This is a genomic window from Stenotrophomonas maltophilia (assembly GCF_006974125.1).
GTDB lineage: Bacteria > Pseudomonadota > Gammaproteobacteria > Xanthomonadales > Xanthomonadaceae > Stenotrophomonas > Stenotrophomonas maltophilia_O.
In genome coordinates, this window is the sequence record NZ_CP037858.1 from 2,456,142 (window position 1) to 2,569,065 (window position 112,924).

101 protein-coding genes and 1 rRNA gene (2 of these 102 only partly in view) are annotated in these 112,924 nt (G+C 65.8%); 52 read left to right on the top strand and 50 right to left on the bottom strand.

What is annotated here, in order from left to right:
• The 4 genes from EZ304_RS11130 to glyQ all read right to left on the bottom strand — a co-directional run.
• On the bottom strand, positions 1–2,637 hold the 5' portion of the coding sequence (locus EZ304_RS11130) for a translocation/assembly module TamB domain-containing protein (RefSeq protein WP_142807080.1). The gene continues 1,224 nt to the left of window position 1, outside the view; 2,637 of the gene's 3,861 nt are visible here — the first part of the coding sequence; its start codon is at positions 2,635–2,637; its stop codon lies beyond the left edge, outside the window.
• Positions 2,634–4,430, bottom strand: coding sequence for an autotransporter assembly complex protein TamA (locus tag EZ304_RS11135; protein ID WP_099554341.1), 1,797 nt, complete (start codon positions 4,428–4,430; stop codon positions 2,634–2,636). Before EZ304_RS11135 ends, EZ304_RS11130 begins: the two co-directional genes overlap by 4 nt.
• A 206-nt stretch (positions 4,431–4,636) precedes the next feature.
• The gene (glyS, locus tag EZ304_RS11140; RefSeq protein ID WP_142807081.1) at positions 4,637–6,712 is read right to left on the bottom strand and encodes a glycine--tRNA ligase subunit beta; all 2,076 of its coding nucleotides are present in this window, start codon (positions 6,710–6,712) and stop codon (positions 4,637–4,639) included.
• Between the two features lie 87 nt (positions 6,713–6,799).
• The gene (glyQ, locus tag EZ304_RS11145) at positions 6,800–7,711 is read right to left on the bottom strand and encodes a glycine--tRNA ligase subunit alpha (RefSeq protein ID WP_006403404.1); all 912 of its coding nucleotides are present in this window, start codon (positions 7,709–7,711) and stop codon (positions 6,800–6,802) included.
• An 83-nt stretch (positions 7,712–7,794) separates the two neighbouring features.
• Here glyQ and EZ304_RS11150 point away from each other — a divergent pair, with 83 nt between their 5' ends.
• The 3 genes from EZ304_RS11150 to EZ304_RS11160 are packed head-to-tail and all read left to right on the top strand — an operon-like array spanning position 7,795 to position 11,310.
• Positions 7,795–9,630 carry a GspE/PulE family protein gene (locus EZ304_RS11150; protein WP_142807082.1) on the top strand — a complete coding sequence of 612 codons (1,836 nt, stop codon included), beginning with the start codon at positions 7,795–7,797 and terminating at the stop codon, positions 9,628–9,630.
• Positions 9,602–10,348 (top strand): glutamine amidotransferase, encoded by a 747-nt coding sequence (locus EZ304_RS11155; protein WP_033835362.1) that lies wholly within the window; start codon positions 9,602–9,604, stop codon positions 10,346–10,348. The genes EZ304_RS11150 and EZ304_RS11155 overlap by 29 nt, the downstream gene beginning before the upstream one ends.
• A 50-nt stretch (positions 10,349–10,398) precedes the next feature.
• Positions 10,399–11,310 carry a BPSS1780 family membrane protein gene (locus tag EZ304_RS11160; protein WP_110714191.1) on the top strand — a complete coding sequence of 304 codons (912 nt, stop codon included), beginning with the start codon at positions 10,399–10,401 and terminating at the stop codon, positions 11,308–11,310.
• Between the two features lie 110 nt (positions 11,311–11,420).
• On the opposite strand, the gene tatC is transcribed toward EZ304_RS11160, so the two are convergent.
• The 4 genes from tatC to EZ304_RS11180 all read right to left on the bottom strand — a co-directional run bounded on the left by tatC (position 11,421) and on the right by EZ304_RS11180 (position 13,837).
• On the bottom strand, positions 11,421–12,170 hold the full coding sequence (tatC, locus tag EZ304_RS11165) for a twin-arginine translocase subunit TatC (RefSeq protein ID WP_032128455.1): 750 nt from the start codon (positions 12,168–12,170) through the stop codon (positions 11,421–11,423).
• Entirely contained in the window at positions 12,167–12,625 is a 459-nt protein-coding gene (tatB, locus tag EZ304_RS11170; RefSeq protein ID WP_142807083.1) for a Sec-independent protein translocase protein TatB, read from the bottom strand. Before tatB ends, tatC begins: the two co-directional genes overlap by 4 nt.
• Positions 12,626–12,640: 15 nt before the next feature.
• Positions 12,641–12,868 carry a Sec-independent protein translocase subunit TatA gene (gene tatA, locus EZ304_RS11175; RefSeq protein WP_005420453.1) on the bottom strand — a complete coding sequence of 76 codons (228 nt, stop codon included), beginning with the start codon at positions 12,866–12,868 and terminating at the stop codon, positions 12,641–12,643.
• A gap of 75 nt (positions 12,869–12,943) precedes the next feature.
• Positions 12,944–13,837, bottom strand: coding sequence for a lipid-binding SYLF domain-containing protein (locus tag EZ304_RS11180; protein WP_142807084.1), 894 nt, complete (start codon positions 13,835–13,837; stop codon positions 12,944–12,946).
• A 165-nt stretch (positions 13,838–14,002) separates the two neighbouring features.
• Here EZ304_RS11180 and hemH point away from each other — a divergent pair, with 165 nt between their 5' ends.
• From hemH to EZ304_RS11195, 3 genes are all read left to right on the top strand, one after another.
• Positions 14,003–14,965, top strand: coding sequence for a ferrochelatase (gene hemH / locus EZ304_RS11185; RefSeq protein ID WP_099554330.1), 963 nt, complete (start codon positions 14,003–14,005; stop codon positions 14,963–14,965).
• Entirely contained in the window at positions 14,962–15,816 is an 855-nt protein-coding gene (locus EZ304_RS11190; RefSeq protein WP_142807085.1) for an alpha/beta fold hydrolase, read from the top strand. Before hemH ends, EZ304_RS11190 begins: the two co-directional genes overlap by 4 nt.
• Before the next feature lie 297 nt (positions 15,817–16,113).
• Positions 16,114–18,213: a methyl-accepting chemotaxis protein gene (locus EZ304_RS11195; protein ID WP_142807086.1), complete on the top strand. Its 2,100-nt coding sequence runs from the start codon at positions 16,114–16,116 to the stop codon at positions 18,211–18,213.
• A 383-nt stretch (positions 18,214–18,596) separates the two neighbouring features.
• Here the strand turns inward: EZ304_RS11195 and rrf are convergent.
• From rrf to EZ304_RS11210, 3 genes are all read right to left on the bottom strand, one after another.
• Positions 18,597–18,711, bottom strand: a 5S ribosomal RNA gene (rrf, locus tag EZ304_RS11200).
• Between the two features lie 336 nt (positions 18,712–19,047).
• Entirely contained in the window at positions 19,048–20,757 is a 1,710-nt protein-coding gene (locus tag EZ304_RS11205; RefSeq protein ID WP_142807087.1) for a M28 family metallopeptidase, read from the bottom strand.
• An 86-nt stretch (positions 20,758–20,843) separates the two neighbouring features.
• On the bottom strand, positions 20,844–21,506 hold the full coding sequence (locus EZ304_RS11210) for a hypothetical protein (RefSeq protein WP_142807088.1): 663 nt from the start codon (positions 21,504–21,506) through the stop codon (positions 20,844–20,846).
• A gap of 95 nt (positions 21,507–21,601) precedes the next feature.
• Between EZ304_RS11210 and EZ304_RS11215 the strand changes: the two genes are divergently transcribed.
• Both EZ304_RS11215 and EZ304_RS11220 read left to right on the top strand, forming a co-directional pair.
• On the top strand, positions 21,602–22,903 hold the full coding sequence (locus EZ304_RS11215) for a peptidoglycan DD-metalloendopeptidase family protein (protein WP_142807089.1): 1,302 nt from the start codon (positions 21,602–21,604) through the stop codon (positions 22,901–22,903).
• A 108-nt stretch (positions 22,904–23,011) separates the two neighbouring features.
• Positions 23,012–24,460, top strand: coding sequence for a S41 family peptidase (locus tag EZ304_RS11220; RefSeq protein WP_142807090.1), 1,449 nt, complete (start codon positions 23,012–23,014; stop codon positions 24,458–24,460).
• A gap of 84 nt (positions 24,461–24,544) precedes the next feature.
• Here the strand turns inward: EZ304_RS11220 and EZ304_RS11225 are convergent, their stop codons facing one another.
• Complete coding sequence (locus EZ304_RS11225; protein ID WP_099551644.1) at positions 24,545–25,237, bottom strand: rhomboid family intramembrane serine protease; 693 nt, start codon at positions 25,235–25,237, stop codon at positions 24,545–24,547.
• Between the two features lie 225 nt (positions 25,238–25,462).
• On the opposite strand from EZ304_RS11225, the gene EZ304_RS11230 reads away from it, so the two are divergent.
• Together EZ304_RS11230 and pnuC are read left to right on the top strand one after the other, a co-directional pair.
• A complete protein-coding gene (locus EZ304_RS11230; RefSeq protein ID WP_049417761.1) occupies positions 25,463–26,815 on the top strand; it encodes an outer membrane protein transport protein in 1,353 nt (450 codons plus the stop codon).
• 142 nt (positions 26,816–26,957) lie between these two features.
• Complete coding sequence (gene pnuC, locus EZ304_RS11235; protein WP_142807091.1) at positions 26,958–27,557, top strand: nicotinamide riboside transporter PnuC; 600 nt, start codon at positions 26,958–26,960, stop codon at positions 27,555–27,557.
• A 119-nt stretch (positions 27,558–27,676) separates the two neighbouring features.
• Here pnuC and putA read toward each other — a convergent pair whose 3' ends face one another.
• Positions 27,677–30,895, bottom strand: a complete 3,219-nt coding sequence (gene putA / locus EZ304_RS11240) for a bifunctional proline dehydrogenase/L-glutamate gamma-semialdehyde dehydrogenase PutA (protein WP_142807092.1) — start codon at positions 30,893–30,895, stop codon at positions 27,677–27,679.
• Positions 30,896–31,169: 274 nt separating this feature from the next.
• Here putA and EZ304_RS11245 point away from each other — a divergent pair, with 274 nt between their 5' ends.
• From EZ304_RS11245 to EZ304_RS11270, 6 genes are read left to right on the top strand one after another with little or no spacing between them, the layout of a single operon-like run.
• Entirely contained in the window at positions 31,170–31,646 is a 477-nt protein-coding gene (locus EZ304_RS11245) for a DUF2244 domain-containing protein (RefSeq protein ID WP_004153894.1), read from the top strand.
• Between the two features lie 11 nt (positions 31,647–31,657).
• The gene (gene coxB / locus EZ304_RS11250) at positions 31,658–32,614 is read left to right on the top strand and encodes a cytochrome c oxidase subunit II (RefSeq protein WP_099551641.1); all 957 of its coding nucleotides are present in this window, start codon (positions 31,658–31,660) and stop codon (positions 32,612–32,614) included.
• 59 nt (positions 32,615–32,673) lie between these two features.
• Complete coding sequence (gene ctaD / locus EZ304_RS11255) at positions 32,674–34,281, top strand: cytochrome c oxidase subunit I (RefSeq protein WP_005407790.1); 1,608 nt, start codon at positions 32,674–32,676, stop codon at positions 34,279–34,281.
• An 8-nt stretch (positions 34,282–34,289) separates the two neighbouring features.
• The gene (locus EZ304_RS11260) at positions 34,290–34,526 is read left to right on the top strand and encodes a hypothetical protein (RefSeq protein ID WP_099551640.1); all 237 of its coding nucleotides are present in this window, start codon (positions 34,290–34,292) and stop codon (positions 34,524–34,526) included.
• Positions 34,523–35,113: a cytochrome c oxidase assembly protein gene (locus tag EZ304_RS11265; RefSeq protein ID WP_099551639.1), complete on the top strand. Its 591-nt coding sequence runs from the start codon at positions 34,523–34,525 to the stop codon at positions 35,111–35,113. The genes EZ304_RS11260 and EZ304_RS11265 overlap by 4 nt, the downstream gene beginning before the upstream one ends.
• A gap of 13 nt (positions 35,114–35,126) precedes the next feature.
• Positions 35,127–36,002, top strand: a complete 876-nt coding sequence (locus EZ304_RS11270) for a cytochrome c oxidase subunit 3 (RefSeq protein WP_099551638.1) — start codon at positions 35,127–35,129, stop codon at positions 36,000–36,002.
• Between the two features lie 20 nt (positions 36,003–36,022).
• Here the strand turns inward: EZ304_RS11270 and EZ304_RS11275 are convergent, their stop codons facing one another.
• Positions 36,023–36,241, bottom strand: coding sequence for a twin transmembrane helix small protein (locus tag EZ304_RS11275; protein ID WP_099551637.1), 219 nt, complete (start codon positions 36,239–36,241; stop codon positions 36,023–36,025).
• 57 nt (positions 36,242–36,298) lie between these two features.
• Here EZ304_RS11275 and EZ304_RS11280 point away from each other — a divergent pair, with 57 nt between their 5' ends.
• From EZ304_RS11280 to EZ304_RS11300, 5 genes are all read left to right on the top strand, one after another.
• On the top strand, positions 36,299–37,036 hold the full coding sequence (locus EZ304_RS11280) for an SURF1 family protein (RefSeq protein ID WP_142807093.1): 738 nt from the start codon (positions 36,299–36,301) through the stop codon (positions 37,034–37,036).
• 13 nt (positions 37,037–37,049) lie between these two features.
• Positions 37,050–37,619: a hypothetical protein gene (locus EZ304_RS11285; RefSeq protein ID WP_099551649.1), complete on the top strand. Its 570-nt coding sequence runs from the start codon at positions 37,050–37,052 to the stop codon at positions 37,617–37,619.
• Between the two features lie 10 nt (positions 37,620–37,629).
• Positions 37,630–38,793: a COX15/CtaA family protein gene (locus tag EZ304_RS11290; protein ID WP_142807094.1), complete on the top strand. Its 1,164-nt coding sequence runs from the start codon at positions 37,630–37,632 to the stop codon at positions 38,791–38,793.
• A gap of 4 nt (positions 38,794–38,797) precedes the next feature.
• Positions 38,798–39,691, top strand: coding sequence for a heme o synthase (gene cyoE / locus EZ304_RS11295; protein WP_010484229.1), 894 nt, complete (start codon positions 38,798–38,800; stop codon positions 39,689–39,691).
• A 137-nt stretch (positions 39,692–39,828) separates the two neighbouring features.
• Positions 39,829–40,638: an erythromycin esterase family protein gene (locus tag EZ304_RS11300; RefSeq protein ID WP_142807095.1), complete on the top strand. Its 810-nt coding sequence runs from the start codon at positions 39,829–39,831 to the stop codon at positions 40,636–40,638.
• A gap of 58 nt (positions 40,639–40,696) precedes the next feature.
• On the opposite strand, the gene EZ304_RS11305 is transcribed toward EZ304_RS11300, so the two are convergent.
• The 6 genes from EZ304_RS11305 to rpsU form a co-directional block, all read right to left on the bottom strand.
• The gene (locus tag EZ304_RS11305) at positions 40,697–41,668 is read right to left on the bottom strand and encodes a bile acid:sodium symporter family protein (RefSeq protein ID WP_049457760.1); all 972 of its coding nucleotides are present in this window, start codon (positions 41,666–41,668) and stop codon (positions 40,697–40,699) included.
• Positions 41,669–41,696: 28 nt separating this feature from the next.
• Positions 41,697–42,197, bottom strand: a complete 501-nt coding sequence (locus tag EZ304_RS11310; RefSeq protein ID WP_142807096.1) for a fused DSP-PTPase phosphatase/NAD kinase-like protein — start codon at positions 42,195–42,197, stop codon at positions 41,697–41,699.
• Between the two features lie 29 nt (positions 42,198–42,226).
• Positions 42,227–43,966 (bottom strand): DNA primase, encoded by a 1,740-nt coding sequence (gene dnaG / locus EZ304_RS11315; RefSeq protein WP_142807097.1) that lies wholly within the window; start codon positions 43,964–43,966, stop codon positions 42,227–42,229.
• A 60-nt stretch (positions 43,967–44,026) separates the two neighbouring features.
• Positions 44,027–44,971 (bottom strand): YihY/virulence factor BrkB family protein, encoded by a 945-nt coding sequence (locus EZ304_RS11320; RefSeq protein ID WP_099551630.1) that lies wholly within the window; start codon positions 44,969–44,971, stop codon positions 44,027–44,029.
• Positions 44,972–45,074: 103 nt separating this feature from the next.
• Positions 45,075–45,518, bottom strand: coding sequence for a GatB/YqeY domain-containing protein (locus EZ304_RS11325; RefSeq protein WP_049426948.1), 444 nt, complete (start codon positions 45,516–45,518; stop codon positions 45,075–45,077).
• Positions 45,519–45,651: 133 nt separating this feature from the next.
• The gene (gene rpsU / locus EZ304_RS11330) at positions 45,652–45,867 is read right to left on the bottom strand and encodes a 30S ribosomal protein S21 (protein ID WP_002808376.1); all 216 of its coding nucleotides are present in this window, start codon (positions 45,865–45,867) and stop codon (positions 45,652–45,654) included.
• Positions 45,868–46,033: 166 nt separating this feature from the next.
• On the opposite strand from rpsU, the gene tsaD reads away from it, so the two are divergent.
• Positions 46,034–47,059 (top strand): tRNA (adenosine(37)-N6)-threonylcarbamoyltransferase complex transferase subunit TsaD, encoded by a 1,026-nt coding sequence (tsaD, locus tag EZ304_RS11335; protein WP_099551629.1) that lies wholly within the window; start codon positions 46,034–46,036, stop codon positions 47,057–47,059.
• Between the two features lie 33 nt (positions 47,060–47,092).
• Here the strand turns inward: tsaD and EZ304_RS11340 are convergent, their stop codons facing one another.
• A complete protein-coding gene (locus EZ304_RS11340) occupies positions 47,093–47,758 on the bottom strand; it encodes a hypothetical protein (RefSeq protein WP_142807098.1) in 666 nt (221 codons plus the stop codon).
• A 359-nt stretch (positions 47,759–48,117) separates the two neighbouring features.
• On the opposite strand from EZ304_RS11340, the gene folB reads away from it, so the two are divergent.
• The 4 genes from folB to EZ304_RS11360 all read left to right on the top strand — a co-directional run bounded on the left by folB (position 48,118) and on the right by EZ304_RS11360 (position 52,814).
• Positions 48,118–48,471, top strand: coding sequence for a dihydroneopterin aldolase (gene folB, locus EZ304_RS11345; protein ID WP_099551627.1), 354 nt, complete (start codon positions 48,118–48,120; stop codon positions 48,469–48,471).
• 91 nt (positions 48,472–48,562) lie between these two features.
• Positions 48,563–49,834: a mechanosensitive ion channel family protein gene (locus EZ304_RS11350; protein ID WP_142807099.1), complete on the top strand. Its 1,272-nt coding sequence runs from the start codon at positions 48,563–48,565 to the stop codon at positions 49,832–49,834.
• A gap of 128 nt (positions 49,835–49,962) precedes the next feature.
• Positions 49,963–52,137 carry a glycoside hydrolase family 3 N-terminal domain-containing protein gene (locus EZ304_RS11355; protein ID WP_142807100.1) on the top strand — a complete coding sequence of 725 codons (2,175 nt, stop codon included), beginning with the start codon at positions 49,963–49,965 and terminating at the stop codon, positions 52,135–52,137.
• Positions 52,138–52,268: 131 nt separating this feature from the next.
• Entirely contained in the window at positions 52,269–52,814 is a 546-nt protein-coding gene (locus EZ304_RS11360) for a hypothetical protein (RefSeq protein ID WP_142807101.1), read from the top strand.
• A gap of 66 nt (positions 52,815–52,880) precedes the next feature.
• Here EZ304_RS11360 and EZ304_RS11365 read toward each other — a convergent pair whose 3' ends face one another.
• Positions 52,881–54,050, bottom strand: a complete 1,170-nt coding sequence (locus EZ304_RS11365) for a PQQ-dependent sugar dehydrogenase (RefSeq protein ID WP_142807102.1) — start codon at positions 54,048–54,050, stop codon at positions 52,881–52,883.
• A gap of 168 nt (positions 54,051–54,218) precedes the next feature.
• On the opposite strand from EZ304_RS11365, the gene yiaA reads away from it, so the two are divergent.
• Positions 54,219–54,674: an inner membrane protein YiaA gene (gene yiaA / locus EZ304_RS11370; RefSeq protein ID WP_099551622.1), complete on the top strand. Its 456-nt coding sequence runs from the start codon at positions 54,219–54,221 to the stop codon at positions 54,672–54,674.
• A 44-nt stretch (positions 54,675–54,718) separates the two neighbouring features.
• Here the strand turns inward: yiaA and EZ304_RS11375 are convergent, their stop codons facing one another.
• From EZ304_RS11375 to EZ304_RS11400, 6 genes are all read right to left on the bottom strand, one after another.
• Positions 54,719–55,042, bottom strand: coding sequence for a hypothetical protein (locus EZ304_RS11375; protein ID WP_099551621.1), 324 nt, complete (start codon positions 55,040–55,042; stop codon positions 54,719–54,721).
• Between the two features lie 110 nt (positions 55,043–55,152).
• Positions 55,153–56,454: an APC family permease gene (locus tag EZ304_RS11380; RefSeq protein ID WP_010484214.1), complete on the bottom strand. Its 1,302-nt coding sequence runs from the start codon at positions 56,452–56,454 to the stop codon at positions 55,153–55,155.
• Entirely contained in the window at positions 56,451–57,212 is a 762-nt protein-coding gene (locus tag EZ304_RS11385; protein WP_142807103.1) for a L,D-transpeptidase family protein, read from the bottom strand. Before EZ304_RS11385 ends, EZ304_RS11380 begins: the two co-directional genes overlap by 4 nt.
• 15 nt (positions 57,213–57,227) lie before the next feature.
• Positions 57,228–58,076 carry a MurR/RpiR family transcriptional regulator gene (locus EZ304_RS11390; protein ID WP_142807104.1) on the bottom strand — a complete coding sequence of 283 codons (849 nt, stop codon included), beginning with the start codon at positions 58,074–58,076 and terminating at the stop codon, positions 57,228–57,230.
• Positions 58,077–58,455: 379 nt separating this feature from the next.
• Positions 58,456–59,550 carry a dipeptide epimerase gene (locus EZ304_RS11395; RefSeq protein ID WP_142807105.1) on the bottom strand — a complete coding sequence of 365 codons (1,095 nt, stop codon included), beginning with the start codon at positions 59,548–59,550 and terminating at the stop codon, positions 58,456–58,458.
• The gene (locus EZ304_RS11400) at positions 59,547–60,986 is read right to left on the bottom strand and encodes an SH3 domain-containing protein (RefSeq protein ID WP_142807106.1); all 1,440 of its coding nucleotides are present in this window, start codon (positions 60,984–60,986) and stop codon (positions 59,547–59,549) included. The genes EZ304_RS11395 and EZ304_RS11400 overlap by 4 nt, the downstream gene beginning before the upstream one ends.
• A 132-nt stretch (positions 60,987–61,118) precedes the next feature.
• Here EZ304_RS11400 and EZ304_RS11405 point away from each other — a divergent pair, with 132 nt between their 5' ends.
• From EZ304_RS11405 to hglS, 9 genes are all read left to right on the top strand, one after another.
• Positions 61,119–62,591 carry a transglutaminase-like domain-containing protein gene (locus EZ304_RS11405; RefSeq protein ID WP_142807107.1) on the top strand — a complete coding sequence of 491 codons (1,473 nt, stop codon included), beginning with the start codon at positions 61,119–61,121 and terminating at the stop codon, positions 62,589–62,591.
• 51 nt (positions 62,592–62,642) lie between these two features.
• Complete coding sequence (locus tag EZ304_RS11410) at positions 62,643–65,666, top strand: TonB-dependent receptor (RefSeq protein ID WP_142807108.1); 3,024 nt, start codon at positions 62,643–62,645, stop codon at positions 65,664–65,666.
• Between the two features lie 55 nt (positions 65,667–65,721).
• Positions 65,722–67,275 (top strand): serine hydrolase domain-containing protein, encoded by a 1,554-nt coding sequence (locus EZ304_RS11415; protein WP_142807109.1) that lies wholly within the window; start codon positions 65,722–65,724, stop codon positions 67,273–67,275.
• Positions 67,208–67,921: a M15 family metallopeptidase gene (locus EZ304_RS11420; protein WP_142807110.1), complete on the top strand. Its 714-nt coding sequence runs from the start codon at positions 67,208–67,210 to the stop codon at positions 67,919–67,921. Before EZ304_RS11415 ends, EZ304_RS11420 begins: the two co-directional genes overlap by 68 nt.
• Before the next feature lie 564 nt (positions 67,922–68,485).
• Complete coding sequence (locus EZ304_RS11425; protein ID WP_099551332.1) at positions 68,486–68,857, top strand: hypothetical protein; 372 nt, start codon at positions 68,486–68,488, stop codon at positions 68,855–68,857.
• Positions 68,858–69,089: 232 nt separating this feature from the next.
• Positions 69,090–69,506, top strand: a complete 417-nt coding sequence (locus EZ304_RS11430) for an EF-hand domain-containing protein (RefSeq protein WP_099551331.1) — start codon at positions 69,090–69,092, stop codon at positions 69,504–69,506.
• A gap of 84 nt (positions 69,507–69,590) precedes the next feature.
• Positions 69,591–70,343 (top strand): HAD family hydrolase, encoded by a 753-nt coding sequence (locus EZ304_RS11435; RefSeq protein WP_049397778.1) that lies wholly within the window; start codon positions 69,591–69,593, stop codon positions 70,341–70,343.
• 31 nt (positions 70,344–70,374) lie between these two features.
• Positions 70,375–70,863 carry a hypothetical protein gene (locus EZ304_RS11440; RefSeq protein WP_099551330.1) on the top strand — a complete coding sequence of 163 codons (489 nt, stop codon included), beginning with the start codon at positions 70,375–70,377 and terminating at the stop codon, positions 70,861–70,863.
• 165 nt (positions 70,864–71,028) lie between these two features.
• Positions 71,029–72,393: a 2-oxoadipate dioxygenase/decarboxylase HglS gene (hglS, locus tag EZ304_RS11445; protein WP_142807111.1), complete on the top strand. Its 1,365-nt coding sequence runs from the start codon at positions 71,029–71,031 to the stop codon at positions 72,391–72,393.
• Between the two features lie 119 nt (positions 72,394–72,512).
• On the opposite strand, the gene EZ304_RS11450 is transcribed toward hglS, so the two are convergent.
• Positions 72,513–74,027: an acetyl-CoA hydrolase/transferase family protein gene (locus tag EZ304_RS11450; protein WP_142807112.1), complete on the bottom strand. Its 1,515-nt coding sequence runs from the start codon at positions 74,025–74,027 to the stop codon at positions 72,513–72,515.
• Between the two features lie 418 nt (positions 74,028–74,445).
• Between EZ304_RS11450 and glnE the strand changes: the two genes are divergently transcribed.
• The gene (glnE, locus tag EZ304_RS11455) at positions 74,446–77,241 is read left to right on the top strand and encodes a bifunctional [glutamate--ammonia ligase]-adenylyl-L-tyrosine phosphorylase/[glutamate--ammonia-ligase] adenylyltransferase (RefSeq protein WP_142807113.1); all 2,796 of its coding nucleotides are present in this window, start codon (positions 74,446–74,448) and stop codon (positions 77,239–77,241) included.
• A gap of 249 nt (positions 77,242–77,490) precedes the next feature.
• On the opposite strand, the gene EZ304_RS11460 is transcribed toward glnE, so the two are convergent.
• The 6 genes from EZ304_RS11460 to EZ304_RS11485 form a co-directional block, all read right to left on the bottom strand.
• Entirely contained in the window at positions 77,491–78,051 is a 561-nt protein-coding gene (locus EZ304_RS11460) for a queuosine precursor transporter (RefSeq protein WP_099551326.1), read from the bottom strand.
• A 75-nt stretch (positions 78,052–78,126) separates the two neighbouring features.
• Positions 78,127–78,642, bottom strand: a complete 516-nt coding sequence (locus EZ304_RS11465) for a hypothetical protein (RefSeq protein ID WP_142807114.1) — start codon at positions 78,640–78,642, stop codon at positions 78,127–78,129.
• Positions 78,643–78,674: 32 nt separating this feature from the next.
• The gene (locus EZ304_RS11470; protein ID WP_099551339.1) at positions 78,675–79,169 is read right to left on the bottom strand and encodes a hypothetical protein; all 495 of its coding nucleotides are present in this window, start codon (positions 79,167–79,169) and stop codon (positions 78,675–78,677) included.
• 19 nt (positions 79,170–79,188) lie between these two features.
• Entirely contained in the window at positions 79,189–80,040 is an 852-nt protein-coding gene (locus EZ304_RS11475) for a DUF2145 domain-containing protein (RefSeq protein ID WP_099551324.1), read from the bottom strand.
• A 48-nt stretch (positions 80,041–80,088) separates the two neighbouring features.
• The gene (locus EZ304_RS11480; RefSeq protein ID WP_142807115.1) at positions 80,089–80,319 is read right to left on the bottom strand and encodes a hypothetical protein; all 231 of its coding nucleotides are present in this window, start codon (positions 80,317–80,319) and stop codon (positions 80,089–80,091) included.
• A 150-nt stretch (positions 80,320–80,469) separates the two neighbouring features.
• Positions 80,470–81,429 (bottom strand): mitochondrial fission ELM1 family protein, encoded by a 960-nt coding sequence (locus EZ304_RS11485; RefSeq protein WP_099551322.1) that lies wholly within the window; start codon positions 81,427–81,429, stop codon positions 80,470–80,472.
• A gap of 126 nt (positions 81,430–81,555) precedes the next feature.
• Between EZ304_RS11485 and EZ304_RS11490 the strand changes: the two genes are divergently transcribed.
• On the top strand, positions 81,556–82,146 hold the full coding sequence (locus EZ304_RS11490) for a malonic semialdehyde reductase (RefSeq protein WP_004139510.1): 591 nt from the start codon (positions 81,556–81,558) through the stop codon (positions 82,144–82,146).
• 86 nt (positions 82,147–82,232) lie between these two features.
• Positions 82,233–82,940 carry a YceI family protein gene (locus EZ304_RS11495; protein ID WP_005407837.1) on the top strand — a complete coding sequence of 236 codons (708 nt, stop codon included), beginning with the start codon at positions 82,233–82,235 and terminating at the stop codon, positions 82,938–82,940.
• A 701-nt stretch (positions 82,941–83,641) separates the two neighbouring features.
• Here EZ304_RS11495 and EZ304_RS11500 read toward each other — a convergent pair.
• Positions 83,642–84,043, bottom strand: coding sequence for a hypothetical protein (locus EZ304_RS11500; RefSeq protein WP_139726649.1), 402 nt, complete (start codon positions 84,041–84,043; stop codon positions 83,642–83,644).
• Positions 84,044–84,220: 177 nt separating this feature from the next.
• On the opposite strand from EZ304_RS11500, the gene EZ304_RS11505 reads away from it, so the two are divergent.
• A complete protein-coding gene (locus tag EZ304_RS11505; protein WP_142807116.1) occupies positions 84,221–85,042 on the top strand; it encodes a hypothetical protein in 822 nt (273 codons plus the stop codon).
• Between the two features lie 73 nt (positions 85,043–85,115).
• Here EZ304_RS11505 and EZ304_RS11510 read toward each other — a convergent pair whose 3' ends face one another.
• Positions 85,116–85,913 (bottom strand): siderophore-interacting protein, encoded by a 798-nt coding sequence (locus EZ304_RS11510; RefSeq protein ID WP_099551318.1) that lies wholly within the window; start codon positions 85,911–85,913, stop codon positions 85,116–85,118.
• Positions 85,914–85,972: 59 nt separating this feature from the next.
• Positions 85,973–86,533 (bottom strand): PadR family transcriptional regulator, encoded by a 561-nt coding sequence (locus EZ304_RS11515; protein ID WP_043033973.1) that lies wholly within the window; start codon positions 86,531–86,533, stop codon positions 85,973–85,975.
• 547 nt (positions 86,534–87,080) lie between these two features.
• On the opposite strand from EZ304_RS11515, the gene aceE reads away from it, so the two are divergent.
• The 4 genes from aceE (at position 87,081) to EZ304_RS11535 (ending at position 92,991) form a co-directional block, all read left to right on the top strand.
• Positions 87,081–89,768: a pyruvate dehydrogenase (acetyl-transferring), homodimeric type gene (gene aceE / locus EZ304_RS11520; RefSeq protein WP_099551316.1), complete on the top strand. Its 2,688-nt coding sequence runs from the start codon at positions 87,081–87,083 to the stop codon at positions 89,766–89,768.
• 399 nt (positions 89,769–90,167) lie between these two features.
• Complete coding sequence (locus EZ304_RS11525) at positions 90,168–91,754, top strand: anti-phage dCTP deaminase (protein WP_185959173.1); 1,587 nt, start codon at positions 90,168–90,170, stop codon at positions 91,752–91,754.
• A 128-nt stretch (positions 91,755–91,882) separates the two neighbouring features.
• The gene (locus EZ304_RS21290) at positions 91,883–92,257 is read left to right on the top strand and encodes a type II toxin-antitoxin system antitoxin SocA domain-containing protein (protein WP_185959174.1); all 375 of its coding nucleotides are present in this window, start codon (positions 91,883–91,885) and stop codon (positions 92,255–92,257) included.
• A gap of 11 nt (positions 92,258–92,268) precedes the next feature.
• Entirely contained in the window at positions 92,269–92,991 is a 723-nt protein-coding gene (locus EZ304_RS11535; RefSeq protein WP_142807119.1) for a hypothetical protein, read from the top strand.
• Here the strand turns inward: EZ304_RS11535 and EZ304_RS11540 are convergent.
• The 7 genes from EZ304_RS11540 to EZ304_RS11570 all read right to left on the bottom strand — a co-directional run bounded on the left by EZ304_RS11540 (position 92,988) and on the right by EZ304_RS11570 (position 102,443).
• Entirely contained in the window at positions 92,988–93,917 is a 930-nt protein-coding gene (locus tag EZ304_RS11540) for an HNH endonuclease (RefSeq protein ID WP_142807120.1), read from the bottom strand. The genes EZ304_RS11535 and EZ304_RS11540 overlap by 4 nt on opposite strands.
• 623 nt (positions 93,918–94,540) lie before the next feature.
• Positions 94,541–94,909: a hypothetical protein gene (locus tag EZ304_RS11545; RefSeq protein WP_142807121.1), complete on the bottom strand. Its 369-nt coding sequence runs from the start codon at positions 94,907–94,909 to the stop codon at positions 94,541–94,543.
• Between the two features lie 487 nt (positions 94,910–95,396).
• A complete protein-coding gene (locus EZ304_RS11550) occupies positions 95,397–95,618 on the bottom strand; it encodes a hypothetical protein (protein WP_142807122.1) in 222 nt (73 codons plus the stop codon).
• Between the two features lie 86 nt (positions 95,619–95,704).
• Complete coding sequence (locus tag EZ304_RS11555) at positions 95,705–97,030, bottom strand: XVIPCD domain-containing protein (RefSeq protein ID WP_142807123.1); 1,326 nt, start codon at positions 97,028–97,030, stop codon at positions 95,705–95,707.
• A 21-nt stretch (positions 97,031–97,051) separates the two neighbouring features.
• Positions 97,052–97,921 carry a hypothetical protein gene (locus EZ304_RS11560; RefSeq protein ID WP_142807124.1) on the bottom strand — a complete coding sequence of 290 codons (870 nt, stop codon included), beginning with the start codon at positions 97,919–97,921 and terminating at the stop codon, positions 97,052–97,054.
• A gap of 198 nt (positions 97,922–98,119) precedes the next feature.
• Positions 98,120–101,932, bottom strand: a complete 3,813-nt coding sequence (locus EZ304_RS11565; protein ID WP_142807125.1) for an XVIPCD domain-containing protein — start codon at positions 101,930–101,932, stop codon at positions 98,120–98,122.
• A 1-nt stretch (position 101,933) separates the two neighbouring features.
• Positions 101,934–102,443, bottom strand: a complete 510-nt coding sequence (locus tag EZ304_RS11570; RefSeq protein ID WP_142807126.1) for a hypothetical protein — start codon at positions 102,441–102,443, stop codon at positions 101,934–101,936.
• A 503-nt stretch (positions 102,444–102,946) separates the two neighbouring features.
• On the opposite strand from EZ304_RS11570, the gene EZ304_RS11575 reads away from it, so the two are divergent.
• The 4 genes from EZ304_RS11575 to EZ304_RS11590 all read left to right on the top strand — a co-directional run bounded on the left by EZ304_RS11575 (position 102,947) and on the right by EZ304_RS11590 (position 107,010).
• Positions 102,947–103,873 carry an XVIPCD domain-containing protein gene (locus tag EZ304_RS11575; protein ID WP_142807127.1) on the top strand — a complete coding sequence of 309 codons (927 nt, stop codon included), beginning with the start codon at positions 102,947–102,949 and terminating at the stop codon, positions 103,871–103,873.
• Between the two features lie 166 nt (positions 103,874–104,039).
• Entirely contained in the window at positions 104,040–105,185 is a 1,146-nt protein-coding gene (locus EZ304_RS11580; protein WP_142807128.1) for a YncE family protein, read from the top strand.
• A 144-nt stretch (positions 105,186–105,329) separates the two neighbouring features.
• Positions 105,330–105,905, top strand: coding sequence for a hypothetical protein (locus EZ304_RS11585; RefSeq protein WP_142807129.1), 576 nt, complete (start codon positions 105,330–105,332; stop codon positions 105,903–105,905).
• 40 nt (positions 105,906–105,945) lie between these two features.
• Complete coding sequence (locus tag EZ304_RS11590; RefSeq protein ID WP_185959175.1) at positions 105,946–107,010, top strand: XVIPCD domain-containing protein; 1,065 nt, start codon at positions 105,946–105,948, stop codon at positions 107,008–107,010.
• 62 nt (positions 107,011–107,072) lie between these two features.
• Here the strand turns inward: EZ304_RS11590 and EZ304_RS11595 are convergent, their stop codons facing one another.
• Positions 107,073–107,489, bottom strand: a complete 417-nt coding sequence (locus tag EZ304_RS11595) for an XVIPCD domain-containing protein (RefSeq protein WP_049428654.1) — start codon at positions 107,487–107,489, stop codon at positions 107,073–107,075.
• Positions 107,490–107,565: 76 nt separating this feature from the next.
• Entirely contained in the window at positions 107,566–108,045 is a 480-nt protein-coding gene (locus EZ304_RS11600; protein ID WP_142807130.1) for a DUF4440 domain-containing protein, read from the bottom strand.
• Positions 108,046–108,267: 222 nt separating this feature from the next.
• Between EZ304_RS11600 and EZ304_RS11605 the strand changes: the two genes are divergently transcribed.
• On the top strand, positions 108,268–109,080 hold the full coding sequence (locus EZ304_RS11605) for an alpha/beta fold hydrolase (protein WP_142807131.1): 813 nt from the start codon (positions 108,268–108,270) through the stop codon (positions 109,078–109,080).
• A 9-nt stretch (positions 109,081–109,089) separates the two neighbouring features.
• Positions 109,090–109,263: a hypothetical protein gene (locus EZ304_RS20990; RefSeq protein WP_180853052.1), complete on the top strand. Its 174-nt coding sequence runs from the start codon at positions 109,090–109,092 to the stop codon at positions 109,261–109,263.
• A 133-nt stretch (positions 109,264–109,396) separates the two neighbouring features.
• Here EZ304_RS20990 and EZ304_RS11610 read toward each other — a convergent pair whose 3' ends face one another.
• A complete protein-coding gene (locus EZ304_RS11610; RefSeq protein WP_142807132.1) occupies positions 109,397–110,077 on the bottom strand; it encodes a hypothetical protein in 681 nt (226 codons plus the stop codon).
• Positions 110,078–110,210: 133 nt separating this feature from the next.
• Between EZ304_RS11610 and EZ304_RS11615 the strand changes: the two genes are divergently transcribed.
• Positions 110,211–110,870, top strand: a complete 660-nt coding sequence (locus EZ304_RS11615; protein ID WP_185959176.1) for a hypothetical protein — start codon at positions 110,211–110,213, stop codon at positions 110,868–110,870.
• A gap of 70 nt (positions 110,871–110,940) precedes the next feature.
• Positions 110,941–111,909, top strand: coding sequence for a polysaccharide deacetylase family protein (locus tag EZ304_RS11620; RefSeq protein ID WP_142807134.1), 969 nt, complete (start codon positions 110,941–110,943; stop codon positions 111,907–111,909).
• Positions 111,910–111,912: 3 nt separating this feature from the next.
• On the opposite strand, the gene EZ304_RS11625 is transcribed toward EZ304_RS11620, so the two are convergent.
• Positions 111,913–112,755, bottom strand: coding sequence for a class I SAM-dependent methyltransferase (locus EZ304_RS11625; RefSeq protein WP_142807135.1), 843 nt, complete (start codon positions 112,753–112,755; stop codon positions 111,913–111,915).
• 127 nt (positions 112,756–112,882) lie between these two features.
• Positions 112,883–112,924: the 3' portion of a hypothetical protein gene (locus EZ304_RS11630; RefSeq protein WP_099552531.1), read on the bottom strand. 282 nt of this gene lie beyond the right edge of the window; 42 of the gene's 324 nt are visible here — the last part of the coding sequence; the start codon falls outside the window, past its right edge — the gene reads right to left on this strand; the stop codon is at positions 112,883–112,885.

Genomic DNA, 112,924 nt, shown 5'->3' on the forward strand with positions numbered 1-112,924 from the left:
CATGTTGAGATAGAGCTCGCCGTTCAATGGCGCGCTGGCTTCCCAGCCGGTCTGCATCCTGGCATCGACGAAGCCGTTGCCCTGGAAGCCCATGCCCAGATAGCCCTTGATGCTGGCCGGGGTCATGTCGAGCTTGAGCGAGAACTGGTCATAGCGCACCAGCTCGCCGCGGGTGGTGTCCCCCACGGTGTTGCGGTTCTCACCCAGGCGTACGCCGCCTTCCTTCGAGCGTACTTCCACATGGCCTTCCCAGGCATTGCCGCGCGGGCGGATCTGCGCGTCCAGGCTGACATCACCACGCAGGTAGATGCGGCGGCCGGACTGCGGCGGCAACCACGGCTGCACCAGCGCAAGCGGCAGTGCATCACTGCGCACCACTAGGCCCTCGCGCGGCCAGTTGGCCTGTGCGCAAAGTGTGCCGCTGCTGGCGGCAGCCAGGCAGGCTTCGCCCAGCGTGTAGTTGCTGCCGTTGATCGCGAACGCCGCCGGTGCACGCAACGACCAGGCATCGCCCTTCACCGGTGCGATGCGCAGCGCGGCCAGCTCGCCGCGCCACTGCGCGCCCTGCTGGCGGACGCTGCCCTGCAGCTCGATCGCGCCCATCTCGTTGCGGGTCTGCGCGGCCAGGCGCAGGTTGGAGACACTGCCCTGCGCATCCACGTTCAAGCGTTCCAGCAGCATGCCGGCATTGACCTGCTGGCCCTGGATCGCCAGCGTGCCGCTGTCGCCGCGCCACGGCAGGTGGCCCTTGATGCTCACGCTCTCGGCGCCGTAGCCGTCCCAGTTGAGGTTGTTGCCGACCAGGTCGGCGGTGATGTCCGGCGCATCGCGCGGGCCCTTCACCTGTACCTGCCCACGCAGGCCGCCATCGGCGCCCGGCAGCAGATCGCTCAGCTGCAGTGGCTCGAAGCGCGCATCGATGTCGAGGCGATCACCGACCTTGCCCGAAGCGGTCACCCGGCTGCTGCCCAGCGACAGCTTCAGGTCACCCTGGCCCTGCGCGCCCTGCAGCGCGAACTTGCCCTGCGCATCGAGATTGCGCTGGCGCAGCACGCCCTTCAGCGAGGGCAGATCGACGGTGGCTTCCAGCGTGCCGGCGGTGCCCGGCGGCGCGTTTGCCGGCGGCGGCAGCTGGCGGCCCTTGGAGGCCAGGTTGCCGGACAGGCGGCCATTCCAGCCCGGCACGAAATAGCCGGGGTCGAAGTCCTTCAGCGTGGCCTTGGCATCCCAGTCCAGCTGCGGTGCCCACGCCACCTGGCCTTCCACCTGCAGCTGGCCACCCGGCGTCTGCGCCTGCAGCTGGTGGATCGACGCGGCCTGATCGTTGCCGCGCACGTCGAAGTGCAGCTGCGCCTTCTGCGCATCGCGCTCGACCTCGGCACGGCCGATCGCGGCCCAGGCCTTCAGGGTACCGGCCAGGCCGAAGCGCGCTTCCTTCAAGGTGACCGGCACCGGTGCACTGCCGGCGGTGTTCGGGTCCGCCGCTGGCACGTAGGTCAGATCATGTGCGACCACCGAGAAGTTGAGCTTCTGCTGGTCTTCCTGGCTGAAATCGGCGGTACCTTCCAGTCGCGCCTCACCGCCAAGGCCCTTCACCAGCAGCGGTGAGACGTTCAGCACCTGGTCCTTCAGCGACACCACCGACGGTGCCAGTTCCAGTTCCTGATCGCCCTGCTTCACCTTGCCACGCAGGTTGGCGTTGCCGCCCTTGCCGGCGGCGGTGAAGTCCAGTGCCAGCGGCGCGATCGCCGAGCTGGCCAGTGCCGGCGACAGCAGCGCCAGATCCAGCTCGTCACTGCGGATGCTGGCGCTCCAGCTCGGATCCGTGCGGCCATCGAACACCAGCATCGCGTGCAGCGGCTTCGGCGCGCGCCCGGCTACGGCCACTTCCATGTGCGACAGGTCACCACGGGCGACCAGACCGACGGTGGCGGCCGTGCGGCCACGCGGCGCCGGCAGCACGGCAGTGACGGTCACGTCGGTGTCGTAGTCCTTGGCCGGGATATAGCGGCCCTGGGCGGTGAAATTGCCCATGTCGCTGTCCACCACCAGTTTGTGCGCCTGGAACTCGCCGTTGGCGATCTCGATGCCACCGCGCACACGGCTGATGTCGATCACTGGCTCGTTGGCCTGGCTGATGCGGAAGCCATCGATGGCGATGGCATCGGCCTGGATCGCCAACGGCATTTCGATCTGCGGCAGCGAATCCGGCCACGACGGCAGCTTGAACGGCTCGTCACTCTTGGCCAGGTTCAGCGTCGCGTTGGTCAGCTCCAGCTTGTCCAGCAGCAGCTTGCGGCCCAGCAGCGGGCGCAGGTCCGGCTCCAGGTGCGCGCGTTCTGCATGGAAATGGATGTCGTCGTAGCGGAAGTCGACGTTGTACAGGGTCAGCGGGCCGGCCACCGGGCCTTCCACCTTGTCCCAGGTGAAGCTGGCGCCCACCGGCAGCCGTGCCACCACCTGTGCCAGCAGCACGTCACGGCCGGCCACGGTCTGCAGCAGCCAATACACCGCCAGCAGGGCCAGCAGCACCAGGCCCAGCACGCCCACACCGGACCAGGCCCAGAAGCGGCGGCGGCGGTAGAAGCGCACGCGCGGCGGCGTGGTCGGGTTCGGAGCGGGTGCGGGCGTACTCACAGGTCCGCTCCGATGTTGAGGTACAGCTGGAACTGCGAATCCGGGTTGTTCAGGCCATGCGCGATATCCACGCGCACCGGGCCCACCGGCGATTTCCAGCGCACGCCGAAGCCGACGCCGGTGTGCAGATCAATGGTGTTGTCGAAGGCGCTGCCGGTATCGACGAACACCGCCGCACCCCAGGGGCCACCATTGAAGTAGTGCTCGTACTCGGCCGAGCCGATCACCAGGTTCTTGGCGCCCAGCGCGTACTTGTCCGGTGCCGGGGTCCGCGGGCCCACCTCGCGATAGGCATAGCCGCGGATGCTGCGGTCGCCACCGGCGAAGTAGCGCAGGCTCGGTGGCATCGCCACCAGGTCGCTGGTCCAGGTGGTGCCGCCCTCACCACGCAGGATCAGGCGGTTGCTTTCACCCACCGGGATGTACCAGCGCAGCACGGCATTGGCCTGCACGAAGCTGGTGTCCGAACCGGCGCCTTCGACACCGGCGCGCATCGTCGCGGTACCGCTGATGCCCTTGCGCGGGAACAGCTCGTCATCGACGTTGACGTAGTCGGCCACCAGCTGCGGGTAGACCAGTGTCGAGGTGTTGTAGACCGCGTCGGTGAATTCGGTGCCGGAGGCATAGCGCCAGCGCTCGCGCAGCGCGTTGATCGAAGCGATCGCGGTCCAGTGTTCGTTGATCTCGCCGCTGCGGCTGGCGATCAGCTTGAAGTTCCGCAGGTCGATGTAGTCGGTCTGCTCGTCGTAGGCGCTGGCAGCGAAGGTGTACCAGCCATCAAGCCAGTTGAAGGCCGGAATGCGGTAGCTGGTGACCAGGCTCTTGCGCTTCTGCGCATAGTCCAGCTGCGTGTTCATCTTGTGGCCGCGGTTGTTCAGCCACCGCCGTTCGATGCCACCGCGCACACCCGGGCCACTCTCGCTGCCGTAGCTCAGACCCGCGGTATAGATGGTGCGCTTGGCACGGGTCAGCTTCACATCCACCGGCACTTCGCCGTTCGCATCGGCCTGGTCGGGCCGTGGCTGGATGTCGATCACGCTGAAGTAGTCCAGCTTGGTCAGCGACTCGCGCAGCCGGTCCAGCTTGCCCTCGTGGAAGTAGCTGCCCTGTTCCCAATACACCAGCGGGTCGAACAGCTTGTCGACGAAGTAATCCTGCTCGAAACGCACCGGCCCCATGTTGTAGCGGCGGCCGCTGTCCCAGGTCAGGTCGATGTCGGCCGCGTTGTCGGCACGGGTGATCTGCACCTGGCGCTGGGTGTAGTCGGCATCGAAATAGCCACGTTCGGCCAGGCGACGGGTGACGGTGATCTTGCTGGCTTCGTACTGCGTGTGCTCGAAACGCTGGCCCTTGCGCGGCTTGAACGCGGCCAGGTCGTCCTGCAGGTACTGGTCGTACATCGCCGGCCCGGTGATGTCGATGTGCTCGCGGCGGACGGTGACCGGGGTGCCCTTGTCGACATGGATCAGCACGCGCACGTGCTCGTCCTCGCGCGGCGCCTCGACCTTGATCACCGGGTTGTAGTATCCGAACGGTTCCAGTGCCTGGCGGGTCTGCCGCTCGGCCTGTGACAGCAGGTACTCCAGGCGCGATTCGCCCTGTTCCTTGCCGATCGTGTCGTACAACGACAGCGATTCCTGGATGTTCTCGATGATTGCGGCGTCGTCGCCCTTGTCCAATCCCTTGATGTCCACCTTGTCGATGGTGCCGCGCGCGTGGGCCACGGAGGTGGCGGCCAGCGACAGGACCATCAGCGGCAGGGCGTATTTCTTTGGCTGCATGCGGCACAGCATACCGACCGGAGGTGACGATGCGAAATGCATCACGTCATTGGGGATCGGTTGTTAAGTGGCGGTCAAAATACGCGCCCTTGTGGCGATCGTCGTGATCGCAGCCGAGGATGCCGGCATCGTGCGCGATACCGGCGATGACCCCGATGGACATCCACCGACGGTGATCCGGTAGTGCCGGCCAGCGGCCGGCACTACCGATACCGGCGTCAGCTCGACAGATGCTCGATCGCTGCCACCTTGCCCAGGCGCTCGCCCAGCATCGTCAGCAGCGCCAGGCGGTTGCCACGCAGCGCCGGATCCTCGGCATTGACCATCACGCCATCGAAGAAGGCGTCCACCTGCGGGCGCAGGCGGGCCAGGCGTGCCAGCACGGCCACGTAATCCTTCTGGTGCAGGCTGGCGCCGGTGTCGTCGATGGCCGCAGTGACCGCCTCAGCCAGCGCGCGCTCGGCATCTTCCTGCAGCAGTGCCGGGTCGATCTGGGCCGGAATGTCGCCCTCGGCCTTGCGCAGGATATTGCGGATGCGCTTGTTGGCCGCTGCCAGCGCCTCGGCTTCCGGCAGCGCGGCGAAGGTGCCGATCGCATCCAGGCGGCGGTCGAAGTCGTACAGCGAAGCCGGCTTCAGCTCGGCCACCGCGTTGAAGTGCGTGGCCGGCACGCCCTTGTCAGCGTAGTAGCCCTTCAGGCGGTCGAGGATGAAGTCGTACAGTTCACCGACGTCGGCCTGCACGTTGCGCGCGGCCAGGCCGGCGTTGGCACTGGCCAGCAACGCGCGCAGGTCCAGCTCGAAGCCGCTTTCGATGATCGTGCGGGCCAGGCCCAGCGCGTTGCGGCGCAGGGCGAACGGGTCCTTGTTGCCGGTCGGCTTCAGGCCTGCGGCGAAGCCACCGGCGAGGGTATCCACGCGTTCAGCAATCGCCAGCACCTTGCCCAGCGGCGACAGCGCGATGTCGTCACCGCCGAAGCGCGGCTGGTAGGCCTCGTCGATGGCCAGCGCCACCTCCTGCGATTCACCACCGGTCACGGCGTAGTGGCGGCCGGCGATGCCCTGCAGTTCCGGGAATTCGTTGACCATGCGCGACTGCAGGTCGTTCTTGGCCAGCTCGGCAGCACGCTTGGCCTGTGCGGCGTCGGCGCCGACCTGGGGTGCGATCACTTCGGCCAGGGCGGCCACGCGTGCCACCTTGTCGGCCACGCTGCCCAGCTTGGCCTGGTAGGTCACCGTCTTCAGGCCCTCGCCCATCGATACCAGGCCCTGCTTCAGGTCCTCGTCGAAGAAGAACTTGGCATCGGCGAAGCGCGGGCGGATCACGCGCTCGTAGCCCTTGGCCACTTCGGCCACGTCCTTCGATTCGATGTTGGCGATGCCGATGAACTGCTCGGTCAGCTTGCCGCTGTCATCCAGCACCGGGAAGAATTTCTGGTTGATCTCCATCGTCTCGATCAGCGCTTCCTGCGGCACGGCCAGGAACGCACGCTCGAAGCTGCACAGCACCGCCGACGGCCACTCGACCAGGTTGACCACCTGCTCCAGGTTGTCCTCGGTGATGCGGGCGCTGCCGCCGACCTTGGCCGCAGCGGCCTCGACTTCGGCGACGATGCGCGCGCGGCGCTCGCTCGGGTCGACCAGCACGAACGCGGCGCGCAGGGCTTCAACGTAGTCCTGCGGCTGTGCCAGCGACACGGCCTGGTCGTGGTGGAAGCGATGGCCACGGCTGACGCGGCCGGCCTGCAGGCCGAACAGCTCGGCTTCGACCACGTTGGCACCGTGCAGCAGCACCAGCCAGTGCGCCGGGCGCGCAAAGCCCCAGGCGTGGTCGCCCCAGCGCATCGGCTTGGGAATCGGCATCGCCGCGATCGCCTCGCGCAGGATCTCCGGCAGCAGGCTGGCGGTGCTCGCGCCCGGGGTCACCGCACGGTGCACGAAGCGCTCACCCTTGTTGTCGGTGGTCTTTTCCAGCGCGGTCCAGTCGATCCCGGCCTTGGCGGCAAAACCCTGCAACGCCTTGGTCGGCTGGCCTTCGGCGTCCAGCGCGATGTTCAGGTACGGGCCCAGCACTTCGCTGTGCTGCTCCGGCTGTTCCAGGCCGACGCCCGGCAGCAGCACGGCCAGCCGGCGCGGGGTCGACAGCGGGCGTGCATCACCCAGTTCCAGCGCGACGCCGCGCTTGCGCAGGCCTTCGACAACACCGTCGAAGAACGCCTGGGCCAGGCCCGGCAGCGCCTTGACCGGCAGCTCCTCGGTGCCCAGTTCGATCAGCAGGGGGGACAGTTGGCTCATCGGTTCGATCCTGTGGTGGGGGCGCAGCGCGCAACGCGTCCGGCGCCCCGGGTAGTTGATGAAAAGCGGGTCGGTGCGGGAGGGCCGTCAGGCCTTCTTCGCACCCGGGAAGCCCAGCTTCTCGCGCTGCTCGTAGTAGGCCTTGGCCACCGCCTGGGCCAGCGCGCGCACGCGCAGGATGTAGCGCTGGCGCTCGGTCACGCTGATCGCGCGGCGCGCATCGAGCAGGTTGAAGGTGTGGCTGGCCTTCATCACCTGCTCGTAGGCCGGCAGCGGCAGGTTCACTTCCACCAGCTTCTGCGCTTCACGCTCGCAGGCGTCGAAACGGTGGAACATTTCTTCCACGTCGGCGTATTCGAAGTTGTAGGTGCTCTGCTCCACCTCGTTCTGGTGGTAGACGTCACCGTAGGTCACCGGCTGGCCGTCCGGGCCATAGGTCCAGACCAGGTCGTAGACGTTGTCGCAGTTCTGCAGGTACATGCACAGGCGCTCGAGACCATAGGTGATCTCGCCCAGCACCGGGCGGCACTCCAGGCCACCGGCCTGCTGGAAGTAGGTGAACTGGGTCACCTCCATACCGTTGAGCCAGACTTCCCAGCCCAGGCCCCAGGCGCCCAGCGTCGGCGACTCCCAGTTGTCCTCGACGAAGCGCAGGTCGTGCACCAGCGGATCGATGCCCAGCGCCTTCAGCGAATCCAGGTACAGCTGCTGGATGTTGTCCGGCGCCGGCTTCATCGCCACCTGGTACTGGTAGTAGCGCTGCAGGCGGTTCGGGTTCTCGCCGTAGCGGCCGTCGGTCGGGCGGCGCGAGGGCTGCACGTAGGCCGCGTTCCAGCTTTCCGGACCGATCGCGCGCAGGAAGGTGGCCGGGTGGAAGGTACCGGCGCCCACCTCCAGGTCGAGCGGCTGGATGAGCACGCAGCCCTGCTGGGCCCAGAACTGGTTCAGGGTCTGGATCAGGCCCTGGAAGGTGATCGGAACGGTCGGGGTCGCGGACATGCGTACGAGTCTTGGCCGGCAAGGGGGTGCGTTAGTATAACGGCCGACCTGCGGGGCATTCCGTACCCGGGAGGAGCAGGCAGATGGAACATCGGCTGCCGGTGGGCACGCCCGGCGAGCGAGGCGGCACCACGCTGCCGTGGGGCCGCCTGCAGTTCGAGCAGATTGCCGCAGCCCTGGTCGCCGATGACCTGGTGGCCGAGCAGGACCGCGAGCGCATGCGGTTTTCCGCACAGGGCGCGCGCAATGCCAGTGAAGTGCACCCGCTGGTGCTGCTGTCCAACCTCAAGCTGGCCGCCACCGGCGGTGGCGAGCTGACCCTGGAACGCCTCACCGAGTGGCTGGCCCAGCGTACCGGCAGCCGCTACCTGCGCATCGACCCGACCCGGGTGGACGTCGCTGCGGTCACCGCGCTGGTGTCGCATGCCTACGCCCGCCGCCACCGCTTCCTGCCATTGGCGGTGGATGCCGAGCGCGTGCTGGTAGCCACCAGCGAGCCGCTGGTGCAGGAATGGCGTCGTGACCTGCAGCACCTGACCCGCCGCCGCATCGAGCTGGCGGTGGTCAATCCGCTGGACCTGCACCGCTACACCATGGAGTTCTACGGGGTGACCCGTTCGGTGCGCGGCGCCCGTGGCGACGTGCGCGGCGAGGCCAGCACCACCCTGCCCAGCTTCGAGCAGCTGGTGGAGCTGGGCCGCACCGGCGACGTCAATGCCGACGACCAGCACATCGTGCACATCGTCGACTGGCTGCTGCAGTACGCCTACGAACAGCGCGCCTCGGACATCCACCTGGAGCCACGCCGCGAGATGGGGCGCATGCGCTTCCGCATCGACGGCGTGCTGCACAAGGTGTTCGAGGTACCGCCGGCAGTGATGACCGCGGTGGTCAGCCGCATCAAGGTGCTGGGCCGCATGGACCTGGCCGAGCGCCGGCGCCCGCAGGACGGCCGCATCAAGACCCGTTCGCCAGGCGGCCGCGAGGTCGAGATGCGCCTGTCGACCATGCCCACCGCCTTCGGCGAGAAGTGCGTGATGCGCATCTTCGACCCGGATGCCGCGTTCAAGAGCATCGACCAGCTCGGCTTCAGCCCACAGGAGGCGGCCGGCTGGAATGCGCTGGTCGAACGCCCGCACGGCATCGTGCTGGTGACCGGCCCGACCGGCTCGGGCAAGACCACCACCCTGTACTCCACGCTGAAGCGGCTGGCCACGCCGGATGTGAACGTGTGCACGGTGGAGGACCCGATCGAGATGATCGCGCCCGAGTTCAACCAGATGCAGGTGCAGACCAACATCGACCTGGACTTCGCCAGCGGCGTGCGCACCCTGCTGCGGCAGGACCCGGACATCATCATGATCGGCGAGATCCGCGACCTGGAAACCGCGCAGATGGCGGTGCAGGCCTCGCTGACCGGCCACCTGGTGCTGTCCACCCTGCACACCAACGACGCGCCATCGGCGGTCACCCGCCTGCTCGACCTGGGTGTGCCGCATTACCTGCTGGCCAGTACCCTCAACGGCATCCTCGCCCAGCGCCTGGTCCGCACGCTGTGCCCGCACTGCAAGCAGCCGCACAGCCTCGGCGCGGCCGATTGGGCGGTGCTGGCTGATAGCCATGCCGCATATCCAGATGCCGCCACGCCCTGTCGGCCGGTCGGTTGCCTGGAGTGCCGGCGCACCGGATTCCTCGGCCGCATCGGGCTGTATGAGTTGCTGCCATTGGGCTCGCGGCTGCGCGGGCAGATCCGCGCCGACATGGATCTGGCCGGTTTCAGCCGTGCCGCACGGGCTGAAGGGCTGCGAACCCTGCGCCAGGCCGGGCTTGAAAAGGTGGCGCACGGGCTGACTACAATCGAGGAAGTCCTGTCAGTCCTGCCGCCCCCGGATGAACCCAGCCCCGTTCCTGATCCTTGAAACCGGCCGCCCGGTACCGTCGCTGCGCCGCTACGGGCGCTTTCCGCACTGGATCCGCGTCGCCGCCGGGCTGGAAGAACACGAGACCGTGGTGGTCGATGTCGAGCACGGTGGCGCTCTGCCCGATCCGCACGCCTTCGCCGGCGTGCTGGTGACCGGCTCGGCCGCCTTCGTCACCGACCATGCCGACTGGAGCGAGCGCAGCGCCGCGTGGCTGCGCCAGACCGCCCACGACGACCTGCCAGTGTTCGGCATCTGCTACGGCCATCAGCTGCTGGCGCACGCGCTGGGGGGCGAGGTGGCCTACAACCCGGCCGGCCGTGAGTCCGGCACGATCGAACTGGAACTGCAGCCGCAGGCCGCGCAGGACCCGCTGTTCCAAGGCCTGCCGCAGCATTTCGCCGCCCATGCCACCCACCTGCAGACCGTGCTGCGTGCACCCGATGGCGCCGAGGTGCTGGCACGCTCACCGCTGGACGGCTGCCACGCCTTCCGCTGGGGCCGCCAGGCCTGGGGCGTGCAGTTCCATCCGGAATTCGCCACCCACCACATGCGCGGCTACGTGCGCGCCCGCGCCGACTGCATCGGTCGCCACGGTGGCTGTGCCCGCAGCATCGAACGTGCGGTCAGCGCCGCGCCGCTGGCCCGCCAGCTGTTGCGCCGCTTCGTCCGCCAGGCGCGGCTGTCTTCAGCCCAGCCGGCGGCAAAACAGGGATAATCGGCGGCACGGGCAGCCGCCCGGCCCCCTCCTGTCCTTCCCGGATGTCCATGAAAGAGATTCGCAAGCTGCCGGCTTCGGCGGGCGCCCAGTGGTTGCTGGATACGTTCTCGCTGTACCGGCGTGCGCCGCTGCAGCTGGCCCGGATCGGCCTGACCTGGCTGCTGGTGAGCTGGGTGGTCACGCTGTTGTCGACGCTGATTCCCGGCGCCGCCGGCATGGCCGTGCAGCTGATGACGCTGGCCATCTCACCGATCATGTTCGGCGGCATGCTGTATGCCGTGGGCGAGATCGACGAAGGCCGCCCGGGCCTGGCCTCGCACCTGCTGCAACCGATCCGCGACCACCGCGTCAGCCACCTGCTGGTGCCGCTGGCGATCCAGGTGCTGGCGGTACTGCTGCTGGGCGCACTGCTGTTCATGATGATCGGCCGCGAGGGCTTCACCGCCTTCAGCGAGGTCATGACCAAGATGGAAGAGATCAGCCGCAGTGGCCAGCAGATCAAGCCGGACGATGCCGCCGCGCTGGTCGCCAACCTGCCGGCCAAGCGCATCGCGCTGTGGATGCTGCTGGTGTTCCTGAGCGCGGTAGCACTGTCGCTGGCGATGTTCACCCAGCCGGCGCTGGTGGTGTTCGACAAGCAGAGCGGCATGCATGCGCTGCGCCTGAGCCTGCAGGGCTGCATCGAGAACATCGGCGCGATGTTCGTGTTCGCCGTACTCGGCCTGATCGCCGCGTTCTGCATGTACATCCTGTTCGTGATCGTGATCCAGATCGCGATGCTGATCGGTGGCCCGCTGGCCGCAGCCTTCATCGCCCAGCTGGTGCTGACCACGGTGCTGATGCCGCTGTATGTCGGCGCGGTCTACGCCGCCTGGAAGCAGATGTTCGTGCATCGCGGCAGCCGCGCGGCGCCGCCGATTCCGACCACGCCGACCTCGAGCGACGTGTTCCACGCCTGACCAGAACGCAGGTAGATCCACGCCATGCGTGGATAGAAAAGGGGACGGAGGGGATTAAGTCGTTAGCCGCACAGTGGCACAAACGACTTAATCCCCTCCGTCCCCTTTTTTCAGGCAGCGGGCTTCTTCACTACCGACGACGGCACCAGCCAGCGTGCGGCGTGGATGCCCAGCTCGTATAGCAGGCACATCGGGATCGCCAGCATCAGCTGCGAGACCACGTCCGGCGGGGTCAGCACCGCCGCGACCACGAAGATGCCGACGATCGCGTAACCACGGCCTTCCTTGAACTGCTGCGGCGTCACCCAGCCCAGCAGCACCAGGATCACCATCGCCACCGGCAGTTCGAAGCTGCCGCCGAAGGCGAAGAAGATCGCCAGCACGAAGTCCAGGTAGGCGTTCGCATCCGGGGTGATCGCGATCACGTCCGGGCTGAAGGTGGTGAGGAAGTGGAATACCGCCGGCAGCACCAGGAAGTAGGCGAAGGCACAGCCGGCGTAGAACAGCAGCACCGACGACACCAGCAGCGGCACCGCCAGGCGCTTCTCACGCGCATACAGGCCCGGCGCGACGAACGCCCACAGCTGGTACAGCAGCCACGGCACCGCCACGAACAACGCGACGAAGAAGGTCAGCTTCAGCGGCGCGAAGAAGGCACCTGCCGGATTGGTGGCGATCATCGTCTGCCCGTTGGGCAGCTGCGAGACCAGTGGTTCGGCCAGTGCGTTGTACAGCTTCTGGGTGAACGGCAGCAGCGCCAGCAGCACCACGCCCAGGCCCAACAGTGCGCGCACCAGACGGCCGCGCAGTTCCACCAGGTGTTCGACCAGCGAGCTCTCGCCGAAATCCTGTTCACTCATGGCTGGCGCTCCGTGCTCTGCGCCGGCGGCGCACCGGCTTCAGGGGGTGTCGCCGGGGTCGGCTCGGGAGCAACGCTCTCTTGCGTCGGTTCAACGGCATCGGGCGCGGCACTCATGTGCGGCGGTAGATCCGCTGGTGCCGGTGCACGGACTTCCTGCACCAGATCATCACCCTGCTGCTGCGCCTGCTGGGCTTCGCGACGGATCGCTTCGCCGCTGGCGCGCAGCTGGTTCTCGGTGTCCTGCATGCCCTGGCGCACGTCCTGCATCTGCCGCTTGATGTCCTCGGCCTGCAGTTCGCGCTCCAGTTCCTGTTTCACCGAATCCCACTGATTGCGGGCACGACGCACCCACAGGCCGGCGAAGCGGGCCGCCTTGGGCAGGCGCTCGGGACCGAGCACCACCAGGGCGACCACTGCAATCACCAGCAGTTCGCTGAAGCCGATATCGAACACCGCAACCGCTCCGGATCAGCGAGCGTTACGGTCGTGCTCGTCCTGCGCGGTGCGCGAGGCGTCCTGGCTGCGCGACTCATCGCCCAGCTGCGCGTTCGGCTTGTCCTCGTCGCGCATGCCCTTCTTGAATTCCTTGACCGCCGAACCGAGATCCTTGGCGCCGCTGGTCAGGCGCTTGGTGCCGAACACCAGCAGGACGATGGCCAGCACGACCAACCAATGCCAGATGCTGAAACTGCCCATAAAGACGCTCGTTACGTTAGTGATCAGGCTGTCGAGCATAGCGCACCGGGTGTTAGCCGGCGCGCGTGACGAAAGTCAGTTTCCGCCCAGCGTTTCCGTGCGGATTTCGCCGTTGTTGACCGGCTGGAAGCCCTGCTGCTGCGGCGGCGGGGTCTGCGGCACGTTCTGCAGCGGCGCGGTGGTGGCTTCGGCTGGGGCGGCCGGCGCTGCCTGAACAGGCGCCGGAGCAACCGCCGGGGCCGCTGCCGGACGCGGGGCGCTGCCGCCGTTACCGCTGCGGTTGTTGCGCGCGGCGTAGGTGGCCTCTTCCAGACGGTCGCGGAACGTGACCACATCCATCGACGGCGAACCGGCGGCGCGGCCTTCGAAGATCATGCGCGGCGTGGTGTTGCTGCCGTAGGCGTCCAGATTGGCGGCATCATCGATCTGCAGCACCGCACCATCCAGGGCAACGCCAGCAAACAGACCGCGGGCGCGCGACCAGGACCAGATCTCGGCCTTCAGCTGGCCGTCGGTGGCAGCGGCGGCATTGCGGCCGACTGGGCCGGCGGCGACACCGGCATCGGCGCCCAGCGTGAACTTGCCGTTGACCAGGTTGTCCAGGCTGCGGTCGTTGCGGAACACCAGCACCACATCGGAGGACTGCACGCCGGCCTGGAAGCCGATGCTGCCGCCAGTAAGCTTCACGAACACCGGATTGGACCAGGCGCCGTTGGGCATGCGTACCGACATCAGGCCATGGCCACGACGACCGCCAATGACCAGACCGGCCTTGATCGTGTCGGGAATGACGATGACCGCGCGGCCTTCGTCGAGCAATTTGTCCGGAATGCCCTGTTCAGGGATTTCCTGGATTTCAGCCAGCACGCGCACGGCATTGCGGGCACGCTGGTCTTCCTGCGGTCCGGCCATGGCCTGGCTGGACAGCAGGCTGGCGGCGATCAGCAGGGCTTGGATCGGGCGACGCATGGCAGGCTCCAGAAGTCAGTCCATAGGAAGATATAGCAAGTGACTGAAATTAGTAGTGTTGTCATGAATCCCCAATGAGCGTTCCCTGCTCACATTGATGCGCGCTATGCCTGCAATCCGAACCCTGCATCCCGGCGCGGCACCGGATCGGCGACAATACCGCTCATGCTCGACGCACCCGATACCGCCGTGCTGGCGGTCAACCTAGGCACGCCCGAGACGCCGACGGCCCCCGCCGTACGCCGTTACCTGGCTGAATTCCTGTCCGACCCCCGCGTGGTCTCGATCCCGGCATTGCTCTGGCAGCCGCTGCTGCGTGGACTGATCCTGCCGCTGCGCAGCAGCCGTTCAGCGGCCAAGTACGCCCAGGTCTGGCTGCCGGAGGGCTCTCCACTGATGGTGCATACGCGCCAGCTGGCGCAGGCCATGCAAGCGCTGTTGCCGACCCTGAAGGTTCGCCATGCAATGCGCTATGGCGAACCGGCGCTGGCCAGCGAGCTCGACCGCCTGGCGGCCGACGGTGCGCGCCGCATCGTGGTGCTGCCGCTGTACCCGCAGTACTCCACCACCACCACCGCCTCGGTCGAAGACCGCGTCGATGCCTGGCAGCGCCGCAATCCGGGCATGACCGTGAGCCTGGTGCGCGACTATTCGGTCGATCCGGGCTGGGTCGACGCCGTTGCCGGCTCGATCCGCCGCTACTGGGAACAGCACGGTCGCGGCCAGAAACTGATGTTCTCCTTCCACGGCATCCCGCAGCGCCTGGCCGATGCAGGCGATCCGTATCCGCAGCGCTGCGAGGCCAGTGCGCAGGCCATCGCCAAGGCTCTGGGCCTGGGCAGGGACGAGTGGCAGATGGGTTACCAGTCGCGTTTCGGCCGCGAGCGCTGGCTGCAGCCCTATGCCGAGCCCAGCCTGTGGGCGCTGGCCGAATCCGGCGTGAAGCAGATCGATGTGGTCTGCCCCGGCTTCGCCACCGATTGCCTGGAGACGCTGGAAGAGGTCGCGATGGGCTTCACCGAAACGCTGGCCGAGCGCGGCGCGACGATGCGCTACATCCCCTGCCTCAACGCCGAACCGGAGCACGCACGTGCGCTTGCGCGGCTGGCCGTGGCCTCGCTGGCATGAGTCTGCAACCGTTTGAACTGGAGGTCGGTGGCGCGCGCGTCGCCGGCCTGCGCAACCACGGCGACGGCCCGCGCGTACTGGCCCTGCACGGCTGGCTCGACAACGCGGCCAGCTTCGTGCCGCTGGCGCCGCATCTGTCGTCGTTGCAGCTGGTTGCCATCGACCTGCCCGGCCATGGCCACAGTGCGCATCTGCCGGCGGGTGCCAGCTACACGACCGCAGCCGCGATCTGCCACGTGCTCGATGTTGCTGATGCACTGGGCTGGGACCGCTTCAACCTGCTCGGCCATTCGATGGGCGCCGGCATCGCCAGCCTTACCGCCTCGGTCAGTGATCGCGTGGAGCGGCTGGTGGCGATCGAAGCGCTCGGCGGCCTGCGCGGTCCGGAGGAAGAAACCGCGCATCGCCTGCGCGAGCATGTAAATGCCACGCGTGGGCTGTCACGCAAGCAGCTGCGCGTGTTCCCCGACCTCTCCGCGCCGATCCGCGCGCGGATGATGACCAACCAGCTCAGCGAACGCTGTGCACGGCTGCTGGTCGAGCGCGGCGTGGAACCGGTCGAGGGTGGCTACCGCTGGTGCAGCGATCCGCGCCTGATGCTGCCCACCGCGATCCGCCTGAGCGAAGGGCAAATCGACAACCTGCTGCAGGCCATCGCCTGCCCGACGCAGGTGATCTATGCCACGCCGGCACAGTCCTACTATCCCGAGCCGATGCGCAGCGATCGCCTGCAGCACCTGCGCGATGGGCGATTGGCGGTGTTTCCCGGCAACCATCACCTGCACATGGAAGATCCGGAACAGATCGCAGAAGTGATCCTGAACTTCTTCAACAACGACAACGCCGGCTGAGTCGCGGCGTCCGCGCACTTCACTCTGCGCAGTTGCGGCCGATACATCAGTTGCGGGCCTCTGCGCCTGCAGCACGCAGGCCCGGTCGGGCCTGCGGCGTGTGTCTGGTTCTGCAAGGAAGTCCGCATGCCCGCTCCATTGCACCGTCACCCACAGGATGTGGTCACGGCGCCCCGTCTGCGCGACGTTGATTGCGTCGCATTCCCCGAATTCCCGGTCCATGCCCTGGCCACGCACTCCTGCGTGCGTCTCCGCGTGGCCGTTGTCGTCTGCTGATCCAGGAGTCGCCGATGTCCGTTGCATTCTTCCGCCCCCCCCGATACCGCTCGCCTGCCGCACCTGCAGCAGCTCGCCCGCCGCGCTGATCGCCGCCTGCTGATCTGCAGCACAGCACTGGGCCTGGCCGGCCTGGTGCTGGCCCTGCGTGGCCCGCAGGTCGTGGCCGCTGCGTTGGTCGCTGCGGCGGTGCCGCCCGCGTTGTGGCTGGCAGGTCCGCTGGCGGGCCGCGGTATCGCCAACGGCGGTCTGGCGATCCTGTTGTCGCTGCAGCTGGCCCTGCTGTGCGCGATCACCGGCCTGTCACCGGCATTGCCGGTTGCTCTGTTGCTGGGTGTGCTGCTGGGACACCGCGATCGCCTTCCGGTGTTGCTGGCCGGTGGGGTCGGCACGCTCGCACTGCTGGCCCCGTTGCTGAGCGGTGCCACAGTGTGGCCGACGCTGCTGCAGGCCGGCATGTTCGCGGGCCTGACCCTGTCCCTCGGCCAGGTCGCACTGCGGCTTCGCCAGCAGACGGAGACACTTGGCCATGGCCCGCGTCGCCTTGCCGCGCTGGCACGCGATATCGCCACCGGTGCCGATCTTGGTGCACATGCCGACACCAGCGCCTATGCACCGGGTTCACTGGCCCACGCCCTGGCCGACACTGCACGCCACGTGCAGGCCCAGCGTGGACGCGAGGCGGCGGCGCATGCCGAGAACGCACAGATCCGCCAGGCGCTGGATGCCTCGCGCACCGCGATGATGATCGCCGACAACGACCATGTGATCCGCTATGTAAACCGCTCGGTGGTGGCCCTGCTGCGCAACCAGCAGGCAACGTTGCGACAGGCTTTCCCCGATTTCGACGCCGAGCGCCTGGTCGGCAGCAGCATCCATCGCTTCCACGCCAATCCGGACCGCATCCGCGCCATCCTCAATGGCCTGCAGGTCACGCACAACGGCAAGGTACAGATCGGCCCGGTGCACTTCGCGCAGGTGGTCACGCCGGTGTTCGACGCCCAGGGCGTGCGCCTGGGCTTTGCCGTGGAGTGGCATGACCGGACCCACGAACTCACCCTGGAGAACGCCGTGGCCGGCATCGTCGCTGCGGCCGCCGCCGGTGATCTCGAGCAGCGCCTGCAGGCGACCGAAGGCGCCAGCTTCCTCGACGGCCTCACGGGAGGCATCAACCAGCTGCTCGATACGCTGGGCAGCACTGTCGATGAAGTGCGGCAGATGCTCTCGGCGCTGGCCAACGGCGATCTGGACCGGCGCATGCGCGGCGAGTATCACGGCGCCTTCGCGGCCATCCAGCGCGATGCAAACGCCACGGCAGGCCAGTTGGCGCGCATGGTGGGCCGCATCCAGCAGTGCGCTTCTTCGATCAGTACGGCGGCCAACGAAATTGCTGCTGGCAACGGTGCCCTGTCCGAGCGTAGCGAACGCCAGGCCGCGCACCTCCAGGAAACCGCGGCATCAATGGAGGAGCTGACCGCCACCGTGCGCCAGAACGCCGCCCATGCGCGTGAGGCCAGCGCGCTGGCGGCCTCCACGCAGAATGCCGCCAGTGATGGCAATACGGCCATGCAGCGGGTCGTCGACACCATGCAGGCCATCGAGGGCGCGTCGAAGCGGATCGGCGACATCACCGGCGTCATCGACGGCATCGCCTTCCAGACCAACATCCTTGCGCTCAACGCAGCAGTGGAAGCGGCACGCGCCGGCGAGCAGGGCCGTGGCTTCGCCGTGGTGGCCAGTGAAGTGCGAGTGCTGGCACAGCGTTCGGCGGCGGCAGCCCAGGAGATCAAGAAGCTGATCGACGAGGCCGGCCGGCAGGTGGGCGAAGGTGCCCAGTTGGTGGCGGATGCCGGCCAACGCATGCAGGGGATCGTCGGCGGGGTGGAGAACGTCAGCCATCTGATGCGCGAGATATCCGCGGCGTCGCAGGAACAGTCGATCGGTATCGAGCAGATCAACCAGACCGTGGTGCAGATGGACCAGGCCACGCAGCAGAATGCTGCGCTGGTGGAGGAAGCGACTGCCGCAGCACGCGAGCTGCAGTCGCAGGCGGGAACGCTGGACGATGCAGTTTCGGTGTTCCGTCGGCAGGAGTCGCAGGACGTGGCGCTGGTCGCCTGATCTCGGCCTTCAACACGATCCATGTGAAGACGGCGCCCGCAGGGCGCCGTCTTTTTTTGCGTGTTCTGCGTGATGGGTCACGCGATACAGCTGCCGACCTCTTGGTTACCGCTGTAGCGCCTCGCAGAGAGCATCCACGCATGGCGTGGATCTACCTGGTAGTGCCGGCCGCTGGCCGGCAAACGATCGCTGTGTGCGCCTGCTGTTGGTAGCGGCCAACCTTGGTTGGCGCCGCTGTTCCTCGCAGGGGGTATTCACGGATGGCGTGGATCTACCGGGCGATGTAACACCATCGGGTTGCCGGCCGACGGCCGGCACTACCCGCCGTTTCCTGCGCACAAAGAAAAACCCCGCTGCGTGAGCAGCGGGGTTTTGGGTGTAAACCCTGGCGATGACCTACTCTCGCATGGCTTGAGCCACACTACCATCGGCGCAGCTGCGTTTCACTTCCGAGTTCGGGATGGGATCGGGTGGTTCCACAGCGCTAATTTCACCAGGGAGCGAACTCGGAAGTGAAACGCAGCTGCGCCGATGGTAGTGTGGCTCAAGCCATGCGAGAGTAGGTCATCGCCAGGGTTTACACCCAAAACCCCGCTGCTCACGCAGCGGGGTTTTTCTTTGTGCGCAGTAAATGCGGGTAGTGCCGGCCGCTGGCCGGCAACCCGATGGCGTCACATCGCCCGGTAGATCCACGCCATGCGTGGATGGGGCGCTCGCCGTGTAAAGAGGTGCCAACCAAGGTTGCCACCCACCAATGGCGGAGCGCACAAAAAAAGCGGCGCCCCGTGGGGCGCCGCTCTGCTCTCAACGATGTTCAGTCGAGAATGGCCCGGCTTACTTCGCCGAAGCCTTGTCCTTCATCATCGCGTCGCGGGCCGCCTTGAACGGGTTGCCCTCATACCAGTTCGGCCAACGATCGCCACCGGCCAGTTCCTTGCCGACGCCGTACATCAGCTGCAGGTCTTCGACGGTACCGTCAAGCTTCCAGGTGGACGCATCGAACTCGTCCTTCGGGCCGTGGTAACGGTTGGCACCGTAGTCCGCAGCGGCCTTGCGGCCGGCGTCCACACCACCCTCGCGCAGATCCTCGCCACCATCGGCGTACAGGGCCGGCACGCCGGCCTTGGCGAAGTTGAAGTGGTCCGAACGGAAGTAGAAGCCGCTCTGCACCGAAGTCTCACCGTGCAGCGTACGGTTCTGGGCCGCAGCCAGCGGCTTGAGGATGTCTTCCAGTTCCGAGCTGCCGAAGCCGGTGACGGTCACGTCCTTGGCACGGCCGGCCACGGACATCGCGTCGATGTTGATCACACCGGCGATCTTGTCCAGCGGGAAGGTCGGGTGGGAGACGTAGTACTTCGAACCCAGCAGGCCGGATTCTTCCAGGGTCACCGCCAGGAACACCACCGAACGTTCGGGCTTCGGATCCTGGTGGGCCATTGCTTCGGCCACCTCAAGGATGCCGGCCACGCCGGTCGCGTTGTCGACCGCACCGTTGTAGATGTTGTCGCCGGTTTCACCCTCGTGCTTGCCCAGGTGGTCCCAGTGCGCCATGTACAGCACGGCCTCGTCGGCACGCTTGCTGCCCGGCAGCACGCCCACCACGTTGCGCGACTGCTTCTGCGCGATCTGGCTCTTCAGGTCGACCGCGGCGGTGGCCTTCAGTGGCACCGGCTTGAAGCCGCGCTTGCTCGCATCCTTGTAAGCCTGCGCCAGGTCCAGGCCTGCACCGGCAAACAGCGCCTTGGCCGCGTCGGCACTCAGCCAGCCCTGCACCGGAATACGGGCCTCCGGGTCATCCTTGGCCGGCAGGTCGTACTGGGGGCCAGCCCAGGAGTTCTTCACCACGTCCCAGCCATAGGAGGCACCGGCGGTGTCATGCACGATCAGCGCCGCGGCGGCGCCCTTGCGAGCGGCCTCCTCGAACTTGTACGTCCAGCGGCCGTAGTAGGTCATGCGCTTGCCGTCGAAGAGCTTCGCGTCGTCGACGTGGAAGCCCGGATCGTTGACGAACATCACGACCGTCTTGCCCTTCCAGTCCTGGCCGGCATAGTCGTTCCACTTCTGCTCCGGCGCATCGACGCCGTAGCCGACGAACACCAGGTCGCTGGCATCGACCTTCACCTCGGACTGGCCGGTACGGGTGCCGACCACCATGTCGGTGCCGAATTTCAGTTCGGTGGTCTTGCCACCCTGGGTGATCTTCAACACCGTCGATGCGTCGGCCGTGGTCTCGGTCATCGGCACGTCCTGGAACCAGCTGTCACCGTTGCCCGGCTGCAGGCCGATGCGCTGCATCTGGTCGCGGATGTAGTTGACCGTCAGTTCCTCGCCCTTGCTGCCCGGGGCGCGGCCTTCGAATTCATCCGAGGCCAGGGTCTTGACCATCTCGGCGAAGTCGCCGGCGTTGATCTCGGGGGAGAACGCATGGGCCGCCGGCTTGGCAGCGGCGGTGTCGGTGGCCGGCGCGGGCGCCGGAGTGTCTTCGCCTTTGCAGGCACTGAGCGCGGCCGCAGCGGCCAGGCACAGGAGGAGTTTGCGGGGCATCGTCGATTCCTGGAAAACAAAGGGCGGCCGCACCTCGTGTACGACCGGTAACAGCGAGTATCACCGAACCGATGGGCGCGGTGTGCTCAGTCCGCCGGAGCGGTTTCGGTGTCGAACGGGATCGGCTCGGCGCCGGTGACCGGGCCGATGCGGGCGGTGCGGTGCACGTACAGCACCACCTCGCGCTCGAACTGCAACGGGCCGTCGACCACGGCATTCGGGCCGATGATCACGCGTGGCTTGCGGCTGGCGGTCAGCGAGACGCTGAAGTTCGGCTTGCGCACGTGCACACCGCCCTTGACCTGCGAACCGATGCCCACGGTGATGTCACCGTTGACTGTTTCCACGTCGTTGCCGACGCGGCTTTCAACCAGGCCGATGCCACCGTTCACGGTTTCGACGCCGCCTTCGATCTGGCTGCCGCGATCGCTGAAGATGCTGCCGTTGACGGTGCTGACGTTGCCATGGGCGATTACTTCGCGGCCCAGGCGTACACCGCCGTTGACCGTTTCAATCTTGCCGGTACGTGCACGGTCGGCCACCTTGACCCCGCCGTTGACGGTGTCGATGCTGCCGGTCTCGACGCCTTCACCAACCCGGATGCCGCCGTTGACGGTGTCCAGCTTGCCGTAGCGCTGGCCGGGTTCGGCGCTGATGCTGCCGTTGACCTTGCTGATGTTTTCCTGTGCTGCCACCGGCGCGGTGACCAGCAGTACGCCCAACAGCAGCGGAATGGAGAGAGCTTTCATGGGGACCTCGATGGATGTGCGGCTGGCAGGCCGCGTGCGGAGATGTCACCATTCCCCGGTAGCCCCCGCAACTGCCTGAAGTCACTGGAAAGCCCTTGCGCGACAACGCCTTCCCATCACGCCGACATCACATCGCCGCTGCCCGCGGCGGGCGCTGCCTGCTGTTGGGGCTGGCCTTGGCACTGGCGTTGCCGCTGCCGGGTGCCGCGCAGACCACGCGCGAGACCGAGCGCAGGCTGCAGAAGCTGCGTACCGAGTTGAAGGGCGTGGCGCAGGAGCGCCGGCAGATCGAGGGCCAGCGCGGCCAGGCATCACAGCAACTGCGCGAGGCCGACGAGAAGGTCGCCCGCAGTGGCCGCGCGCTTGCGCAGACCGAAACCGCGCTGCGCGAGCAGAGCCGGTCGCTGGCCGAAGCCGAGCAGCGCCGCAGCACCCTGCAGGCCAACCTGGCCCAGCAGCACCGCGAGCTGGCCGGCCTGCTGCGCGCGGCCTATCAGCTGGGCAACCATGCACCGTTGAAGCTGCTGCTGTCGCAGGACACGGTGGCCGACGCCAACCGTGCCCTGGCCTACCACCGCTACCTGCAGCGCGAACGTGCGCAGCGCATCACTACGCTGACCGCGGACCTGAAGGAACTGGAAGTGCTCCAGGCGCAGATCGCCGAACGCCAGCAGAAGCTGCAGGGCGCACAGCGCGACCAGAAACAGCAGGCGGCCACGTTGGCCGCCGACCGCCGCGACCGCGCACAGACCGTGGCCTCGCTGGACGAACGATTCAAGGACCGGCGCGAGAAGGAACAGGCGCTGGGCCAGGACGCCAAGGCACTGGAAACGCTGCTGGCCAACCTGCGTGCCGCAGCGGCCCGGGCCGAAGCCGAGCGCCGCGCCGCCGCGCGTCGGGCAGCCGCTGAAAAGGCTGCTGCCGAGCGTGCCGCACGCCAGGCCGCCGCGCAGGGCCGCCCGCCACCGCCGCCCACCAAGGTCCCGCCTGCCGTGGCTTCCGCGCCGGCGCCGAAGGTGGGGGGCCTGGGCTGGCCGTTGTCGGGCAACCTGCTGGCCCGCTACGGCGGAAAGCTGCCCGACGGCCGCACCAGCAGCGGTGTGTTGATCGGCGCGCCCGCCGGCAGCACCGTCACCGCCGTGGCCGACGGCACCGTGGTGTTCTCCGATTGGATGACCGGCTACGGCATGATCCTGATCGTCGATCACGGCAACGGCTACATGAGCCTGTACGCGCACAACGACACCCTGCTGAAGGATGCGGGTGCCCGGGTCAGCCGCGGCGATGCGGTGGCCAAGGTCGGCAACTCGGGTGGGCAGGGCGTCACCGCGCTGTATTTCGAGCTGCGTCGTGGTGGGCAGCCGGTCAACCCGGACAGCTGGCTGCAGCGGCGCTGAATCCGGCATCGCCGCGTACGGGTCGGATTCAACGGGAATTTAGCTGTGCTTCGCGCATAATCGGTGCATGTGCCTTGGGCACGATGCCAACGTCGACAGGAGTGATCCATGCGCGCAGCCCGTACCGCCACCCTCTTGCTGGCCTTGTTGCCGGCGCTGTCCTGGGCGCAGCAGACTGCGCCCGCCCCGAGCCAGGAAACCAGCGGGCAGGCAGCGAACAGCGAGGAGGCGGTGACCTCGAAGGTGCCGCTGGAGGACATCCGCCGCTTCGTGGCCGTGTACAACGCGGTGCGTGCCGCTTATGTCGACCCGGTCGATGACAAGAAGCTGATGCAGTCGGCGGTGCGCGGCCTGTTGCTCGACCTCGACCCGCACAGCACCTATTTCAACAAGGAAGACGCGCAGGCCTTCGATGAGCAGGCCAACGGCGCCTACGAAGGCATCGGCGTGGAGCTGCAGCAGCAGCCCGACAACGCCAGCATGAAGGTGATCTCGCCGATCGACGACACGCCGGCAGCCAAGGCCGGCATCCTCGCCGGTGACCTGATCATCGCCATCGACGGCAAGCCGATCAGCGCCATTGATGCGAGCGAACCGTTGCGTGGCCCGGCCGGCAGCAAGGTGGTGCTGACCATCGTGCGTGCGGGCAAGCCGAAGCCGTTCGACGTCAGCCTCACCCGCCAGACCATCCGCGTGACCAGCGTGCGCAGCCGCCTGCTGGAACCGGGCTATGGCTACATCCGCCTGAGCACCTTCCAGGCCGACACCGGGTCGGACTTCCAGAAGCACGTGCAGCAGCTGCAGAAGCAGTCCGGTGGCCAGCTCAAGGGCCTGGTGCTGGATCTGCGCAGCAACCCGGGTGGACTGCTGACCGCCGCCGTGCAGGTGGCCGACGACCTCCTCGAGAAGGGCAACATCGTCAGCACCCGCGGCCGCATCAGCATCAGCGATGCACGGTTCGATGCGACTCCGGGCGACCTGCTGAAGGGCGCGCCGGTGGTGGTGCTGGTCGATGCCGGTTCGGCCAGTGCCTCGGAAGTGCTGGCCGGTGCGCTGCGCGACAACAAGCGCGCGCGCGTGGTCGGCAGCCGCACCTTCGGCAAGGGCTCGGTGCAGACCGTGCTGCCGCTGGACAACGGTGACTCGGTGAAGCTGACCACCGCGCGTTATTACACGCCCAGCGGCAAGTCGATCCAGGCCACCGGCATCGTGCCGGAGGTCGAATTCAAGCCTGCCGCGCGCCCCGAAGATGACGCGTTGCCGGCCAGCCTGAGCGATTACAGCGAAGCGACGCTGCCGGGGCATCTGCGTGGCGACGACGAAGGCACCGAGGGCTACCACGCCGGCGCGGTGCTGCCGGGCGACGGCCCGATCAACGATGCGCTGGCCGAATTGAAGAATCCCGGTTCGGTGGCTGCACGGTTGAAGGCCGAAGCGGCGAAGGCAGATGCGGCCAAGGCCGCGAAGGCCGCTGCGGCGAAGCCGGAAGCCAAGGCCGAGTCGAAGCCGGAAGCAAAGCCGGAAGCAAAGCCCGCACCGGCCCCGGCCAAGCCGTGAGGTAGCGCCGGGCCATGCCCGGCGTCGGCTCAAGGGCGGAAGAAGAACACAAATGCCGGCCAGCGGCCGGCACTACCGGGGCGGTCAGAACCCGTGCCGCTTGCGCAGCCGGCGTGCGATCGCCGCACGAACGTAGACTCCGTACACCAGGCCAAACATGAAGCCGCCGATGTGGGCCCACCATGCCACCATGCCGAAGCTCGGGCCGATATGGGCGAACACCACCTGCAGCGCGGCCCACACGCCGATCAGCAGGTAGGCCGGGGCCCGCACGAACTCCAGGAACAGGCCGAGCGGGATCACCACGCCCAGCCGCGCCCCCGGGAACAGGGCCAGGTAGGCGCCGATCAGTGCCGAGACCGCGCCACTGGCACCGATGATGATCTGGTCCGGGCTGCCCATGGTGTAGATGGCCACCAGGTTGGACACCGCGCCGCCGACCAGGAACAGCAGCAGCAACCGCCACGGGCCCAGCACCCGCTCGGCGGGCAGGCCGAAGATCAGCAGGAAGACCAGGTTGCCCAGCAGATGCGACCAGTCCGCGTGCAGGAACAGGGCGGTGAACAGGCGCAGCACGCTGCCGTCCTGCAGCGTCGCCCACCAGTCGAGCGGGTGGGTCAGGCCGGTGGACAGGGCGCCCCAGTCCAGCCAGAGGCTGCCGCGGGCATCGTCCGGGCGCGAGATCGACCACAGGAACGCCAGCCACAGTGCCGCAAACAGCACGGGCGTGGCCCAGCGCAGGGCCGCCTTCTTGCGCGACGGGAGGGAGACGAACATGGCACTAGCCTAGCGTGCGGGCGCTTGCGACGGGGATTGTCCTGTTCAGCTTTTGAGACGAAAAAACCGCCTGCGCCGTTATTGTTTCATTAACGGCTCTGGGTAATACTCGCATACGGCGTCGTATGTCGGGAGGGGAATCCGGCGCGCTTCGACGGGCCCCCGGGCCTGGCGGGCGCAGGCGCACTCAGAGCACCATCACCGCTTACCGGAGAGAGAACTACGATGCAAACCGCTTCCACCATTGCCCGTCTGACCCTGCTGGCCGTCGGCGTTGCCGGTGCGCTGGCCGCCGCCGACGCCAACGCCGCTGCCTTCCAGCTGAAGGAAAACAGCGCCAAGGGCCTCGGCCGCGCGTTCGCCGGCTCCGGCAGCGCCGAAGGCGACGCCTCCATTATCGCCGTCAACCCGGCCGGCATGCGCCAGCTGGATGGCACCCTGATTCAGGGTGACCTGAGCGCCATCAGCTTCAAGGCCGAGTTCAAAGGCCAAGGCCGTAAGCCGACCGGCGCCGCGCAGACCGGCGGTGACGGCGGCGACGCAGGAATGATCGCCCCGGTTCCGGCCGCGTACTTCCATATGCCGGTCGGTGAGAAGGCCCACTTCGGTGTGTCGCTGACTGCTCCGTTTGGTTTCAAGACCCAGTACGACAATGGTTGGGTGGGTCGCTACAGCGGCCTGAAGACCGATTTGAAGGCCATCGATCTTGGCTTCGCCGCATCCTATGACGTGAACCCGTACGTCTCCTTTGGCGCGTCGGTGTTCGTCGAGCACCTGACTATCGAGCTGAGCAACAACATCGATTTCGGTACTGCGCTGGCCCAGGCCCGCGTGCCGGGTTACGCCCCGGGCAGTGCCGATGGCAAGCTGACCGTCGAAGGCGACAACAATGCAGTGGGCTGGACGGTCGGTGGTCTGTTCTCGATCGATGAGAACACCCACATCGGCCTGAGCTACCGCTCCAAGGTTACGCACAAGATCACCGGTGGCGATGCCACCTTCCTGATGCCGAACGACAATGGCCGCACCGCGACCATCCTGGGACAGACTCAGCCGGGCCAGTTCGTCAGCACCAGTGGCAAGGCAACCGTAAAGCTGCCGGCGTCGGCAACCCTCAGCGTGACCCACAAGGTCAACGACCGCTGGACCGTGATGGGTGACGTCACCCGCACCGCTTGGTCGACCGCATTCGACGCTGTCACCATCGACTATGCTTCGGCCCAGAAGGACTCTGTGCTGGACTTCGGCTATCGCGATACCACCTTCGTGTCGCTGGGTGCGGACTACAAGCTGAGCGATACCGTCACCCTGCGCGGTGGTGTCGCGCTGGACCAGACCCCGACTACCGACGCACATCGCGATGTCCGCGTGCCAGATACCAGCCGCAAGTGGCTGTCGCTGGGCGTGGGCTGGACCCCGTCTGCGAACACCGAATACAACTTTGGCTACACCCACCTGTTCACCAGCGACCCGAACGTGAACATCAAGCCGACTACCAACAACCAGGGCAACTCGCTGGCTGGCAAGTACAAGGTCCGTGGCGACGTACTGGCAGCTTCGTTCCAGTACAAGTTCTGATTCGGGCGACTGCCTGAAGCAGTACGAAGGAGGCCCCGCGCAAGCGGGGCCTTTTTTTGTGTGGGGATGGTTCGGGGCATCCACGCATGGCGTGGATCTACCGGGTTGTCCACGCAGCGCACGGATCCACGACAATGGCGCCATGAACCTGTCCGATCCGAACTTCCAGCTGGAGCTTGCCGCAAACATCGCCGTCGCCGGCTCGATCCTGCTGGCCGGCCGCAACAACGTGCACACCTGGTGGCTGGGCATCGTCGGCTGCGCGCTGTTCGCGGCAGTGTTCGAGCGCTCGCATCTGTATGCGGACATGGTGCTGCAGTTCTTCTTCATTGCCATCAGCGTGCTGGGCTGGTGGCAGTGGCTGCGTGGCGATCACGGTGCGCCGCTGCCGATCACCGCGTTGCGACCACGCGCGTGGGCCTGGCTGGCGCCGCTGGCGGTGGTGGCGACCTTCGGCTACGGCTGGATGCTGACCCGCCTGACCAACGCCTACGCGCCCTACATCGATTCGGCGGTGCTGGTGCTCAGCGTGATCGCCCAGATCCTGATGATGCGGCGCAAGCTGGAATCGTGGTGGGTGTGGCTGCTGGTGAACACCGTGGCGGTACCGCTGTACTACAGCCGAGGCCTGCACCTGACCTCGATCCTGTACGTGGGCTTCTGGATCAACGCACTGGTGGCGTTGCGTCACTGGCGCCATCTGATGCGGACCGGGACCAAGGCAGCCCCGGAAACCGTGTAGAGCCGAGCCCGTGCTCGGCTACGCCAGGAAAGCCGAGCGTGGGCTCGGCTCTACAGGAAGAGAAAGCACAAAAAACCCCGCTTTCGCGGGGTTTTTCGTTTACTGCATCAACCGGACGATCAGTCGCCCAGGGTCAGCAGCGAGGCGTTGCCGCCGGCGGCGGTGGTGTTCACCGTCACCGTCTTCTCGGTGGCGAAGCGCAGCAGGTAGTGCGGGCCGCCGGCCTTCGGGCCGGTGCCGGACAGGCCCTGGCCGCCGAACGGCTGCACGCCGACCACCGCGCCGATCTGGTTGCGGTTGACGTAGACGTTGCCGACGTGGACGCCGTTGCTGATGCGATCAACGGTCTCGTCGATGCGCGAATGCACGCCCAGGGTCAGGCCGTAGCCGGTGGCGTTGATCTGGTCGATCACCGCGTCGAGCTGGTCGCCCTTCCAGCGGATGACGTGCAGGACCGGACCGAACACTTCCTTCTGCAGCTGGCCCAGGTCCGTCAGTTCGTACGCGCGCGGTGCGAAGAAGGTGCCATTGGCGGCTTCGGCAGACAGCTCGGCGGCGGCGATCAGGCGTGCTTCGCGGTCCATGCGCGCGGCGTGGTCCTGCAGGATCTTCAGCGCGTCAGCATCGATCACCGGGCCGACGTCGGTGGACAGCTGGCCGGGGTTGCCGACCTTCAGCTCCTTCATCGCACCGGCCAGCATGGTCATCACCTTGTCGGCGATGTCGTCCTGCACGAACAGCACGCGCGCGGCCGAGCAACGCTGGCCGGCGGAGGTGAAGGCCGAACCGATCGCGTCCTTGACCAGCTGTTCCGGCAGCGCCGAGGAGTCGGCGATGAAGGCGTTCTGACCACCGGTCTCGGCAATCAGCACACCGATGGCGGCGTCACGTGCGGCCATCGCGCGGTTGATCGCACGGGCGGTGTCGGTGGAGCCGGTGAAGGCCACGCCGGCCACGCGCGGGTCGGCAGTGAGCGCGGCACCGACGGTGGCACCGTCGCCCGGCAGGAACTGCACCACCTCGGCCGGCACGCCGGCGTCGTGCAGCAGCTTCACCGCGTAGTAGCCGATCAGGTTGGTCTGCTCGGCCGGCTTGGCGATGACGCTGTTGCCGGCGGCCAGGGCGGCAGCGACCTGGCCCAGGAAGATCGCCAGCGGGAAGTTCCACGGGCTGATGCAGACGAACACGCCGCGGCCGTGCAGCTGCAGCTCGTTCGATTCACCGGTCGGGCTCGGCAGCTTCTCGGCGTGGCTGAACTGCTCGCGCGCCTGCTTGGCGTAGTAGCGCAGGAAATCCACGGCTTCGCGCACTTCGGCGATGCTGTCGGGCAGGCTCTTGCCGGCTTCCTTCACGCACAGCGCCATGAACTCCGGCATGCGTGCTTCCAGCTGGTCGGCGGCGTGCTCGAGGATGGCGGCGCGGCTGGCGGCCGGGGTGCGGTTCCAGGCCGGCTGCGCGGCCACGGCATTGGCCAGCGCCTTCTGCACGGTGGCGGCATCGGCGGCCAGCCACTGGCCGACCACTTCGCGGGTATCGGCCGGGTTGGTCACCGGCAGCGCGGCGCCGGCCGGGTTGGCACCCGGCACCAGCGGAGCGGCCTGCCAAGGCTTCACAGCCGCGTTGATCTGCTCGGCCAGGGCGCGCAGTTCGTTGTCGTTGGCGAGGTTGGCGCCCATGGAGTTCTTCCTGTCGTGGTTCTGGCTGCGCAGCAGGTCAACCGGCAGCGGGATCTTGGGATGCGGAATCGAAGCGAACGAGGACACCATCTCGACCGGATCACGGATCAGGTCGGCGATCGGCACGCGCTCGTCGGTGATGCGGTTGACGAAGCTGGAGTTGGCGCCGTTTTCCAGCAGGCGGCGCACCAGGTACGGCAGCAGGTCTTCATGCGAACCGACCGGCGCGTACACGCGGCAGGGCAGGCCCAGGCGGTCGGCCGGCACCACTTCGGCGTACAGGTCGTCGCCCATGCCGTGCAGCTTCTGGTGCTCGTACACGCCGCCGTTGGCGATGCTGCGCACTGCCGCGATGGTGTGCGCGTTGTGCGTGGCGAACATCGGGTAGATCGCGTCGGCATGGGTGAACAGGCGCTTGGCGCACGCGAGGTAGGACACGTCGGTGTTCTGCTTGCGGGTGAACACCGGGTAGCCCGGATAGCCTTCGATCTGCGCGCGCTTGATCTCGGCGTCCCAGTACGCGCCCTTGACCAGGCGCACCTGCAGGCGGCGACCGGCGCGGCGCGCCATGTCGGCCAGGTGGTCGATCGTGTACGGGGTGCGCTTCTGGTAGGCCTGCACGACCACGCCGAAGCCATCCCAGCCGGCCAGCGAGGCATCGCCGAACACCTGTTCGATGATGTCCAGTGACAGTTCCAGGCGGTCGGACTCTTCGGCGTCGACGGTGCAGCCGATGCCGTAGCTCCTGGCCAGCTGCGCCAGTTCCAGCACGCCCGGCACCAGGTCGGTCAGCACGCGCTCGCGCTTGGCGTGCTCGTAGCGCGGGTACAGCGCCGACAGCTTGATGGAGATGCCCGGCGCGTTGTTGACGTCGCCGTCCGGACGGCCGCCGCGTGCCTTGTGATCGCCGCCGATGGCGTGGATCGCACGACGGTAGTCTTCCAGGTAGCGCAGCGCGTCCTTCATGGTCAGCGCGCCTTCGCCCAGCATGTCGAAGGAATAGCGGTAGCTGGCGTTGTCGCCCTTGTGCGAGCGCGACAGCGCTTCGCTGATGGTGCGGCCCATGACGAACTGGTGGCCCATGATCTTCATCGCCTGGCGCACGGCCAGGCGCACCACCGGCTCACCCACGCGGCCGACCAGACGCTTGAACGCGCTGGGCGCATCGGCGCGGGTAGCGTCGTTCATCTGCACCAGCTTGCCGGTCAGCATCAGGCCCCAGGTGGAGGCGTTGACCAGCACCGAGTCGCTGCCGCCCAGATGCTTTTCCCAGTCGGCATCGGCCAGCTTGTCGCGGATCAGCTTGTCGGCGGTGTCCTGGTCCGGAATGCGCAGCAGCGCCTCGGCCACGCACATCAGCAGCACGCCTTCCTCGCTGCCCAGGTCGTACTGGCGCATGAAGGCTTCGATCGCGCCCTGGTCCTTGGCACGCACGCGCACGCGGCCGACCAGGTCGGCCGCCAGCGCCTGCACCTTGGCCTGCTCATCGGCGGGCAGGCGGGCCTGGGCCAGCAGCTCGCGCACGTGGCTGGCCTCGTCCTTCAACCAGGCATCGGTGATGGCCTGGCGGAACGGGTTGGGGGGCGCCGGCAGTTCCGGCGACAGCAGCGCGCCGGGACGCGGAGCGTCGTGGGCGGCAGGGGAGGAGGAAGGTGCGTTCATGCCGGTCCGGCCAGTGGAAAACTTGGCGATTTTAAACATTTTTGCGGCCTTCGGAAGTGCCGCACAGACACCTTCATGAAGGGCTGATAGCCCCTAACGGTGGTGGATTCGGCGTGTTCATAAAACCCGTCCATATTTGTGCCGAATTCGTCATTCGCGCCGCCGACCTCATGCTGTGTTGCAGCATGGGAAAAAGTGTGAATGCACCCTTGCTACCGGCGAGACGGCGGGGCTACCATCGAGACGTTTCCCGCGGCAGGAACGCGGTTGCGACATGATCGAGGTGCTTCCAGCTCCGGATGGATCAGGTACGCAGCTGCGGCTGCGTCCCCCACGGGCGCTCGATGCCCGGCAGTTCGTCCTGTTGTTCACCGTGTTGTCGGGTGCGATGTGGCTGGTGTCCGCCCTCGGGTGGTTGGCCGGCAATGCATTCGCCCCCCTGTTCGCGCTGCTGTACAGCCTGGTGCTGGCGGCGGCGCTGCGTGCCTTGTGGCGCAGCGGTGAACGGCAGGAGGAGATCCGGGTAGTGCCGGCGTACGTGGAGGTCATCCCCGTACCCGGTGGATCGCCGGTGTTCCGGGCCCATCCCCACTGGGTGCGCCTGCTCACCGACGATGAGAGGGTCCGGCTGGCATCCAGCGGCCGGCAGGTGGAGGTGGGGAGTTTCCTCGCGCCGGCCGAACGTCAGACGCTCGCAGAGACACTTGAAAGCTTGCTCGCCGCCAGCGATGGCGGCAACCGACGACGCTAAGGGTCTAGGCAATGAAGCAAAGCAGCAGGTGGGGCACGAAGTGCGTGAACGCGGTTGCCGCTGTGCTGGCGACCGGGGGACTGATGCCGGCGTTGGCCTGGGCCCAGGCGGCCGATCCGAAGCCGTGGCAGCTGAACATGGGCAAGGGGGTGACCCAGACCTCGCGCCTGGCCTGGGAATCGAACAACCTCTCGTTGATCATCTGCACGGTGATCGGCGTCATCGTGTTCGGGGCGATGGCCTACGCCATCTTCAAGTTCCGCAAATCCAAGGGCGCGGTCGCGGCCACCTTCAGCCACAACACCAAGGCCGAGATCATCTGGACGGTGATCCCGGTGATCATCCTGATCGTGATGGCATGGCCGGCCACGGCCAACCTGATCAAGATGTACGACACCCGCGATGCCGAGATGACGGTCAAGGTCACCGGCTACCAGTGGATGTGGAAGTACGAATACCTCGGCGAGAACGTCACCTTCACCAGCCGCCTGGACCGCGAGTCCGACCGGGTGCGGCAGAGCGGCATCGTGCCGACCCGCGAAAGCCATCCGCACTACCTGCTGGATGTCGACAACCGCCTGGTGCTGCCGGTCGATACCAAGGTGCGCTTCGTCATCACTTCCGACGACGTGATCCACGCCTGGTGGGTGCCGGCGCTGGGCTGGAAGCAGGACGCCATTCCCGGTTTCATCAATGAAGCCTGGACCAGCATCGAACAGCCTGGCGTGTACCGCGGCCAGTGTGCCGAGCTGTGCGGCAAGGACCACGGCTTCATGCCGATCGTGGTCGAGGCGGTGTCCAAGGAAGACTTCAAGCAGTGGTTGGCGCAGCGCAAGCCGGCGCCGCCCACCGAGCCGGCAACGCCGGCGGCACCTGCAGAACCGGCTGCTCCTGCGAGCGAGGCACCGGCAGCACCTGCTGCTGCCGAAGCCGGCAGCGCACCTGCCACCGCAGCCAGCGGCGCGTGATGTAAAGCCCGCGGCCGCCAGCGGCCGTGGTGACAACCGATTCTGAGAGGTGTTTTGCAATGGCGCACTCGGCAGTTGGGCACGACGATCACCATCACCACCAGAGCTTCTTCGAGCGTTGGTTCTTCTCGACCAACCACAAGGACATCGGCACGCTGTACCTCGGTTTCAGCTTCATCATGTTCATCATCGGTGCGGCGATGAGCGTGGTGATCCGGGCCGAGCTGGCGCAGCCGGGCCTGCAGTTCGTCAAGCCCGAGTTCTTCAACCAGATGACCACCGTGCATGCGCTGGTGATGATCTTCGGCGGCGTGATGCCGGCCTTTGTCGGCCTCGCCAACTGGATGATCCCGCTGCAGATCGGCGCGCCGGACATGGCGCTGCCGCGCATGAACAACTGGTCGTTCTGGCTGCTGCCGGTGGCCTTCAGCCTGCTGCTGCTGACCCTGTTCCTGCCTGGTGGCGCGCCGGCCGGTGGCTGGACGCTGTACCCGCCGCTGTCGCTGCAGGGCGGTTACAACGTCGCCTTCAGCGTGTTCGCCATCCACGTGGCCGGTATCAGCTCGATCATGGGCGCGATCAACATCATCGCCACCGTGCTGAACATGCGCGCGCCGGGCATCGACCTGCTGAAGATGCCGATCTTCTGCTGGGCCTGGCTGATCACCGCATTCCTGCTGATCGCGGTGATGCCGGTGCTGGCCGGTGCGGTGACCATGCTGCTGACCGACAAGTTCTTCGGCACCAGCTTCTTCAACGCCGCCGGTGGCGGTGACCCGGTGATGTACCAGCACATTTTCTGGTTCTTCGGGCACCCCGAGGTCTACATCATGATCCTGCCCGCCTTCGGCGTGGTCAGCGAGATCATCCCGACGTTCAGCCGCAAGCCGCTGTTCGGCTACCAGGCGATGGTGTACGCCACCGCCGCGATCGCGTTCCTGTCGTTCATCGTCTGGGCCCACCACATGTTCACCGTGGGCATGCCGCTGGGTGGCGAGATCTACTTCATGTTCGCCACCATGCTGATCTCGATCCCAACCGGCGTAAAGGTGTTCAACTGGGTCAGCACCATGTGGCGTGGCTCGCTGACGTTCGAGGCGCCGATGCTGTGGTCGGTGGCCTTCGTCATCCTGTTCACCATCGGCGGCTTCTCCGGCCTGATGCTGGCGATCGTGGCGGCAGATTTCCAATACCACGACACCTACTTCGTGGTCGCCCACTTCCACTACGTGCTGGTGACCGGTGCGGTGTTCGCGTTGATCGCCGCGGTGTACTACTGGTGGCCCAAGTGGACCGGGCGCATGTACAGCGAGAAATGGGCCAAGGTGCACTTCTGGTGGTCGATCGTGTTCGTCAACCTGCTGTTCTTCCCGCAGCACTTCCTCGGCCTGGCCGGCATGCCGCGCCGCATTCCCGATTACAGCGTGGCGTTTGCCGACTGGAACCTGATCAGCTCGATCGGTGCGTTCGGCATGTTCGTCACCCCGTTCATGATGGCCGCGATCCTGCTGTCGTCGCTGCGCAACGGCGAGAAGGCCGAAGCGCGCAGCTGGGAAGGCGCGCGTGGCCTGGAATGGACGCTGCCGTCGCCGGCACCGGCTCACACCTTCACCACGCCGCCGACCATCCGCCCGGGGGATCTGGCGCATGACGACATCACGCATTGAGGTGGCGCATGCATAACGAGAGCCCGCTGCAGACCTGTAGAGCCGAGCCATGCTCGGCTGACGAGAAGCAGCCGACCAGCGGTCGGCTCTACAACAACGAAGAGCAGCCGACCAGCGGTCGGCCCTACCAGGGCGGAAGCATCGAGCAGCAGCGCCAGCGCGCCAGGCGCACGGCGATGTGGGTCGGCGCCATCGCCGTGCTGGTCTACGTCGGCTTCATCCTCAGCGGGGTGATCGGCCGATGAGCGAGGCGCCAGCCAGCACACCGTCACGCAGTGCGGGGCTGCCGCGCCTGATCGGTGTGGCGGTGGCGGTGTTCCTGCTCACGTTCTCGCTGGTGCCGCTGTACCGCATCGCTTGCGAGAAGGTGTTCGGTGTTCGCCTGGAGCGCGGCCCCGGTGGCGAAGCCAGTGCGGGTGCTGCAGCTGGCAAGCGCACCGTGCGCGTGGAGTTCGATGGCGGCGTCAATTCGCGCCTGCCCTGGTCGTTCCATCCCGAGCAGTTGACCATGGACGTGGTGCCCGGCGAACTCAACGAAGCGCTGTACTTCGCCCGCAACGACAGCCAGCAGGCGGTGGTCGGCAGTGCGGTGCCTTCGGTGGCGCCGGCACGTGCCTCGGGCTTCTTCAGCAAGACCGAGTGCTTCTGCTTCACCGCGCAGACGCTGCAGGCTGGCGAGAAGCGCGACATGCCGGTGCGTTTCATCGTCGATCCGGACCTGCCGCCGGAGATCAGGACGATCACCTTGTCCTACACCTTCTACCGCAACGACGCGCTGTCCGATCGGCTGGCCCCGGCCGCCACCTCGGAAGGCGCGCACGCCGCCCCCTGACCCGGATACCGACATGGCCCAGACACCGACCGACGCCAACGTGTACTTCGTCCCGGCCCAGAGCAAATGGCCGTTCGTGGGTTCCATCGCGATGATGGTGACCATGGTGGGCGTGGCCAGCTGGCTCAACGATGCCAGCTGGGGGCGCTGGACGTTCTACATCGGCATCGCGATGCTGGTGCTGACCCTGTTCTGGTGGTTCAGCGACGTCGTGCGCGAATCGCAGGCGGGCAACTACAACCACCAGGTCGATGGATCATTCCGGATGGGGATGATCTGGTTCATCTTCTCCGAAGTGATGTTCTTCGGCGCCTTCTTCGGTGCGCTGTTCTACACCCGCAACCTGGGCCTTTCGTGGCTCAGCGGCGAAGGCCGCGGGGTGATGACCAATGAGTTGCTGTGGCAGGGTTACTCCGCAGGTTGGCCGACCAACGGGCCGGCCGCCATCGGCGGTGCGTTCCAGACCATCCCGGCCTGGGGCCTGCCGCTGATCAACACGCTGATCCTGCTGACCTCCGGCGTGACCCTGACCATCGCCCACCATGCGTTGAAGGCCGGCAACCGCCGCCAGCTGCTGGTCTGGCTGGGCGTGACCGTGCTGCTCGGCCTGGGCTTCCTCACCCTGCAGGCGGAGGAGTACATCCACGCCTACAAGGAGCTGAACCTGACCCTGGGTTCGGGCATCTACGGTTCGACGTTCTTCATGCTGACCGGCTTCCACGGCGCGCATGTGCTGCTGGGCACGATCATGCTGATCGTGATGTGGCTGCGCTCGGCCAAGGGCCATTTCACCCGCGACAACCACTTCGCGTTCGAAGCCGCCGCGTGGTACTGGCACTTCGTCGACGTGGTGTGGCTGATGCTGTTCCTGTTCGTCTACGTGCTTTGACCGCGCACGCATCGGTGGCTTCAGCCGCCGATGCCGTGCGGCTTGATCCAGCCCATGTAGATGCTCACGATCACCAGTACGATCAGGGCCACCGACACCGCGATGCGGCGCGTCAGTGCGTTGACCGTGCGCTTGGTCTGGCCGCGGTCGACCACCAGGTAATACAGGCCGGCGCCCAGATTCCAGACGATGACGATCAGAAACGCGATTACCAGCAGGGTCTTCAGCGAATCACTCATGCGCGGCTCGAGGGCAGGGTGGATGCGCCTATCTGACCGCGTTTGCGCGGACTTGTCATGATGCGCCAGCACACGCGCGTGATCGGATGGCTGCTGGCGGTGCTGGCAATGGCTGCTTTCACCGCATTGGGGCTGTGGCAGCTGCAGCGCATGCATGCCAAACAGGCAATGTTGGATGCACAAGGTCCAGCCGCAGCGCAGGCACTGTCGTTGGCACGGGCGCTCGCGGCGCCCGGTGCGTTGCATGGCGTGGCCGATCACGGTCGCTTCCTGCCCGGCGTGGTGCTGCTGGACAACCAGACCCGGCACGGCCGCGCGGGCGTGAAGATCTACCGCCCGTTCCGCAGTGACGAGGGCAGCGTGCTGCTGGTCGATCTGGGTTGGCGCGCGCTGCCGCCGGATCGCACCCTGCCGGAGCTGCCGGCACCCCCTTCGCCGGTGGCCGTGCGTGGGCTGCTGGCGCCGCCGCCGTCGGCAGGATTGGCACTGGGCCCGGCGTTCTCCGCTACCGACGAGGCCGGGCGTTGGCTGGCCAGCCGCTTGCCCGCAGAGGGCCTCGCGGCGGCGCTTGGCCTGCCGGCATTGCCCGAGCGGGTCCTTCGACTGGACCCGACGCTGCCGTTCGGCGACGAACGCGACCTGGACCTGCTGCCGAACACGCTGCCACCGCAGCGCCACCTGGGCTACGCCGTGCAGTGGTTCGGGCTGGCCCTGACCGTGCTGGCGGTCGCGCTGGTGCTGGAATGGCGCAGGCGACGTGCGGTGGCCCGACCGGCATCCCTTACCCAACCATGAGAAAATGCACCGCATGAACACTGCTACGTCCCCGCAGGCGCGCGGTTCCGGCCGCCGGACCCTGGTGCTGCTGTTTGCCGTGTTCTTCGGGGCGATGGCGCTGGCTGCGGTATTGCGCTTCACCGGCTGGCAGCCGACCGGGCACCGCAATGCCGGCCAGTTGCTGAAGCCGCCGGTGGACCTGCGCCAGCAGGCGCCGACCCTGGCCAATGGCCAGGCCTACCCGTGGAACCCCGAGGCCCGTACCTGGCGCCTGCTGGTGGCGCCGGCCGGTGCCTGCGACGCACAGTGCGTCACTTTGTCGCAGGGACTGGGCAAGGTGTGGCAGCTGTTCGGCCATAACGCCGATAATGTCGAAATCCTGTGGCTGGGAACGCCACCGGCGTCGATCGCCTCGCTGCCCGCGCTGCGGCCGCTGGCTCCGTCGCCAGCACTGCGCGCGGCCCTGCCCGGCGTCGACGATCCGGCTGGCCTGCCGGTCTACGTGATCGATCCGAACGGCTTCGTGATCATGCGTCATGCCCCGGGCACCGACCTGGGTGGCCTGCGCAAGGACATGGCCACGTTGCTGAAACTGAAGTGAGTCCCGTTTGATGAGCCTTTCCGCGCGTCCGGCGCTGCACCGCAATTTCCACCGCCTGGCGTGGTTCGCCATGATCATGACCGCGAGCACGATCATGTTCGGCGCCTTCGTGCGCCTGTCCGATGCCGGCCTGAGCTGCCCGGACTGGCCGACCTGTTATGGCCAGGCCACCTGGCCGCAGCACGTGGAAGAGACCATCGGCCACCCGGCGGCGGAGATCCGCCCGCTGGAGACCCACAAGGCCTGGCGTGAGCAGGTGCACCGCTTCCTGGCCGGCGCGCTGGGCATCGAGATCCTGACCCTGGCGCTGCTGGCCACGCGCAAGCGGCGATTCGGAAGCACGGCGGTGGTGACCGCCTGCGTTCTGGTGGCCGCCGGCATACCGCTGTACATGATGGGCTGGCATGGCACGGCCAGCGTGCTGGCGCTGATCGGCGAGGCGATCCTGCTGATCGCCGCGCTGCGCTGGAGCAACATCGACCTGGCGCGCGCTGCACTGCTGACCCTGGCGGTGGTTATCTTCCAGGCCCTGCTGGGCATGTGGACGGTGACCCTGCTGCTCAAACCCATCGTGGTGATGGGCCATCTGCTGGGCGGCATGCTGATGTTCGGCCTGCTGGTGTGGATGGCCTGGCGCGCAACGCACATGCCGATCACCCTGGCCGAAGCGCCGAAGCTGAAGTGGCTGCTGCGCTTCGGCGTGGCGGTGCTGGTCACCCAGATCGCACTGGGGGGCTGGGTCAGTGCCAACTACGCGGCGCTGGCCTGCGGCGGCGGCAGCGCCTCGCTGGACAACTTCCCGCGCTGCGCCAACCAGTGGTGGCCGCAGCACAATTTCGTCGAGGGTTTCACCCTGTGGCGCGGCATCGGCGTGGACTACGAAGGGGGCGTGCTGGATGGCGCCTCGCGTATCGCCATCCAGATGGCGCACCGCATGTTCGCGGTGGTGGTGGCGGTCTACCTGCTGTGGCTGGGCGTACGCCTGTTCCGGTTGCCGAGCATGCGTGGCTGGGCCAGTGCGCTGATCGCACTGCTGGTGCTGCAGGTCACCCTCGGCATCCTCAATGTGAAGCTGGCGCTGCCGCTGGAAGTGGCGGTGGCCCACAACGGCGTGGCCGTTGCCCTGTTGTTCGTGCTGGTCAGCCTGCTGGCCCGCCTGCGTGCCCCGGACTGATTCCATGTTTTCCAATTATCGCCAGTACTGGGACCTGACCAAGCCCAAGGTCGTCGCCCTCATTGTTTTCACTGCCCTGGTCGGCATGGTTCTGGCCATTCCGGGCGTGCCCAGCTGGGAGCAGGTGCGCGCCGGCGTGCTCGGTTTCCTCGGCATCTGGCTGGCGGCCTCGGCCGCAGCTGCGATCAACCAGCTGCTGGATGCGCACATCGATGCGCAGATGGCGCGCACTTCGTGGCGTCCGCTGGTGGTGGGCAAGGTCAAACCCTGGCAGGTGCTGGTGTTCGCCGGCGTGCTGATCGTGTTGTCGATGGTCATCCTGGTGCTGTGGGTGAACCTGATCACCGCGGTGCTGACCTTCGCCTCGCTGATCGGCTACGCGGTGATCTACACCGTGTACCTCAAGCGTGCGACCTCGCAGAACATCGTCATCGGTGGCCTGGCCGGCGCGATGCCGCCGATGCTGGGCTGGGCGGCGGTGACCGGCATGCAGGGTTCGTCGGACTGGGCGTACTCGTCGCTGCTGGTGCTGATCATCTTCATCTGGACCCCGCCGCACTTCTGGGCGCTGGCGATCTTCCGCCGCGAGGACTACGCCAAGGCGGAGATCCCGATGCTGCCGGTGACCCACGGCGTGGTGCACACCCGCAAGCAGATCATGGTGTATTCGGTGGTGCTGGCGCTGGTCTGCCTGCTGCCGTACCTGGTGGGCATGAGCGGCGCGTTCTACCTGGGCGGCGCGATCGTGCTCAATGCGGTGTTCCTCTGGTACGCCTGGCGCATGCTCAATCCGCCGGACGAGCTGTTCTCGATGAAGATGTTCTATTACTCCATCGTCTACCTGATGGCGTTGTTCGCCTTCCTGCTGGTGGACCACTGGATCCTGCCTTGGCTGTGACCTCGGGGTCGGATCCACGAAGGGGCTCTGACCCCACCTGATCGCGCGGACATCCACGCATGGCGTGGATCTACTTGAACCGCGGTTGCTGCGTCGCCATTGCTGTTCCTGACCCCCAAGGAAAGGAAGGCGCAGGGATGCATTCGATCTTCCGCTGGACCTCCGCGCTGCTGCTGGCGCTGGGCATGGCCGTGACCGCGCATGCCGACGACGCTACCGCGCAGATCCGCCAATACGCCGCTGACCATCGCATGCTGGTGCTGGGCGAATTCCACGGCACACGCGAGACGCCACTGCTGGTGCGGCAGCTGGTGGACGACTACAGCCGCGATGGCGCGCCGGTACTGCTGGCGCTGGAATTGCCGCGTGCCGAGAACCCCACGCTGCGCGACTATCTGCAGTCCGATGGCGGGGCCGCGGCACGCCAGCACCTGCACGGCCGCGCGTTCTGGACCGTGCGCGACGACCAGCACGATGGTCGCCGCAGTCGCGACATGCTGGCGATGATCGAAGGCCTGCGCGCGCTGAAGGCGCAGGGCCGCGCGATCGAGGTGGTTGGCTACGACGTCAATCACAGTGACGGCGGCAGCCAGGCCCGCGATGACCGCATGGCCGCCGAACTACGGCGCCTGTACCGGCGCCTGCCCGATGGCGCACGCATGGTCGTGCTGACCGGCAATGTCCACGCCATGCTGCAGCGCCCCGCCGATGCTCCGCCGGAAATGCAGACCCAGCCGATGGCATCGGCACTGCGCGACCTGGATATCTACAGCGTGCGGCTGGAAGCGTTGCGCGGCCACTTCTGGGGATGCATGGACCGCTGCAAGGCGCTGGCCCTGCTCGAACGGCCCACGCGTGCGCCGGAGGTCAACACCCATGCCGGCCGCGAGTACGACCTGTGGGTGTGGATGCCGGAGCTGAGCGTCGGCACGCTGGTGGAGCCGTGAATCCACGCATGGCGTGGATCTACTGTAGTTCGAGGCCACGCGTTGATGGATTTCCAGGTCAGGGCTTGCGCCGCGCATACCGCTGCGCGATCACGCCGCAGACGATCAGCTGGATCTGGTGGTAGATCATCACGGGCAGCACGATGGCGCCGAGGCTGCCGCCGGCGAACAGCACCTTGGCGATCGGCACGCCGGTGGCCAGGCTCTTCTTCGAGCCGCAGAACACGATGGCGATCTCGTCCTCGCGGTTGAAGCGCAGGCGGCGGGCGATGAAGGTGATCAGCGGCATGGCGATGCCCAGCAGCACGGCGGCCACGACGGCCACGGCCAGCAGCGACAGCAGCGGCGTCTTGCTCCACAGGCCCTCGGTGACGGCTTCGCCGAAGGCCGAGTACACCACCAGCAGGATGGTCGCCTGGTCGGTGTAGCGCAGCAGCGCGCGCTGCTTCTCCACCCAGCCAGCGATCCACGGCCGCAGCAGGTGGCCGGCCACGAACGGCACCAGCAGCTGCAGCATGATGCCGCCGATCGCATGCAGCGGATCGTGGATGCCGCCGGAGGTACCGGCCAGCGCGGTCAGCAGCAGCGGGGTCAGGAACACGCCGAGGATGCTCGACAGCGAGGCACTGCACACCGCTGCCGGTACATTGCCGCGCGCCATCGAGGTGAACGCGATGGACGACTGCACGGTGGACGGCAGGGTGCACAGGAACAGCACGCCCAGGTACAGCTCCGGGGTCAGCAGCCAGCCCGACAGCGGCTTGAACATCAGCCCCAGCAGCGGGAACAGGATGAAGGTGCAGGCCAGGATGGTCAGGTGCAGCCGCCAGTGCAGCATGCCGCCGATGATCGACTCGCGCGGCAGGCGCGCACCATGCAGGAAGAACAGCGCGGCGATGGCGACGGTGGTGACATCGTCGAGGACGATGGCGGCGGCGCCCTTCATCGGCAGCAGCGAGGCCAGGCCGACGGTGCACAGCAGGGCGAGGGTGAAGTTGTCCGGTCGCAGGCGCGACCACCAGCGGGTCATGGTGGGCAGAGTCCTTGGTGCGGTGGAGTCAGGGCGAAGTGGATGGCGTGGCCAGGCGCTGGCGGGTGGCGGCTTCCAGCGACTTCAGGCCAGCACGCTGGCCGAGCTGAAGGGCCTGTTCCGGGCTGGCATGTTCGTAGCGTGCATTGACCAGGCCGAGCACGGCACCGGCGCGGTTGCCGGACGCGCAGTGCAGCAGCACCGGCCCCTGGCTCTGCTGCAGGGCCTGATGCACGGCGTGCACATTGGCCGCATCCAGCGCCTCGGCACCGGCCACCGGAATGCGCACATAGCGCAGGCCCAGCGATTCGGCCACGCGGGTTTCATCGAAACCGCGGTCCTCGCCGGGCTGGCGCAGGTCGATCACGGTGCGTACGCCCTGCGCGGCCAAGGCCTGCAGCTGTGCGGCGCTGGGTTGGCCACCGGCATACAGGCCAGGGCGGACTTCGTTGAGGGACGCTTCTTCGGCCAGGGCCGTCAGCGGCAGGCAGAGCGACAACAACAGCAGGCAGGTCAGGCGCAGCAGCATGGTCCTCTCCGTGAAAGCGTTCTGCCCCTCTACAGGCGCAGCCCGGCGCGGGCCTTCAGCAGCTCGCGCAGTTCGTATTTGTCAGTATCGTCCAGACCCTGCTGGCGCTGCTTTGCCAACAACTCCTCCAGACGTTGCACCAGCAGCTGTTTCTCCAGTTGGGCCACCGCGTCGTGCAGTTCCTGGGTCCAGCTGGCTTCGGTGCCGGGCAGCGTCTGTGCCGCCAGTGTATGCAGCGAGGCCTGTTCCTCGCGGCCGTCGAAGTGTTCCAGCAGGGCGCCAGTGCTGATGTCCGGGCGCTGTTCGACCAGCCCCAACAGCTCCAGCAGCAGTTCCACGCCGGGCAGGCGCAGGCCCTGGAAGTGGTGCTGGCCGCCCAGGGTCAGCGCCAGTGAGGGCTGCTGCAGCAGCACGGCGATCGCGCCGCGCACCAGGCTGCGCTTGGCCACCGGCTGGATCGTGCGCGCGGGCTGGCGCTGCGGCATTGGTGCACGCGCGGACGCGGCATTGCCGCCGAGGCCGGTCAGCTGCGCCAGCTGCTGCTTCATCAGGTCGCCGAAGGCACCATCGGGAATCTGCGCCAGCATCGGCTTGGCGCGCTCGGCCAGGCGCGCCTTGCCGTCCAGCGTGCCTAGGTTGATCTCGCGGGTGAGTTCGTCAAAGAAGAACTGCGACAGTGGCGTGGCCTGCTTCAGGCGCTCGTTGAACGCCTCGGCGCCTTCCTTGCGCACGATGGTGTCCGGGTCCTCGCCATCGGGCAGGAACAGGAAGAAGGCCTGGCGGCCATCCTTCATGCGCGGCAGCACCGACTCCAGCGCCTTCCAGCCGGCGCGGCGGCCGGCGGCGTCGCCATCGAAGCAGAAGAACACGTCCGGCGCGTTGCGGAACAGCAGTTCGGCGTGGTCCGGCGTGGTGGCCGTGCCCAGCGTCGCCACCGCCTGGGTGACCCCGAACTGGAACAGCGAGACCACGTCCATGTAGCCCTCGACCACGATCAGCCGCTCGATCTTCTGGTTGGCCTGGCGCACCTGCCACAGGCCGTACAGTTCGCGGCCCTTGTGGAACAGCGCGGTCTCGGGCGAGTTGAGGTACTTGGGGCCGTCGTCCTTCTCGAACACGCGGCCGCCGAAGGCGATCACCCGGCCACGGCGGTCGAAGATCGGGAACATCACCCGGTCGCGGAACTTGTCGTAGACGTGGCCGCGGTCGTTCTTGGAGAACAGCCCGGCGCGGTCGAGCAGCTTCATGCGCCGCTCGTCCTTGCCCAGCGCATCGCGCAGGCCGCTGTAGCCATCCGGCGCGTAGCCGATCTGGAAGCGTGCGCGGTTCTCTTCGTCCACGCCGCGGCCATCCAGGTAGCTGCGTGCCTTGTCGCTGCCTTCCAGGTTGTTCTGGAAGAACTTGGTGGCCGCCTCCAGCGCCGAATACAGCTCGCGGCTGTCGTCCTGCTGCTGGGGGCTGCGCGGGTTCTCGTTGCGCGGCACTTCCATGCCGGCGCGCTTGGCCAGTTCATCCACCGCGTCGAGGAATTCGAGGCGGTCGTAGTTCATCAGGAAGCTGATCGCGGTGCCGTGCGCGCCACAACCGAAGCAGTGATAGAACTGCTTGGTGGGCGAGACCGTGAACGAGGCCGAGCGTTCGTCATGGAACGGGCAGCGCGCTGCGTACTCCTTGCCCTGGCGCTTCAACGGCACGCGGCTGCCCACCACCTCGACAATGTCGGTGCGGGCGAGCAGGTCGTCGATGAAAGCGTCGGGGATACGGGCCATGGGCAACAGAACGGGGCGCGGCCGCCAGGGCGCGCAGCAGGGGCGGCAGGTTCCCCTAGTTTACTCGCTGGCGACGTCGGGGCTGGCCTGTTCCGCATCGACCCCGGCCCTGGCCAGCTGCGCCCGCGCATGCAGGCGCTCGTCGATCACTGCGGTCATCAGCGCACCGACGAAGAACACGGCGGTGGCGTAGTAGATCCAGACCAGCGCGATCACCAGCGCACCCATCGAGCCGTAGGCGCTGCCCGGGGCCACGGTGGCGATATAGACGCCGATACCGTAGCGGCCCAGGGTGAACAGCACCGAGGTGATGGCACCGCCGATGAAGGCCTGGCGCCAGGCCACGCGGCGGTCGGGCAGGTAGTGGTAGAGGAAGGCGAAGGCCAGCGTGTAGAGCAGCAGCGAGGTCAGGTAGCCGATCGCCGGCAGCACCGAGGGCAGCTGCGCGAACACCACCTGCAGTGCAGTGGTGGCGGTCATCGAGAGGATCAGCAGGAAGCCCAGTGCCAGCACCACGCCGAACGAGAACACGCGCTTGCGCAGCCACGCCTTTACGCCCTCCAGGCGCTGCCCGCTGGTGTGGAAGATGCGGTTCAGCGCGTTCTGCAGCTGGGCGAACACGGCAGTAGCGCCGACGAACAGCAGCAACGTGCTCCACAGTCCGGCCAGCGAACCGACGCTGGGCTGACTGTTGGCGTTGTGCAGCACGGTGTCGGCGACGCTGGCTACGCTGCTGCCGGCCACCGAACCGATCTGGCTGATCAGCGTCTGTTGTGCAGGCGGGTACAGCGAGGCGGTCAGCCACAGCAGCAGCACCAGCAGCGGTGCCATCGACAGCAGGGCGTAGAAGGAGACCGAGGCGGCCTGGGTCAGCACGTCGATTTCGACGAAGCGCTTGGCGACGGCCATCGGAAAGCTGTCCTGCAGGCGGTCAGCGTAGTGGCGAAGCCGTGCGGGGATGCCGTGGGGACGCGTGTCGGCGGGGGAGTGCGGTTGCTCGACCATGAGGGTGTTGTAACAGCCGGGGGTCGAAGGTGCGGTGAAGCGGGTGCATCAATGGGGTCGGAGCCCTTCCGCGATGCGAAAGGGCTCCGACCCCGGCATTGGCTTATGCCAGCAGCTGCTTGACCAGCTTGGACACCAGGCCCATGTCGGCCTGGCCGGCGAGCTTGGGCTTCAGTGCGCCCATCAGCTTGCCCATGTCGGCCGGGCCGGAGGCACCGGTCTCGGCGATGGCGGCCTGGATGGCGGCCACGATCTCGGCTTCGCCCATCTTGGCCGGCAGGTAGGCTTCGATGACCACGATCTCGGCGCGCTCGATCTCGGCCAGGTCTTCACGGTTAGCGGCTTCGAACTGACTGACCGAGTCCTTGCGCTGCTTGACCATCTTGTCGAGCACGGCGATCACGGCGGTGTCGTCCAGCTCGATGCGCTCGTCCACTTCGCGCTGCTTGATGGCGGCGTTGATCAGGCGGATCACGCCCAGCTTGTGCTTCTCGCCCGCCTTCATGGCGGCCTTCATGTCGTCGGTGAGCTGCTGCTTCATGCTCATGAGGAACCTCGTGGTGGTAGGTGGGGCGGGGCGGATGCCCGAACCCGGAAACGCAAAAAGCCGGCGACGCTCGCGCGTGCCGGCTTCGGCTCCATCGCGACAGGCAAGCCTGCCGCAATGAAGATGCGTCCGATCAGTACAGGCGCTGACGCTTGGTGACGTCGCGCGACGAGCGGCGCAGCTGACGCTTCACAGCAGCGGCGGCCTTGCGCTTGCGCTCCTGGGTCGGCTTTTCGTAGAACTCGCGCTTGCGGGTTTCGGCCAGCACACCGGCCTTTTCGCAAGTGCGCTTGAAGCGGCGAAGAGCAAACTCGAAGGGCTCGTTCTCGCGGACTTTGACGCTGGGCATGGAATCTCCGGGACACAGTAGAACCGGGTCACGCCCGGCGAGCCGCACATTATAGCGGCGAATAGACAAACTGCAAGCGGCCAACCCTGAATACGGGTCGGAAGTTCGAAAGCAGTGAGATCTGCACATCCCCCGAGGGGGCGGCAGGGGCGTCATAATAGCAGGCATGCGAGTCCTTGGCATCGAATCTTCCTGTGATGAGACCGGCGTGGCGGTGTATGACACCGACCTGTCCGGCAGCGCGGCCCTGCGCGCCCATGCGGTCTACAGCCAGATCGCCCTGCACGCCGAATACGGCGGTGTGGTGCCCGAGCTGGCCAGCCGCGACCACGTCCGCAAGCTGCTGCCGCTGGTGCGCCAGACCCTGGCCGAAGCCGGTCTGGGTGTAGGCGACATCGATGGGGTGGCCTACACGGCCGGTCCCGGCCTGGTCGGCGCACTGCTGGTGGGCGCCGGCGTGGCCCGGTCGCTGGCCTGGGCGCTGGAGGTACCGGCGGTGGGCGTACACCATATGGAAGGCCACCTGCTGGCCCCGCTGATGGAAGACGACCCGCCGGAAGCGCCGTTCGTGGCGCTGCTGGTGTCCGGTGGCCATACCCAGCTGGTGGCAGTGGACGCCATCGGCCAGTACCGCCTGCTGGGCGAGACCCTGGACGATGCTGCCGGTGAGGCCTTCGACAAGACCGCCAAGCTGATGGGCCTGCCCTATCCGGGCGGGCCGCAGCTGGCCAGGCTGGCCGAGCAGGGCACGCCGGGTGTCTACCGCTTCGCGCGGCCGATGACCGACCGCCCGGGGCTGGATTTCAGCTTCTCCGGCCTGAAGACCCAGGTCCTGATGGCCTGGCGCGACAGCGACCAGAGCGAGCAGACCCGTGCCGATATCGCCCGTGGCTTTGAAGATGCGGTGGTCGAGACCCTGTCGATCAAGTGCGAGCGCGCGCTGGAAGCGGCCGGGACCAACGTGATCGTGGTGGCTGGCGGCGTTGGCGCCAACAAGCGCCTGCGCGCCCGCCTGCAGCAGATGGCCGAGCGCCTCGGCGGCCGCGCCTGCTTCCCGCGGCCGGCACTGTGCACCGACAACGGCGCGATGATCGCCTTCGCCGGCGCGCTGCGCCTGCAGGCCGGCCAGCACAGCCCGCCGAAGGTGGACGTGACCCCGCGTTGGGACATGGCGACCCTGCCGGCGGTGTGAACCGGTAGCGCCGGGCCATGCCCGGCGAACGCATTACAGACGCCCTGCCAATGGCGATGCTGCCAACACCGTCGTCGCCCGCTCATGGCGCTGCAGCCAGCCCAGCGTATATGGGCAGCGGGCATGGATCAGCCGCCCGATAGCCGCCAGGTCGGCGCCGATGTCGCGCTCCAGGATGGGTTCGTGGTGCGCGACGCGGTTGCGCAGGTGGCGGATGCGGCCAATATCCGCGTGGATGGCTTTCCGGATGACGCTGGGGTGGGCGCAAGGCGCATGCCGCAGGACTCCGCTGAGTGCCGGTATCCACAGCGTGGAATCGAAGCGACATGTGAATAGCTGCTGCCAGAACACCATAGGCAGGTTGGCGACGATTCCAGGTGTATCGCTTACGCGACTGGCAAGTTGTTCCAGTGCCGTGCGTGGAGAAGTACTGGACGAAGTTGGCAGCCTGCGTCTAAAGGCATCATTCCAGGGCCAACGTGGACCGTGCTGCCGAACAAGAACCATAGCCGCGGCGTTGCGGATGACCACCTCGCACAGATGGACCGGCATCATCAGTGCACCGCACAGCCGCATGTTCCAGAGGTAGAGGGATTCGGCTGTGACGTCGGGGCTGCAGGTCGATGCGATTCTCTCGTAAGTAGACAGACGCTCCGCTGACAACGCGCGCCGCAGTACATCGTATGGAGCCATCATCATGTGCGGTGGTGAAGGAGGGATCGATGTTCGCGAGAGTGGGCGGCGACTACCATCAGGGAACGTCGTTGTCCGCGCGGCTGATTTTCTGCGTTTTGCCTCGGACGAACACCTGACCCGCTCTGTCGGAACTGGCCTTGACCGGCGATCTGGTCCTTGCCTAATCTGCGTGCCTGCGCCACCGGGACTCGCGGCTGGATTCCAGCTCCCCCCGGGGACAAACGGTAGTACCAAAGGGCCCTGCTAGCGGGGCCCTTTGTCTTTTCTGGAGCCGCGTCCCTGCCGGCTACCCACCGCCCGTTCCGGGCAGGCTCACCGCCGTGCCGTTACCATGGCCGCCTGTATTCGGGCTGGTAAGCGCAATGGACAAGGTTTTCATCGAAGGGCTGACGATCGACGCCCTGATCGGCATCTACGATTGGGAACGACGGATCCGCCAGGACCTGGTGTTCGACCTGGAGATGGGCTTCGACAACCGTCGCCCTGCGGCTACCGATGACATCACCCACACCCTGAACTACAAGGCGGTGAGCAAGCGCCTGGAACAGTTCGTGCGCGAATCGGAGTTCGGCCTGGTCGAAACCCTGGCCGAGCGCTGCGCGCAGATCGTGCTGGACGAATTCGACGTGAAGTGGCTGCGCCTGAAGCTGAGCAAGCCGGGCGCGGTGCGCGGCGCGCGCGCGGTGGGCGTGATCATCGAACGCACGCGGGACTGACCCGGTCGTGCCGGCTGTTGGCCGACAACCCCGGTAGTGCCGGCCGCTGGCCGGCAACCTCAACATCAATGAAGGAAGAAGGAGACAACTGATGGTGGACGCGGTGGTGGCGGTACAGTGGCTGGAAAAGCTGCAGAACACACTGGAACCCTATCCTGGCGCCTACCTGGCGTTGATGATCTCGGCGCTGCTGATCGCAGCCGGCCTCGCCAACTGGATCACCAAGCGCATCCTGGTGCGCGGCCTGCGGCGCCTGCTGCAGCGCCTGCCGGGCGCCGAGTCCGGGCGCGGCAGCCACGTGATGCGGGTGATTTCGCGCCTGTCCAACGTGGTGCCCAGCCAGGTGATCGCCTCGGGCGTCACCCTCATCCCCGATCTGCCGGAAGGCCTGGTCAAGGTCATCATCAAGCTGTGCATCGTATGGGCCGTACTGACGGTGTCGATGGCGTTCTCGCATGCGCTGGACGCGGCCAACAGCCTGTACGAGCGCAAGCCCGATGCGCGCAACAAGCCGATCAAGGGCTACCTGCAGGTGGTCAAGATCGTGGTGTTCGTGGCCGCCGGCCTGTCGATCGTCGCCACCCTGCTGGGCGTAGCGCTGGGCCCGCTGGTGACCGGCCTCGGTGCTGCTACGGCAGTGCTGATGCTGATCTTCCAGGACACCATCCTGTCGCTGGTGGCCAGCGTGCAGATCAGTGGCGATGGCCGCGTACGCATCGGCGACTGGATCGAGATGCCCAGCCAGAACGCCGACGGTGATGTGATCGACATCGCCCTGCACACCATCACCGTGCAGAACTTCGACAAGACCATCACCACCATCCCGACCAAGAAGCTGGTGACCGAGTCATTCAAGAACTGGCGCGGCATGCAGGAGGCTGGCGGCCGCCGGATCAAGCGCGCGCTGTACCTGGACCAGCACAGTGTCGGTTTCCTGGATGAGGGCGATCTGGCTTTCCTCGGCGAATTTGCGCTGCTGCGCGACTACCTGCAGGCCAAGGAGCAGGAGCTGGGGCAGTGGAACGGGCGCCTGCGCGAGCAGGGCGTGGCCGAGGTCAACAGCCGCCGGGTGACCAACCTGGGTACCTTCCGGGCCTATGTGGAGCGCTACCTGCGCAGCCACCCGGGCATCCATACCGATATGACCCTGCTGGTACGTCAGCTGCAGCCGACGACCGAAGGCCTGCCGCTGGAGCTGTACTGCTTCACCCGCAGCACTGCCTGGGGCGAGTACGAGGCAGTGCAGTCGGACATCTTCGACCACCTGCTGGCGATCCTGCCGGCCTTCGGCCTGCGGGTGTTCCAGGCCTCCAGCGACGCCATGTTGATGGCCGGGCAGCGCCAGTTGGCTGGCTCGGAGTAAGCTGCGGTGCCCCCGGCGGGGCCATACGGACCCCGCTGGTGGCTGAAACTGAACGACGAAACCTCTCGCCAAACGGCTCGGGATCGCTAGAATGCCGGGCTTGTAAACGTTTTCATCAAGGACTGCTGGTGGCCTCCGATCGCATCGAATCCCTCATTGCCCAGATGACCGTCGAGGAAAAGGTCGGCCAGCTGGGTGTCTTCGCGGACATGGTCCGCCCGTTCGCCCCGGACGTGAACCCGGAAGCCAACGTGCGCAATGCCGACCAGGTGCTGCAGCAGGTGCGCGAGGGCAAGGTCGGCTCGCTGTTCAACGGTGTCGGCGCCGAGCTGGGCCGCCGCATCCAGCAGGTTGCCACCGAGGAGAGCCGCCTGGGCATCCCGGTGATCCTGGCTGCCGACGTCATCCACGGCATGCGTACCGTGTTCCCGATCCCGCTGGGCGAGGCCGCCAGCTTCGAGCCGGACCTGGCTGAGCGCACCGCGCGCGCCACCGCCATCGAAGCCACCGCTGCCGGCCTGCACTGGACCTATGCCCCGGCCGTGGACATCGCCCGCGACCAGCGCTGGGGCCGTGGCGCCGAAGGTGCCGGTGAGGACGTGGTGTTGGGCTGTGCGTTTGCCGCCGCCCGCGTGCGTGGCTTCCAGGGCAGCGACCTGCGCGCGGCCGATTCGCTGCTGGCCACGCCGAAGCACTTCGCTGCCTATGGCGCGGTGATGGCCGGCATGGAATACAACATGGTGGACATCTCGCCGCAGACCCTGCGCGACGTGCACCTGCCGCCGTTCAAGGCCGCCTTCGACGCTGGCGCGATCACCGTGATGTCCTCGTTCAACGACATCAACGGCGTGCCGGCCAGTGCCAACGCCGAGCTGCTGACCGACATCCTGCGCGGTGAATGGAAGTTCCCGGGCGTGGTGATCTCCGACTACACCGCCGACATGGAACTGGTCGCCCACGGCTATGCCGCCGATGACCGCGATGCCACTGCCAAGGCGTTCACCGCCGGCCTGGACCTGAGCATGCAGAGCGGCTTCTACGCCGAGCACCTGCCGGGCCTGGTCGAGAGCGGCGACGTGCCGATGGCGGTGCTGGATGAAGGCGTGCGCCGCATCCTGTGGCTGAAGGAAGCCATCGGCCTGTTCGACGATCCGTACCGTTCGCTGGATCCGGCGCGCGAAGCCGACACCTCGCACCTCGCCGCGCATGACGAGCTGTCGCGCGATGCCGCACGCCGTTCGATCGTGCTGCTGAACAACCGCGACAACGTGCTGCCGCTGCAGAAGACCGGGCAGAAGATCGCGCTGATCGGCCCGTTCGTGCAGGACCGCGAGAACATCGAAGGCTGCTGGACGCTGTTTGGCGACAAGCAGCGCTACGTGGACCTGGAAACCGGCGTGCGTGCCGCCATCGGCGACGAAGCGCTGCTGGAGATCGTGCCGGGCTGCGAACTGGAAGTGGCCATCCCCGGTGGCACCGAAGCGGCCGTGGCCGCCGCACTGCGCGCCGACGTGGTGGTGCTGGCGCTGGGCGAGCCGCAGCGCTACAGCGGTGAAGCGCAGTCGCGCGTGGAAATCACCCTGCCGCCGGCCCAGCAGGCGCTGGCCGAGGCCGTGGCGATGACCGGCAAGCCGCTGGTGGTGCTGCTGCGCAATGGCCGCGCGCTGGCACTGCAGGGCGCGGTGCGCAATGCACAGGCCGTGGCGGTGACCTGGTACCTGGGCACGCAGACCGGCCATGCCGTGGCCGACGTACTGTTCGGCGACTACAGCCCGTCCGGCCGCCTGCCGGTCAGCTTCCCGCAGGTGTCCGGCCAGCAGCCGTACTTCTATAACCACCCGCGCACCGGCCGTCCGGAACTGCCGACCATGTCGGAGTTCAAGGCCCGTTGGCGCGAGATTCCGAACGAGCCGCTGTACCCGTTCGGCCACGGCATCGGCTACACCAGCTTCGCCTACGGCGTGCCGCAGTTGAGTGCGGCGCAGCTCGGCTGGGAGGACACCCTGACCATCACCACCACGCTGACCAACAGCGGTGATGTGGCCGGCGAGGAAGTGGTGCAGCTGTACATCCACGACCGCGTGGCCAGCCGCGTGCGTCCGGTGCGCGAACTGAAGGACTTCCGCAAGGTGGCGCTGCAGCCGGGTGAGTCGACCGAAGTGGTGTTCACCCTCACCCGCGGGCAGCTGGCCTTCACCGGCCGCGACGGCGTGCTGCGCGCGGAGCCTGGCCAGTTCGACCTGTGGGTCTGCGCCTCGTCGGCCGCCGGTGAAGCGGTGCAGTTCGAGCTGCTGAAGGCCTGATCGAAGAAAAGGGGACGGAGGGGATTAAGTCGTTAGTGGCACAAACGACTTAATCCCCTCCGTCCCCTTTTTTGTTGTCCTCACTGGTGTGGCGCTACCATCGGCATTCTTGGACCGATGGATGCCCGCGCATGCGTACGATCGCCGTGTTGATTCCCGCCCTGCTGCTGGCGGCCTGTTCGCAGCCGGCGGCGCCGCCGGCCGCGCCTACGGTGGATGCGCCGCCGCCGATGGAGGCCAGCGCTGCAGCGACGCCTGCGGCTGAACCGGCGACGCCGGCTGCCGAACCTGCCGCAACCGCACCGGCGGATGCGCCTGCGGAAGACGCGCGTGCGCGCATCGAGAGCGTGCTTGGTGATGCCGCGCAGTACGAAAAGGTCTTCAACGCGTTCAAGACCGCCGTGGTCGGTGGTGATCGTGCTGCCGTGGTGGAGGAAGTGCGCTTTCCGCTGAACATCGCGGATGGAAAGAAGATCACCGGCCCTGGTGAGTTCCAGCGCAACTACGAGACGATCATCACCCCGGCGGTGGTCAAGGCGGTGTCCGAGCAGGACTTCGGCAAGGTCTTCGTCAACCAGCAGGGCGTGATGGTCGGCGATGGACAGGTCTGGTTGACCGGCGAGTGCCTGGACAAAGCCTGTGCGCGTTCCGAGGTGAAGGTCGGCACCATCCAGTAAACAAGAACGGCCCCGCATGCGGGGCCGTTGGACAGGGGGCGATGCCGGCCAGCGGCCGGCACTACTTCAGGCCTTCGGGGTGAGCTTCAGCAGGCGCGCCTTGCTGCCGTCTTCCAGCAGCCACAGTGCGCCGTCCGGACCCTGTTCCACTTCGCGGATACGCTCGCCCATGTTGAAGCGTTCGGCTTCGCGCGCGCTGTCGCCATCAAAGGCCACGCGCACCAGCGACGTCGACGACAGGCCACCGATGAAGCCGCTGCCCTTCCACTGCGGGAACAGGTTGCCGCTGTAGATCACGAAGCCGGCCGGCGAGATCACCGGCGTCCAGGTCACCTTGGGCGCGGCGAATTCCGGGCGGGTATCGTGGTCGGGAATGGGGCGGCCGTCGTAGTGATCGCCGTTGGAGACGATCGGGTAGCCATAGTTGGCACCGCGCACGATCAGGTTCAGTTCGTCGCCGCCAGCCGGGCCCATTTCATGCGCCCACAGCTTGCCGTTGGCATCGAAGGCCATGCCGAGGATGTTGCGGTGGCCCAGCGACCACACCTGCGCGGCCACGCCGCCCTGCGAAGCAAACGGATTGTCTGCGGGCAGGCTGCCATCGTCGTTGAGACGGATGATCTTGCCGAGATTGCTGCCCATGTCCTGCGCCGGATCGAACTTCTGCCGCTCGCTGGAACTGATCCACAGCTTGCCGTCCGGGCCGAAGGCAAGGCGATGGCCGTAGTGGCCTTCACCACTGACCTTCGGGCTCTGCCGCCAGATCACCTTCAGGTCCTTCAGCTGGCCGGCACCGTTGGCGTCCAGCGCCAGCGTGGCACGGGCCACGGCGGCACCGCGGGTGTCCAGCGTGCCTTCCTCGGCATAGCTGAGGTACACAACGTGATTACGGGCGAAATCGGGATGCAGGATGATGTCGCCGAAACCACCCTGGCCACCGTAGGCGACCTTGGGAACGCCGGTGATCTCGTGCTTCTGGCCGCTGGCCAGGTCCAGGTGCTGCAGCGTGCCGCGCTTCTCGGTGACCAGCAGGCTGCCATCGGGCAGGAAGGTCATCGCCCACGGCTGATCGAAGCGGCTGACTTCGGTCGCGGTGAACGGGCGCTGGTCGGCAGCGGTGGAGGCTGCGGGTGCCGCGGCCTGGGCGCCGTTGGCGGCCGGGTCGGCGGCATTGCAGGCGGAGGTGGCAAGGATCGGCACCAGGCCGAGGGCGAGCAGCAGGGGCATGCGGGTCATGGGTATCTCCAGGGCGGGGATGCGGATGGCCGGGCTGTCCCTTGTATACCACTGCAGCCGTGACCGTCGTGGCCCGAAGGTCCTGCAACCCCTGTGCGAGGGCGGCGGGATCGTCTAGGGTGGGCACGCCCGGGCAAAGCGTGCCCGTCTGCCTGCCAAGGATCTGCAATGAACACTGCCATGCCCCACAAGCCGTCCACCGCCTTCATCGCCGCCTCGTGGGTGGCCCTGCTGCTGGGCGCCGCGGCCTACCTTGTCGGCCTGTTCAACGCCGCCACGATGGCGCTCAACGAGAAGGGCTACTACCTGACCCTGCTGCTGTTTGGCCTGTTCGCGGCGGTGTCGCTGCAGAAGAGCGTGCGTGACCGCGTCGAGGGCATTCCGGTGAGCGCGTTGTACTACGCGCTGTGCTGGTTCGCGCTGCTGTCGGCGCTGATGCTGCTGCTGGTGGGCCTGTGGAATGCCACCCTGGCATCGAGCGAGAAGGGCTTCTACGGCATGGCGTATGCGCTGTCGCTGTTCGGTGCGGTGGCGGTGCAGAAGAACACCCGCGACCTGATCGCCGCCGGTGGTGGCGAGAGCAAGCGCGGCGCGATCGTGCCACCGCTGCCGGAACAGGAGTGAGTGTGTAGAGCCGAGCCCGCGCTCGGCTCTACAACAGCCTGGCGCTATCGTGCCAGCTGCGGATCCGCCAGCTGTGCATCTTCCCAGCCACGGCGCGCCGCATTGCGTGCCTGCGCCCATTCCAGCCGGCTGCGGCCACGCTCGCTGGCCCAGCGCGACTCCAGTTCAGCTTCGACCTGTTCGTAGGCGCGGATCACGTCCTGCGCACGCGCGGCGTGGCCGATGCGGTAGGCCGGCTCGTAGTCCTCGAAGAACAACTGGTCATCGTAATAGGGCTCGGCCGTGTAGCGTTCGCGCCAGTAGTTGCTGACCGCGTCGCGCGGCGTGCTGTCGTCCGGTACGCGGCCGGGGATCTGGTACTCGGTCATGGAAGGCTCCGTTGAGGACGAAGCCTGATCGTGCCTGCGTGGCGGTTAACAGCCCGGTCCGGCAGTGTGATCGCCAGATCAATCCGCCGGGCATGGCCCGGCGCTGCCGGTCACCCGGCGTCGGCATCCTTGCGCGGCAACTTGTAGATCACCGCGCCGATGGCGAACGCGACCAGTGCAGCGGCAATGTTCTGCCAGCTCGCACTGGCGAACAGCGCCAGGCACAGCAGCAGCGCCAGCACCGGAATCAGCGGGCCGCCCGGCAGCTTCAACGCGCCGGGGCGGTCGGCATAGCGCTTGGCCAGCACCAGTACCGCAGCGGCCGTTCCGATATACGCGAACAGGCGCGTGGTCATCGACAGCAGCGCCAGCTGCACGAACGAACCGGACAGGGCCAGGCCGAGCGCGATCAGACCCTGGCACAGGATCGACGCGGCCGGCGTGTGGAAGCGCGGATGCACCTGCGCCAGGATCTTCGGGCCGTAGCCATCACGGGCCAGCGCGAACAGGAAGCGTGGGCCCATCATCATCGTGTTGCTGTTGGTGCCGAGGATGGAGATGGTGGCACCGACAGTCAGGATCAGCGCCAGTGCTTCGCCACCGAAGCCGGCGGCGGCATCGGCCAGCGGCGTGGCCGAGCTGGACAGGCCGGCCAGCGTGCCCTGTGCCACCACCTGCACCGCGCCGTAGATGACGGTGACGGTGATGATCATGGTGATCAGGGCGAACGGAATGTCGCGGCGCGGATTGCGGTACTCGCCGGCCGCGGCCGGAATGTTCTCGAAGCCGGCGTAGGCGTACAGCAGCAGCAAGGCGGCTTCGCCCATGCGCTGCAGGTCGTGCGGGTCAGGGCGTTGTCCGGAGAAGGCCAGCTGCGGGTCGATGTAGAACGCACCGATGGCCACGAACAGCAGCAGCGGCAGCATCTTGCCGATCACCAGCACCACGCCGGTACGCGCGGCCGAGCGCACGCCGATGATGTTGACACCGGTCAGGAAGCCCAGCGACACCACGATCACCGCGATGCGGCCCATGCCGGCACCGGCCCACGGCCAGAAGCGCGCGACGGCATCGGCCAGCGCATTGCTCAATGCGGCCGCCGAGCTGATGCGGGTCAGCCAGATCATCCAGCCGATCTCGAACCCGGCGAAGCGGCCGAACGCCTCGCGGGCGTACAGGTAGCTGCCACCGGGTTCATCGAAGTAGCTGGCGGCCTGTGCGTAGCACAGCACCAGCAGCGCGACCACGATGCCAGCAGCGACCACGCCCCACAGGCTGAAGGGGCCGAGCAGGGCGACGGTGGCGGCCGGCAGCAGGTAGATGCCGCTGCCGATCACATCGTTGATCGACAGGCCGACGATCTGCCAGCGGCTGACCGCGCGCTGCAGCTGCGGTTCGTCCTGCGCGCTCAACGGGCGTCTCCGCGCAGTGCGGGCAGCTGCCACTGAGCCTGCAGGCGCGTGTACTCGGCGCGCGGCAGCAGCACGAAGCGCGGCGCATCCTGCGGCCGCAGCCAGTCCAGCAGGGCCTGCATGCGCGCTTGCGGCATGGCGGTGCAGCCGGCCGTGGCCTCGCCGGGCTGGCGCCACAGATGGGCGAAGATGCAGCTGCCCTTGCCGGGCTGGTTGTCCGGGTTGTGGGCGATCACGAAGCCTTCCTGGTAGCGCACGTCGCCCTTGTTGTGCAGGTCCAGCCGCATGGGCTCGGTGGAGCCCTTGATCGCGGCACTGCCGACTTTCCTTTCATCGACGATGCGGTTGTAGAACGGCGAGCCGGGCACGTCCATGCAGTAGCTGCTTTCGAGCATCGGCTGGTAGGCCATGGCCGTGCCTGGGCGTGTGACGGCATAGCCGAACGCGCTGCCGAGCGCGAACACGCCCGCAGGGCTGCGGCCATCGCCTTCCTGCTTCTGCGGGCCGTCGGCCTGCGCCGGGTGCAGGCCCAGGCCCCAGGCACTGCCGGTGCGGCCAAGCGCCACCGGGAACGCCTGTCCGTGCGTGTGCCAGCCCCTGCCATCGCGCACATAGGCCTGCAGCTGGCCCTGGGTGCTGTCCCAGCCATCGCTGGTGACCACGATCAGCTGGCGCGCACCATCCAGCGGCGCGGCGTGGACTGACACCGCTGCGGCAAGCAGCAGCGCAGCGGTAGCGAGACGGACCAGCGATTTCATCAACAGGTGCTCCGGTCAGGAATCCAGCAGGTGGTCGATCCGCTCCAGGTTCACCGCCAGCTGCTGCTGGCGGTCCGGATTGGTGTGGCAGAGCAGCACGAACAGGAAATCGAGCAGGGCATGCATGGCGCTACGGTACAGCAGCTGCGCGACCTGCGGCGTGCGATCGTGCGCACATACCACCAGTGCTGCATCAGCATGCGCGCGCAGCGGGTTGGCGGTGTGGCGGGTGATGGAGATCACCTTGCCACCCATGTCCTGGAACTGGCGCGACAGCTGCGAAAGCTGTGGCAGGTTGCCGAATTCGGAGAACACCAGCAGCGCATCGCCGGGGCGCGCGGCCGACAGGTTGGCCAGCATCAGGATCGGGTCGGTATGCGGTACCACCAGCAGGCCGAGCAGCGACAGCCGCATGGCGAACTCGCGCGCGAACAGGCCGTCATCCCCCAGGCCGTACACGAACAGCTTGGGTGCGCCGTCGAGCAGCTGCACGATGCGCTCGATCTCTTCACGCGGGTTGGCCTGGCGGGTTTCTTCTTCGGCCTGCGCCTTGCTGCGGCGCAGGGCGTCGCCCAGGCGCAGGTAGTCATCGCCGCTGTCAGGTTCGCTGGGGGCCTGTTGTGGATCGGCACCGGCGCGAGCCACATCCTGGCCGATCGAGTACTTCAGGTCCGGGTAGCCCTTGAAGCCGAGCTTCTGGCTGAACTTCACCACGCTGGACTGGCTGATGCCGAGCGCACTGGCCAGCTGCTGGGACGAGTAGTCGCGCAGCAGGTGGGCGTTGTCGAGGATGAAGTCGGCAATGCGGCGCTCGATGGCCGACATCTGCCCGCGCTCGGAACGGATTTTCAGCAGGGGCGGCATGCGGGGTGTCCGGGCATGTGTAGGCGCGTTGCGGTTGGCAGCGTAGAGCAGATTATGTAGTGGGTCGGGCGGGTGGGGTTTGCGGGGGACGCCGCAAGTACGTCCGTGTAGGCTTGGCCGCGCTTGCTCGTTTGCGCTGTCCTGCGCAAACGGCAAGACCGGGGTTGGGCGTCCTGCCCAACCCGCCCGAGGCATGCCTCGGGCCCATGCGGCGGACACCCCCGCAAGCCCCGCCCGCCCGACCCCGGACAGATCGCGCGCGTGCCAGCCGCGAAGGGGTTACTGAGTGGGGCAGAAGCAACAGCAAAGGCATCCACGCGTGGCGTGGATCTACCGGGGCGCGGCTTTTGTAGAGTCGAGCCATGCTCGACTGTGCGGTTCAACCCAGCATCTCCAGCCCGCGCACTTCGGTGATGCCCAGCCCCGGCACGTCGCTGATGCTGATCTCCGATTCGTTGAAATGCACGCCGCCGCTGACCGGGTCGAACTGGCCCAGTGACGGGCCGTCCAGGTCGACCTTGGTGATCACATCGCTCTTGGCAACCGCCAGGTGCACGGCGGCAGCCACGCTGATGCTCGATTCGATCATGCAGCCGATCATGCATGGCACGCCGTAGATGCCGGCGATATCGGCGATGCGGATCGCGTTGGACAGGCCGCCGGTCTTCATCAGCTTGATGTTGATGATGTCCGCGGCGCGCTGCTGGATCAGGTCCATCACCTGGCTGGGGCTGAACACGCTTTCGTCGGCCATCACCGGCGTGTTGACGCGGTCGGTGACGTACTTCAGGCCGCTGATGTCAGCCGCCTTCACCGGTTGCTCCAGCAGCTCCAGCACTACGCCGGCTTCCTCCAGGGTGCGCATCGCATGCACCGCCTGCTTGGCAGTCCAGCCCTGGTTGGCGTCCAGACGCAGCAGGGCGCGGCCTTCGACGGCGGCGTGGATCGCCTTGACCCGTTCAATGTCCAGGCCGATGTCCTTGCCGACCTTGATCTTCAGCGACTCGAAGCCGCGGTCGATCGCCGACAGCGAGTCGGCCACCATCTTGTCGATGTAGTCCACGCTGATGGTGATGTCGGTGGTGATCACCGGGTCGCCGCCGCCGAGCATCTGGTACAGCGGCGCACCGTGCAGCTGCGCCCACAGGTCGTACAGCGCGATCTCCACCGCCGCCTTGGCGCTGGTGTTGCGCTCCATCGCGGTCTGCACCAGTCCGCACAGGCGGTTGAGGTTGACCAGGTCCTGGCCGATCAGGCGCGGAGCGATGAAGTGGCGGATCGCTTCGATGATCGAGCCGTGCGTATCGCCGGTGATCACTGCGGTGGCGGGGGCTTCACCGTAGCCGGTGTGGCCGGTGTCGGTGCGGATCAGTACGACCACGTCTTCCACGGTCTCCACCGTGCGCAGGGCGGTCTTGAACGGCGTCTTCAGCGGCACGCGCAGCATGCCCAGTTCGATGGCGGTGATCTTCATTCAGGAGTCTTGGCGCGCAGGCGCTGGATGTTGGTGATGCGGTCGATGTAGCGGACGGTATCGCTGGCCATCATCGGCTCCAGCGGCGTGACCGAAACACCATTGAGGTGGGCCTGTACGCGCTTGCCGTCAGCACCGAACCAGCTGCCGCCCGCCGTATCGTGGATGACCCAGGTGCGGCCGTCGACGTGGCCGATGGCCATCATCACGTGGCCGGGGATGTAGACCAGATCGCCCACCTGCAGGTCGGCGACGGCACGGTCGCGCAATGCCTTGCCGTCCTTGCTGGTGAACGGCAGGCGATCCAGTGCGGGGCTGACCGCCTGTGCACTGGTATTGCGTGGCAGCAGCACGCCGAAGCTGCGGTAGATCTCGGATACGAACCCGCTGCAGTCGCGGGTGTCGTAGTCGTGGCCCCAGCCGTAGCGTTCGCCGAGGAACTTGAAGGCCTGCTGCAGCAGCAGGCGCGGGGTCAGCGGCAGGTAGTCGGCGGCGGTGTCCTGCGAGCGCGGCAGCAGGGCCGGTACCAGCTTCAGGCGGCCGTCGGTTTCGCGCACCGGCAGCTGCACTACCCACGAGGCATGCGCCTGCTGGCCGTTCACCGGTTCGGCGGCGGGCCAGTCGGCCAGCACCGGCAGGCGCACGCCCATGTCCAGCTGCAGGCGCGAGACGCGCGGTTCCTCTGGGGTGTAGGCGGTCTGTGCGGTGGCGCCGGTGATGATCCGGTACGGTCCCTGCGCGCCGTAGCCGAGCACCGTGGCCTTGTCGCCGCTGGCAATGGCATCGGCCTCGATCCATGCGCTGTAGCGCTCGCTGTGCACGAACAGCCAGCGGCCGTCGGCACTGCGATGGACCACGGCGACCTTGTCACCGGGGAACAGTGCCGATTCCTGGAAGCGGTCGATGTCAGTGTCACCGACGGTGCTGAAGACGCGCTCGCGGGTGGGGAAGGTGCGCAGTGCGGCACGCTTCACCACCAGCCCGTAAGCCGGTGCTACCTGGGTGGGAATCGCATCGAGGCCGAGGTTGGCTTCGATGCCGCTGCGTAGCGCGGGGGCGATGGCCTGGCCCTTGTCGTCATAGAGGGCGCGGGTGGGCCAGCTCGACAGCGCGGTGATGCTGGCACGCACCGCCGCCGCGTCAAGCTGGGCGGGCAGTGCGGCGATGTCCTGGATGTGGCTGTCCTGCGCCCGCATCCGTGCGTTCTGTGCCTCGATCTGTGCGCGATCCAGGATCGGCGCATCGGCGTTGTCCAGGCGCGCGGCCCAGTATTGCGGGGTCAGGTAGGCCTCGTGCAGGCCGATCACATAGGGCAGCGGCGCACCCTGATCGGGCGGTGGTGCCGCCTGCGCAAAGGCCGGTGCGGCCAGCAGGCACAGGGCCAGGGTCAACCGGCGCGGCCAATGCCGGTGCCGTTCGCGGGAAGCCAGGATCATGCGCAGCACACCCTCCTCGAATGCCTTTTGGAATATTTATTCCTTTCGGCATAGAAAGCAAGAATAAATTATTGACCGGCATCCCGGCCCGTGTTACACAGCCATTACCACCCGCGCTGGGGAAGTGTCGCTGTGGATCCTGCCGTTCGCAAACCGCGTCTGCCTGCCGCCGCCGGCCTGTGTGCCGCGCTGCTGCTGTGGGCGTCTGCCGCGCAGGCAACGGATGGGCATGGCAGCCAGCAGCGGGCGCGCCAGGCGCAGGTGATCGACCTGATCGACAGCGGTCGCTTCAGCGATGCCGAAGCGTTGCTGGCAACGGCAGGCGATAGCGCCGAAGGGGCCTTCCAGCGCGAGCGCATGCGCCGCATCCGCCTGGATTTTTCCCTCGACGAGACCGCGGCCAAGGCGGCCGTGCGCCGTTGGATTCCCGGCCTCACCGACGAGGAGTTCGCGCGGTGGGATCAGCTCGGCCTGATCGAGCATCTCGACATCGATGGCACGCGTTGGTATTTCAAGCGCGCACCGTCGAACCTGTTCCTGCTCAGCGACGAAGCACGCGCACGCCGCCGCGCGGATGCACCGATGTCACCGCCGGGCCCGAACGAGGTGCTCAACGCACACCACGCGCGCGTGCTTGCCGCGGCCGAACAGAGTGGCCAGGCGTCGGTGCTGCCGCAGCGCATTGAATTCACCCAGTCGCTCACGGTGAAAGCCGATGCCGTCCCGGCCGGCGAAACCGTTCGCGCCTGGATTCCCTACCCGCGCGAGATTCCCGGCCAGCAGGAGCAGGTGCAGTGGCTGGGCAGCACACCGGGCAAGGCGCGCGTGGCCCCGGCCAGTACCCTTCAGCGCACCGCCTACCTGGAAGCCAAAGCAGTAGCCGGCAAGCCGACCCGGTTCGAGATCCGCTACGCGGTGACGGTCTTCGCGCGGCACACCGCGATCGATCCGGCGAAGGTGCAGGCCGCGCCGAATGATCCCGCATTGAAGCCTTACCTGGCCGAACAGCTGCCGCATGTGCGCTTCACTCCGGCGCTGAAGCTGTTCTCCGACCAGGTGCTGCAGGGCGAAACACGCCCCTATGAAGTGGTGCGCAGGCTGTTCGCTGCGGTCGATCGTATTCCGTGGGCCGGTGCACGCGAATACTCCACGCTCAGCAACATCAGCGACTACGCGCTGCGTGCCGGCCATGCCGACTGCGGCCAGCAGACCCTGCTGCTGATTGCGCTGCTGCGCCTGAATGGCATTCCCGCGCGCTGGCAGTCGGGCATGGTGTTCTCCGACGACGGCAGCGGCTACAACAACCTGCACGACTGGGGGCAGGTCTACCTGGCGCCGTACGGCTGGCTGCCAATGGACGTGACCACCGGCGCGCTGGTCAGCGACGTGCCGGCGCTGCGCGACTTCTACCTGGGTGGCCTCGATGGCTACCGCATCGCCTTCAACGACGATTTCGGCCAGCCCTTCGTGCCGGCCCAGCAGCACTTCCGCTCGGAAACGGTCGACTCGCAGCGCGGCGAGGCCGAGTGGGCAGGCGGCAACCTGTACTTCGACCAATGGAGCTACGACTTCCAGTGGCGGGTACTGCCGGCCAGGCAACGCTAGCGCGACACATCACATTCCACACCATTCAATTCTTGCAGGAGAGAGCAGGGGATGAAGGCTTACAGCATCAAGCGGGCGGCGTTGTGCGTCGCCCTCGGGGCGTGTCTGGGCGTCGTGCTGCCCGGCATCGCGATGGCACAGAACGTGAGCGGCGCAGTCGCCGGCCGTGCAACCGCCGGTGACCAGGTGACCGTGGTCAGCAGCAGCACCGGCCTGACCCGTACCGTCACCGTTGGCGCCGATGGCAGTTACCGCCTCGGCCAGTTGCCGGTGGGTGACTATCAGCTGCAGCTCAGCCGCGATGGCCAGAAGCTCGGCGATCAGGTGTCGGTGAGCGTTGCCGTCGGTGGTACCACCACGGTCAACCTGGCCAGCGGCGGCGGTGTCACCAACCTGGATGCATTGCAGGTGCTCGGCACCCGCGTGATCAACCGCGTGGATGTCTACTCCACCGAAACCTCGTTCAACATCAACCGCCAGGAGATCTCGCGGTTGCCGGTGGCTCAGGACCTGTCTGCGGTCGCGCTGATGGCGCCTGGCGTGGTCGGTGGCAACTCCTCATTCGGTGGCCTGTCGTTCGCCGGTTCATCGGTGGCCGAGAATGCGGTCTTCATCAACGGCCTGAATGTCACCGACATGTATACCCGTCGTGGCTTCAGCACCGCGCCGTTCGCGTTCTTCAACGAGTTCCAGGTCAAGACCGGTGGCTACTCGGTCGAGTTCGGCCGCTCCACCGGTGGCGTGATCAATGCCGTGACCCGTTCGGGCAGCAACGAATTCGAGGGCGGTGTTGAAGTCACCGCCGAGCCCAGTGCGTGGCGCGCCAGTGGCGGCGATCATTTCCACCGCGACGGCACCCCACATTCCTACGGCAGCCGCGACAACAACTCCTTCCTGAAGACCAACGTCTGGGGCTCGGGGCCGATCATCAAGGACAAGCTGTTCCTGTTCGCAATGTACGAGGACCGCAGCGACAAGGGCCACAACACCTCGTCCGATGGCAGTACCTGGTTCAAGAACGATTCCGGCAACGGCTTCTGGGGCACCAAGCTGGACTGGAACATCAACGACAACCACAGCCTGGCGCTGCTGGCGTTCTCCGACGAGGGCGACGTCACCAATGCCTCGTACGGCTACAACTGGAATGCCGACCGGCTCGGTGCCTGGGGCGGCGACTCGGTCACCGAGACCGGCGGGCGCAACTGGTCGGCCACCTACACCGGCCACTTCGGCCAGAACTTCACCGCGCGCGCCATGGTCGGCCAGAACAAGCAGCGTGCCTTCACCAACTCGTCGCTGGACCAGGCCTGCAGCCCGGTGTTCACCGACAGCACCTACGGCCCGCGGCTGGGCAAGCTGCAGGGGCTGCGCGCCGGCTGCCACCCGACCGGCGCGGCGGTGGCCGAACGTGATGACACCCGCGATGTCGCGCGCCTGGACTTCGAATGGCAGCTCGGCGATCACCTGTTGCGCTTCGGTGTCGACCGCGAACTGATGACCACCGAGCAGTCCACCCGTTATCCAGGGCCGACCGAGCTGAGCTACACCGCCTACGTGGCGCGGCCCGGCGATGAAGTGTGGGATGGCGCCAACGCCTATGTACCGGCCGGCGTCACTGAGATGCTGCGTGCACGCAACCGCCGTTCGGGCGGTACTTTCGAGACCGAGGCCAATGCCTTCTATCTGGAAGACATCTGGAACATCACCCCGAACCTGATGCTGAACCTCGGCGTGCGCTGGGACCGCTTCGAGAACCGGACCGCCGCCGGCAAGGCGTTCATCAAGATGGACGACCTGATCGCGCCACGCGTCGGCTTCTCGTGGGACATGCGCGGTGATGGCAGCACCAAGCTGTTCGGTAACGCCGGCCGCTATTACCTGCCGGTCACCAACAACATCAACGTGAATTTCGCTGGTGGCCTGACCGACGAATACAGCTATTACGTGCTCAACGGCTGGGAGCAGAAGACCTCGCCGACCGGCTCGCCGTACATGGCACCGATCGTCGGCCAGCAGATCGGGCCGACCGACACCCGCATGAACACCGGCGGTGCCGACCTGCGCCAGAGCGTGGACCGCGACCTCAAGGCGGTTTACCAGGACGAGTACATCCTGGGTTTCCAGAACATGATCAACCAGGCCTGGTCGTGGGGCGTCAACGCCACCTACCGGCGCATGACCCGCGCGCTGGATGACATCCGCATCAACTACACCCCGTGCGGCCCGACCCCCAGCACGTTGTGGCCGATCGCCAACCCGGGCGAGAGCCTGACAATCTGGGGCGACAAGAGCATCGGCTGTGCCAACGAAGGCTGGATCACCATCGACACCGCCAACAGCGGCTATCGAAAGGGCGGCAGTGGCGAGGTGATCGGCTACTCCAAGCCCAAGCGTACCTACAAGGCGCTGGAGTTCCAGATCGACCGTGCCTGGGACGAGAAGTGGATGTTCAACGCGTCCTACCTGTGGTCGAAGAGCGAAGGCAACTTCGAAGGCCCGGTGAACTCCGATACCAATTACGGTGACACCGGCATGGTGCAGTTCTGGGACCACCCGGCCACCAATGAACGCTATGGTGTTCTGTTCAACGATTTCCGCCATCAGTTCAAGCTGCGTGCCGCGTATGCGCTGAACAAGCAGTGGTCGTTCGGCACCACGCTGCAGGTGCAGTCCGGTGGCCCGATCACCGCCTACGGCGTGATGTGGCCGAACGACTCCATCGCCGGTGGCAGCACGTCCAGTGAAGGCAGTGGTGGTGGCACCGGCTGGCTGTGCGTCGCCAACTGTTCGGGCCCGTACAACCAGCGCCAGTTCGAGTACAGCCCGCGCGGCGCATTTGGCCGCCTGCCGTGGACCTGGACCATGGGCGCCAACGTGACCTGGCGCCTGCCGGTGGAGGGTATCGACCTCAGCGCCCGGTTGTCGGTGTACAACCTGTTCAACAACCAGAAGACCATCAACGTGCACCAGCGCTACGAGGCGCAGCCCGGCCAGTACCGCGAGGCGACGTTCGCTACCGGCACGCGCTGGCAGGCACCGCGCTATACCCAGCTGGTGGTGACCTGGAACTTCTGAGGCCACGCTCCGCGCCGTCCATCGTGACGGCGCGGGCAATGGAGGGGCCGCCCGCATGCACCACCTGCTGATCCTCGCGGCGGCACTGGCCGCACCGTCCGCTTCGTCGGTCGACAACGCAGCCATCGAGGCCGACATCGCGGCCGTGGTCCAGGCCGAGCATCTGCCCGGGCTGGCGCTGTCGGTGGTCGAGGATGGACGGGTGGTCCATCGCCATGCAGAAGGCACGCGCGGCGATGGCGGCCGCATCGATGAGGACACGCTGTTCAAGATCGCGTCCAACAGCAAGACGATGACCGCTGCGCTGCTGGCGCGACTGGTGCAGCAGGGCAGGCTGCACTGGGATGATCCGGTGCAGCGGCATCTGCCGGGTTTCCGCATGCACGATGCGTGGGTGGGCGAGCAGATGCAGGTGCGTGACCTGTTGATCCACAACAGCGGCCTCGGCCTGGGCGCCGGTGACCTGATGCTGTGGCCGGAGCCGAACGCGTTCACCCGTGCCGACATCATCGCCGGCTTGGCGCATCTCAAGCCGGTCAGCAGTTTCCGCAGCCGCTATGCGTACGACAACCTGATGTACGTGGTGGCCGGCGAAGTGGCGGCGGCGGCCGGTGGCAAACCGTATGACCAGCTGATGCGCGAGCAGGTGTTCGAGCCACTGGGCATGACGCGCTGCCAGGTGGGTACGTGGTCGGTGAAACGCGTGGGCAACGTGGCGCAGCCGCATGCCTGGCGCGGTGATCGCAATGAGGTCGTGAACGCCGATGCTGCGATCAGCCCGGACCTGCCGTCGATGGCGGCCGGCGGCATCCGCTGTTCGTTGCACGACATGACGCGCTGGATGCAGGTGCTGCTTGATCCCGCGCTGGTGCCGGACTGGCTGGGCAGCGAGCAGCGGCGCACGCTGTGGACCCTGCACATGCCGATGCCGCTGGGTGAACGCCAGCGGCGCTGGGACAACGCGCATTTCTACGGCTACGGCTATGGCTGGCGCGTGTCGGACATGGACGGGCAGTGGAAGGTGGCGCATACCGGCACGCTGTCAGGCATGTACTCATCGCTGGCGTTGCTGCCCGACCGCAGGGTGGGCGTGGTGATGCTGATCAACGGTGAAGGCGAGGATGCACGCACGGCGTTGATGCAGGCGATGCTGAAGCGCTTCACCGCACCAGGCGATACGCGCCCGGCGATGGAGTACCTGGCCGAACTGAAGGCTGACCAGGCAGCGCAGGCAGCATCTGGCCACCAACGGCCAGCGACCGCAGCCGCACAGCCGGCAAGCGGAGACGACCTGCCGCGTTGGCAGGGTCGCTACAGCGATCCCTGGCTGGGGCCCGCATCGCTGTGCCCGGGCAAGGACGGCCTGCGCTTCAGCGTGGACAGATCGCCGCGCCTGCACGGTGCCGTGCTGCAACTGCAGGAGCGCTGGCTGCTGCGCTGGGATACGCTGGGCGATGACGCGCAGGCGTGGCTGCAGCCAGGTGAAGGCCCGGCACCGACACTGGACCTGCGTGCAATCGATCCCGACATCGACTTCAGCTATGACTTCCAGGACCTGCATTTCACTCGCACTGGCGACTGCCCTGGCGGCGACCGCCAACGCCGCTGAACCACCGCGCGTTTCGCCTGCCACCGATGCGGCCGATGCAGGGCTGGTGGAGATCCGGTCGGTGGCGCCGCGTATCGACATGGATATCCGCTACGCCGGTGCCAACAACTTCACTGGTGCGCGCGTGCCCGGCTACGAGGCGCCGTCCTGCTACCTGTTGGCGCCGGTGGCGAAAGCGCTGGCGCAGGTGGAACAGGATCTGCGAGCGCAAGGCTTTGGCTTGCGCCTCTACGATTGCTATCGGCCGGTGCGCTCGGTGCAGGCCTTCATGGCCTGGGTGAACGATCCGGGCGAACTCACGCGCAAGGCGCTGCAGTACCCGGACCTGGACAAGCCGCGCCTGCTGGCCGATGGCTACATCGCCGAGCGTTCGGGCCACAGCCGTGGTGCGACGGTTGATCTTGGGTTGCTGGATTGCCGCAGTGGCAGCTGCACGCCGTTGGACATGGGTACCGACTTCGACTTCTTCGGGCCACGTGCGCACACGCAGGCGAGCGGACTGAGCGAGGTGCAGCAGGCAAACCGCCAGCAGTTGGTACAGGCCATGGCGCGCCGCGGCTTCGTGAACTACCCCCAGGAGTGGTGGCACTACACCCTGCAGCCTGAGCCGGATCCCGGCACCGCGTACGACGTGCCGGTGCTTTAGGGGTTATCGGCAGGGCTGCGCCCTGCACCCGCTACAAGCCAGAGCAACAGCAACAGCGTGCATTCCGTGGGATGGCGGGGTGGGTCCGGTGGCGGGAGACGCCGTAAACCCATCCCTGGGGGCTTGGCCGCGGCATCCATGCCGCGGACACTCCCGCCACCGGACCCACCTCGCCTTCGACAGTGGGTCGCTGCTGTTGGTAGGTGTCGACCTTGGTCAACACGGCCGATCCACGCCATGCGTGGATGCTCTTCGTTCAATTCTCGAAATATTCGATTTCGATTGAGATTCATCCACGCATGGCGTGGATCTACCACCAACCGTCATCAGGAATCTGTCGGAGGTGGGGCGGTGTGGGTGGGCAGGACCGTTGGCGCCATGGATGGCGCCATCGAGCCCCCAGGGATGGGTTTACGGCGTGTCCTGCCCACCCACATCGTCCCGCCAAACCATCAACAGTCCAGAGTCGCTTTGGCTTTGGCCGTTGCCTGAAGCCTCTGCGGGTGCAGGGTGCAACCCTGCCGATACCCTTACACTGGCCGCATTCCCACCGCTGCGTACCCGATGAACCTTCCCTTGCACTTCGGCCTGCTCGGCACCCTGGAAGCCGGCGCCATCGCCCTGCTGGTCGGCCTGCTGGTGTACTTCCTGTGGTCGCGGTTGTGCCGGCTGCTGCACTGGTCGATGGGGCATGCCATCGGCTGGGCCTGCGTCATTTCGGTGGTGGCTTCGGCCGGCATCGATGCGTGGAAGCTGTTCTACATGGGCATCGTGCGGTTGGAGTCACCGCTGTACGCGCGCCTGTTCCTGTCCACCATCCATGATCCGAACGAACTCGGCAGCCGCGTGGTGCTGGAAATCGCCGGCGCGCTCGCCGGTGTTGCGCTGGGATGGGTGATGTTCAGTTCGCGGTCATCGGCCCAGACCGCGAACTGACGCAGGTTTTTCGTTCGTTGCCGGTTAAATTCCAGCGCGCTGAATGCGCAGCTTATGAGCCACTCACTCCGCGCTAACCACCGTGCTAAAGCATGCGCGGTGGCGAGTGGTTAATCGTGCGTGGTGATGCCGGTCGCGGCGCAAAATCGATTCAGAAAGGCGGTGGCAGGGTAGGTGCCGTGCGGAGACAACACGCCGCGCAACACCACCCAATCGGTAGGAGACACCCCTGATGACTATTCGCAACCGCAAGCCCCTGATCGCCCTGATCGTCGCCGCCGGCAGCGTGCTGGCCATTCCGGCGATGGCGCAGTCGGCCAAGCAGCAGGCGGCGCATGCGCAGAACGAGGCCGCGCAGGCCCAGCAGGCGGCTGCACAGGCCGGCCAGGCCGCTGACCAGGCGACCAATGCGGCCGCAGCGGCGTCGGCGCAGGCCAGTGGCGGTGGCCAGACCTGGGCCAGCATCGATACCGATGGCAACGGCACCATCAGCAAGTCCGAGGCACAGGTGAACGCGGGCCTGGCCCAGGTGTTCGACCAGGCCGACACCAACAAGGACGGCGAGCTCAGCGCCGACGAGTACAAGGCCTACGTGGCCGCCCAGCAGGCCGGCGCCGGCGGCGCAGCGCAGGGTGCGCAGGGCCGGTAAGGCCTGCATCGGGGCGTATGGGAACCCGGGCGGCTTCGGCCGCCCGGGTTTTTTTCGTCACCATGGCCCCTGTATCCTTGCGCAATGAACACCTCCACGCCTGCGCCGTCGCGCGCCATCGGCCTGGTCGGTTTTGACGGTGACGACACGCTGTGGAAGAGCGAGGACTACTACCGGAAGGCCGAGCAGGATTACCTTGACCTGCTGTCGCGCTACGTCGACGTGCATGACACCCAGACCGCGCGCCACCTGCTGGAAGTGCAGCAGCGCCACCTGGGCACCTTCGGCTACGGCGTGAAGAGCATGACGCTGTCGATGATCGAAGCGGCCATCGACATCACCGGCCAGCGCATCGAGGCGAAGGACATCCAGCGCATCCTGGACATCGGCCACGATACCCTGCGTCACCCGGTCGAGCTGATCGACGGCGTGCGCGAGGCGGTGGCGGCGATCGCCGAGCACTATCCGGTGGTGCTGATCACCAAGGGTGACCTGTTCCACCAGGAAGCGAAGATCAAGGTCGCCAACCTGGCCGAGCTGTTCCCGCGCATCGAGATCGTCTCGGAGAAGGATCCGGAAACCTACGCCCGCGTGCTGGCCGAGTTCGACCTGCCGATGCAGCGCTTCGTAATGGTCGGCAACTCGCTGCGTTCGGACATCGAGCCGGTGGTGACTCTGGGCGGCTGGGGCGTGCATACGCCGTACGCAGTGACCTGGGCCCACGAGACCCAGCACGGCGTGGCCGACGACGAACCGCGCATGGTCACTGCCGATACGGCCCACGACTGGCCGGCCGCACTGGCCGCGATCGAGGCCAAGGCCGCCGCGGCGGCCTGACAGGACCCGGCGGCTGCGGCAGAATCGGTGCATGAACGTCCGACTGCGCGCGCTGTTGTTGTCCCTGCTGCTGGCGCCGGCTACCGTGCTGGCCCAGCAGACCGCCGAGCGTTCGGCTGCGTATGAGGTGGAAACCGGTGACAGCTGGATCGATGCCCAGCTGCAGGACATCAATCACTACGCCGAGCGCTACCCCGATGCCTTCCTCGATGAGGTGTCGCGCTATGCCGACGTGCCGCGTGGTTACGTCAGTGCGCTGTTCACCACTCACGGCTGGCAGGCCGGGGACATCTACTTCGCCTGTTTCTGGGCCAAGGCCAGCGGCCAGACCTGCCGCGACAGCGTACGCGCCTTCAGCCAGGACCCGGAGGGCGGCTGGGAAGCGGTGGTGAAGCGCATGTCCGCCAAGCCGGACAACCTGCACTACCGCGTCGTGCGCCATGCCATCGTGGCCAGCTACGGGCATTGGGACCGGCCGATCACCTTGGATGCCACCCTGAAGCGCCAGCTCAAGCGGTAGTGCCGGCCGCTGGCCGGCAACTGCATCATTCCAGGCATCCGGAGATTGCCGGCCATCGGCCGGCGCTACCGATTTCCGTCATGTTGCTCTGCATATCGCCGCCGCGCCGCGCTCCGGCGACAATACGGGTCCGAGCTGTTCCCCGTTCCCGTAATCGAGTGACTGATGAGCGCCTCTTTCGTTTCGCCTGATGTGATCCGCCGCCTGTTCGCACAGGCCATGTCCCGCATGTACCGCACCGAAGTGCCGCTGTACGGCACGCTGGTGGAGCTGGTGGAGCGGATCAACGCGCAGGTGCTTGCCCAGGACCCGGCGTTGGCCGCGCAGCTGCAGCGCAACGACGAGCGTGCACGCCTGGACGAAGAGCGCCATGGCGCGATCCGCGTTGGCACCGTGCAGGAACTGGCCACGTTGCGCCGCCTGTTCGCGGTGATGGGCATGTTCCCGGTGGGCTACTACGACCTGTCGGTGGCCGGCGTGCCGGTGCACTCCACCGCATTCCGCCCGCTCACCGGCGCCGCGCTGGCACAGAATCCGTTCCGCGTGTTCACCTCGCTGCTGCGCCTGGAACTGATTGAAGACGAAGCGCTGCGTGCCGAATCGGCGAAGATCCTGGCGCGCCGCCGTATCTTCACCGAGGGCGCACTGGCGCTGATCGACCAGGCCGAGCGTGACGGTGGCCTGTCGCAGGCCGACGCCGAGCGCTTCGTCGGCGAAGCGCTGGAAACCTTCCGCTGGCACGGTGATGCCACGGTCGATCTGCCGACCTACCACGCGCTGCACAACGCGCACCGCCTGGTGGCCGACGTGGTCAGTTTCCGTGGCCCGCACATCAATCACCTGACACCGCGCACGCTGGACATCGACGCTGCGCAGGCGGCGATGATCGAACACGGTATGGCCGCCAAGGCGGTGATCGAAGGCCCGCCGCGCCGTGCCTGCCCGATCCTGCTGCGCCAGACCAGCTTCAAGGCGCTGGAAGAAGCCGTGCATTTCCCGGACAGCGAGGGCGGCGATGCCGGCACCCATACCGCGCGCTTCGGCGAGATCGAGCAACGCGGGCTTGCGCTGACCCCGAAGGGCCGCGCGCTGTACGACCAGTTGTTGTCGCAGGCACGCGACGCCGGTGGCGAAGGCAGTACCGGAGGCGACTACGGCCAGCGCCTGCAGGCGGTGTTCACCAGCTTCCCGGATGACCACGACACCCTGCGCCAGGAAGGCCTGGGCTACTACCGTTACCAGCTGACCGACGCCGGCCGTGCCGCGCCGGAGCGCGTGGCCGATCTGCCGGCCGAAGTGCTGGTGGCCACAGGCCTGGCCACCGCCGACCCGATCGTCTACGAGGATTTCCTGCCGGTCAGTGCGGCGGGCATCTTCCAGTCGAACCTGGGCGGCGAAGAGCAGCGCGCGTATGCCGCCCACGCCAACCGCGAGGCCTTCGAACAGGCGCTGGGCGTGGCGGTGAACGACGAGTTCGAGATCTACGAGCGGCTGCAGGCCGAATCGCTGGCGGCGCTGCGCACCGTTTGAGGGTAGAGCCGGCCGCTGGCCGGCAGTAGGGGAAGCCGGCCAGCGGCCGGCTTCACCCCATGCCCGTACCTGGGGTCAGATCCCTTTTCGGCAGAAAAGGGCTCTGACCCCCAACGCAATCAGCCCTTCATCGTGCCGGTATCCAGCCAACGCTGGTGCCACGACAGCGCTTCCGGCAGCAGGTGCGGGGTGTGCTTGCCGTAGCTCTCGCGGCTGGCGCGGTCGAAGTAATCCTGCAGCTGCGGACGGAAATCCGGGTGTGCGCAGTTGTCGATCAGCACCTGCGCGCGCTTGCGCGGGGTCAGGCCACGCAGGTCGGCCAGGCCCTGTTCGGTCACGATCACCGACACGTCGTGCTCGGTGTGATCGACGTGGCTGGCCATCGGCACGATCGCCGAGATGGTGCCGTTCTTCGCGGTTGACGGGCTCAGGAACGCCGACAGGAAGCCGTTGCGGGCGAAGTCACCCGAACCGCCGATGCCGTTCATGATGCGCGTGCCCATCACGTGCGTCGAATTGACGTTGCCGTAGATGTCCACCTCGATCATGCCGTTCATGCCGATGCAGCCAAGGCGGCGCACCAGTTCCGGGTGGTTGGAGATCTCCTGCGTGCGCATGATGATGCGCTCGCGGTAGAAATCGATGTTCTCCTTGAACGTCTCGTTGGCCTGCGGGCTCAGCGCGAAGCCGGTGCACGAGGCGTAGCTCAGCACGCCGTCGCGCAGCAGGTCCAGCATGCCGTCCTGGATCACTTCGGTGAACGCGGCCAGATCGCGGAAGCCGCTCTTGGCCAGGCCGGCCAGCACCGCATTGGGAATGTTGCCCACGCCCGACTGCAGCGGCAGCAGGTTCGGCGGCAGGCGCCCCTTCTTCACTTCGTGCTGCAGGAACTCGATCAGGTGCGAAGCGATCTGTTCGCTGGTGGCATCGATCGGGCTGAACGGGCTGTTGCGGTCCGGGCCATTGGTACGCACCACGGCCACGATCTTGTCCGGGTCGCAGCGCAGCGCGGTGTCACCGATGCGGTCGTTGGCATTCACCAGCGGAATCGGCTTGCGGTGCGGCGGCAGCGCGGTGCCGTAGTAGATGTCATGCATGCCGTCGACGCCGGCCGGCTGCCATTCGTTGACCTCGACGATCACCTTCTTGGCCAGGTCCAGCCAGGTCTTGTTGTTGCCGACCGAGGTGGAGGGCACCAGTGAGCCATCTTGGCGGATGGCCGAGACCTCGATCACGGCGGTATCGATCTCGCCGTAGAAGCCGAACCACACGTGCTGGGCAACGTGGCTGAGGTGGATGTCGATGTAATCCAGCTTGCCCTCGTTGATGCGGTTGCGCGCATCCGGGTCGCTCTGGAACGGCATGCGCATGGCGATGCCATCGGCCTTGGCCAGCGCGCCATCGAGTTCCGGTGCAGTGGAGGCGCCGGTCATCAGGCTGATCTGGAAGGGCTGGCCCTGGGCGTGCACCGCTTCGATGCGGCGGGCCAGTTCGACGGGAACGGCCTTGGGATACCCGGAGCCGGTAAAGCCGCTCATGGCCACGGTTTCACCGGGCTGGATCAGCGCGGCTGCGGCCTCTGCGGAGACCACGCGGTCACGGAGACGCGCGTTGGCGATGCGATCAACAGACATGACGACACGTGTTGCTGGGGGGAATCCCGATTATCGGCCATCCTCATCCGTACGGGGGGTTCTACCTTCGTGGAATGGCTTTTCCCGCAGGGGTCACCCAAACCCGCCGGTTTTGTTTTGCAGTGCAGCGTGCAAAGTGCTTTCGGAGCCCGCACGATGGCCCTGCATCCCGACGTGGGGGAGGGAGCAGAGCCCGCTGGCAGTTCGCTGCAAGCGGGCTTTTTTATTGCCTGCCGCCCAGTATGAATACGCGGTTCCCATTATCGGTAGTGTCGGCCGCTGGCCGGCAACCCCGGTAACCTTCGGCATCATCGGATTTGCCGGCCAGCGACCGGCACTATCAGGTCATCGGATCTGCCGGCCAGCGGCCGGCATTACCAGGTCCGTTGTGTCCCGACCGGGTCGATACAATCAGGGCATGACCCTCGCCCCCGCCGAACTGTCCGCCGCCCTCCAGCCCGTTGTCGACCGCGCCCTGTCGCGATTGGCCCAGGTGCTGCCTGAGCCCACCCCGGCTGAGCTGCAGCCGCTGCTGACCCGGCTGGCGGTGGCCAGCGACTTCGCCCTGGATACCCTGGTGCGGCAACCGGCGCTGCTGGCGCAGCTGGCCGCCCCCGGTTGCCCGCCGATCCCGGCGCCGGTGCTCGACCCGCTGCAGCCCAGCGACTGGCCGGCGCAGCTGCGGCGCTGGCGCACCGCGATGTCGACGCGGCTGATCTGGCGCGACCTGGCCGGGCTGGACGATGTGGCACAGACCCTGGCCGGCGCCACCACCCTGGCCGAGGATTGCCTGCGGCTGGCGCTGGACGCCCTGCAGCAGGAATTCGCACAGCGCCACGGCGTGGTCCGTGATGGCGAAGGCGCCCCCCAGCAGCTGGTGGTGTTCGGCCTCGGCAAGCTCGGCGGTGGCGAACTCAACTTCAGTTCCGATATCGATCTGGTCTACGCCTACCCGCACGGCGGCGAATCCGACGGCCCGCGCGCGCTGGCCGCCGAAGAGTACTTCGCCCGCCTCGGCCAGCGCCTGGCCAAGCTGCTGGATGAAACCACTGTCGATGGCTTCAGCCACCGTGTCGACCTGCGCCTGCGCCCGTTCGGCAGCGCCGGCCGCGTTGCGCTGTCGTTCGCGGCGATGGATCAGTATTTCCAGCGCGAGGGCCGCGATTGGGAGCGCTATGCCTGGCTGAAGGCGCGCGCGGTGGCTGGTGACATCGAGGCCGGTGAAGCGTGGCTGCAGACCCTGCGCCCGTTCGTGTACCGCCGCTACCTGGATTTCACCGCGCTCGACGGCCTGCGCGAGATGAAGGCCGCCATCACCGCCGAAGTCGCGCGCCGTGAACTGCATGAAGACATCAAGCGCGGCGCCGGTGGCATCCGCGAAATCGAGTTCCTGTGCCAGGCGCTGCAGCTGATTCGCGGTGGCCGTGAACCGGCACTGCGCGAGCGTCGCCTGCTGGTGGCGCTGGACGCACTGGTGGCCGCCGGACAGATCGCGCCCGAGGATGGCAGCGCGTTGCGCGAGGCTTACCTGTTCCTGCGCCGGCTGGAAAACCGCCTGCAGATGCTGCGCGACGCGCAGACCCACGTGCTGCCCAGCGACGCGCTTGACCGTGCGCGCATCGCCGTCGGCCTGGGCTACCCGGACTGGGACGTGCTGCGCGCGGCACTCGCCGAGCAGCAGGAACGGGTCAGCACCGAGTTCGCCGCGCTGCTGGCACCGCGCAAGGGCCAGGCTGCGCCCGACGCGCTGGCCAACTACTGGCGCAGCCTGCCCGAGGGCAGCAACGCGCCGCTGCTGGCCGAAGCCGGGTTCCTCGATGCCAACGGCGCTGACCAGTCGCTGCGCGATTTCGCACAAGGCACCGGTGTGAAGTCCTTGTCCGATGCCGCGCGTGCACGCCTGGATCGCGTGCTGCCTGCGCTGCTGCATGCCGCCACGCGTTCGCCGCAGCCGGATGCCGCGCTCAAGCGCGTGCTTGGCCTGCTGCAGGCGGTGCTGCGCCGGACCAGCTATCTCGCGCTGCTGGACGAACAGCCCAGCGCGTTGGCGCGGCTGGTCGATGTGCTGGCGCGCAGCGCGCTGCTGGCCGAGCGCCTGGCGGCGTATCCGCTGCTGTTGGACGAACTGCTGGACGTACGCGTGTCCGGGCCGATGCCCGATGCCGCCGGCATGCTTGCCGAGTGCCAGCAGGTGCTGGCGGTGGAAGATCCCGAATCCGCGCTGCGCTGGCTCAATGAAACGCGGCTGGCACTCAGCTTCCGCATGGCGATGGCCACGTTGGACGGGCGCCAGGGCGCGGTGGACAGCACCCGGCAACTGGCCGAGCTGGCGCAGGCGGTGGTGATCACCGTGCTGGCAATGGCCGAGGCGGACATGCGCGCCGCACACGGCGAAATCCCCGGTGGCCGCTTCGCGATCATCGGCTATGGCAGCCTCGGTGGGCTTGAACTGGGCTTCGGTTCCGATCTGGACCTGGTGTTCCTGCACGACAACCCCGCCGGTGTGGACGCCAGCGATGGTGCACGTCCGCTGGAGCCGGGGCGCTGGTACGCGCGCCTGGCGCAGAAGGTGATGGCACTGCTCGGCGCGGTCACCGCCGCCGGGCGCCTGTACGACATCGACGTGCGCCTGCGCCCGGATGGCGGCAAGGGGTCGCTGGTGTCTTCGTTGGCCAGCTACACCGAGTACCAGCGTGAGCGCGCATGGACCTGGGAACACCAGGCGTTGGTGCGTGCACGCGGCGTGGCCGGTGATGCCAGCCTGCTGGGTGACTTCGAACAGGTGCGTACACAGACGCTGGGGCGTGAGCGCGACACGGGTGTGCTGTATGCCGATGTGCTGAAGATGCGCGGCCGCATGCGCACCGAACTGGACCGCAGCGATGCCGCGCGGCTGGACCTGAAGCAGGGTGCCGGTGGCGTAGTGGACCTGGAGTTCCTGCTGCAGACCGGTGTGCTGGCGCGCAGTGCGCAGCATGCGGCGCTGCTGAAGCCGCGCGATACGCCCTCGTTGATCGATGCGCTGGCGGTTGCCGGCTTCCTGCCGGAAGACACGGCGCGGACGTTGCATGGAGCACATGCCACGTTGCTGGAGGTGGGCCTGGCCTGCACGCTGGATCGACGTCCGCGACTGGCACCGACCACGCCCGCGATTGAAGAGGCGTGTGCCGCGATTACGGCAGCGTGCAGAGCCGCGGAGTTGCCGTTCGCCTGAGTGGCGGATGGCGGAGGTCTGCAGTTGGTACCTGCCGGATCAATGATCTGACCGTTGGCCTGCTGTTGGTAGGTGCCAACCTTGGTTGGCATGAGTGCCAAGCGCCAACCAAGGTTGGCGACTACCGGATCAATGGCCCGGCGATGCCCGCTCGTGGTGGGTGCCGACCGATGGTCGGCACGCTGTCAGCGGTGATGAACTCCGATGGAGCGTGCCAACCAAGGTTGGCACCTACCAGAGCATGTGCGGTCAGCTGGTCGCGCGCAGCGGCGCCATCTTCCACAGCAACGCGCGGAACGGGGCCAGCAGGCACACGCCGATCGCCAGCTTCACCGCCAGGTCGCCTGCGGCCCAGCTCATCCACGGCAGGGCGGAACCGGCAAACGCGATCGACCAGAAAATGGTGGTATCTACCGTCGCGCTGCAGGTGGTGGCCACCATCGGTGCGCGCCACCAGCTGCCACGGCGCAGGCGGTCGAACACGGTGATGTCCAGCAGCTGGGCCACGATGAAGGCCGAGCACGAGGCAATGGCGATGCGCGGCGTGGCCACCCAGATCGACAGCAGCACCGCCACCAGGAAGCCGATCCACGCCACGCGGCGCGCCGGGCCCGGGCCGAAGCGGCGGTTGATCAGGTTGCTGACCAGGAACGCCACCGGATAGCTGAAGGCGCCCCAGGTCAGCCAATCGTTGATCGGGTACTGCACCAGTACGTTGGACAGCAGCACCACCGCACCCATCGCCAGCACCGCCAGCACCAGGGCGCGCGGGGTCAGCGGGGCAAACACAGGGGCAGGACGCACGGACATGGCGAGCCAGGGGGACAAAGGGGATCGCCCATTATCCGCCCGGCCCACCGCAAAGCCAAAACCGGTTGTTCAGCTTTACAGCGCTTCGCTCATCACGTCGCCAGCGGCGTAGGCGGTCGGCACATAGGCCAGCGCCTGGCCCTGCGCGCTCTTCACGGTCCAGCCGGCACCGGCCTCGGTCGGGTCGAAGCGCACCTGCTGGCCAACGACGAAGCCGACGATCGGGTCATCGCCTGCAGCCGCCGGCCATTGCAGCGTTGCGGTCTGGTCGGCCTTGCCGGGCACCTGCAGGTGCACCTGGCGATCACCGGCTGGCGTGGTAGCGACCTGCTTCACCTCCATCGGCGGCAGCGGCACCGCCGGCGTGCGTGCGGCGACCTTGCCGTTGCGCTCGCTGGCCTTGAACGGAGCCTTGGACAGTTCGGCCAATCCCATCGACGTGGCCAACGGAATCGACAGCACGATCAGCGACGTGACCAGCACGCTGGTCTGACCGCTGTTCAACTGCGGCGCGGCGCCGGCATGGGCGGTGGGCACCAGCAGTGCCGAGAGCAGCAGGGCGGACGCGGGAACGCGCAGGTAACGGAACATGGAGACCTCCTGGTCAGGGTGGGGACGGCGGCTCAGCGCCGGGTATCGAAAATGTCGCGCGGGCCGGTGGCCTCGGGCAGGTATTCCAGCGGGCGGCCCTGGTTGTCCTTCACCTGCCAGCCCTGGTCGGTGCCGGTCGGCTCGAAGTTCACGGTCTGTCCCACGGTGAACTGCACGGCGGGATCGCCGGGGCGCTTCGGCCACTGCATCGACGCGGTGTTCTGCGGGTTGTTGGCATCACGCAGCAGCACTTCGCGGCGGCCGTCAACGGTGGTGGCGATGGCGCTCACCTGCATCTGCGGCAGCTTCACCGATGCGCCATGGCCGGGCGGCAGCCCCGCATCCTGGGCTTCCCTGGCAGCGGCGGCGCGCGCCGAAGCCACCAGGGGCGCGGACATTTCCAGGCTCGGCCCCTGCGGACCTGGGTCCTGCAGGATGATGATGCGGCGTTCGGCATGGGCGGTGCTCGCGCCGAACAGGCCGGCAACAATCACCATCGGCATCAGGGAAACCAGCAGCGGACGCATGTCGTTCTCCTTGCGGGATTCAGGGCGTGGCGGCAGCAGCACCGGCCACCGGCACATGGGGGATCACCAGTTCCTGCTGCAGCTGGCTGCGCTGGTGCAGGAAGTCGAACACCGATTCCACCGTCACCACCGAATAGTTGCCGGAGATGCGTTCGCCGGCCGGATGGTCGGTGGTGGTGGCGTTGGCTACGAACAGGCGCGCACCCACGCGCTTGCCCAGGCCGATATGCAGCACGCTGGGCTGGTACTTCTGCTGGCGCAGCCACTGCTGCGCCTGTTCGCGCTTGACGATGACCGGGGCGCCGTCGGCCTGCGCCATCGCCGCCGCCAGCACTTCCAGTACCCACTGGTTGGAGTTCTGGTAGTCGGTAGCGAAGGGGTAGGCGACCACGTTGTACCTGGTCTCATGCAGCGCCTTGGGCTGGATCGAGGGCGACACCAGCATCGCCTTCAACGCCGCGCGCAGTGGAGCCGAGGGCACGCCGATGCGCAGGTCGGTATGCCCGCCGCTCTCGCCGACGAAGTTGCCGAGGCCTTCGTGGTACAGCTGCGAGCTGTCGGTCTTGCAGCGGTTGAGCAGGTGCATCGCGCGCCAGCGGCCATCATCCTCGCGCACCAGGAACGCCAGGTGGCTGTGACGCAGGCCGTAGCGGCTCAGGTCCTGGCCACCGCGTGCGGCGACCACCACGTCCACATCGGGCAGCGCATCCAGGCGCTCGGCGGTGGTCCAGGCCACATCCAGCATCGCTGCCTGCGAGGCGACGCTGGGGTAGCGCTCGCGGCATTCGGTGCTGTTGGCCCATGCAGGTGCGGTCGCCAGCAGGCTGGCGGTCAGCAGGGCGGCGCGGGGCAGGCGGGAGAAACAATCCATGTCGGTACCTTCAACGGCGGGCAGGCCCGCGCGCCGATCATACGCCGCTCAGCGCAGCGGGCGGTCCAGGCCCTTGCGCTGGAGTTCCTTGTCGCAGGCCTCGCTGATCGGCGCGATCGGCAGCGGCAGGCGCTCGCCCGTCTTCGGATCGCGCAGGGCCGGCTGTTCGCGGTATGCGTCCAGCTGCTGCTGGCATTGATACGAGATCGGATCCAGCTCGGTGGGCGTGGTGGAGCAGGCAGCGAGCAGGGCCAGCGGCAGCAGGAGCAGGGTGCGCATGAAGACGTTCAGCGTGATGGGGGGAAGCTGGACTCTAACCGTGCAGCCGGATCGAAATGTTCAGAAATCGCTGCGCACCCGGGCAGTGCCGGTCGCTGCCCGGCAATGGCGTTCGGTAATGCGTGCCGTGTTGCCGGCCAGCGGCCGGCACTACCCCAATGCCAGGCGCTGCTTCACCTCTGCCGCCACCCGCGCGGTCTCGCGCAGCGGCTCGATGCGGTCGTACTGCCAGTCCAGCCAGTGCGCCTGCAGCCGCCCGCGCTCGCGCAGCTGCTGCTGGAAGCGTGCCAGGCGGCCCTGCACGGTATCGGCCAGCGCCACCATCACCGGCATGCGCGTGGCGCAGGCTTCAGAGAGCAGGTTCACCGAATCGGGCGAGACCACCACGCGGTTGGCCCAGCCGAGCAACCCGCCATAAGGGTTCACACCGTCGCCGCCGTCGCCCCAGATCACGTGCGGCAGGTCGGCGAACGTCGCGCGCAGGATCTCGGCCAAGGCCGGCGGCGTGCGTCGCGAGGTGGTGGCCAGCAGGCTGCCGCCTTCGCTGCGGATCTGATCGGCCAGCACCCGGAACACGCCGACCATCCGCGCCTCGTCCCAGGGCGCCAGCGGGGTTGGCCCACCCACCAGCAGCGCGGTGCGCGGGCCGGGCAGGGTGCTGAAGCCGGCGAAGGCAGCGCGGCCCCACGCCAGCCAGTCATCGTCCACCGGGTTGAGGCTGCCGAGCAGGGTCAACACATTGCTGCCGCGCAGGGCGTCGTGTTCGGGCACCACCACCACATCCCAGTGGCGGGCGTTGATGCGCGGGTCGAGGATCTGCACCACCTGGCTGCCACGGGCGCGCAGCACACGCAGCGCGCCGGCGGCCTGGCGGCCACAGCCGATCGCCAGCGGCGGGGCCTCTGCGGCCAGTGTCGCGAAGGCCTCGCCGTAGCCATTCACATCGCCCGGCAGGCGCCGTGGTGAGACCCAGCGCCAGGGGGCGCGGGGCTGCAGCACCAGCGGCCGATGGGTGCCCTGGCGCAGCGCCGAGGCCAGCGCGACCGCCTGGCGGACATTGCCCGCGCGGCCGTCGGTGACCGTCCAGGGCGCACTCGATCGTTTCACCATTGGCATTAATTCGTTTCAGCCCTGCTGGGTGTTGCAACAGTCGCGACACTCTACACTGCGGCTCGTCGTTTCGCCCCGCGCCGCCCGCGGGCACTGACTTCCCTTAGCCGCCCTGGAGATCCACCGATGTCCCACGCGCTCGACGCTGCTGCCCTCGACCAGCTGTTCCGTACTGCCCGCACCCAGAACGCCTTCCTCGACAAGCCGGTCCCGGCCAGCCTGCTGCAGGAGCTGTACGACCTGGTGAAGTGGGGCCCGACCGCCGCCAACACCACGCCGGCCCGCTTCGTCTTCGTCACCTCGAAGGAAGCCAAGGCCAAGCTGGCCCCGGCCCTGTCCGAAGGCAACCACGACAAGACCATGGCCGCCCCGGTCACCGTCATCATCGGCTTCGACCTGGACTTCCACGAGAAGCTGCCGTACCTGTTCCCGCACACCGATGCCAAGGCCTGGTTCGACGGCCCGCAGGAAGGCCGCCACGAAGCCGCCATCCGCAACGGCAGCCTGCAGGGCGCTTACCTGATCCTGGCCGCACGCGCGCTGGGCCTGGACGCCGGCCCGATGTCGGGCTTCGATGCGGCCAAGGTGGATGAAGCCTTCTTTGCCGGCACCTCCATCAAGTCGAATTTCCTGGTCAACCTGGGTTACGGTGACTCGGCGGGCCTGTTCCCGCGTCTGCCGCGCCTGTCGTTCGACGAAGCGGCGCGCATCGCGTAAGTCGTTGTATCGGTTTCGGGCCTGCCTTCCCGTGGCAGGCTCTTGCTGCACCGTGTACCCACCCTACGATCCGGAGAGTTCCTGAGATGAGCGCCACCCGTAAACTGCTGCTGCCGCTGGCCCTGACCCTGGCCATCGCCGCCTGCTCCAAGCCGGCCGACACCGCTGCCCCGGCTGCCGATGCCGCCGCCCCGGCCACCACCGAGCAGGCTGCCACCCCGGCCGCCGATGCCGCTGCTGCCGCCCCGGCCGCCGAAGCGATCAAGATCGCCTCGGGCACCTACAAGCTGGACCCGACCCACACCGACGTGCTGGCCCAGTGGAGCCACTTCGGCTTCTCCAACCCCAGCGCGCACTTCGGCAACGTTGAAGGCACCCTGGTGTACAACGCCGAAGACGTGACCAAGTCCACCGTGGAAGTGAAGCTGCCGCTGAGCGGCCTGAACAGCTTCACCGCCAAGTTCGACGAGCACCTGAAGAGCGCCGACTTCTTCGACGCCGCCAAGTTCGCCGATGCCACCTTCAAGAGCACCAAGGTGGAAGCGGCTGGCACCAACAAGCTGACCGTCACCGGTGACCTGACCATCAAGGGCATCACCAAGCCGGTCACCCTGGACGTCACCGTCAACGGCGGCGGCGAGCACCCGATGGCCAAGGTTCCGGCCGCCGGCTTCGATGCCACCACCACCCTGAAGCGCAGCGATTTCGGCGTCGGTGCCTACGCTCCGAACGTCAGCGATGAAGTGAAGATCCGCATCACCACCGAAGCCACCGGCGAAAAGCCGGCCGCTTGATGCACCCCGCTCACTCGTCGTGAGAAGGCAGAAGGCCCGCTGAAAAGCGGGCCTTCTTTTTTGGGTGCCGGGGAACACGCGTTGGTAGATGCCAACCTTGGTTGGCACACAGGCACTCCGCAGGCCAACCAAGGTTGGCCACTACCGGTTCATGCGGGGCCGGAGAGTGCTTTGGTAGATGCCAACCTTGGTTGGCACACGGGAATTCCGCAGGCCAACCAAGGTTGGCCACTACCGGTTCAATGCGGGGCCGGAGAGTGCTTTGGTAGATGCCAACCTTGGTTGGCACACGGGTAGTCCGCAGGCCAACCAAGGTTGGCCACTACCGGTTCATGCGGGGCCGGAGAGTGCCTTGGTAGGTGCCAACCTTGGTTGGCACACGGGTAGTCCGCAGGCCAACCAAGGTTGGCCACTACCGGTTCATGCGGGGCCGGAGAGTGCCTTGGTGGATGCCAACCTTGGTTGGCACACAGGCACTCCGCAGGCCAACCAAGGTTGGCCACTACCGGTTCAATGCGGGGCCGGAGAGTGCTTTGGTAGATGCCAACCTTGGTTGGCACACGGGCACTCCGCAGGCCAACCAAGGTTGGCCACTACCGGTTCAATGCGGGGCCGGAGAGTGCTTTGGTAGGTGCCAACCTTGGTTGGCACACGGGTAGTCCGCAGGCCAACCAAGGTTGGCCACTACCGAGTACGATCGCTCAGCGCAGCGCGCCCAACCATGCCACGCACGCTTCGCTCGGGCTCTGCTTGGCCTTCACCGTCATCCCGCTTACGCGCACGAAGGTCTGCGCGGCCTGCGCCACCACCTGGCGTGCGATCAGTGCCGCCTGCTTGGTCGCGGCCTGCTGCTTGCGCAGCTGCACGATGTTGATCGAAGGCCGCCCAACCGGCGCGTACTTCTGGTCGCGGCGCAGCACATCGGCCACCTGCGCCACTTCGAATTCGGCCTGCAGGTAGCGGTGCTGCGCCTCCACCAGCTCGCGCAGCGGCGCGCGCAGGGCAGCGGTGTCGGCGAAGGCGGCCAGTGCCGCATCGCAGGCGGCGTCATCGGCAAAGCGGGTACGCAGCGCATCCACGCTGGCCAGGGTCAGTTTGGCCATGTGGGCCTCGTTGCTGCAGGAAAGGAGCGCGATTGTCGCATTGCTTGCGCCTCTGTAGAGCCGAGCCCACGCTCGGCTTGTGCGGACCAACGGTCCGCACCCACCGGATGCAAGGAGCAGCCGAGCGTGGGCTCGGCTCTACAATGGCCCGCTGTATCACCCACGGAAGGAAGACCCATGCAGGACGCGCAGTACTGGTTGAACGAATTCTGGTCGGGCCTGAGCGTGCTCGATCTGCTGGGCGGCAGCGTGCTCGGCACGTTGCTTGGCCTGGTGCTGGGCATCCTCAGCTGGCGCTGGCTGCACCGCCGCGGCTGGCTGCAGCGGCGCAAGCGCTGGCATCACTGGCTGCTGGCCAGCTACGTGGTGCTGCTGCCGTTGGCCACCGCCTTCTTCGGCCTGCAGCTGGGCTTCACTGCTGGTGCGCATCGCGCGCTGTTCAAGCAGCTCGATCATTTCCAGCCGCACCTGCAGACCCTGGTGGAAGGCTGGAGCGAAGGTTTCACCGATTCGCTGGACGACCCGCGCATGCGCGAGGCGTTGCGCAGCCAGGGCACGGTGGGCGACGTCGCCGACACCATTGCCTCTGCCTATCTGAGCGAACATCCGTTGCCCGGCCTGGATCGTCTTGGCAACGGCCCGTTGGCGCGCGGCACCGGCTGGGTGATCGGCAAGGTGCGCGAAGGCCTGCTGCGCGGCATGGTGGAAGACACGCTGGTGGACAAGGCCGGCACGGTCGGGCTGGAGCCCAAGGTGGTGCGTGAGGCGCTGACCATGCATGTGGATGAGCTGCTGCACACCCGTGGCGTGCTGCGGCTGGTGAAGGCGCAGATCAACGGCATGATGCCCGGCGTGTACTTCGGGCTGTTGTTGCCGTTGTTGATCATCGCGCTGCTGGTGGCGCTGGAGATCTGGGCCGCGCAGCGGTTCGGGTGGACGCGGCAGGGGGTAGTGCCGGCCGCTGGCCGGCAGTTGCAGGTTCCTGCCGAGGGTTCATGAGGGTGCCGGCCAGCGGCCGGCACTACCTGTTGCAGGGCGTGCGGACCAATGGTCCGCACCCACCGTCTTTGGATCAATCGCCGTCGGTTTCGTCCGGATGGGCCTTCCAGTAGCCGGTCGAACGGATCCAGTCGCGCGGCACGCCCAGGTGGCCTTCGATGAACTTGCGCATCATCCGTGCGCGGCGCGATTCGGTGGCGATCCAGTAGAAGGCATCGCCGTCCGGTGCCTCGAAGTCGGTCAACATGTCTTCCAGCAGCGTGCTGCTGGCCGCCGGGAAGCCATTGCGCTCCAGCCAGTGGATACGCACGTTCTCGTACTGCGGCAGGTCCTGGCGTTCGGCCTCATCGCTCACTTCGATGAAGGCCTGCACCTCGGCACCGTCCGGCAGCACGTCCAGCCAGCGGGCGATGGCCGGCAGCGCGGTTTCATCGCCGATCAGCACATAGGCATCAAAGCTGTCGGCCACCACGAACGAGCCGCGCGGGCCGCCGATCACCAGCGTGTCGCCGGCCTTGGCCTGTTCGGCCCACGGCCCGGCAATGCCCTGGTCGTGCAGCACGAAGTCGATGGCCAGCTCGCCGGTCTCGTGGTCCCACCAGCGCGGGGTGTAGTCGCGGGCCGGCGACGGCTCCTTGCCGGCCGGATAGCTGCGGCCTTCGGCGGTGACCACCGGCAGCACCATCTCACCGCTGGCATTGGGGAAGAACAGCTTGATGTGGTCGTCGGCGCCGGGCGAATCGAAACCGGCCAGCTCGGCGCCACCCAGCACGATGCGGCGCATGTGCGGGGTGACCTCTTCGGAGCGCAGCACGGTCAGTTCACGGAAGCGCACATCGAGGCGCAGGCGCGTGTTGTTGTGTTCGGTCATGGGGTTACCTGTAAAGGTGTCGCGCGGGGGCGCGCGGCGTAGGGGAGACCTGGCTGGATTCAGTCTGGCTGGGTCGTTGAAATGGGTGGGCTCTCGCTACCGGCCGTACCGTTGAGCAGGGCAGACGCCCGCGTCAGCAGCGCCGCGACTTCTTCTGCTTCGCCCTCGGCCCAGCGGCCGTGGTGATGCACCAGCGCCCGCTTGAACTCGCGCAGGGCACCGGCCAGCGGCGGCGGCAGCGAGGCCTTGGTGATCTCGCGGGCACGGTCGAAGGCACGCCGCTGCGCCAGGCGCACCTGGGTGCGCTGCACCTTCAGCTCGAACTCGCCGGCGGCGGTGATGCGGAAGATCCGCTTGCCGTCCACTTCCTCGGCCTCGATCCAGCCGGCCTGCTCGAAGCTGGCCAGCAGCGGGTACATGGTGCCGGCGCTGGGCGTGTAGGCCTGCATGAACTGGTTGCTGATCAGCTGCATCAGCTCGTAGCCATGGCGCGGTTGCTCGCCGATCAGGGCCAGCACCAGCAGGCGCAGGTCGCCGCGGCTGAGCACGCGCGGCTGGCCGTTGCGGCGCGGCACTTCCGGATGGGTGGAACGGGCTCTGGGAGAAGCGGTACGGCTCATTTCGATATATCGGTAAACGAGTGTGCAAACGATATATCGATATATCGAAGACGACAATCATCGATCCGGCCACAAGCGGGTCAGTTTTGGGCCATGGCCGGCCGCGGGCCCACAGCAAAAGGGGCGCCCTTTGCAGGGCGCCCCGGCGGTACTGTGGAAGGGAGCAGGGCCGACAGGCCCATCACTCGCGGCCCACGCTGGACCCGCTGCCGGCACCGATCCAGAGGCAGGTGCGACACGTTGTCGCCGGTTCAGTACCGCTGCCCGAACCGCCCCCATAGCGGTGCCGGAGTTGCCCTACAACCGTCATCGGCAGCAGTAACACTGCGTCCTGCACATGGGCGCAGCGGCCCGCAAGCGACAGCCCGCGCAGCCACCAAGGCCCGCCGCAGGGCCTTCAGCGGGCCCGGCAAGCCCCTTGCGGACACTGGCCGGTTGCATCCATACGCCTGCGTAGCCAAGTGACGAAAGCCCTTGGTGCGCTACACTTTGCGGTCTAGAAATCTATACAACAGTCGCGCGCGTGCGTGCGGTTATGGGAGCGCTAATGAACTGGTTGAACGAGGTGCTGAACAACGACCCGAATCCTGTGGAAACCCAGGAGTGGATCGAGTCGTTGAAGGCCGTTATTGATGTCGAGGGCTCCGAGCGCGCGCATCAGCTGCTGGAAGGCATGGTGGAACTGACCCGTCGTTCGGGCGCCTACCTGCCGTTCTCTCCCACCACCGAGTACGTCAACACCATCGAGCCGCAGCTCGAGGCCAAGAGCCCGGGCAATGCCGAGCTGGAATGGCGCATCCGTTCGATCATCCGCTGGAACGCGATGGCCACTGTGGTGCGCGCCAACCGCAAGCCGGGTGACCTGGGCGGCCACATCGCCTCGTTCGCCTCCGGCGCCACCCTGTACGACGTGGGCTTCAACCACTTCTGGCGCGCCCCGAGCGAAAACCACCCGGGCGACCTGCTGTTCATCCAGGGCCACAGCGCCCCGGGCATCTACGCGCGTTCCTTCCTGGAAGGCCGCATCAGCGAAGAGCAGCTGGACAAGTTCCGCATGGAAGTGGACGGCGGTGGCCTGTCCTCGTACCCGCACCCGTGGCTGATGCCGGAATACTGGCAGACCCCGACCGTGTCGATGGGCCTGGGCCCGCTGGCCGCCATCTACCAGGCGCAGTTCATGCGCTACCTGGAAAACCGTGGCCTGATCGAGAAGTCCGACCGCAAGGTGTGGTGCTTCATCGGCGACGGCGAGAGCGACGAACCGGAAACCCTGGGTGCCATCGCCCTGGCCGGCCGTGAAGGCCTGGACAACCTGATCTTCGTGGTGAACTGCAACCTGCAGCGCCTGGACGGCCCGGTGCGCGGCAACGGCAAGATCATCCAGGAACTGGAAGGCGTGTTCCGTGGCGGCGGCTGGAACGTGATCAAGCTGCTGTGGGGCGGTTACTGGGATGCCCTGCTGGCCAAGGACAGCGACGGCGTCCTGAAGAAGCTGATGATGGAAACCGTCGACGGCGAATACCAGAACTGCAAGGCATTCGGCGGCGCGTATACCCGCGAGCATTTCTTCGGCAAGTACCCGGAAACCGCTGCGATGGTTGCCGGCCTGAGCGACGACGACATCTGGCGCCTGAACCGTGGTGGCCACGACCCGCACAAGGTGTACGCCGCCTACCACCAGGCCGTGAACACCAAGGGCATGCCGACCGTCATCCTGGCCAAGACCGTGAAGGGTTACGGCATGGGCAGCGCCGGTGAAGCGCTGAACCCGACCCACCAGACCAAGAAGCTGGACGACGAAGCGGTGCGCCACTTCCGCGACCGCTTCAACATTCCGGTGACCGACGCGCAGCTGGCCGACGGCCAGGTGCCGTTCTACCACCCGGGCCCGGATTCGCCGGAAGTGCAGTACCTGCAGGAACGCCGTGCCGCGCTGGGCGGTTACCTGCCGCAGCGCCGCCGCAAGGCCGACAAGACCTTCGTGGCACCGAAGCTGGAAGCGTACGAGCGCCTGCTGAAGAGCAGCGGCGAGCGCAGCTACTCCACCACCATGGCCTTCGTGCAGAGCCTGAACATCACCCTGCGCGACAAGGAACTGGGCCCGCACATCGTGCCGATCGTGGCCGACGAAGCCCGTACCTTCGGTATGGAAGGCCTGTTCCGCCAGATCGGCATCTACGCGCCGTTCGGCCAGAAGTACAAGCCGGTCGATGCTGACCAGCTGATGTTCTACCGCGAAGACCAGAGCGGCCAGGTGCTGCAGCAGGGCATCAGCGAGCCGGGTGCGATCAGCTCGTGGATGGCCGCTGGTACCAGCTACTCGGTCAGCAACGTGCCGATGCTGCCGTTCTACATCTACTACTCGATGTTCGGCTTCCAGCGCGTGGGCGACATCGCCTGGCAGGCAGCGGACATGCGTACCCGCGGCTTCCTGCTGGGTGGCACCGCCGGCCGTACCACGCTGAACGGTGAAGGCCTGCAGCACGAAGATGGCTTCAGCCATCTGGTGGCCGGTGGCATCCCGAACGTGCGCAGCTACGACCCGACCTTCGGCTTCGAAGTGACGGTGATCCTGCAGCACGGCACCAAGGCGATGATGGAAGATCAGATTGACGAGTATTACTACGTCACCCTGATGAACGAGAACTACACCCACCCGGAAATGCCGGAAGGCGCGGCCGAAGGCATCGTCAAGGGCATGTACCTGCTGACCGACGCCGGCAAGCCGAAGAAGGGCGAGCTGCGCGTGCAGCTGCTGGGTTCGGGCACCATCCTGCGCGAAGCCATTGCTGCCGCCGAGCTGCTGGACAAGGACTTCGGCGTGACCGCCGACATCTGGAGCTGCCCGAGCTTCAACGAACTGCGTCGCGATGGTTTCGACGTGGAACGTGCCAACCGCCTGCATCCGGAAGGTGAGCAGCGCAAGGCCTACGTGACCGAGCTGCTGGAAGGCCGCCAGGGCCCGGCGATTGCCGCCACCGACTATGTGCGTGCGTATGCGGACCAGATCCGTGCGTTCGTGCCGATGTCGTACACCGTGCTGGGTACCGATGGTTTCGGCCGTTCGGATACGCGTGCGAACCTGCGTAGGTTCTTCGAGGTTGACCGGTACTACATCGCGCATGCCGCGATTGCGGCGCTGGCGAAGGAAGGGAAGATGACCGCGAAGGACGTGGCCAGGGCGATCAAGCAGTACAAGATTGATCCGGAGAAGGCTAATCCTGTTGGGGTTTGATGTAACTATTTGATTTGTATGGGATGATTGTGGTGTTCGAAGCGCGCTTGGGCCACCTCGTGGTGGCTCGAGCGGCGTTTTTTCACTCGATTTTATCAATGAAGTTGCCTACACTCGCCCCATAGGGGCAGCAGGAAGGATGCAATGAAGACTCAGATCTTCGAATGCCATCGACATAGGGATATGATTTCCGCTAACGGAGATTTCCAACAGTTGGAGTTGGATTTCGAGGCCGCTAAACGCGTTAGCGCAAAAATACTGTGTTTTTCAGAACATAGAGCACGGGTTCACGCATTGAATGAAACTGATGATGCGTCCCGCCGTTTGCTCGAATTTGCCGCGACTCTCCCTGACTGGTAAATGACTGCGGTAGACTCCCTAGACAAACAGGGGGTAAGGATGAACGCCGCGATCGCACCTGTGGGCAAGAATGCCCCAGCAGCCAGTAATGCGCTTTCTAAAGATGCGAGTGATGAGATTCGCTCCAGGCATTCCAAAGAACTAATAATCGGGCTGAGCGGCCCGGTTGGCTGTGGTCTAGAGCACGTAAAGCGCGTGCTAAGGCAGCAACTTGAGCTGCATGGATATGAGGTGGTTGACATCAAAGTGTCGGCCCAATTCGCGGAACTGGCGCGAAGATTCGGCTTGCCGGAACCACCTGATTCGTTTGCGAATGAGTACGAACGAATCAGTGCTTTCCAGGACTTAGGGAATTCGCTGAGGAGTCGCGTTGGTGGGGACCTGGCCGCGCAGCTTGCGGTAAGCATGATTGCCCAGGATCGAACGGTGAAGAATCCCGGATTGCCTGTTCAGGAGATCAAGCCAGGCAGAGTTGCCTATATAATCGATCAACTAAAGAATCCTAGCGAAGCCATACTGCTTCGGGAAATTTACGGAAATATCTTCTATCTAATTGGTATCCTCACCGGATATGAGAAGAGGAAGTCTTATCTATCCACTTTGATGGGGGGCGCGAATGCCGAACAGCTCATTGAACGGGATAGGGCTGAATCTGGAAGTTCTGGTCAGCAATTGGAAAAGACGCTTAAACTTGCTGACTATTTTGTCAGAAATGATAGCGACAATACTCCAGAGCTTGAGGCGCCAATACAGCGATTTGTAAAGCTTCTGCATGGAACACCAGGCATAACTCCAACACTTCTTGAGCGAGGAATGCACGCTGCGTACAGTGCATCGCTTCGCTCTGCCTGTTTGTCGAGGCAGGTTGGTGCTGCAATTCTGGATTCGGATGGGATCCTAGTCTCAACCGGTTGCAACGACGTTCCGAAGGCTGGTGGTGGCCTTTACGACGAAAGCGGGAATGATCAGCGTTGCGTGTTTCGAGAGGGCGGAATTTGCTTTAACGATAAGCACAAGGATCGCCTCAGAGATGAGATTGAACAGCTTCTGATTACTCGTGGAGTTGCGAAAACTCAGGCAAGTCTGCTGGCGCGGGAGATTCGATCGGGAACGCGACTTAAGGACCTTATTGAGTTCTCGCGCGCGGTTCACGCTGAGATGGACGCGATTATTTCGGCGGCAAGAAGAGGGGGCAGTGCTATTCAGGGGTGTCTGCTTTTCACAACGACCTACCCTTGCCACAATTGCGCTCGTCATATCGTGGCGGCAGGTATTAGCGCTGTGTACTTTATTGAGCCCTACGGTAAAAGTCTCGCTAGTGAACTGCATGATGACGCGATCAGTCACGCGCCTTCTCCATCCCCAGCGTCAGCGTCAGCGACTGGCAAGGTCGCCTTCTTGCACTTTGAAGGAGTCGCTCCTGCACGATTCTCGAGTCTTTTCTTTTCTTTGGACTCGAGGAAGGATTCAACTGGGAAGGCCAGGTTTGTTCGCGCAGAGCAATCTGAAAAGAGAGCGCCTGAACTTCTTGACAACTACAGAGAGCTTGAAGCGAAAATTAATGAAAGGCTCAAGAGAAAGGTGGATGAAGCAGAGAGCGCTTTCATTCCTGATGGTGTTGCCTAATGAAGGGGGCACTTATGTACGACAGTAGGGCAGTCGCTAATACAATCCTGGGGTGCGCAGAAAGTCGTGGGTTGGAGATAACTAATCTATCGCTACAGAAGATCATTTACTTTTGCCACGGATGGCATATGGTGGTTTTTGGGTCGCCATTGATTAGGCAGGAATTTGAAGCGTGGCAATACGGGCCGGTGCTTCAAAATCTGTATAGGGAATTCAAAGGCTTTGAGCGAAAGGCGATTGATGGCCGGTGTACTCAAATTGACCTTAATAATGGTTCCAGAAAAATTGTAGAGCCTGTACAAGAATTGGAAGTATATAATCTCATTGATTCCTGTGTTTGTTTCTATGGAGCACTGAGGCCTGGGACGCTAGTTGAGATGAGCCATGATCCGGCAGGTCCCTGGCATGATTCGTGGAACTACGAGGGTGAGGTTAATCCAGGGATGCGAATGGCGAACGAAAAAATTCATGAATACTTCATGCAGGTGACTCGGCCATTCTAGAGGGATATTCCATGTCGAAACTGAAGGCTCCTAAAGTGCCGTCCTTGCAGCACCTTGCTAGAACCTGGGATTCTGATCCTGAGAAAGTTCGAAGGACACTGGTGGCATTGGCTAAAAATAGCCCGACTTTTAGTTATCAACTGATGTATGAGCTAGTTCAAGACCTGGTTCATGCCAAAATTCCGTATGAGCAGATTGAATTCGCAATAAAGTCTCGTGTAGGGCGGGAGAGTGTCAGAAACAACTTTCTAGAAATTCTTCCCCTGGTTCGTGAAGGTATGGAAGGAATTCGTCCGTCATTTGTCCATAGAGTCGTGCCTCGGCACTACCCGCTCGGGCGAGGCCTATATGTCCCTTTCTCTCCGCCATTCGTCTACGGTGCGAGCGGCGTTCTTCATATGCCCTGGTTTAGTTTCTGGCGAAGCAATCCCCTCTCGGGTGTCAGGCTCAGCCTATTCGCGACAATCATCGACGAAATTGTTGAGCAAGATCCAGATCTTGAGTATGCAGAGGTAACAATTCTTGACTTTAGTGCCTCAGGCGCCGCATCCCCTCGCGAACTCAATAAAATTAAGCTAGAAGAAATTGAGCGCGTTGATCGAGCGGATTTGGTCGAAATGTTGAGAATTTACGTATCTGGTTATGAGGCAGCATGCCGTGACTTGGAAGCTAATGATTATTCGTCGCTGGAGACTGAGTCGGAGAATGATGCGCAGTTCTTGTTGTTCGACTAGATCTGAAGTCGAGAGTCGAATTGATTTTCTATGGAGCATTCATGAGCGCGTCTTCTGAAGATATTGTCTCGATGAAATTCAAGATACTCCAGCTGTCGTCGTGAAAAGGGTCCGTAACCGCGACCTTGCCTCAGATCAAGCTTGAGGGAATTCTGGACGTTCAAAGGAAGATCCTGGGCGACAATCAGGTTTGCTTCTTTCGAAAAGCTAATCCATCCGCGATCAAAGAGCAGATCGGCATGCGGAGCCAGCAGAAGGCCGTTCTCGCCATCAATGCGCTCGCTATGAGTGCTGTCCGCCCATGGCTTGATATGGCTCGCACGGAGGAATCTAAGGTCCTCAATACCAGTCAGTCGGCAGCCCTTTTCAACGCCGATCAAGCGTTCGCGGAACAGGCGCTGCTTCGTACGCACTTCGGTTTCGCGTCTTGTACTGGTCGCGCCTACGTCATCAATAGCGGCATCGATCTCAGCTTGGTCCGACTCACTTGCCGCGAGGCCCAGTGAGGCTTCAAGCGATCTCAAGCGGAACACGATGGCAGATCTTGGCTGCCCTTCTCGATCTGGCATGCCAGGTTGAACGTAGGAGGACTGACACATGAACCTACCAAGGTATCGGTAGGGCCGCCCCTTGCCCATCATCTGAAACACTACAAGCGTCTTGCCATCCCTGACGTGCTCACCAATCGCTCGGTTGCCCGCCACGTACTTCATGTCTCCGACTTGACCCTCACCGAAGTAATGAAAGACTTCGTCGTCGTCCCAAAAGTCGTGGTAGCCGTGAGACACGCCGGCCTCGCCAGTGAACGCGATGACTAGCGGATGCTCCTTGGGTGTCGAAATGCCGCCTTGCTGTTGTCCGCCAAATACACCGTGGATCTGCTTTTGACGGTTGTAGAGCGCGCCCACCTCGAATGGGAGTTCCATCCTAGATCCCTGTCCCAGCAGCTAAGTGCCCAGGATTCTAGCCAGAACCAGGCTTCTTGTGTCATTGGCTGACGCGTTTGGCTGCCTCGACAGGGTGCAGATGGGGGCTACTGGGGCGCAGACTTAGGGCAGCTGTTCTCAGGTGCGCTCAAATTCCTCCTGCGTCTCTCTGGTGAGCCCCATCCATCTTTCCAGCGCTGTAGCTCTATTGCATCGCTTGTGATCGTAGACATGGTGACTATCAGAAGACTTGGCCCAGAGTTGTCTACGAATAGAATGGCATCGCCACGTACGCTCATATCGAAGAAGCGTCTACTGGAATCATGCTTTCCGATGGTGATGCCTTGGCAGGCCAACACCTCGGCGAAGCTCTCGGCATCGGCCCGAAACAGGGCAAACTCCGCGTCGGTGAGTCTTGGGTAGTTCTCAAGACTCATTGTGGTGGCTGGCGCGTACGCCCCGCCAATGATCAATCCCAATAGGGCTGCCGCCGTCAGGGCAAGTAGAGTGCGGCTCGGCATAGTGAGGCCAGTGTTGGAGGCTAAAGGCTCAGACAGCGGCGAATGCTTGGGACCCAGCGTACGATCCGCGTATTGCACTCGATGTACGTAGCGAAGCGCGCTCTACTCCCGCACCTGCAACCGCTCAGTAGCCTGCGCAGTCAACGCCACGCACGCCATCTTCAACCCTTCCATCACCCGATCCCCCAGGTATTCTTCTGGCGCGCCATTCTGCCGAGTCCGCTCCGCAGCCAGCATCAGTTCCGCCACCACGCGCAGCCCTGCCAACGCGCAATCCGCATCCGCCAGCTGGAGACACCGCCCGGGCAGTTGATGCCGCTCCGGCCAAGGCTGGCCATCCGCAGCCGCACCGGTTCCGATGCGGTGCAGCGTGGCGACGAAGGCGTTGGGGTCGGCAGACGGTTCGCGCTCGGGTTCGGCGTTGTCCGGATCGTACTGCGCGTGCAGGGAACGGAAGTCCGATGTGTTCATGGCAATGCTCCGTACAGGACAGATAGCAGCGCCACTGATAAAAGTGGCGGACGGTGCGTGGCTCGAAAACCGGTCAATAGCCAATCCGGCGGGTCCGAAGACCCCCACGCACCGCCCGCCATGGACCGCGAACGGATTGCCAGCCGGCGCCACGCAGAGGTGGCGCCGGCTGACAAGCGCAAACACATTGGCTAATGACCGGGTTTTCGACGCCCGCGCCACCCTGTGTGAGGTGGCATGCCAAGGTGTACTCGCATGACTGCGAGATGCCAAGAATTCGTAGGCCGCAAAGGCCGCAAATGCTGACGCTTACGGCATTGTTGCATGGCGCGCGCGTGGCAGAACCCATGCGGTGCAGTGGTTTCGGCCGGTGTTAAGTTACCGCCCGAATGCGCATCAAAAAGCACGGTTTTCAGCCGTTCGGGATCCCAAAAGCGACACATAGTCCATCGGGCTGATACGCACAGCGTGCCGATTGCGACACAGCTTAACTTTGCAGCGCCACGCCCGGCCGTGGCCACAGCGCATCGTCGCGCTCCAGATCGTAGTCGCTGCCGAACGCCAGCGCCGCCTCGCGCGGCGGCAGGTCTGCGTAGCAGCCCAGCAGATACTCATCCATGCCGGCGTCGCCATGGTCGATGGCGAACAGGTGGAGCAGCTCCTTGTCGAAGGCTTCCAACCATGCGGGTTCGATCTTGGTCACGGTCATCCTCCCGAAGCAGGGGAGGATGACCTGGGAAGGTCTCAGGGACTGAGATCTCTGGCGCCGAGGGAGGCCGCCTCAACCTGGGGCGCTCAGCCCATGCGCATGGCGTGGCTCTGCTGTTCCTGCGTACGTGCATCCAGCGCCTGCTGCTCATTTTGACGGGCGAGCTCGCGCTGATCGCCAACCACAGCCAGTTGCTGCAGTGACTCAGCCACCGGCGTTTGTGCAGCCACGGCAGTGGGCATTCCTGCACGCAGGTGCGCAGGGTCAGATAGGTCGCCTTGTACAACAAAGATGATGTGACCCGGCGCCTGATTGGCTGTGGCGTTGCTCAGCACCACATGGTCCACCTGTTCCAGACCCTGCTCGCGTGCCCTCACTGTCAGGCTGGCGGCGAGGTTCTCACTGGTCGCGTCGAAGGGGCGGCCGTGCTTCTCGTCCAGTGCAGCGACGCCCTGGCGAATCTGCTGATGGAGGGCATAGTCCGGGCTGCCTGGCTCTATCGCCGCGATTCGGCGTCCTTCCGTAAAGAGAGGCTCGGGCTCCTGCGTAGACACCACGCGCGGGCTCTTGGCGATCTCTCTGTAGGGATCTTCAGGATGAAACTGCTTCGCCTTGACCTCGCGTTCCAGGCGAACCTCGCGGGTCTCGTTCAACGCGGAAATCTCGGCGGGATCGGTCTCTTTGGTTGTTCTATCGAGCGGGGGAACGCCCACTGTGCGGTTCCAGCTGCCGTCTTTGGCGTCGTAGCTGTGATAGTCGAACTTGGTACCAATCACGTTCGGATCTACGGCGTCGCGCTGCAGGAGCGCTGCGCCCTCGAACTTGCTCAGCTCAACGAAGTAGAAATGCCCAGCGGGCTGCGGCATATCCAGGTGCACGCTGACGGCCGTCTTGCCAGCACGGAATGCGCCGGCAGCGCTGTTGTCGAGCATGTTCTGCCAGACCTTTTCGGCTGCCTGCTCGCCGCGTTTGTGCTCCGTGGACACCAGCAGCAAGCGTGGCGTCCAGCAGTTCACATTGAGGTCGTTCTTTTCGAACGAAACATCGTGGGATTTGAGCGTGCTGGTGTAGGGCAGGTTGAGTGCCAGATCGGGCCTGCCGGCCTCCATCCAACTTCTGCGCTCCGCCAGGTCGTTCCTGATCAGATCCTGGCCAAAGGCTTCTTGCCTGCGCTCGGTGAACGCTACGTTCTTCTCGTTGCCGAACAGCGTGGCCTGTTGTTCGGCAACGGCGGTTGCAAAGCTGTTGGCCACCCGGCCGGGGAGGCTGTCGTTGCGCACAACACCCAACGCAAGCAGGCCGTAGCCATCATTGTCGGGAAGCTGCGCGAGATAGTTCCAATACAGCTCGCGATTTCCCTCCTTCGCGTAGGAGGACAGGACACGAATATCCTTATCGGTAAGTCCGCTCATGATTCATCCTTGAGATGCGGTTTACGGCTGAACGCGATAGCGGCTCAGAAGATCACGCACGCTGGTTTCCAGACGCTGCCAGTCGCTCAGCATTACGCGTGCATAGTTCATCTCGATGGCGATGCTGTCGCCCACATCCACGATGGAATGGCGGCACATTGCGATCTGGCCTTCTCCGACGCGTTCAAGTGTCTTTCCCTGAGCTACAAGTCCGTCAGGAATGCGATCTGCCGGTTCGCAGCTGATGAACGTTGTCAGTTGCCCCTCCGCCGAGCGGGCCACATACCAGTCTGGCTCCATCCCCGGGTTGTGCACGTAAGGCCTGCCCAGCGCAGCCTCTGACTCCTTTGCATAGGCTTCCATCAACGATGGGTCGATCGAATAGGGCGTCAGGCCCCATCGCTCGGGTTGTGCAACGCGTAGCGCAAGATTCTCTACCGGGTCTCTTCGCTCCAGCGACCCCGGCGCGCTGGTGGCCTCACTGCTGGACCGACGTGCCAGATAGTTCTGGATGGGAACGCGATCGATGTACCTAAGCTCGACCAGTACCTGCCGCCGGCTGTCCTGCGTGCTGCGCACCGGGCGATCACCAGGAGGCGCTGCATCGAAATCAGGCCAGAACACAGTGAGCATGACGCCCCCATCGGCCAAGGGGCCCGTCTGGTTGTAGTAGAGGTTGGCCGGGAACATGAAGCGGTGCGGGCCAAGCCGAGCCTCCACCGGCTGCATTGTGTAGGTCTGTCCGCCCACCGTACGTGGGCTGGTTGCGGTTTCGGACATGGGGGTTCCGTTCGGGTCCTTTTCCGTGGATGGGGCCTTCGCGCAGGCGGTGGTGCTCAGCACTGCCACCAGGGCGAAGGAGGCAAGCCGGCAAGCCGGTGCTCTGCTCATGGGCGATTCCCTTGCATGATCGAAACGACTATAGAACGGTGGAATGGCAAGCTCCAGTCGCAGCCGGGACCGCAGCCACCGCGGGGTCATTGCTGCATGCTTGCTCACATATTCAGCAAGCCGCGATCGGTCGCCTCTATTCCTCCACCTGCCCGCCATCCCACCTATGCCATCAGCCAGCCAGGACCGTAGTACCCATTAACACGCGCTTGCTGCTCGCACCTGGATGTCCTGCTGTGCTCGCTCGTCCAGCAGTTGCTGCTCCTGCTGATTGAACAATGCGCGCTGCTGAGCCTCCCTGCTGACTGAATCGAACTGCAGCAGTGACTTCTCCACCGGCGCCTGCGCGGCCTCTGCCGTTGGCATGGAAGCGCGCAGATGGGCAGGATTGTTCGCCTCGCCCTGAACCACGAAGAGGGTATGGCCGGCAGGATGCGTTGCAGTGGCGTTGCTTACGAGCACATGATCAACGTGGGACAGATCGTTGTCCTTGGCCAGAACCAGCAGGCTGGCGGTCATTCTCTCGCTTGCCGCATCGAAGCTCCGGCCGTGCTTGGCATCCAGCTCTTCCACCCCCTCGCGGATCTGCTGATAGAGCGGGTGATCGGGATGGCCGGGCCGCATTGGATTGCTTTCCGCCAGAGAGGCCTGCTGCGGCTCTACATGCTCAGGGAAGTTGCGCTCCTCATCTGAAGGGGAAGAGGGAAGCGCTGCCTGATGGGTAGCCTCACCGCCAACGTCAGCCGTTCTGGGGTCTGCTGGTTCCAGCGCTGGATTGTCCCGGGCCGGTGGTGGCGGAACTGGGGGATCCAACGGGACTTCCCGTGCGGTCCTTGGGGTCTGCTCGCTCTCAGAAGGTTGCTTCTCTGCTTTGTCCTGAGCTGTAGCGACGGCGGGCTGCGCCGGCAGTGCGTCCGCAAGCTTCTGCGGCTCAGCACTACCCTCACGCGCGTGATCCTCAGCCTTGTGCTCCTGCATGTGAACTGGCTGGGTTGAGCCTGCACTGGCCGCAGTACTTACGACCGAGGCATTCCGCTCCTCACGTGCTGGCTCTACAGTCGGTTCATGCTGCGAGGCACTTTGAGGGCCCACTGCTGGTGCAGTCGGTGCCGGCTCCTCCTTCCGAACGTCCTGCCGGGCGGCATCCTCTGCACGCTGCGCCGAATCGGCTTGTCGTCCAGGGCGACTCTCCACTGGCTGCTCACTCTCGCGCGAGGGACGCGTGCGCTCTGGCTCAACAATCGACGCCGAGGGCGCCGCGATGACAGGAGCGGGCGACGGAGCAGGCTGGCGAGCGGACTCAACGGCGGCGTTGGTTGCCGCACCTGACTGCAGGTCACTGTCGACCTTCAGTGCCTCAACCGGGTCAACCTGCACCCCTCGCGCCTCCAGCACGGCCGCAGACGCTGCCTGCTGTGCATCCACCGCCGCACTGCCTTGACGATTGGCCTCCTGCAGGGCTTGCCGGTGTGCGTCCCGCTCCTTTGCAGTCAACGCAGCAATGCGTAGCTCGGGCACGTCGGGCGTCGTCGCCTGATCTGCAGGTGTAGCGCCTTGGGCAGCCAGTGAGGCCTCAGGCCGAAGCTGCGACTGAGCCCGCGTAATGTCCTCAATGGTGGTGGTGCCGGTGAGCACCATCCGGTTTCCGCCGGCGTCACCGAACGTGGCGATGGCACTTTCTGCGCTGGGCGCGTGGGTACGGGGGTCTGGCATCAGTTCCAGAACCACGTCGCCCGTTCTGCCCTGCAGATTCAGCGTCTGCTCCACAGCGACGGCTGTAGCTGCAAGCTGCTGCTCGGTGCGCTCGATGCCATGGCGCGCGTACAGTGCATCCACCTGGCCACGTATGCCTTCGGGTGCAATCTGTGCGGTGTCTTTGAGCTGCTTCGCGATGTCATGCAGTCCGGCGATACCTTCATTCTGGCTTTGCCAGGTGATCTCCAGCTCGTCGCTCAGGTTCCGGTTGGCGGTGCTGTCAAAGATCACGCCCTTGCTGACCCATTGGCCGTCCACCTGCCGTGTATAGGCATTGCCATCACTTGCCTTCAACGTGTCGGCGCTGGCTTGCGCGTCCTGAACGGCACGGGGAATGGATGGATTGTTCGCGTCGCCGAAGTCGCTCCAACGTCCTTGCTCGTGAGCAACCATGTAGCGCGCAGCCATCGCGGCTTTGGTGTTTGACGCGTTCTGGGCAATGACTGCGCGCGACTGTTCATCCAGCGCCTGCGCCTGCTCCGCCGAGACTGGCAGGTGGCGGCTGTTGGGCACTCGACCATCCACCATTTCCTTGATTTCAAGTTCCCATTTCCCCGAGCTGGCATCGCGTACAAAGGCGCGATCGGTCTCGAAGGCGCCTCGTGCCGGCTGGGCCAAGCCATTGGCATTCAGCCGGTAGGGATTCTGTGGTGGTGGCGGGTTCGACAGGCCCAACTCATACGAGGCCCGAGCCGCCTGCCAGTTCAACTGGCGCTCCAATGTGCCGGTGGCAACATAGCTGGTGCGGAAGGTGACGTCGTCACCCTGTGCCGTCTGCACCGGGCGGACTTCGACGCCGGTGCCCAGGTCGCTGCTCTGGACCTGCTGCTGTTCACCGGCTCGTAGCCATCGCCCATTGGGATCGACCGGGTCGCGTGTCCAGGTGCGCCCCATCGGATCGACCTGGGAGTAGACGCGTTCGATGTCCTTCTGCTCGGCCCAGCGTTCGCCGAGATAGGCTCCCAGGACGCCGCCACCGATACCCGTTGCAATGGCGCCGGGGCCCGTCCACGAGCCCGAAGCAAGGCCGACACCGGCGCCGCCAAGAAAGCCGCCCACTGCACCGCCGATGTTGCGGCCAACGAAGTGTGCAGCGGTGGAATCTGCGCCTGCGGCATTGCCCTGCGAGTTCAGCTCAATCCACTTGTGCCCGGAGGTGGCGAAGTCGTGCGCAAGCAGTGCGACGCCTGCAACACCGGCAACCTTGATGGCGGGATTGATTCCGGCATGTACGCCATGCGGTGCAACGTCGGCCACTGCTTCGGCAACCGTCGCCGCATGGGGAGGGCCGCGTGGAGATCCTGGCTGCAGGGGCGCGTGCGATGGTGGTTCGGGCAGGTCAGCGAACAGGCGTGGCCCTGTGCCCAGATTGGCATGCGCGGCGACCCAGTTCGCGCGGGTGGTCGACATCTCGCTCAGGTTCAACGCGCTGTAATCGTGCAGCGGTCGCTCGAAGAGCGTCTTGCTGACGGCGTCATAGCCATCGATGGGCTTGAGATGCAGGCGCACCTGCGCGACGTCGACGGGGTGCGCGCTGTTGGTGGTGGCATGCTGCGCGAGGCTGCGCTCAAGCGCCTGGTACTCGGCGGCGGACTGGCTTGCGAAGGCCAGCGGCTCGGGCCCGAAGGCGCTTATGGGGTAGCCGTTGATGCGGACGGTGGGGTGGTCGAGGGCGGTGGCTAGCTCAAATTTGTGGAAGCCACGCTCGAGCTTGGCATTCTCGACAAATGCAACCAAGGGCTTGCCTGTGGCGATGGCGTTCTCGAAAAACTTGGGGCTGCCAGCGTTCCACATCATGTCCTGGAGCGCGCCAACACCGTTGCCCATCGGCTTGAAGCCCCGAGCATCCATGAATGCCTGGAACTTGTCGGCAACCGAATGAAAGTCCGGATGGGCTTCAGGTTTGTCTACAATCTCTTCAATGTACTTTCCCCATGGGGTATCCCCGATGATACCTGTCCTTCCCTGCAAACTCTTACCGTAGTCCGTTGCATTGAAATAGTTGCCCTTGTCGAAGCTGTCCGTACCCGAGAACGCTACATAGTCAACGCCAGACGGAAGTTCAGCGGGGAAGCTGCGTAGCTTTGAGTTGATGAAGTCTTCGTAGCTCGTTACTCCGTCGGGCCCGGAGCCTGGGGATTTCAGGTAGCTGACTATCTCTGCCTTCTGTTGGTCGGTGAGCTGTGCCCCACTGGCCGCATCTGTGGCAGGCATCAGGGTCGTCAGTGCGAAATTCTCAAATGAGAACTGGGGCATATCACCCTGCCTCAGTCTGCTTCTGCGGAACAAACAAGCTGCCTAGAACTACTTCCTCGTTCCGTAGCTGAATTCTGTCCGCTGGCGTCGCGATGCCAAGTTCAAGCAGTGAATCAGTCCGAGCTACTGCGATGTAGCGAACGCTCTCAAAAATGCTGGGTTGATTGGAAAATACATTAACCAGTCCCTGCGCGACGGCGCGGATGAATGCAGAAGCTTCATCGGGATTTCCTATTTCCTCTTTGAAATCGATGATCGATTTCAGTACTTCACTGGTACTAAGGTCCAACGTGTAAATTCGCTCACGGCCGTTCTCGTCAATCGCAAGCGTTTCTGTTCCAAAGATGCCAAGCGACGCTACCCGCTCACCGTCACGACGGAAAGTGTATTGATACTCAGTGACTTCGCGTCCATCGGACAGCGTGGCAGGTAGAACCCGCGGGTAAGAAATTCTCACCGCGCTGGGTGCATCGAATGCAGAGTTGGAGTCGGGCCTGAATTCAATGGGCATCGTCTTTTCCTGGGATTGGTACTGATTGGTGCTGGTGATGAATTTGGCGCGCCTGCGCGCTGCTAGTTTCCGCCTACAGGCGCTGTAGCTGCGCAGTGCCAGGAATCACGACATGCGCCCATACACGAACTCCGGCCGAAACCGTTGCAAGGAGGTGGAGTAGGTGTCGCGTCTGTGGCCAAGGTTTGTACCCACAAAGATCCTCCTGACCACACACGACAGAGCGCATTCTGCCCGCTATCCCGTTGGGGGGCTCATCATGCTCAGATTGCGGCACGCGGACTTGCAAAGATGTGTTCATCGGCAATTCCATTGCTCTGTTTCTGAAGAATATACGACTCCCTTCCGCCGCACTTCACATCCTCGGCCTTACGCTGCCGGAATGCACGCTGGTTCACACATTCAGAAAGCCGATCACGCAGCTTGGGCCTCTCCACCTGCCTCCCATCCCACCTATGCCATCATCCGGCCAGGACCGCAGCACCCATCAAGGCTGAACAGGCATGGAGCAGGCAACACGCTACACGGCAACGCTGTACCTGGCCGCCCCCGGCACCCCACTGAAGAGCGGGGGCATCTCGCCGCGCGGCCATATGTACCTGCAGGTGGCCGCGGGCGACGAGGCCCACAGCTACGGCTTTGCGCCACCGCGCCACGCGCCGGGCGAAGCCCCCACCGGCGTGCAGTACGCGCAGGTGCGCCACGACGATGCCGACGAACATCTGGACCCGTATTACAGCCGCACCCTGGAAATTACCGAGGAGCACTACGGCTGTCTGCGTGACTTTGCCGAGGAGCCGGCCGAGTTCGAATTCGATGTGGGTCGCCCGGCCACCATCAACCGCTGCAGTGATTTCGTATGGGCCGCGCTGCACTATGCCGGCTTGCATCCGCTGCCGGCGCCGCTGGATGGGGGCAGCAACCTGGGCGAGTTCGCGGTGTTGTTCAACCTGCCGGAAATCCAGTGCATTGCCGCGCCGTTCCCGGGTAGCGATCTGAATGCAGAAACCCACCATGCGATGCCCGAGCGCGAGGCCGAGCATCATCGCCAGGGCGACCGTGCCAGCGATGAGCCGCCACCGACGCCAATCGAGGTGGCCGGCACGCTGCTGGACCCCTCGCATCCAGACCACCGCCTGTTCGCGCAGTTGATCCAGAAAGTGGCCGAACTGGATGCCGCGCATGGCCGCCCGTTCGATGCCGCCAGCCAGCGCATCAGCGCCAGCCTGCTGGTGCTGGCCAAGCAGAACAATCTCTCGCGCGTGGACCACGTGCTGCTCAGCCAGCCGACCCAAAGCAGCCATGCCGCCGAGAGCATCTTCATCGTGCAGGGTGATCGCAACGACCCGGGGCACCGCCGCGCCAGCATCGCCACTGAAGTGGCGGCCAAGACCGATGTGGCCGATTCGCTGCGGTTGAAGGAGCAGTAAGCCGCGCGTCTGCCATACGCGCGCCGGCGCACGCCACGCCCCCCACCTGCTACCATTCCCCCGCAACCCCAGCCAGCCCACTCCGCGCAGACAGATGCGGGGCGGGCCGTCGCAGTACGGCCCAGCGAGCCAGGACACCTTCCCGTGCCCATTCAAGGACGCTCGCATGTTCCGTAATCCTCTCTTCCGCTCGGCCGCCCTGGCCGTTGCCGTTTCGCTCAGCCTCGGCGTGCCCTCCGCATTCGCCGACAACGCACCCGCCGCCAGCGCCGTCGCCGCCGTACAGCGCCAGGCCGTGGCCAAGGGCCTGTACGAGCTGGCCTACAGCCCGAAGCAGAACGCCGTGTTCGTGGCCTCCTCCGGCGGCTTCGGCGATGACGCCGGCCCGGCCCAGGTGCTGCGCCTGAACCCGACCACGCTGGCCGTGGAAACCCGCATCCCGCTGGAGCGCAAAGCCTTCGGCGTGGTGCTGGATGACGCCCACAACCGCCTGTACGTGGGCAACACCGTGGACCTGTCGGTGACGGTGGTCGACACCGCGCAGAACAAGGCCGTCGGCACCATCCAGCTGATGGAGAAAAAGACCGGCAAGGACGGCAAGGCCGCCTATACCCACGACCTGCGCGAGCTGGTTGTCGACAGTGCCGCCAACCGCCTGTACGTGACCGGCCACAGCAGCCAGCCTGAGGTGAGCAGCGTGCTGTTCGTGATCGATACCACCACGCTGAAGGTGATCAACACCATCGACGGCCTGGGCAATGCGAAGGCACCGGGCTTGGCACTGGATGCGGCCAACAAGCGCGTCTACACCAGCAACCTGCTGGCCGATCTGGTGGTGGTGGGCACCGATTCGAACAAGGTGGTGGCGCAGCACAAGATCGCCGCCGAGCAGCCGATGAACATCGCGCTGGACCCGGCCGGCAAGCGCCTGTTCGTGACCGACCAGGGCTCGGAATTCCTGCGTGGCTACCAGGCCAAGAGCAGCGGCCTGGTCAGCAAGCACCCGGGCCAGCGCGTGCTGGTGCTCGACCGCGGCACCGGCAAGGAACTGGCCAGCATCCCGACCGATGCCGGCCCGCTGGGCATCCTGCTGGATGCACCGCGCAAGCGCCTGTACGTGACCAATCGCGAAGCCGGTACGGTGACGGCCTACAACAGTGACAGCTACCAGAAGGTGGCGACCTACACGGTGCCGACCCACCCGAACAGCCTGGCGCTGGATGCGAAGAACAACGTGCTGTTCGTGAGCATCAAGAACGGCGAGAAGGATGACAAGGGCGCTGACGAGAGTGTGGCGCGGATTCAGCTCTGATGCGATGACGCCGGGCCACTCCCGGAGGTTTACCGCTTGAAGAAGGCAGGGTGCAGGCCCTGCCTTTTTCATTGCCCGGTTGCAGTGCCCAACGCCAACCCGCTAGGGTTGAACCCCATGGCAGGGAGCCAAAGGGTCTGAATCATGCTGGGTATCCACCGCTGGCTGCGTGCCGGCCTGATCTTCACGCTGGCGAGCGCACTCGGCGCCTGTAGCAGCCGCGTACCGGATGCACCGGAGCCGCTGGATCTGGTCAAGCCGATCAACCTTGCCGAGTCCGGGCAAGCGGTGCGGTTCGAGTTCGAGACGAATGCCCGCAACTTCTATTCGGGTCGACCCTATGTGCTGGATCTCGAGGTTCAGCGACATGGGCCCGGGCCTGGCAGTGAGCCTGACATGGACAATGTCCATGTTCCCTTCCAGCTGTCCCTGCAGCGCTGGGTCGCAGATGCCTGGCAGGACGTTGCAACTTCTGATGTCTATCAGGCAAGGGCGCGCAATCTGGGGGAGCCGCTCCCCGAATGGCATGCATCGGCGAATTGGCGCTACGCGCATGAGGTATCGATGGACACCAGCCGATACAGGTTGAGCATCGTCGCCCTGCCGATGGAAACCGATGCCCGCTACCGCCTGGATGTGCGCACGGTGAAGCCCACCGCTGCGCTCCAGCATTACCCGGCGCAGCTGCGGGTTCATGCCGACCCGCTCTCTGGAAAATAGTCGCCATCCCACTGCTGGAAGGAACTGAAGGATTTCTCTTATGGATAAGCCGCGCTACACCGTAGAAATCGTCATTGCCGCACCTGGAACGCCGTTGGTGGACGAGAGAGGGGTACAGAAAGTTGTGGACGGGGTTCCGCAGACATCCGGGCCCGGGCACATGTTCTACGTGCTGCATGGGCCGGACAAGACGACGCGGAGTTTCGGCTTCGCGCCTTCCGAGCATGGAAGCATGAACGGGCCGGGCGAGGTCATGAAGACCGATGCGGGCGAGTACAAGAACCCCCATTACAGCCGCACCCTCGAGATCAGCGAGCAACAGTACAGAAAACTCGAAGCCTTCGGCTCGCACCCGGACAAGTACGGTTTCGATCTTCAATACAAGGATGTGCGCCACAACTGCGTGGACTTCACTTGGGAAGCGCTGAACCACGCGGGCATCGAGCGGAAAAGAAGCATCGACGTGAACGCGCTGGGCGGCGGTATTGGCCAATTGCTTCCCGATGTCCGCATTCCCTTGGAGAGCAAGGGCGCAGGCAAGGATGGCTTCCGGCCGCTGCGCAACATCCACGGCGTGGACAGCATTGATCCGCCGTTTCCAGACAGCGAACTCAATCAGAAGAAAACCAACCCCATGCCCGCGCGCAGCTTCCAGCAGCGCATCCTGAGCGACGCCGAGGGCACCGGCGAGCGTAGCGGTGATCATCTGGCCCGGCACAGCAATGACCCGCTGCTCTCGCAGATCCATCAGGGCGTGGCTCAGCTCGATGCAGAGCGTGGCCGTGCCTTCGACGCCACCAGCGAGAACATCAGTGCCAGCCTGTACGCGCTGGCCAAGGCCAACGGTCTGACCCAGGTCAACCATGTGCTGTTGAGCGATCGCACAGCGCAGGCGGATGTGGCGCAGAGCATCTTCATCGTCCAGGGGGAGCGCAACGACCCGGCACAGGTGCGGGCCAGCATGCTAACGGCGGTAGCCGCGCAGACACCCGCAGAAATCTCCTTCGAGCGCGCTGAGCAGCTGTCGCAGTCTGGGCAGGCGCGCTCGCAGGATGAGCTGCAGCAGCGCCAGGTGCAGGAGCAGTCCGGGCCTCGCATGGCGTAGGGCGGCAAGCGTACGGCGAGCCGACGTTCTCGCGCTGGGCCGCCAGTAACACTGGAGCCGGCTCAGCCCAGGCGGTGTGCCGGGTTCTGCTGCTGCTCCTGCTCACGGGCCTGTTGTTCGGGCAGCTGCCCCATGGCGGGCTGCTGCGGGGCAATGCCCAGCGTCTGCATCGATTGCTCGACCGGCGTCTGTGCGGCCACTGCGGTCGGCATCATCGCCCGCAGATGCGCCGGATTGGCCGGGTCGCCCTGTACCACGAAGATGTTGTGTCCCGCCGGCTGGTTGGCCGTGGCATGGCTGACCAGCACGTGGTCGACCTGCTGCAGGCCCTGCTCGCGGGCCAGCACGGTCAGGCTGGCAGTCAGACGTTCGCTGGTCTGGTCGAACGGGCGGCCATGTTGCGCGTCCAGAGCGGCCACCCCCTGGCGGATCTGCTGGTTGAGGCCGTATTCGGGATGGTTGGGGGTGATCTCTGCCATGGGTCGATCTGCAGCGGTGGGTGGTGATGGACCTGGGCAGTATAGAGCCGGCCCGTGAACCACCGCTTCGCGGCGCTCAGTCCGCCGGCCGATGGTCGTAGCTGATCACCCGCTCGGCCAGCCAGCGCCCGTCCACGCGGCGCCAGACCTGGATGAAACGGGCCTGGCCGGTCCAGTGTTCGACGCCCTTTGCATCACGCTCATGGAAGCGGTGGTCGCCGATCTCCAGGGCGCGATCGTCGTGCAGCGGAAACACCTGCAGCGAGCTTTCCACCAGTTCGCGGCGCAGGTGGGTGTGGTTGGCGCGGGTACTCTCGCACAGGGCCGCCACGCTGCGGCGGAAGTCCTCGCGCTTGCTGGCGGACTTGCCCGCCTTGTCATGGAAGAACTCCAAGTCTTCAGTGGTCATGGCTGCGGCCTTGTCGGCGTCACAGTCGTCGAACGCGGCGGCGAACAGCTGCGCGTCGGCCTGACGGATCTGCTCACGCAGTGTTTCGGCAGCATTCGGCGTGGCGGCCAGACCGACAACAAGCAGGGGCAGGGTGAGCAGCAGCATGGCGAGGCTCCAGGGCGGGATTCGCGCAGGCTCGCACGCCGCTCTGGGGGCCGCAGCCGCTCTGCGACGAAACGGGATTTCCAGGGAGTGAATGCCCGCATTGGTGGATCGGCCGGGTGGCGTGGGCTGTGCAGAGGGTGTCATGGCCGCCGGCGATTCCATCACGACCGCGATAGGGCCCGGTCTCTAGCCTGAAATCCTCCCCCTTCCACAGGAGCTCCCATGCCCGCCTCCCGCATCCGCCTGCACGTTGAAGATACCGGTGGCGACGGCCGCCCGGTGATCCTGATCCATGGTTGGCCGTTGTCTGCCGATGCGTGGAAACAACAGGTGTCGATCCTGCGCGACGCCCAGCACCGGGTGATCCGCTACGACCGCCGCGGCTTCGGTCGTTCCGACAAGCCGGCCGAGGGCTATGACTACGACACGCTGGCGGCGGATCTGGCCGGGCTGATCGAGGAACGTGATCTGCGCGATGTCACCCTGGTCGGGTTCTCGATGGGCGGCGGTGAGGTGGCGCGCTACGTGGCCAACCACGGCCAGGACCGTCTGCACAGCGTGGTGTTTGCTGCGGCGGTGCCGCCGTTCCTGCTGCGCAGCGACGACAACCCGGAAGGCCCGTTGACCGGGGACAGGGCTGCCGAAATGCGTAGCGGTCTGGAGCAGGATCGCGAGGCCTTCTTCGATGGCTTCACCCGCGATTTCTTCAGTGCCAACGGCCAGTTGATGGTGACCGAAGAAACGCGCCAGGCGGCGATCGCGCTGTGCCATCAATCCGACCAGACGGCGGCGCTGGGTTGCATGCAGGCGTTTGCCACTACCGACTTCCGCGATGACCTGAAGAAGATCACGGTGCCAACCTTGATCCTGCACGGTGACAGCGACGCGATCGTGCCGTTCGAAGGTTCCGGGCAGCGGACGCATCAGGCGATTGCGGGCAGCGAGGTGGTGATTCTGGAAGGCGCGCCGCATGGCTGCAACACAAGCCATGCAGACCACTTCAATCTGGCGCTGCTGAACTTCCTGAAGCGGTAAGCTGCGGCCATGCGCGAACCGAAGATGCCCCCGTGGAAGAAGCCCAATCCCAAGGGCCAGACTTCGCAGCCGTTGTCGCCTGCGCAGAAGGCGGCGGCACGGCAGCGTGCGGAAGAGAACGGGCGACGCTACCCGAACCTGGTGGACAACATGTGGGCGGCGAAGCTGCCGCGGGGATCCTGATCTGTAGAGCCGAGCCATGCTCGGCTCCGCACTGCGTCCATCCACGCATGGCGTGGATCTACTGCAACAGCAGCCTGGCCTGGTTCCGGTGCTGCGTGTAGTGCCGAGCCATGCTCGGCTTGCGCGCTCGGCTTTACCGTTCGGCCAGCGGCTTCCAGCCGGGTTCCCGCCAGGGTGAGATCTCGCTCTGGCGGACGGTGATTGCCTCCGTCGGCAGCCCAGCCAGGCGCGCAAGCTCCGCACGCATCACGTCGCCGTCCACAGGCACGGCCGTAGCCACCTGCAGCCGATCACCCTGATGTCTAACCTGTACCGGTAGCGTGGCGTGCGCGTCATGCTCGCCGCCGGTGCGACCGATCGGGTAGCGCATCGTTACCGGCTGTGAGAGCTGCACCAGCGTGGGCTGCCAGGCCTGCAGCACAAGCGTTTGCCTTGCTGCGGGAACATGTACTTCAGCAATGGTGGCCGGGTAGCCGGTGATGCTCTCGACCATGACCTGGAAACGCGCGCCATCTGGCATGACAAGTACGGCGGCAACCAGCGCGCAGAGCGAAACGAACACCGCCGCGAGGTTCCAGCTGCGCGGCGCGGTGGCCGGGCGAGTTGCGGTGCGCAGGCTGGGTTTGCGCCGCAGCTTGCGCGCGTAGATGCGCCGGTCCTTCCTGCGTGGGCTGCTGCTGTGTTCCGGCAGGTTCAAAGGAACCCGTGGAAGGCGCGCCACGCGGGCCTTGATCAGGCGCGACAGCAGCATCCACGCGATCACGAACGCCAGCAGCGGGAGCAGCGTTCGCACCCACAGATACAGCGTGACCATCCACAACACCTCTACATACGGCCATCCATGCTTATCCACATCCTACCGGGACCACGCGGCGGTTGTCGTATCCGCCAGCCGACAAGCACAGGGCGCTTGGTTAGGATGGTCCTTTGTTGTCATGGATGAACCGATGGCCTCTGCTGCGTCCCGCTTCTGCCGTATCTGTGGTCCTGGCCCGATCCTGCTGGTACTGCAGGTGGTGGCACTGCTGGCGGTGGCGCTGGCCGCCGGCTTCTTCCACTACCGCGTGGGACTGCTGCTGGAGCCGGTGGATGATTCATGCGGTGGCCCCGACCCGGTCGCGCGCATGCAGGTGGCCGAACAGCTGCTGGCGCGTTCCACGGCCTTGGCGCCGTGGCAGCCGCTGCAGTGGATTCCGATGGCGGGCGTGGTACTGGCGCTGCTGGGCGCGATGTCGATCTGCGTCTACCGGCTGGGGCGCCTGTCGGAGCGCCTGCGACGCGCCAATTGGGGGTTGATGGCGCTGCACGCCGCGATCCTGGCGCTGGCCCTCAGGGCATTGCACCTGTACGACATGGCGTGGACCAGCGTAGCCAAGCTGTCCCCGGCGGCATGCCTGGTGGAACTGGGCGAGCAGGGCCGGCTGCCGCTGGCACAGGCGCAGCAGGTGGTGTTCGAGATCCTCACCCATGAGCACGCGCCACTGCTGCGTAATCCCGATGACTTGGCGCTGGTGCTGGCCGCGTTGATGCTGATGGCGATGGCCGCGGGATTCATGCTGTGGCGGGCGATCGTGCGCGAGCGCCGGGCACAGCCGTCCAGCTCATAGTGGGTGTGTGACCGGCCACGCATCCGCAATCGCGCTAAAGTCCGCACTTCGCCCCTGCAAGGAAGTGCTGATGCGTTGGTTGCTGCGTGCTGTGCCGTTGCTGCTGTGCTCGTTGGCGGTACACGCCGCCGAGGTGGACCGCCGGATTGCGGTGACCATCGACGACCTGCCATGGGCGCGGGTGGACGAGATCGTGCCGCCGGACCTGCAGGCACGACATGAGGCATTGATGGGCCAGCTGCGCCAGGCGGGCGTGCCGGTGGTCGGCTTCGTCAACGAGAACAAGCTTGAAATCGACGGGCAGGTGCAGCCGGCGCGGGTGCAGATGCTGCGCGATTGGCTGGACGCCGGCTATGAGCTGGGCAACCACACGTATTCGCACATGGATCTGAACGCCAAGGGTGTGCCTGCATTCCAGCAGGATTTCCTGCGCGGTGAGACGGTGCTGCGGCCGCTGCTGGCCGAGCGCGGTCTGAAACCGCAGTGGATGCGCCATCCCTACCTGCGGGCTGGGCGCACGCCGGAAGAGCGCGCGCAGATGGACGTGTTCTTCAAGGAGCACGGCTACCGCGTGGCGCCGGTGACCGTCGACAACGGCGAGTGGGTCTGGGCGTTCGCCTACGCCAACGTCATGAACGAGCAGCCCGATTCCCCGGCGCGCGAGGCGACGCTGGCGCAGCTGCGCAAGGGCTATGTGCCCTACATGCTGAACAAGCTGGACTACTACGAGAAGCAGTCGCAGGCACTGCTGGGCCATGCGCTGCCGCAGGTCTGGCTGATGCACGCGAACGAACTCAATGCAGCGACGTTTGCCGAACTGGTGGCGGCGACGAAGCGCCGGGGGTATCGCTTCATTTCGTTGGATGAGGCGATGCGTGACCCGGCCTATGCACGTGGTGCCGAAGGCTACAGTGGCCGCTACGGCCCGAGCTGGCTGCACCGCTGGGCGATGGCGGAGAAGAAACCGAAGGACTTCTACGCCGGTGAACCGGTGGTGCCGGCGTGGGTGATGAAGCTGGCGAAGGTAGACTCGGAATGAAGCTCAGCGCTTGACGGCCAGCACGCCGTCAAGCGCCTGCTCGGCCTTGAAGCCGGCCTTTTCCAGGCGCTTGGCCACTTCGCGCGGCACGTCGCGGCCGCTGGTCAGCTTGTTCGGCGCGCCGGTGTAATGGAACAGCCGGCCGCCCTTGCGGATGACGCGGGCGAGGTGGTCGTAGAACACCTGCGAGTACAGTTCGCCGGCGATGCCGAAGCGCGGCGGGTCGTGCAGGATCGCGTCGACACTGTTGCTGGCCACCTGTTCGATCTGTTGCGAGACGTCGCCGTGGCTGAACTGCAGGCGGCCACCGGCCGCGGCCGAGTCCGGATCCGGCGACCACGGGTTGAGCGTGCGCAGCCACATCACGTCGGCATTCTTCTCGAACGATCGGATCTGGCCGACACCGGCCTCCAGTGCGCAGGCGGCGAAGTAGCCCAGGCCGCCGCAGGTATCGAGGATGACCTTGCCGGCCGGGGCGACCAGCTCCACCTTGCGGCGTGCATCCTCGAACGGTGACAGTCTGGAGGTCGGCAGCATCTTGATGCCGTCGATCTCGAAGGTCGGAGCGCCCCATTCGGTGGGCACCAGCTTGATCAGGGAGCCGCTGTAGCGCGAGATCGGCGCGAACTCCTCGCCGTCCCAGTAGTACAGCGTGCGGTCCTTCAGCTTGCCCGGCCACGGGTAGGCCTGGCCACGGAAGTGGAAGCCGTCGCCATCCAGCGCCACGCTGTCCTCGCTGCGGCCGAGGTCGAGCGAGCCCTGCCAGTCGGCAGCGCCCTTGTCATGGGCACGGCGCAGGGTGTCGGCGCTGTCGCGGGTCAGCAGGGGGCCGGTGTAATGGGGCACGGCGGGTACCGGGGCGGTTCGGGGGAGGGCATGGTACCGCAGCTGTTGCAGGGGCCACGTGTGGCTGCTGCAGTAGATCCACGCCATGCGTGGATGTAGACGGGAGGAGCCGAGCGTGGGCTCGACGCTATCGCTGGCGGGTGCAGCTGAAGCCGTGCGTGGTTCCTTC

Coding starts and splice junctions, on each gene's coding strand:
- EZ304_RS11440 (WP_099551330.1), top strand. CDS start 70,375: ATGAACGTCCGACTGCGCGCGCTGTTGTTGTCCCTGCTGCTGGCGCCG.
- EZ304_RS11420 (WP_142807110.1), top strand. CDS start 67,208: ATGACTTCCAGGACCTGCATTTCACTCGCACTGGCGACTGCCCTGGCG.
- EZ304_RS11280 (WP_142807093.1), top strand. CDS start 36,299: ATGATGCGCCAGCACACGCGCGTGATCGGATGGCTGCTGGCGGTGCTG.
- EZ304_RS11415 (WP_142807109.1), top strand. CDS start 65,722: ATGCACCACCTGCTGATCCTCGCGGCGGCACTGGCCGCACCGTCCGCT.
- EZ304_RS11485 (WP_099551322.1), bottom strand. CDS start 81,429: ATGGTGAAACGATCGAGTGCGCCCTGGACGGTCACCGACGGCCGCGCG.
- EZ304_RS11505 (WP_142807116.1), top strand. CDS start 84,221: ATGCAGGACGCGCAGTACTGGTTGAACGAATTCTGGTCGGGCCTGAGC.
- EZ304_RS11400 (WP_142807106.1), bottom strand. CDS start 60,986: ATGATCCTGGCTTCCCGCGAACGGCACCGGCATTGGCCGCGCCGGTTG.
- EZ304_RS11425 (WP_099551332.1), top strand. CDS start 68,486: ATGAACCTTCCCTTGCACTTCGGCCTGCTCGGCACCCTGGAAGCCGGC.
- EZ304_RS11490 (WP_004139510.1), top strand. CDS start 81,556: ATGTCCCACGCGCTCGACGCTGCTGCCCTCGACCAGCTGTTCCGTACT.
- EZ304_RS11245 (WP_004153894.1), top strand. CDS start 31,170: ATGATCGAGGTGCTTCCAGCTCCGGATGGATCAGGTACGCAGCTGCGG.
- EZ304_RS11525 (WP_185959173.1), top strand. CDS start 90,168: ATGAACGCCGCGATCGCACCTGTGGGCAAGAATGCCCCAGCAGCCAGT.
- EZ304_RS11575 (WP_142807127.1), top strand. CDS start 102,947: ATGGAGCAGGCAACACGCTACACGGCAACGCTGTACCTGGCCGCCCCC.
- EZ304_RS11475 (WP_099551324.1), bottom strand. CDS start 80,040: ATGGATTGTTTCTCCCGCCTGCCCCGCGCCGCCCTGCTGACCGCCAGC.
- EZ304_RS11205 (WP_142807087.1), bottom strand. CDS start 20,757: ATGCCCCGCAAACTCCTCCTGTGCCTGGCCGCTGCGGCCGCGCTCAGT.
- EZ304_RS11515 (WP_043033973.1), bottom strand. CDS start 86,533: ATGAGCCGTACCGCTTCTCCCAGAGCCCGTTCCACCCATCCGGAAGTG.
- EZ304_RS11300 (WP_142807095.1), top strand. CDS start 39,829: ATGCATTCGATCTTCCGCTGGACCTCCGCGCTGCTGCTGGCGCTGGGC.
- EZ304_RS11480 (WP_142807115.1), bottom strand. CDS start 80,319: ATGCGCACCCTGCTCCTGCTGCCGCTGGCCCTGCTCGCTGCCTGCTCC.
- EZ304_RS11465 (WP_142807114.1), bottom strand. CDS start 78,642: ATGTTCCGTTACCTGCGCGTTCCCGCGTCCGCCCTGCTGCTCTCGGCA.
- hglS (WP_142807111.1), top strand. CDS start 71,029: ATGAGCGCCTCTTTCGTTTCGCCTGATGTGATCCGCCGCCTGTTCGCA.
- EZ304_RS11375 (WP_099551621.1), bottom strand. CDS start 55,042: ATGACCGAGTACCAGATCCCCGGCCGCGTACCGGACGACAGCACGCCG.
- EZ304_RS11320 (WP_099551630.1), bottom strand. CDS start 44,971: ATGGTCGAGCAACCGCACTCCCCCGCCGACACGCGTCCCCACGGCATC.
- EZ304_RS11275 (WP_099551637.1), bottom strand. CDS start 36,241: ATGAGTGATTCGCTGAAGACCCTGCTGGTAATCGCGTTTCTGATCGTC.
- EZ304_RS11510 (WP_099551318.1), bottom strand. CDS start 85,913: ATGACCGAACACAACAACACGCGCCTGCGCCTCGATGTGCGCTTCCGT.
- EZ304_RS11610 (WP_142807132.1), bottom strand. CDS start 110,077: ATGGTCACGCTGTATCTGTGGGTGCGAACGCTGCTCCCGCTGCTGGCG.
- EZ304_RS11600 (WP_142807130.1), bottom strand. CDS start 108,045: ATGCTGCTGCTCACCCTGCCCCTGCTTGTTGTCGGTCTGGCCGCCACG.
- folB (WP_099551627.1), top strand. CDS start 48,118: ATGGACAAGGTTTTCATCGAAGGGCTGACGATCGACGCCCTGATCGGC.
- EZ304_RS11290 (WP_142807094.1), top strand. CDS start 37,630: ATGAGCCTTTCCGCGCGTCCGGCGCTGCACCGCAATTTCCACCGCCTG.
- EZ304_RS11395 (WP_142807105.1), bottom strand. CDS start 59,550: ATGAAGATCACCGCCATCGAACTGGGCATGCTGCGCGTGCCGCTGAAG.
- EZ304_RS11590 (WP_185959175.1), top strand. CDS start 105,946: ATGGATAAGCCGCGCTACACCGTAGAAATCGTCATTGCCGCACCTGGA.
- ctaD (WP_005407790.1), top strand. CDS start 32,674: ATGGCGCACTCGGCAGTTGGGCACGACGATCACCATCACCACCAGAGC.
- rpsU (WP_002808376.1), bottom strand. CDS start 45,867: ATGCCCAGCGTCAAAGTCCGCGAGAACGAGCCCTTCGAGTTTGCTCTT.
- EZ304_RS11310 (WP_142807096.1), bottom strand. CDS start 42,197: ATGCTGCTGCGCCTGACCTGCCTGCTGTTGTTGTCGCTCTGCCTGCCG.
- EZ304_RS11555 (WP_142807123.1), bottom strand. CDS start 97,030: ATGAGCGGACTTACCGATAAGGATATTCGTGTCCTGTCCTCCTACGCG.
- EZ304_RS11585 (WP_142807129.1), top strand. CDS start 105,330: ATGCTGGGTATCCACCGCTGGCTGCGTGCCGGCCTGATCTTCACGCTG.
- EZ304_RS11580 (WP_142807128.1), top strand. CDS start 104,040: ATGTTCCGTAATCCTCTCTTCCGCTCGGCCGCCCTGGCCGTTGCCGTT.
- dnaG (WP_142807097.1), bottom strand. CDS start 43,966: ATGGCCCGTATCCCCGACGCTTTCATCGACGACCTGCTCGCCCGCACC.
- glnE (WP_142807113.1), top strand. CDS start 74,446: ATGACCCTCGCCCCCGCCGAACTGTCCGCCGCCCTCCAGCCCGTTGTC.
- EZ304_RS11305 (WP_049457760.1), bottom strand. CDS start 41,668: ATGACCCGCTGGTGGTCGCGCCTGCGACCGGACAACTTCACCCTCGCC.
- yiaA (WP_099551622.1), top strand. CDS start 54,219: ATGAACACTGCCATGCCCCACAAGCCGTCCACCGCCTTCATCGCCGCC.
- EZ304_RS11365 (WP_142807102.1), bottom strand. CDS start 54,050: ATGACCCGCATGCCCCTGCTGCTCGCCCTCGGCCTGGTGCCGATCCTT.
- EZ304_RS11340 (WP_142807098.1), bottom strand. CDS start 47,758: ATGATGATGGCTCCATACGATGTACTGCGGCGCGCGTTGTCAGCGGAG.
- EZ304_RS11180 (WP_142807084.1), bottom strand. CDS start 13,837: ATGCGTCGCCCGATCCAAGCCCTGCTGATCGCCGCCAGCCTGCTGTCC.
- EZ304_RS11545 (WP_142807121.1), bottom strand. CDS start 94,909: ATGAACACATCGGACTTCCGTTCCCTGCACGCGCAGTACGATCCGGAC.
- EZ304_RS11390 (WP_142807104.1), bottom strand. CDS start 58,076: ATGCCGCCCCTGCTGAAAATCCGTTCCGAGCGCGGGCAGATGTCGGCC.
- EZ304_RS21290 (WP_185959174.1), top strand. CDS start 91,883: ATGGTGGTTTTTGGGTCGCCATTGATTAGGCAGGAATTTGAAGCGTGG.
- EZ304_RS11435 (WP_049397778.1), top strand. CDS start 69,591: ATGAACACCTCCACGCCTGCGCCGTCGCGCGCCATCGGCCTGGTCGGT.
- EZ304_RS20990 (WP_180853052.1), top strand. CDS start 109,090: ATGCGCGAACCGAAGATGCCCCCGTGGAAGAAGCCCAATCCCAAGGGC.
- EZ304_RS11460 (WP_099551326.1), bottom strand. CDS start 78,051: ATGTCCGTGCGTCCTGCCCCTGTGTTTGCCCCGCTGACCCCGCGCGCC.
- EZ304_RS11360 (WP_142807101.1), top strand. CDS start 52,269: ATGCGTACGATCGCCGTGTTGATTCCCGCCCTGCTGCTGGCGGCCTGT.
- EZ304_RS11550 (WP_142807122.1), bottom strand. CDS start 95,618: ATGACCGTGACCAAGATCGAACCCGCATGGTTGGAAGCCTTCGACAAG.
- pnuC (WP_142807091.1), top strand. CDS start 26,958: ATGAACCTGTCCGATCCGAACTTCCAGCTGGAGCTTGCCGCAAACATC.
- EZ304_RS11540 (WP_142807120.1), bottom strand. CDS start 93,917: ATGGAACTCCCATTCGAGGTGGGCGCGCTCTACAACCGTCAAAAGCAG.
- EZ304_RS11470 (WP_099551339.1), bottom strand. CDS start 79,169: ATGCGTCCGCTGCTGGTTTCCCTGATGCCGATGGTGATTGTTGCCGGC.
- tatC (WP_032128455.1), bottom strand. CDS start 12,170: ATGAGTGAACAGGATTTCGGCGAGAGCTCGCTGGTCGAACACCTGGTG.
- EZ304_RS11535 (WP_142807119.1), top strand. CDS start 92,269: ATGTCGAAACTGAAGGCTCCTAAAGTGCCGTCCTTGCAGCACCTTGCT.
- EZ304_RS11225 (WP_099551644.1), bottom strand. CDS start 25,237: ATGTTCGTCTCCCTCCCGTCGCGCAAGAAGGCGGCCCTGCGCTGGGCC.
- EZ304_RS11265 (WP_099551639.1), top strand. CDS start 34,523: ATGAGCGAGGCGCCAGCCAGCACACCGTCACGCAGTGCGGGGCTGCCG.
- EZ304_RS11605 (WP_142807131.1), top strand. CDS start 108,268: ATGCCCGCCTCCCGCATCCGCCTGCACGTTGAAGATACCGGTGGCGAC.
- EZ304_RS11260 (WP_099551640.1), top strand. CDS start 34,290: ATGCATAACGAGAGCCCGCTGCAGACCTGTAGAGCCGAGCCATGCTCG.
- EZ304_RS11285 (WP_099551649.1), top strand. CDS start 37,050: ATGAACACTGCTACGTCCCCGCAGGCGCGCGGTTCCGGCCGCCGGACC.
- tsaD (WP_099551629.1), top strand. CDS start 46,034: ATGCGAGTCCTTGGCATCGAATCTTCCTGTGATGAGACCGGCGTGGCG.
- EZ304_RS11150 (WP_142807082.1), top strand. CDS start 7,795: ATGGAACATCGGCTGCCGGTGGGCACGCCCGGCGAGCGAGGCGGCACC.
- EZ304_RS11350 (WP_142807099.1), top strand. CDS start 48,563: ATGGTGGACGCGGTGGTGGCGGTACAGTGGCTGGAAAAGCTGCAGAAC.
- EZ304_RS11160 (WP_110714191.1), top strand. CDS start 10,399: ATGAAAGAGATTCGCAAGCTGCCGGCTTCGGCGGGCGCCCAGTGGTTG.
- putA (WP_142807092.1), bottom strand. CDS start 30,895: ATGAACGCACCTTCCTCCTCCCCTGCCGCCCACGACGCTCCGCGTCCC.
- EZ304_RS11570 (WP_142807126.1), bottom strand. CDS start 102,443: ATGCCCATTGAATTCAGGCCCGACTCCAACTCTGCATTCGATGCACCC.
- aceE (WP_099551316.1), top strand. CDS start 87,081: ATGAACTGGTTGAACGAGGTGCTGAACAACGACCCGAATCCTGTGGAA.
- EZ304_RS11450 (WP_142807112.1), bottom strand. CDS start 74,027: ATGTCTGTTGATCGCATCGCCAACGCGCGTCTCCGTGACCGCGTGGTC.
- EZ304_RS11620 (WP_142807134.1), top strand. CDS start 110,941: ATGCGTTGGTTGCTGCGTGCTGTGCCGTTGCTGCTGTGCTCGTTGGCG.
- glyS (WP_142807081.1), bottom strand. CDS start 6,712: ATGAGCCAACTGTCCCCCCTGCTGATCGAACTGGGCACCGAGGAGCTG.
- EZ304_RS11560 (WP_142807124.1), bottom strand. CDS start 97,921: ATGAGCAGAGCACCGGCTTGCCGGCTTGCCTCCTTCGCCCTGGTGGCA.
- EZ304_RS11430 (WP_099551331.1), top strand. CDS start 69,090: ATGACTATTCGCAACCGCAAGCCCCTGATCGCCCTGATCGTCGCCGCC.
- EZ304_RS11410 (WP_142807108.1), top strand. CDS start 62,643: ATGAAGGCTTACAGCATCAAGCGGGCGGCGTTGTGCGTCGCCCTCGGG.
- cyoE (WP_010484229.1), top strand. CDS start 38,798: ATGTTTTCCAATTATCGCCAGTACTGGGACCTGACCAAGCCCAAGGTC.
- EZ304_RS11495 (WP_005407837.1), top strand. CDS start 82,233: ATGAGCGCCACCCGTAAACTGCTGCTGCCGCTGGCCCTGACCCTGGCC.
- EZ304_RS11270 (WP_099551638.1), top strand. CDS start 35,127: ATGGCCCAGACACCGACCGACGCCAACGTGTACTTCGTCCCGGCCCAG.
- EZ304_RS11385 (WP_142807103.1), bottom strand. CDS start 57,212: ATGAAATCGCTGGTCCGTCTCGCTACCGCTGCGCTGCTGCTTGCCGCA.
- tatA (WP_005420453.1), bottom strand. CDS start 12,868: ATGGGCAGTTTCAGCATCTGGCATTGGTTGGTCGTGCTGGCCATCGTC.
- glyQ (WP_006403404.1), bottom strand. CDS start 7,711: ATGTCCGCGACCCCGACCGTTCCGATCACCTTCCAGGGCCTGATCCAG.
- EZ304_RS11210 (WP_142807088.1), bottom strand. CDS start 21,506: ATGAAAGCTCTCTCCATTCCGCTGCTGTTGGGCGTACTGCTGGTCACC.
- EZ304_RS11500 (WP_139726649.1), bottom strand. CDS start 84,043: ATGGCCAAACTGACCCTGGCCAGCGTGGATGCGCTGCGTACCCGCTTT.
- EZ304_RS11220 (WP_142807090.1), top strand. CDS start 23,012: ATGCGCGCAGCCCGTACCGCCACCCTCTTGCTGGCCTTGTTGCCGGCG.
- EZ304_RS11325 (WP_049426948.1), bottom strand. CDS start 45,518: ATGAGCATGAAGCAGCAGCTCACCGACGACATGAAGGCCGCCATGAAG.
- coxB (WP_099551641.1), top strand. CDS start 31,658: ATGAAGCAAAGCAGCAGGTGGGGCACGAAGTGCGTGAACGCGGTTGCC.
- hemH (WP_099554330.1), top strand. CDS start 14,003: ATGCTCGACGCACCCGATACCGCCGTGCTGGCGGTCAACCTAGGCACG.
- EZ304_RS11565 (WP_142807125.1), bottom strand. CDS start 101,932: ATGCCCCAGTTCTCATTTGAGAATTTCGCACTGACGACCCTGATGCCT.
- EZ304_RS11615 (WP_185959176.1), top strand. CDS start 110,211: ATGGCCTCTGCTGCGTCCCGCTTCTGCCGTATCTGTGGTCCTGGCCCG.
- EZ304_RS11135 (WP_099554341.1), bottom strand. CDS start 4,430: ATGCTGTGCCGCATGCAGCCAAAGAAATACGCCCTGCCGCTGATGGTC.
- EZ304_RS11155 (WP_033835362.1), top strand. CDS start 9,602: ATGAACCCAGCCCCGTTCCTGATCCTTGAAACCGGCCGCCCGGTACCG.
- EZ304_RS11595 (WP_049428654.1), bottom strand. CDS start 107,489: ATGGCAGAGATCACCCCCAACCATCCCGAATACGGCCTCAACCAGCAG.
- EZ304_RS11190 (WP_142807085.1), top strand. CDS start 14,962: ATGAGTCTGCAACCGTTTGAACTGGAGGTCGGTGGCGCGCGCGTCGCC.
- EZ304_RS11230 (WP_049417761.1), top strand. CDS start 25,463: ATGCAAACCGCTTCCACCATTGCCCGTCTGACCCTGCTGGCCGTCGGC.